This is a genomic window from Roseimicrobium gellanilyticum (assembly GCF_003315205.1).
Classification (GTDB): Bacteria; Verrucomicrobiota; Verrucomicrobiia; order Verrucomicrobiales; family Verrucomicrobiaceae; genus Roseimicrobium; species Roseimicrobium gellanilyticum.
Window position 1 is genome coordinate 57,672 of sequence record NZ_QNRR01000012.1, and the last position, 115,343, is coordinate 173,014.

A 115,343-nucleotide genomic window follows, 5' to 3' on the forward strand; every position below is an offset into this window, starting at 1 on the left:
TGCATGGAGAGCACACCGCGCTTCGGAGCCAAATAATTCGCCACGGTGAACACGCCCTTTTTCATTTCACCTGCATACTCGGTGCCCAGGATGACCAGCTTCTTTTCTTCAAGGCTGAGGTCAATGCTCGTTGGAGAGCCCATGCCCACGGTGAGCCGGTTTGCGGGAAAGGCCCCCGCATTGTAGATGACAAAGTCCGGCGCGCCAAACTTGGCCAGCTCCTCCTTCGCGGGACGGATGAGCATGGTGTGCATGAAGAGCGCATGATAGGGACGTGAGCAGATGACGCGCACTTTGATGCGATACTTCGGATCCCATCCCGCATAGCCATCGAAGCAATACAAACGCTCCCGGGTGTTCAGGTAGTCGATGGCACGCTGGTGGTTGATGGCGAAGGTCTGGTGATCCATCGGCACATTCACCGGTCCCCACCAGACATCGTCCTTGGACTCGGGATTGTGCACCACCCGCTTGTCCTTGGGAGAGCGACCGGTCTTCGCACCCGAATAGGCCACAAGAGCGCCATTATCGGCGATGCTGGCATCCTTCTCATAGCGAATGGCGTGCTCATAGAGCGCGCTGGGAGGCAGATTGTGATGGATTTCAGCAACGGTGAGCCCGTGTGAAGCGAGATCAAAAACGCCGGCAGCAGACTTCTTGCTCATGGAAAAAGAAGAAACAATGGATGATGTACGAAAGGCCTCCCACGCCATGCTCACGAAGAATGAACTTCGTAGTGCATGACTCAGGATGAGATGATGCTACTTGGACGGAGCAGGTGCAGGCGAAGCAGCCGGCGCCACCGGAGGAACTGGCGCTGAGGTCGAAGCAGGGGCCGTGGTCGAAGCGACCGCTGATACCTGTGGCGGCGGGGTGCGCGTGCCTTCGGGAATCTTCTTCTCCTGACCTTCCGCAACAGGCTCGGGCATGCGGACCAACAGCCAGGACTCCGTACGCGTTCCCTTGAAGTGAAGCGCCAGAGTACAAACATCCTGGGTGAGATTCGCGATGCTGGTGGTGCAGATGGTATCGCGATTGTCACCGATGCGCCACGCGGCGATCTGGGTCGCCTTGTCCACCTGCCCACTGAGCGCGCGCTCGTCTCCAGTGATGGTGTTTTGATAGCCGCCCGTGATGACTCCGTCCCTGTTGATGGAGAGCTGCATGAACATGTTAGGCGTGCCCTTCTCCTCCTGCACGAGCGCGAAGACACCGAGCGGCATCCACTCTTCCGGCTTGCCTTCCGCTGGAGGTACAGGTGGAGGCGACTGCTCCTTGGTCGAGGCGACCTCGACGATGGGGCCCGTGTATTGCTCCTCGGGGATGGGCTTGTTATCCACGTAGACCGTGTTGTCTTCGTAGATCACCGTCATGCCATAGTCTGGATACACCGGCGCCGGTGGTGAGGTATAGAGCCATCCACCCAGCGTGCCCCAGGTGCAAGGCCGCCACCACCACCAGGGATTCAACGGATAGTGGCCGAATCCATGATAGATGCCGTGGCCAAGCCAGCCACAGTGGCCCCACCAGTGATCATCAAAGACGTCATCATACCAGTCGCGGCAGTTGTCCCAGACTTCATCCCGCCGGTCATAGCGGTAGTCCCACATTTCCTTGCGATGGTCCTGCCAGTCTTCGCGATTCTGGTTTCGCCAATCCTGACGATCATTGCGAGCATTCTCAATGTTATCCCAGCGCTGGTCACGGTTGTTCTGGAAGTCACTGCGTCGTTGCTGGCTGTTCTGCTGCCAGTTGTTCCACGATTCGTGACGGTTGTTCACGCGGTCATGCCATGCTTCACCGCGATTATTCGACCAATCTCCCCAGTTCGGTCGATTCTCCGGTCGCACAGGTTGCTGACCGGGGCGTTCGCCCCCCCCAATGCCGGGATGATCCCCAGCACCTATGCCGGGATGCGCCGGAAGCTGACCCGCCCCAGGCCGATCCCCAAGACCGGGTCTCTCTCCCGCAGGTAGTTGGGAGATGGCCGCGCCACCGATTGCACCGGCACCTGCCATGCCGAGGAACTTGCCCACGTCACCCTTGCTGGGACGCTGCGCTGGCTTTCCACCCGAGGCGATGCCTGAACCCGCACCAGGTTTGGACGGCAATTGGGAAGGTCGATCCACACCACCAGGCTGTCCCGGCCGGGTTGCGCCGCCGGGTTGCGAAGGCAGCTGGGATGGACGTGAACCATCCGCGATGCCCGCGCCTCCACCGGGACGTGTTGCTCCACCACCAGGCTGCGAAGGCAATTGAGAGGGCTTTCCTCCCGATGCGATTCCCGAGCCTGAACCTGTACCGGGCTTCGACGGCAACTGCGAAGGGCGTGAGCCACTTCCCCCACTGGGTCGTGATGTGGAAGGAAGCTGCGAGGCGCTACCGCCTGCTATTGAGCCAGTGCCCCCGGAAGGCTTGGAAGGTTTGGTCGCGGGCTTCGTCGGCACTCTCCCGCCCCCGGTGGAAGGTTTGCTGCCCGAAGGCAATTGCGAAGGCCGGGAGGCCGTGCTGCCACCACCGGAGGGACGTGTATAGCTGCCACCAGATGACGGTCTCGAAGAACTGCCCCCCGACGGTCGCGAGTAGCTTCCACCACTAGATGGTCGGGAATAGCTTCCTCCGCTTGAAGGTCTCGAATAACTCCCCCCTCCCGAAGGTCGTGAATAACTGCTGCCACCTGACGGCCTGGAGTAACTGCCTCCGCCGCCAGACGGACGTGAGAAGCTGCCACCGCTGGGTCGTCCACCGCCGCCACCTCCTCTCGCTCCGCCTCCACCCCCTCGGCCACCACCACGGGCCAGCAGCATCACACTGTCGAATACGACAGCCAATGCCGCCACCACGGCCACCAGTTTGGTCAGTCTTGAGTGCATGGCTTCAGTCTCCTTTCGCCTTCATCACTTCAATGCGTTCCACGCTGGGCTGGGGCTCACCATCAAGTGTACGGTTGGCAGACTCCCAGGCAAAGCGGCTGTCACTGAGCTTTGTGATCGTGTTCTCAGCGGTTGTCCTGCCACCATCCGGATTCACCCCCGTCTCCTGAATGAGCCAGCGGTCACCTTCACGCGTCCAATAACCTCCGGCGAACCCACCTTCACTGTCGAACGTCCACGAGCGAATACGCTCCTCCACCGGATCCCAGCCGATGACCTGCCAGCCTTCCAGCACCGGTTCACCGGCATTCTTCACATCCACATTACGCACAATGAAATTCCCACCGCGTGCCCAGGTGAACTCGCTCTTCACAGTCAGCGCCGTGGATTTGTCCACATCCTCCCACGATCCCACCAGCCAGGCCACTTCCTTCAGCCGCTCCTGTGGCGTGGCCGTGGGAAGAGGAGTTTCGATGAGCTGGCTGATCTTCCACTTGCCATCTTTTTTCACATGGATGGCGGTGTACAGAGCTCCACTTTTTTCTCCATCTTTCGCAGTCACTTCGGTGGAGCCCTTTTCCACCACCACGTCCGGTGTCAGCACCTGGACTGAGTCCACGCTGATGGCCAGCTTTGAACCTTTACCCTCCTTGAAGGCCTGACGCATGCTCTCCTCGATCGCGGCACTACCCACGAGTGTCTGCCCGTCCTCCGTGGTGTACTGCGCATTTTCAGCGAAGAAGCCCGCGAGTGCTTTCACGTCGCCCTTTTCATAGGCGGCTTCAAAGGCGCGATCGTTGGCAAGAACGGCGATTTGCTCAGGCGGCGTGTCGGGCGCTGTCTGGGAAAAGGATGCGCTCGCAAGCGCAACGATGACGGCAGGAATAAGGTACGCTTTCATGGCCGCAATGCAGATCGAGTGCTCATGTCAGAGTGCGCAGGCATGTCCTGATCGTCTATAGGACCATGGTCCCATCGTGATTCACGAGCCTGCAAGCCACACGATTGTGTGAACCTACCTTCATCGCCAAAAAGCAGGACTCTTGCGAACGTCCGGCTATCCCCTGCTCTTGCCAGCGTCCCCGGATGCCCCCTGCACCGCATCTTTTGTCGCAGCCATGGAGTTCATGCGCAGGGTAAAATGAAACACCGCTCCCCCGTCCGGCCCACTCTCCGCCCACAGCCGGCCTCCATGCGCCCGGATGATGGCCTGGCAAATGGAGAGGCCCATGCCCAGTCCATGCTGCTTGGTGGAGTAGAAGGGCTTGAAGATCTGCTCCAGCATCTCCGGCGTGATGCCCGTACCCCGGTCTGCGACTGAAACACGGATCATATCCATTCCTTCCCGCTTCGTCTCAATGAAGAGCTGCCGCATCTCCGGCGGAGCATCACTCATCGCATCGCAGCCATTGATGATGAGATTGATGAGCACCTGCTGGAGCTGGATGTGATCTGCGCTCACCATCGACAATTCGGGTGACAGCGAGGTGGACACAGTGACATTCCTGCCGACGAGGTCACTGTGAATCAACAGAAGCGAGTGATGGATATCAGCATTGATATCGCGCAACTCCATCTCTGACTGACCCTTCTTGATCATGGCACGCATGCGCTCGATGATCTCGTTCGCACGGCGATCCGCGTCCGCAATGTCATTCAGGCTGCTGCGCACCTCCTCCACATCCGGCACAGGATGATTCAGGAACCTCAGCGCAGCCTGCGCATTGCTCAGGATGGTGGTGAGTGGCTGCTTCAGCTCATGGGCGAGCGATGCAGACAGCTCACCCAGCAAGGATACACGGCTGGCGTGAGCCAGCTCCGCATGCTGCTGCCTTGCCCGCTCCAGATCCGCAAGCTGATGGCGATGCTTCGCACGAGCGTGCCACCACGCTGCGAATCCCCCCGCTCCGACGAGCAGCAACATGGCTCCTGCGCGAAACCAAATGGTCTGCCAGAAAAATGGCCGCACCACGAAGGCGAAGCTCGCACCCTGCTCACTCCAATTCCCGCGATCATCGGATGCCACCACGCGGAAGGTGTAGCGACCCGGTGGCAGGCCATCGTAGGACACGCGTCTGCGACTGCTGCCTGCCGCCCAGCTGGTATCAAGCCCTTCCACACGATGGCGGAAGCGCACCCGCTCGCCACCTGCCAATGCGGGCGCCGTGAACTTCACCTCCAAATGGTGCGGTCCCGGCGGGATCGACACGCGTTTGCCAGACGCCACCTCGTGTCCATTCACCAGAATGCTTTCGATGTCCGCCTTCGGTGCGGTCATGGCGCCGCGCTGTAGTTGCTGTGGATCGATTTCCACCACGCCAGCCGCCATGGGAAACAGCAGCCTGCCATTCCGGGTGCGGATCACCGTGGGTGAGTGGCCACCCGTGCACTGCTCCTTCACCATGCCTTCATTCCTGCCGAAGACCATGGGATGAAGTTGCGCGATTTCGCCACGGGACAGCTCGTCAAACTCCCCACGGTCGATGCGCATGATGCCGTGGTTGCACCCCAGCCAGAGATTGCCGGAATCATCCGCAATGATTTGCGAGATGATGTCATCGATGAGTCCTTCGCGTGTGGTGTAGTTGGTGATACGGCCGTCCTTCATGCGAGCCAGGCCGCCTCCCAGTGTGCCGATCCAGAGAGTGCCATTCGCCTCGCGGTACAACGCACGCACACTTTGTGTCAGCAGCCCGTCCTTGGTTCCCCACACTCGGGTATTACCATTCTCCCAGCGATGCAATCCACCCGAACTGCCAATCCACAATACCCCGGGTCGCTCCAGCACCAGACTGGTGATGCCACCAGAAAAGGAACCCGCTGGCGCCACTGTCTCCACCTTCCCTTCGGAATATTTCAAAAGGGTGGAGTAATAGGTGCCCAGCCAGATGGCATCGCCATCCACACACATGGCGCGGATGGCCTCACCGCGGATGGGTGGCTCCAGAAAGGACTGCATCGCTTGGCCCGCAGCAAAGCGGTGCAGGAACTGCTCGCCGGCCATCCAGATGCTGCCGTCCGAACCCGTCACTCCGCAGTAAAAATTAGGTGACACACGCTTCACGGAAGGGTCGGTGACCTCTCTGAATTCTCCCGCTTCGAATCGATGGACCCACGAGTTGCCTGTACCTGCCCACCATACACCGTCCTTATCCTCAGCAATCGTCGTCACAGACAGGGGCTTCCCCTCATCCCCAGAGCCCCAATAGTGAAGCAGACGGGGGGACAATCGTATCAGCCCATTCGCCGCAGTACCGAGCCAGATGGAGCCGCTGCTATCCGTCACGATTGCACGCAACACACGCGTCTGCTTCTCACCCCACTCGACCTTTGCGAAGCGCTCGCCATCACTGCGATACAGACCCGAGCCAATCACGGTGGTCCACAAGGCGCCATCCATGCCTTCAGCCAGACCGACGAAGCTGGACTTGGGCAATCCTGCGGCAGGCCCCAATTCCCGCCACTTGCCATCCTGTCGCTTCCACAGACGACCATTGCCTGCTCCCGCCCACACGGAGCCATCGCGGTGCGTCATGAGACTGTAGCAATCACCTGTCACGGGTCCGGGCTCAGACTCACGGATGAATTTCCCACCTTTCCCCTGATACACCCCTTCCATGATGACGGAGACCCACAACACGCCTTCAGCATCCAGGGTGAGTGCGCGGACTTGCTTCTCCGGCAGACCGTGACTGCCTCCCATTTTGGTGAACTTGCCTCCGGCCCAGTGCACCAGCCCCACGGTCGTGCCCAGCCATAGGGAGCCATCCCGATCCGGCACCATGCACATCACGTCCGAATTCTCAGGGAAACCCTCAGATTCGCCATACGTGACGAAGCGGCCGCGCTCCCATCGGCTCACGCCACCACCTGAGGTACCCACCCACAGCTCGCCCTGTGTGGTCTCGCCTAGCGAGGTGACCAGCACTGCACGAAGACCATCCTGAAGTCCAAAGTTTCGGAAGTGCAGTCCATCGAACCGCGCCAGCCCTCCGTTGGTTCCCACCCAGAGGAATCCATCGTGAGTCTGCAGGAGCGCATTGATGGTGTTCTGCGGCAGACCGTCGTCCGTCTGCCAGTTGCGCGCCACCCATTCACTGGGAGGCGGAGGCACCGGTGGTGGTGGTGCGGGCGGCGACTCTTGAGCATAAGCGTGCGCGGACACGCTCACCAGCACCGCTGCGGCACACGCCTGCAGCAGCGCCATTTCCCTCAGGAGGCTGGCGAGCCGTCGCATTTCCACACATGGATTAGCGAAGCAGCCACCAAAAGCCAACTTCAAAAGCAAAAGTTTGTGCACTGCGGAATTACCCGCCAACGCTCCCCTCACTCCTCACGTTTCGCATTCTGCATGCGAGCCCAAAGACCTGAGATGGTCGATTGCGCCGAAGCCTTCAACTGCTCCACCGAGGTGCCTGATGGCAACGTGGCTTCTATGATGGGATCACCTCTCAACTCCGCGAGGAGTTGCATAGCCTCAGCAGCGCTCTCAAAGAGGAACTGCTCCTTGTCCTTTTCTGACAAGGGAAACACGGCAAGGTTGATCACCCAGGTGCCATCCTTTCGCAGCAGAAAGCGTTCGGTTTGGAAGGTCATGCTGCCGGGAGGCGTACCTTCCTGACGCACGATGAAGGGACCTCTGCCTCCGGAGCCGTACTTGAGATTGAGGAGTTCGCAGTTCTGGTAGTTGTTGGTGAGCGCAGCCATGGGTTCTAGGGGTTGGATTGATGGTTTTGATTTGGATCGGGTGAAACCGGTGCAGAGAGGAACTGCTCCACGGCGTCCGCCACGGAGGTGAAACGGTTGATTCTTCCCACACGCTCCTCCAGTCCCTCAAGACGCAGAGTCTCGCGGACAGACGATCGTGCTTCCACAACCTGGAACTGGCAGCCCATCGCCGTCACCTCGCTGTGCACCGAAATGAGTGTCTGCGCTGCCTGGAGATCCACATACGGCGCCGCGGAGAGATCCAGGAGCACGAGTTTCGGAATGGGACTCAAGCCGCGCGCCTTGTTCACCATCATGTCGCGAACATGATCGATGTTAAAATAATACAATGCAGACTCAGGCCTGCAGATCAAGATTCCGGGAACGATCTCGTTATCGCTATGCCTGGCCAAGTCCGAGTACCGACGGGTGTCGGGAATACGTCCGAGGAATGCCACGTGCGGACGCGAGGCGCGGCGCAGCAGCTGAATCAGCGAAATCACCGCGCCTATCAACACACCGCGCAACAGGCCCGATCCCAGCACACCCAGCAGCGCGGCGATGGCCACCACGAACTCAGGACGATAGTATTTCCACAGCCTCTTCAGCGCCTCCACTTTGAAGAGACCGGCGACGGCAAAGAGCACAATCGCGGCCAGCACCGGCTGCGGCAGATCGTGGAGCAGGCCCGAAAAGAAGAGTGTGATGACCAGTATGATGAGCGCTGCAATGAGTCCGGAGATCGGAGTCTTTGCCCCGGCATTCTCATTCACCAGCGACTGTGACATGCCACCGCTGACGGGAAAGGAGCGCCCCAGTCCCGCCGCAAGATTGGAACCCGCGAGTGCAAGCAATTCCTGATTTCCATCAAAGCGGCCTCCATGCTTCGCACAGAACATCCGGCCGATGGCCGCAGTCTCCACGGAGCCAATCATGAAGCACGCCAGCGCGAGAGGCAGCAACTGGTTCACCTCCTGCCAGGATACATGAGGCAATCCCGGCATGGGCAGCCCCTGTGGCACGGTGCCCAGCATCTTCACCCCCCGAGCTTCCAGGCCGAAGAGCCCGGCGGCCATGATGCCGGCGATCACGACGAAGAGCGCCACCGGTTTGTGTTTGAGATAGATCTTCCCCAGCACCATCGCCGCCAGTGCCAGTAAACCAATCGTGAGTGCGGCCATGTTCGTCTCGCCAAGATGGGAGAAGAAGTGACCCGCACGCTCCCAGAAGTCTCCGTGGCTGCCTTTGAAACCGAAGAGCTTGGGCAACTGCGTGGATGCGAGGAAGAGGGCGAGGCCCGCCTTGAACCCAATCATGACGGGGTCCGAGATGAAGTGCACAAACGCACCGGCCTTCAGAAGCCATCCCAGAAAAGCCAGCACAGCCACGATGAGCGCGGTACACGCCGCCAGCGCTGAATAGCGTGCCACATCCCCTCCTGCAATGGTCCCCAACGATGCTCCCACGAGCAGCGAGATGGCTGAAGTCACCGTGATGGCTGTGTGCCGGGAACTGCAAAACAACCAGAACACAAGCCCCGAAAACAAGCACGCGTAGAGCCCTGCCTCCGGTGGCAGATTTGCCAGCGAGGCATCACCGATGCCTGCTGGCAGCAAGTAGGCCGCCAGCGTGACGCCCGCCAGCACATCCTGTTTGAGCCACTCACGCCTATACTCCCGAATCCAGCGGAGACCGGGCAATATCGACGCGGTCGGTGGGGCATTCATGGAGCGCACAGGTCTGGCCAGGCTCTACCGGCGTGATGGTCCATCACTTCTCCGCGAGCAGTTCCTTCTTCGTCGCGGCGAGTGCCTTCAGCTTTTCCTTGTCCACCTCAGGATAATGCAGGTCCAGGGACGCAAGCGCATCGATGAGCGCGGCAGCGACCACCACGCGAGTGTACCACTTGTTGTCCGCCGGCACCACATACCACGGCGACTCCTTGGTCGCCGTTTCGCGGATGGTCTCCTCATACGCGTGCATGTAGTCCTTCCAGTATTTTCTCTCCGCGGCATCGGAGCTGGAGAACTTCCAGTTCTTGTCAGGATTGTCGATGCGCTCCAGGAAACGCTTCTTCTGCTCGTCTCGAGAGACGTGGAGGAAGAACTTCCGCACAATGGTGCCATTGTTCGCAAGGTAGCGCTCAAACGAGCGAATGTCCTTGAACCGGTTGTCCCACACGTCCTTGCCGAGGAGTTCCTCGGGAACCTTCTGCTTGCCCAGTATCTGCGGATGCACCCGCACAACCAGGGTCTCCTCATAGTAGCTGCGGTTGAAAATGCCAATGCGCCCGCGCTCCGGCAGATGCTTCTGGCAACGCCACAGGTAGTCATGATCAAGGTCCTCGGATGAGGGGGCCTTGAAGGACGCCACCTGGCACCCCTGAGGATTGATGCCACTCATCACGTGTTTGATGGCGCCATCCTTGCCAGCGGCATCCATGGCCTGGAAAATCAAAAGCACACTCCAGCGGTCCTGCGCATAAAGCATGTCCTGCAACTGGCACAGGGCGGATATCCCTGTCTTCAGCGCCTCCTTGGCCTGGGGCTTGCTCTCCGAGGTAAGATCTCCGGTATCCCCGGGGTCGACATCCTTCAGACGAAACTTGCCACCATCCGAGATGCGATATGGCTCGGAAATCTTCCGGGCGCGCTTGATGAGTTCTTTCAGCTTCATGGTTGGTATGGTGGGTTCAGCTTACAATGACGAAAGAGCTAGTACCGGTGGCTGCGCCGACTGCGGCGATGTCCTCGCCTGGCCGCCACTCGGACATACACCGGATACAAACCGAGAAGCGCGCACCAGAGCAGGAACCACGTTTGCTGTCTTGATTTGGGATTCAGTTTCATGACGTCCTGGATTATGGAAGACCGCCCCCTTGAAGGGAGAACCGAAATGTCCTTAATGAAGCAAGGGAAGCTGAAGATCTTATTTGCTGGTGGTGCTGAATCCCCCGCCCAGCGCGAGGTGCAGATTCACACGCTCGCGCAAGCGCGCCGCACGAATCTTGGTGAGCTCAATCTTGGCGGCAAGATTTTCTCCAACGAGACGCAATATGGTAAACATATCCGAGTGCCCCTCATCGAGCTGCTTCCTGCCGAAGGTGATGGAGTCGCCGCTGCTGGAAACCATGTCTTCCAGCGCGGACTGGCGCCGGCGCAGGTGGTACTCGCTGTCCAGCGTGTCTTCCACGTCCTCAAAGGCACGCAATGCCGTGGCCGTGTAATCATGAGCTGCCGCGCGCTGCTCTGCGGTGCGCAGGTCTTGTGCGGCCTTCAATTCCCCCCCGAAGAAGATGGGCTGTACCACGCCCGCGGCGAGACTCCAGTTCACCGCATCCAGCACGCCTACTCCATCCAGATCCGCGCTGGCCGCACCACCGACGGCACTGACGGCCAGACGTGGCAATCTCGCAGCCTTCGCCTCATGCACACGATGGAAGGCCGCCGCAAAGTGGCGTTCCGCCGCAATGAGGTCGGGACGCCGCTCCAGCAGTTCCATGGGCATGCCGGTGGGCACTGGGCGTAGTGAGCTCGGGAAGCTGCTGCGAAGCCTCTTCTTGCCGGCAGGATAGTAGCTCGTCACCACCTCGATGGCGCGGATGGCCTTTGAATGCGCAGCCTCCGCCGCATAGAGAGTGTCTCTTGCGGCTGCAGTGCGTGACTTCACCTGCGCAAGTTCGTAGTCACTGGAGAAGCCTTGATTCTTGCGCACATCCGTGAGCTTCAGATAGTCCTCGTAGAGCTTGAGCGTCTCGCGCGCATTTGCGGCTTGCTGGGCAGCCTCGATGGCGGAGAAATACGCGCGGGCCACCTGCGCCGCGAGGGATTGCCGCGCATATTCGTAGGTGGCTTCCATCGCGAGGCTGTCGGACTTTGCAGCAGCTTTTCTGGCGCGAATGCGGCCCCACACGTCTGCCTCCCACGTGGCTCCGATCCCCAGACCGTAGGTCCAGCGTTGTGAGGAGGAATCCTCACTCCGTGTATCGGAACTGCCGCCTGTCAGATCGAGACCAAAGGAACCCAGGCTCGCGGGATCAATGCCGCGCCCCAGATCCCCATCCAGCTCCATACCTTGGCGCTCGCCCAGTCCCTTGAGTCCCACACGAGGATACAGGGCTGCCGCAGCAATGCGTACCGCGGCACGGGAAGCCTCCACGCGCTCCGCGGCGGCTTTCAGATCCGGATTGCGGATGATCGCATCCTCCACGATGCGCGTGAGTTCCGGATCATTGAAGGAGCGGATCCAGTCAGGCGCCACACGCCCCTTGGCATGGCTGGCACTGAAGGAGCCCGGCACCTGGGAGCGCGCGTACTCGGTCAAGATATCGCCGCCCACGGGGGGCTGCTTGAGAGCACAGCCCGTGAATACAAGACACGGCAATGCGCAGGTAAAGACGGCTTTCAGTTGCATGTGAAGAGCGTCGGAAGTCTGGGAGATCAGTGCAGTTTGAAGACGAACCAGTCGAGCTTCGTGGACACGCGGACAAAGACCTTGCGGACAATGTGAATCATCTTGCCTTTCTCTGTGTAGATAGCGCCGGCACCCACCGCACCTGCAGCAAGGAAAAGTTCCTTGTCCTTGGGCTCAACCAGAAGCCGGACCGCGATGCGGTCATCAAGATACCTAAGCCCCGATGTGGTTCCCAGAAAACCGCTGATGGGCATCTGGCCTTGGGCAGTGGCCCACATGATGGAATCCACCTTGCACTTGATGATTCTGTCTGGGTAGGACTGGAGGAAGATTTCCGCTTCGTCTCCGGGCTGGACATACCGCAGCTCGTTCTGGTGATAGAATGCGAGAACCCAAGGATCGTCTTCCTGGATAAAGCTCATCACGGCATTGGCGGTGACCGTCGACGCGCGCACGCCCGGTTGAAGCGCCAGGTTTGTGACGCGTCCGTTGGCCGGCGCGAGATGGGTGGTGCCGTCAAGATCGTATCGCGCCGCAATGAGATCGGCCTCAGCCTTGGCAATCTGGGCCTTGGCTTGGGCGACTTCGTCAATCTCCCCAGCTTCAGTGCGAGCGTCGATTTTCTGTTTGATTTTTGATTCGATGGCCTTGGAGCCAGATATCTGACTCTGGAGGTTGGCGACGTCGGTTTCCGCCTGTTCCTGTTCGGCGCGCTTCCCGGCTCCGCTAGCAGCAAGGACAGTGTATTGCTCGACACGTTTCTTGGACAGATCGAGACGCGCATTGAGAGCAGCGGTCGCGGCTTGCGCATTTTTCAATTCATCATCGAGTCCACGCTGATAAGCCTGGGCGGTGATCAGACCGACCTTGAGCTCCGCAAGTTTGGCTTCGGCCGCCTTGACAGCCTGCTCGAACGGAACGGGATCGATCTTGAAAAGGACATCGCCCTTCTTGATGGGCCGATTGGGCTCAATGGGCACCTCCGTGACCTGACCGGTCACACGGGGCACGATGGGAATCACATAATTCATGGCGCGCACGTCATGCGACGAGGGCGCCACGATGTTCATGAACAGAATCAGCACCGTCAGCGCGAAGATGGGAATCGTGACCACGATGACCTGGCTCGTGATGTTCCACGGAAGTAGCTTGAACTTGAAAAAGATCAGCCAGACAATAATCGAATAAATGATAAGCAGGATGAGTTCCATTAGGCTTGCCCTCCCTTCTTCTTGTCTTCTTCCTTCTCTTCCTTTTTGCCGTGTCCGTGTCCCACGGTCTCATCCACGTCGGTGCCGTAGGCAGCCTTGTAGAGCACGGGTTTGGAGTAGGCCCAAAGCCAGGCGAAGGGCCACAGCAGGCCGCCAAACACGAGCGAAAGCAGGCACATACACTGGATGGCCCTTGTCTGCGGATGCTTTTTCTTTTCTGCGATCTTCTCTGGCAGGATGTGTACCAACCAGAACGCCACAATGCCGATGATGGGCGCAAGGATGATAGCCACCCATGAGATGCCATTGGCAATGGCGTCCAGAGTTTCCCCGTGGAAGAGGGAGGCATGCGCCTGCGCGGGTGAAGCCACCCACGCAAGCATCACGAACGGCCACGCGAAGACGCGGGGCCGGAAGGACATGGTGGATCCGGGTGGGTTCCGGAACGTCTCTCGAAAGGTATTCATGAAGTGACGCGGAGATGATGGTCAGGGTTTGAACGCCAGCCGAACGGCTGGCCCATACTCATCCATCCGGGGTCTGGAATGCTATGGGCCTTTGGTCCTATGGAGCTCCCGGTGTTCTGCCCAAATTCGTTCATTTGCTGGAGCTTCCACACCCATCAATCCAGGTGATTGGCTCTGCGTCTGCGGACCCAAACAGCCTCCAGTGCGCAAAGCACCAGCCCCACCACCGCACTGGCCACCAGCATGATCATGACCTCGGAATTTTCAGACACCCCTGCCGCGGGGACCATCGCAGCGCCGAAGTTTCGCGCCGATACGCACAGCGACTGCAGTCCACGAAACTCTGGCCACGCCCCGAGAACCAGCCACGAGACAATAAACAACCCTGTCGTGTGCAGCATCGCGGCCGCAATGGCTCCTGTGCCAATCACTGCGAGAAGACCAGATACATTCAGCACCACCAGCAGGACAAACAGCAGCACCAGACTGATGCTGCCAATCCGGCCGAACACCGGGGCGCAAGCGGCCGCCACACGCGGGAATAGCACCCTGGCAATCATCCCCATGCCAAGCGGCAGCAGCAGCAACAGCAGCATGGGCTGTGCAATCATCCACGAATGCGCATGAAAACCGGGAATCATCCACGGCAGCACAACGGGCATGAAGAGAACCGTTCCCACTGTCAGCATCACCATCAAGGCGGCCGCTGGAATGAGCGGCTGGTGTGCCAATTCGGCCAGCTTTGGCAGGAAAGGGGCTCCTGCGGCCACTCCCAGCAATAGAAGTCCCGCGGCATGACCGGGGCGCAAAGGGATGACCGCTGCAATCCCCCATGCCAGCAGCGGAGCCAGCATGAAATTCAACATCAAGGCCGGGATGACAAGGCTGGGCACTCTCAGCGGCTCGAGCAACGCGCGCAGCTCAAGACGCATGCCGATGCCAGCCATGCTGCAGATGAGGAATGCCTGAAGCGAAATTTGCTGAATCGTGTGGAGAAGCGTCATCAAATTTCCCCTCCATGTCAGATTTCCAGTCAGGCTCCGCGCACACGGACGCCTCGTTCACGGCAGTTCTTGTCCTGCCAGCCAGGTGCGTCGGTTTTCTTCAATAATCGCCACCGCTTCCTCGATGCTGCTCACACAACGTGGAATCTCAAAGTCCACCTCGCTCGCCAGCTCCCTGCCATCCTGCAGCATATTGCGGCGTCCCCAGTCGATGAGTTCGCCCCACATCTTTCCCACCACGATGAGCGGCACATTGTACAAACGCCGTACCTGCAGCAGCTGCCAGGCCAGAGAAAGCTCCAGCAAAGACCCAATTCCTCCCGGGGCGACGATGAACGCATCTGACACCAGCATGAAGTGATGCAGCCGCGAAAAAAACGTGCCGTGGGCATACGCCTGCCCCACGAAGGAATTGATCTCCTGCTCGAAAGGCAGGTCGACACGAATGCCCACAGACCGATGTGAGGCATTCGGCGCTGCTGCTCTCGCGCCTTCGTTGGCCGCTTTCATCAGTCCAGGGCCGCCACCGCTGATGATATCGCATCCCAGCCTTGTGAGTTGGGTTGCGAGTTCCTTCACACCTTCATAGGCTGGCGTGCCCTCTGACAGACGCGCGGAGCCAAAGATGGTGACACGGTAGTTTTGCCGCGAGCTCCGGCGCAATCGCGTAAGCGAGTTCACCACCTCCCACAGTCCCATCACGGCATCGTGCAGCACCTTTGAGGCGGCATCTTCATCCCGGAGGGATACGGCGTCAGACTGACCGAAGGAAGGAATGGATTGATTCATGATTCGGCAGGATTGGAAGGTAAAAGGGCGCGGAGCACCACCAGCGAGCGTGCTCTCAGGGGAAACTCATCCATCTGGGCATAGGTCAGTGGCTGCTCCTTGGGCCGCCCTGTGTCGAGTATGGAGGTCCACTTCACATCCCGGCGGCGCGAGCCCAGCCGGAACGCGATGTCCTCGTGATGAGCGTTGAAAAGAATCGCGAAGGAGCCGCCCTGAATACGCTCTCCTTGCAGCCCGGTTTCGTGAATCTGATTCCCCGGCAATACCACCCCAAGACTGCGTGCATAGCCGCTGTTCCAGTCTGCATCATTCATCTCACCACCATCCGGCTTGAGCCAGTAGATGTCCTTGATGTCCGCACCGTGGATGGGACGGCCCTGGAAGAATTTTCGGCGACGGAATACAGGCTGCGTTTTGCGGAGTTGGATCAGCTCGCGCGTGAACTCTAGCAACGAGACCTGTGCTTCCGTATGATTCCAGTCGAGCCACGCGATCGGACCGTCCTGGCAGTAGGCATTGTTGTTGCCATGCTGTGTCTGGCCAAACTCATCCCCGGCCAGCAACATGGGAACACCCTGCGAAAGGAACAGCGTCGTGAGCAGGTTCCTCTGTTGTCGCGCACGCAGCTCAATCACTTCCGCATCCCCAGTCGGGCCTTCCGTGCCGCAGTTCCAGCTGTCGTTGTCATTGGCGCCATCGCGGTTCTCTTCGCCGTTCGCCTCATTGTGCTTGTGGTTGTACGAGACGAGGTCTCGCAGCGTGAAGCCGTCATGCGCAGTGATGAAGTTGATGCTGGCCCCGGGCCGCCGCCCATTGCTCGCATAGAGATCACTGCTTCCTGAGAGGCGCGAGGCAAACTCCCCCACGGTGCCACCATGCCCCTTCCAAAAGCGACGCACGCAATCGCGATACTTCCCGTTCCACTCCGTCCAGAGCACCGGAAAATTCCCCACCTGGTAGCCATTCGGCCCAAGATCCCACGGCTCTGCGATGAGCTTCACCTGGGACAGCACGGGATCCTGATGGATGATATCAAAGAAAGAACCCAGCCTGTCCACCTCCCACACATCCCGCCCCAGGGCGCTGGCCAGGTCAAAGCGAAAGCCATCCACATGCATCTCGCTTACCCAGTACCGCAGCGAGTCCATGATGAGCTGCAGGGTGAATGGATGCGAGACGTTCAGCGAATTCCCACACCCAGTGAAGTCCACGTAGTGCGCGCGATTGCTGGTGAGGCGGTAGTACGCCGCATTGTCGATGCCACGCAGCGAGAGTGTGGGTCCCTGCTCATTTCCTTCCGCAGTATGGTTGTACACCACATCGAGGATCACCTCGATGCCCGCCGCATGCAGCGCCTGCACCATGGCCTGGAATTCCCGCACCGCGCCCTCCGGTCCGCTCGCGGCATAGCGCGGATCCGGCGCCAGAAAGCCCAAGGTATTGTATCCCCAGTAGTTCCGCCGCCCACGCTGCGCGAGGAAGTGCTCATCGATATGGAAATGCACCGGCAGCAATTCCACCGCCGTGATTCCCAGACGCTGCAAATACTCAATGGCCGCAGGCGATCCGAGTCCTGCATAGGTGCCCCGCAAGCGCTCCTCCACACCGGGATGACGCATGGTGAAGCCCTTCACATGCACTTCGTAGATCACCGTCTCGTGCCACGGAATGCGCGGCGGACGATCGTTTCCCCAAGAGTACTTGGCGTCCACCACCCGTGCGAGCGGTGCATGAGCGGCTGAATCTTGTTCGGGGTCCAACACTGCCGCATCCCAGCGCAGGTCACGCGCGACGCACCGCGCATATGGGTCCAACAACACCTTGCGAGGGTTGAAGCGATGCCCTCCCTGCGGCGCATCAGGTCCATGCACACGGTAGCCATAGATCTGACCTTCACGCACGTCAGGAAGTTGACCGTGCCACACGTGTCCCGTCACTTCCGGCAGTTCGACGCGGGCACTCTCCACGCTTACCTCAGGTGAATCGAACAGGCACAGCTCCACCTTGGTCGCATGTTCGGAGAAGAGTGCGAAGTTCACCCCCTCCTCCGCCACGGTCGCCCCCAGTGGGAACGGTTTGCCAAGCCAGACCCGCGTTTCCTTCATGACATTTCCTCCCGGCAGCCTGCTGCCATCGCCTCGCGGAATCAGCGGGGCTTCTGCTGCTGCAAGATTTCAGAGAGAATCTTCAAACCCGTCTCCTGCAAAATTCCCACGCCGCTGCCGGGAATGAACCAGATGCCGCGATTGTGCTCCTTGCAGTAGAGAATGCCAATGCCATCATCTGTCGAGGCACGGAAATACTTGCTGTCCGGATGCTCGTCCAGAAACTGGAAGAACTGGTGCCTCCAAGGGTGATCCAGGAAGGGAAACAACTGTTCCCCCATGGCGCGCAACTCCTCCAGCGTAGCGGGCTGAATGGTGGCCGCGATTGCCTGACGGCGCGACTCGTTTACAGAACTGGGATCAAGAAGGGACATGGTGCGATTTCTGTGATGATGTTGCTGTTGCCGCCATCTTGTTCGTCTCACACATCATGTGCCATCAGACCTTGGTCCTACCAAGGGTATATGGTCAGAAACTGATTCCATAGTTGAAGATGACGCGGAAGTCCGTGAGATCATCACCCGTGCCACCACGCTCATCCACGAACGCATAGCGCAGGCGGATGGAGAGCCCCTTCAGCGTGCCCTCCGGCGGTGCCCACTGGAGATTGAAGTCATACTCATCCCGGGCATACTGGTTCGACGGGTCCGGATCGAGCCCGTGCACCCACAGGGCATAGGCGCTCAGGCCCTTCACCCATGGGAGATCGTATCCCGCGCGGAACATGACTGCACTCTCACCGTCACGATTGAAGTCCTCCACCTGCACTGCCGTGTATCCGGGATAGCCGCTCCAGGGAGTCTGTGTTGCCGTGTCTCCACTGACGTTCGTATAGGCCACGGTGAAGAGCGCATCTCCCACCGGAAGCTCCGCCTTCACGCCAAACTGCCGTGCCGTCGTTCCGTCATCGAGCAACAGGTCATCCCCCACACTCCGCTGATCCACATACTGCACCGCGAATCGCGGCTTCAGCTCCTCACTGATGGTCACCTGCAGCTTCGCCTCCGTGTAGGCAATGTTGATGATGTCCGGACTGAAATAGTCGATGGCACCGAAAGAGAAGTCCCCCTTCTTATACAATGCACCGGCCGTGTACACTCCCCTCTCCGCCTCTGAGCCGGCATCGACAGACATGGAGACGAATTCATCGGAGTTGCGGTCCTTGATGGCATCGAAATAGCCCACCCCGTAGTTGAGAGTGGCCCCGTCACCTCCCAGTTCCGTCTTTCCCTGGAGGACAATCGCCTCAAAGGTGTTGGGCGTCATCCGTGAATCATTCTTGTTGATGAAGGGCGTGTCGTATTCCTTGCGTCCCACATACAAGTTCAGGCTGTCGGTGAATCGGATGTCCGCATAGAGCTCACCGAGCACTTCATAGCTCGATTGGCCGGGACCCAGGATGAGCGTGCCGTCCTTGTCCTCGTCCCCGTGCAGTTTCTGGGAGGTATAGCCTGTTACTCCGATGGCGAGGTGCTCAAAGAAGTAACCCGTCTTCATCCCGGCCCATCCACCAAGTGCGAAAGCCTCACTCTCCGAGCCGTCGTACTTGTCCCGGTCAAAGTACATGGACCGGACATTGATCTTGAACTGGGTTTCCTCGATGGCATGACGCCGCGCCCGGGCTCTCCACTCACTTCCCTTCCACTCGAAGGAGTCTTCCAGTGTGGTCTGTCCCTGCTCGGTCGAGCTTTCCGCTGCGGCGGGAGCCATGCTGGCTGAGAGGGTCAGTTGCTCTGGAGCAGCCGTGGTAGTGGCAGAATCTGCGGCGACTGCCGCAGGCGATGCTTGGTTCTGGCCAATGACTTGCTGTATGCCGGTCCATGACATCATCAGCAGGATGCCTTGCGTCAGGAAACCCAGTGCTCGTGCGCGACGGGAGAATCTCACGGTTGAGGTCGAGTGGAATTGAACGTGCCCGCCCGAGGGAGTTCAGGCGGTTCCATGCCACGAAACATTGGAAGGTTTGGCAAGGGGCCTCCATCGGACCTTGGTCCTATGAAATTAAAACATGGTTGCCATTGGCCCAGCCAGACATTACTCCACGCGAATGCAAATTTTTCGCAACCTTTTCTTGTTTAAACAGTTTTTCATGACTTCATCAGACTGAGGCACTTTATGAATCGATATTTGAGTGCCAGTTTCAGAAAATTCCCATAGTTATAAACGTGGGTGTCAGCCTTGACATTCGACCGTCATTCGGAAAAAATACTCCATCTGATTGGACCCCTCCCATGTCCAACGAGCCATCAACTCAAAGGTCATCCCCCTCACCGTCCAGCGGACTGGTGTGCCTGGTCGATGATGACGGATTGGTACGCCGCGGTCTGGAGCGCCTCCTTCGCTCTCACGCCATGAAGGTGGAAGGCTTCAGTTCGGCGAAGTCCTATCTCTCGTGGTTGGACAGTTCCACCATTGAGGGGCCATGCTGCCTGGTACTGGATGTATGCATGCCGGGGCTGGACGGACTTCATCTCCAAAAGGCACTGGCGGATCATGGCGTGCCCATCATTTTCCTCACCGGGCACGGCGATGTGCCCACCTGTGCCGCCGCTATGAAAGCAGGCGCGGTGGACTTCCTCACCAAGCCTGTGGAGGAAGAGAAGCTCATGACCGCCATTGGCCTCGCGCTCAAGGCGTCCATCTCCAGCCGGAGGGAAGCCCACGAGCGAGTAGCTGCACGCTCCCGCTACCAATCCCTCACACCTCGCGAGATTGAGGTCATGTCCTGCGTGATCGCAGGGATGCTGAACAAGCAGATTGCAGACCACCTCGGTGCCGCGGAAAAGACCATCAAGGTGCACCGTGGCCGTGTGATGGAAAAGATGGGGGTCTACTCCGTGGCCGACCTCGTGCGCGCGGCCCAGGCAGTCGGCATCACCCCATTCGAAGTCTCCTCGCCTGCATGAACCCCGCGGTCACTCCGAAACCGACCGCATCATCCTCCATAGGTGATGCCTTCGGGAGTTCCATGAATGATCTCCTGCAGGTACGGGCCGCACTCGATGAGCACTCCATGGTGTGCACCACGGACAGCCAGGGATGCGTGACCTATGCCAACAACCGATTCTGCGAAGTTACCGGCTACAAACGGGAAGAGTGGCTGGGGCAGGACTACCGCATGATCGACCCCGGGTGCCACACCCCGGAGTTTCTCAGGTCCGTATGGCAGACGATTTCCCTCGGCTCGGTGTGGCGCGGAGAGATTCAGGGCCGCGCCAGGGATGGCTCCGGCTTCTGGGTGGCCTCCACCATCATTCCCGTCCTTGGAGCTGACGCCAGCCCGCGGGAATACCTCGCCGTCTGCCAGGACATCACAGAGCACAAGAAGCTACACGCAGAGATGGAGGTGCGGCAGCAGTTGCAGCATCTCCTAGCGGATCTCTCCACCCAGTTTGTAGCGCTGGCGGATGATGAAGTGGACAACACCATCCTGCGTACGCTGAAGCAGATTGGAGAGTTCATGGAGCTGGATCGGGCCACACTCTGGCAGATCGAGGATGACAAAGCCGGACTGCAGCTCACCCACCACTGGCAGCGCGATGGCGTCCCTTTACCGCCGGAGCGCTTCCAGACTGAAAGCAGCGTTCCCTGGGCTCACGGGAAGCTGCTCGCCGGTGATAGCTTCCACTTTGCGAAGCTGAGCGACCTGCCTTCAGAGGCGGACAGTGATATGCAGGTGCTCCGCCACCTTGGCTCGAAGTCACTGGTATGCATTCCCCTGCTGGCCACCACACGTCCATTTGGTGCTCTCGTGTTTGCCACGGTACGGGCAGAGCGCACCTGGACGCTGGATGAAATCACCGAGCTGAAATTGGTGGCACAGATCATTGCCAACGTGGTGGGCCGCCGCCGTGCTGAGGAACGGGCGGAGCAATTGCGTGTGGAAATCGCCCACAGCGCGCGCGCTTCGATGCTCGGCGAGCTTGCGGCGGCGCTGGCGCATGAGTTGAACCAACCACTCACTGCGATCCTGAGCAATGCCCAGGCCGGGCGCAGGTTCCTTTCAGCGGGCGCTGCGGAGCCTGAGGAAGTGGGCGCGATATTGGATGACATCGTGCGCGACGGCCGGCGTGCCGGAGGTGTGGTGCACAACCTCCGTGCCATGCTGAGCAATGCCTCGCCGCCACGAGAGGATTGCAGCCTGAATGAAATCATCCATGAAGTCGCCGAGTTCCTGCACAGCGAGCTGGTGGTGCAGGGCATTGAGCTGGAGCAGCACCTGGAGCCTGACCTCCCTCCCGTGCACGCCGTGCGCGTAGAGATGCAACAGATCCTGGTGAATCTACTGGTGAACGCCGTGCAGTCCATGAGGGAGGCACCCGCCGAGCGGCGTCGCATTGACATCCGTACCCGCAAAGGCGGCACCAAAGTCACCGTGGAAGTGCGTGATCACGGCTGCGGCATCCCCATCCAGCACTTATCCTCGATCTTCCACCCCTTCGTCACCACCAAGCAGGGCGGGCTGGGCATGGGTCTCTCCATTTGCCGGCGCATGATTGAAGCCCACTCCGGCTTCATCGCGGCGTGCAATCATGAAGATGGGGGCGCGGTGCTCGCCTTTTCTCTGCCCATTGCTGACTCGTCCATACCTGTCATGACGGAATCGCGCACTTAGTGTTCCGGCGTGATGACATCGTATCCAAGGATGAAATGAAGCTGTCGACGGAGGACGGTTTTCTGGCTCCTGCAAAAGGTGCAAAGCAATCACTTGCCTCGCCATACGGCCATGTACGACCTAGGTCCGATGGTCCCGAGAGCAGAGTTATCGAAGAGTATGAGGCGTCAGACCGTCAAGCCATGCTGGCCCCGCCCATCCAGATTTATATTGTCGATGATGAACCCTCCGTGCGGGCGGCCTATGCGCGCTTGGTCCGCTCGGCGAAGATGGAGCCGCGTACCTTCTGCACCGTCGAGGAGTTTTTGAGCACCAATGTCTCGGACGACCACGCCTGCATTATCTCCGACATCAAGATGCCGGGCAGCAGCGGCCTAGCCCTTCCGGGCCTCCTGGAAAAGGCGGGACGCCATGTGCCGGTCATCTTCACCACAGCTCATGATACACCAGAGACGCGCGAGACAGCCCAGCGAGCCGGTGCTGCAGGCTTCTTCCGCAAACCCGTGGATGGCCAGGCGCTCCTCGACGCCATTGAATGGGCACTGAGCAAGCCACCCAATCATTCGGTGGCCCACTGATCGTGCCAACGTCCGCATGCTCACAAATCTGCTGATCGCCTGGTGCCTCATGGCCTTTTGTGTGGGAATACATTCGGTGGGCCTCACATATCTCCTCCGCTGGCTCCGCAAGCAGCCCTCCTTCGCGAAGCAGCACGTCTGGACTGCTGTCTGGATTCTCGTGCGCGTGGCAGGCTGGACCATCCTGCTGCACCTGATTGAGATCTCCCTCTGGGCGCTCCACTATGCCTGGGCGGGCGCCATGCCGGACCTCACCACCGCGGCCTACTTCAGTGTCGTGACCTACACCACCACCGGCTATGGCGATCTGGTACTACCCCAAGACTGGCGGCTGGTGGGCGGCGTGGAATCCCTCACCGGCATCCTGATGTGTGGCCTCTCCACCGGCATGTTCTTCGCCGTGTTCTCCGAGATCTTCATCCAAAACCGGGGGAACAATTCTGCTGCCACTTGAACGGTGAACGCAACTCCCCAAAACTCATGCAGCCCCGTCGCTCCTTTTGGTCCGCTGAACTGAAAAGGCTGCTCGCGCCCCTCATCGCGGCACTCGCTCTGGTATCATGCGCAGGTCTGCCTGACACTTCGGGCCGTGAGCAGTCTTTCGCGCGAAAAGACACTGCTGACACCAGGCTGGCTCATCTCGCCCGGCAATTCACCGCGGGTCATCCGGGCGACACCGGCGTGCATGCCCTGGCTAAAGGACCTGATGCCCTGGCTGCGCGGCTGGCCCTGGCGGACCTCTCGGGAAAAAGCCTGGATGTGCAGTACTACATCTGGCACAGCGATGCCTCCGGGGTCCTCCTGGTCACGAAACTGCTGCAAGCAGCTGACCGCGGCGTGAAGGTGCGCATGTTGCTGGACGACCTGGGCACCATGGCATCTGATGAGGGACTGCAGGTGCTGGAGAGCCATCCCAACATCGAAGTGCGACTCTTCAACCCCGTAACGCTGCGCTCCTCAAGGATGCTGGGGGCATTGCTCGACTTCCAGCGCGCCAACCGCCGGATGCACAACAAGACCTTCATCGCGGACAACCAGGCGGCAATCGTCGGCGGCAGAAACATCGGCGACGAATACTTCGGCGCCCACGGGGACATGAATTTCGCCGACCTCGATGTCATCGCGGTGGGACCGGTGGTGCATGAAGTATCTCGACAATTCGATGCCTACTGGAACAGCACGTCCTCCATCGGCATCGGTGCTATTTCTACCAAACGTGTGACACCGGAGCAACTCGCCGCACGCCGCACTGCATTCGAAGACAAACATGTGCAGGCCCAATCATCACCAGCTCTGGTCGCTGTAGCAAGGAACCCCTTGGTTTCACGGCTCAAGAACGGCAATCTGCCCTTCCTACCAGCACATGCCTGGGCTGTGTACGATGACCCTGAAAAGGTCACGTCCGCTGCCGGGGATCGCTCCACCCACCTCGCTCCGAAGCTTCGCTCAGTCATCGATGGGACGCAGAGCACGCTGTTTGTCGTGTCGCCCTACTTTATCCCTGAAAAGCAGGGTGTGGAACTCTTCCGCTCGCTCCGGTCTCGGGGAGTGCGTGTCATCATCCTCACGAATTCACTCGCCTCCACCGATGTGGCTGCCGTTCATGCGGGCTACAAGCGTTATCGCAAATCACTGCTGCGCTCCGGAGTCGAAATCTACGAGCTCAAGCCTGGCGCCGCTCCCCGTGCGGGCGGCACCGGGGGCTCCTCCCCATTTCGCGGCTCGAGCAGGGCCAGCCTGCACGCCAAGACCTTCACCTTTGATGAACGCACCACCTTCATCGGCTCCATGAATCTCGATCCGCGTTCGCTTCGATTGAATACCGAGGTCGGGGTTCTCATCGATTGTCCACCACTCGCCTCCGAACTCACACGAAAGAGCCTGCAAGGCCTCAGTCGGCAGGCGTACAAGGTGCAACTCGAGGGAGATAAACTCGTCTGGCTCTCCATCGAGGATGGGGATGAAATCCGCTACACCACCGAGCCAGAAACCAGCGCCTGGCAACGTATGAAAGTCACCCTGCTCGGTTGCCTGCCGATTGAGGGTCAGCTTTGACCTGTTCGTATCTGCAAAAGCGGATCACCGGATACGACTAATGGCCGATGGAGAATGCCGCTGCGCCTGGCGAAGATGGCGCGACTCAGAACATGTTTGTTGTGAGGCACCATTCCACTTTCCTCGACGTTCCTATTCTCTACCATCATCACACTATGCGATTCTTGATTATCACCACCATGCTCGCGGCGCTTCTGGGCTCCTCCCCGGCGATGGACATGCCTTCCTTCCACACCAGAGGCTCGCCCACCGGCAAGCCCACGGGTGACCTCAAGCCCGGAGAATACTGGTGGAATCCCCAGGTATCACCCAGCGGACCCGTGATGGTGCTGGTGAGCATCCCGCATCAGATGATGCACGTGTATCGCAATGGTATTCTCATCGGTCGCTCCACCGTCAGCACCGGCACCAAGGGCCACTCCACGCCCGGCGGCGTCTTCACCATTCTGGAAAAGAACAAGACGCACTACTCGAAGACCTATGACAACGCGCCCATGCCCAACATGCAGCGGCTGACATGGAGCGGCATCGCCATGCATTCCGGAAACCTCCCCGGCTATCCCGCCAGTCATGGATGCATACGCCTGCCCTATGACTTCTCCCAGCAGCTGTTCCGTATCACTGCCAAAGGAGGCACCGTGGTGGTCGGCGACGGCAAAACGCCAACTCCCTATCTTGCCTCCAATCCCGGCCTGATGCTCGCTCCCAAGGACTTCAGTCCGGAAATGCTCCGCACACAGGGAGCAAATGACTACGACTGGAAGCCGGAGCGCAGCACGAGCGGCCCCATCACCATCGTAGTAAGTGGTGCTGACAAGGCGGTGTATGTCTATCGCAATGGCAATCCCATCGGACGTGCTCCGGTCGAAATCAAAAGCGGTGGTTTTCTGGGCTCCCGCAAAGAGCTTGGCAATCACGTCTTCACCATGCTGGAGGGCGCCACCAACAAGCCCAGCTGGTGGGCCCCGGGCCGGACCGCCCGCAAGTGGATGCGTGTGACCAGCAGCGGCGCCAAGCTTGATGTTGATGACCTGGGCAAACGCCTGCGCGTGAATCCTGAATTCGCCACCAGACTTTATGACACCATTGTCCCGGGCACCACGGTCGTCGTGACGGACCAGCCCGTCGTGCGTGGCCTGGTGCGGAGCACCAAGATTCTGGAGCGTTGAGCCTCTCAGTGAGGACTATCATTCAGCAGGCCGAGAGGCAGGGATTCAGCACAGTGTCGTAAATGCGCACTGAACTGCTGCATCATGTTTCCCTACCAAAAGAACTAACCGGCTCGTACTGGAGGCATGACATGCTACATGTCCCCAGTCGAGCCGGCTATGACTGCGAATGAATCCGCTCGATTCATCCACGCATCCCCCCGAAATTACAATCCCCAGCGGCCACGCGCCTTGTCACCCACGCCTTCCCGACGATCGAGGCGGTTTTCATAGTGGTCGCCGGGACCACTCCAGTGACGGCGGTCATAACGGTTCTCCTGGCGATCGAGACGGTCTTCCGTGCGATCCACGTGCCCCGCCACACACGAGGCGAGTGTGGAGGTTGCCACGAGGACGCAGGCGAGCTGCACACATTGAATGCATTTCGTTTTCATGGTTTGTCTGGGTTGAATTGAAAAGGTCGAGACGATTGCTTGTCGAAGTCACCTCAACAGGGGCCATGCCACCTATTGCGCCTCGATGAATTTCCGGAGTTCTTGTTCATTGTCCTTGGTAAGCGAGGTCTGAATGATCCGTCCCTTCCCCGCAAAAGCCTTCAGTCCTTCCAGGACCTTGTCTGGCGTGGACTTGCGCACGAGCACAAACAGCGCAGAGGTGCCTTCTTTCAAGGTCGCTCCCAGTTCCTTCATGAACTCGTCATTGATCCCTAGATCCGTGAGCTTCCCGGAAAGTGCGCCCGAGCCGGCGCCCACAGCTGCGCCCAGCAGCGGATTGAAGAACAACATCCCAATCAGGGTTCCCCAGAAGGCCCCCCCAATCGCCCCCGTCGCAGTCAGGCTCACTGCCTGATGCAATTGCACCTTGCCCCTGGCATCACGCGTCACGACGACCGCGTCCTCCATTTCTATCAGATACTGTGCCTGCATCTTTGCGAGTGCCGCACGCATTTCAAAAGCGTCCGTTTCGTTGTTGAAGCCGATGACGATAAGGTTGCTCATGAATAAGAGAACTGGTGACAGAGGTCCAAGGTGAAAAGCGAGGGCCGCTGGGGGCGTCGCTTCGCAAAACGGCACTTTCCCAGCAGCACGTATGAGCAAGGAATTTGCCCATGCATCATCCATGTTGGCATGCGTCCACCCCGGCTTCTATGAGCCCTTGGTCGTATGAGGGTCATGCACACACCTCAGCCCCCACCATCCCACTGGTCATCTCGCGTTCACGGGCAGGTCTGGTTAGTGCCCAGTACTTTCGGCAGATGAGGCGCTCCCAGCTCTGGGAGCGCCACCGGCTCTGCGAATGAATTTCTGCACCCGTTGTCCCTTGCCTTCCGCGACATAAACAGAGCCGTCGTGGGCGACCGCGATGTCGTGCCCGAGCTGGAACTGCCCGGGCCCGGTTCCGTAAGATCCGAACGCTCTCACCACCTCGCCCGCCGCATCGAGTTCCACAGCCTTCGCACGATCGAGCTTTCCCTTGAGCTGGTCGCCTCCATCCACAGCGAAGATGTGTCCGTTCGCGGCGACGCTCACTCCATAAGGCCGCCCAATCTCGGGACCTTTCCACTCCGTGATGAAACTGCCACGTGAGTCGAAGACTTGCAGACGTGCATTGCTGCGATCACAGACAAAGACCCGCCCCTGACTGTCTGCCGCGATGCCGTGGGGAAGATTGAACTGTCCCGGTCCACTGCCCTTGGAACCCCACTCAAACTCGTAGCGCCCGGCGGCATTGAATTTCATCACTCGTGTATTGCGAAGCCGTCGCTCACGTAGAATGAGCCGTCTGGCAACACTGCGACATCTGTCGGATAGTTGAAATGTTCCTTGTCCGCCCCTGGTTTCCCCCGCTCGCCGAGCGTCAGCAAAAGGCGCCCGTCGTGACTGTACTTGAATACTTGCTGTCGCCCGACATCCGTGAGCCAGACGTTGTCTTCATAGTCCACCGTGAGCCCATGAGGCATGATAAACTCGCCCGCGCCCCATGATGCGAGCAGTTTCCCGGTACGTCCGTCGATGAAGCTGATGGTCGGCTCTTTGATGGGTTCTTCAGGAAAGGGATTGGTCCAAGCGCGGCCATTGCGGTGGAAGACAAACACATTGTCATGGGAATCAATCCCCACACCGGCACACAGGCCCAGCGACTTCCCCTCTGGCAGCGCAGGCCAGTCGCGAACGACTTCATAGCCGGAGTCTGCAGAGGCAAGGACGGCAGGCAAAAGTGCCATCATGAGGAGGAGGCGTATCATGGGAAGCGAGGGAGATGGTGGAAACGCTTCTCAAGCGACTCCCTTTTCACCTCGGACGAAGTCCCGCCTATCCCATACAGCGACATTCACACCTTGATGATCCCGCGCCGAATGGCTTCGGCAGTCGCTTGGGCGCGGTCATTCACGTTGAGCTTTTCCAGAATGTGGCTCACGTGCCGCTTCACCGTGTCCTCGGAAATCTCGAACAACGCCGCGATTTGTTTGTTGGCGTGACCGTTGGCGATGAGCGCGAGGATTTCTCGCTCACGTGAAGTGATCGTGGCACTCTGTCGCAGATTTGCGAGGCGTTGAGCGAGCTCCGCCGGCAGATATTCTCCGCCTGCGGCAACGCGCCGTAGAGCGGAGAGCAATTCATCGCGCAGGGCGGATTTTTGCACGTAGCCCGCAGCACCGGCGTCCAGCGCTGCCTGCACTTCATCGTCGCGTGCGAAGGTGGAGTACACGAGGATGCGCGCCTGCGGATCGTGGGCACGGAGCGCAGCCGTAGCCTGCACGCCGCTCAGCCCGGGAAGCTGCAAGTCCATCAAGACTACATCCGGTCGCCTGCGCTGATATGCCTGCAGCACTTCGTCACCGCGCTTTGCCTCACCGATGACCACGATGTCACTCTCGACTTCGAGTGAGGCTGACAGGCCGCTGCGCACCACAAAGTGGTCATCCACGATGAGAATGGTCAGTGGAGTACTCATGCAGAGAGAGATGCGAGGGAGATTTCCAAAGGTAATGCAATCTCCACGGTGGTCCCCTGGCCTGGGGTGGAGTGCCAACGCACAGTCGCATTGAGTTTTTCGCAGCGCTCTTCGATGCCGATGCATCCAAAGTGTCCGGCCTGGGCTCTGCGTGCCGTCGCAGGATCAAATCCGCAGCCATCATCAGCAACAGCCATCCGCAGATGCCCCTCTTCCATCTCCAGGGTGAGGTAGATATGGCGTGCGTGAGCGTGTTTCAGCGCATTGGTCACGGCCTCGCGAGCAATCATCCTCAGATGATGCACGGTAAGCGATGGCAAAGGCGGCAGGGTAGCGGATGCCTTCAAGGTGAGAGCGGGGTCGCAGCCGCAGGGATGCTCCTCCACGATGGTGCGCAAGGCCGCGGCGATATCCGCCAGCTCCGGCGCAGGCTCTCTCAACTCCGAGACGAGACTGCGCGTCTCGGCCTGCATTTGCGAGATCAAACGACGCGAGGCCCGCAAGAGCTGGCCATTCTTCTCATCAATGCCGCGCGCCTGCACGCCTTCGATCCGGAGCGCGAGACCGGTGAGCCCCTGCTCCAGCGTGTCATGAAATTCACGGGCGATCCGCTGCCGCTCTTCGAGCGTGGCTTCATGCTCGATCTGACGTCGCAGCACTCGTGTCTGCCGTCGCACTTGCTGGCGCAACGCGACAATCCAAAGGCTGGCAAGCATCACTACCAACAGCAGCACCCCCACCGCGAGCACAAGCCGTTGCGTCGTCCACCAGCCAGGCGTGTCGAGCATCGTCACATCATCGGCCACGCGGCACCGCAAGCTCACCGAGCGCGGCCGTAGTTCCACCCCTGAAGCGGTATTCGACTCGACCATGCAAATGCCCGTGACTCGCATACGCGCTCCCGCTGGCAGCTCCTTGTCCAGCGGCGGCACTCTGGCGCGGATGGTCCTGCCATGATCCTGCAACACCAGCACATCCCCCTCTTCCGCCCGGAAGTGGCCGGACAGAACCGCTGTCACCGCGACGAGATCATTGTCATGGGCGCCACGCAAAAGCTCGTCAGCACTTACTTCGACCGCAGATGGCGACTGCCCGGGCTCTTGCCGTGCAACGTTGGCGCTGACCAACGAGGCGCTGAAACGCTCCATCCTCGGGAAACCAATGACCTCGATACGGGCGCCGATGCTCAGCGACGTTGAAGGGAGGAGTTGCACACGCAATGCCGTCGCTTCATCGCGAATGAAGACCTGACCATCCGGGTAGGAGGCGAGGACCGTACCGGCCACGCGTACCCGATGCCCATCCGTACCTGACGCGCTGAAGGCAAGAAGACGGCTGCCAGAGATCACAGGCACTGCACTCTCCAAAGGCGCAGGCTCCAGCATCTGAAGACCACTCCAGTCATGCAACCACGCAATGGGCTGCACCAATTGGCGGCGCTGATTGATGCCACCCGAAGCGAGGCATTCGATACGCACCCGGCTGTCCACCAACAGACGCTCATCTGGAGGCGCACAGATGCGAACTTCCAGCACATCGCTCCCCATCGCCAGCAACAGGATGGATCGGGACTCATCCGGTGTGGCCGTCACAGTCTGCACAATGCCTTCCACGGCGACGCGCTGGAAGAAATACCGCCCCGCTGCGAAGTCCGCATAAGTGGCAGAAACGGCAGGCGGCAACTCTTTGCTCCCCTTCTTTTCATATTGGATGAGTTCAATACCGGGAAGATACGAACCCGGAATGGTCGTGCCCTTTACCGCCACCTCATCACCGACGCGCAGGCTCCGCTCATTGCGACCGAGGAAATACGTCCCGGCCGTTTCGTCCTGGATGACCACGGCTCCATTGGGACCTTCGATGAAGACCACCGTCCCCTGCAACTCCACCGGCAGTCTTCTGACTGCCGCTTCTGGAGTCAGTGAGCGCACCTCCCGTGCAGTCGTCAGCGTGGTCTCCGCACCAGAGGCTGTCGATATTCCCAGAATGGCAACAATGCAAAAACAGAGCCGGTGAACCACATTCCTGCCGGGTGCGTTCATGGAAGGATTGGGAATCATGATCGAAGGGCACTATCCCGCCGTTTGGAGGTTCGTCCAGAAGGCAACTTGAACGCGCATGTATGACCCTTGCCCCTTATTCTCTCGACTCGTCGGGGCTCTCGGCGTTGTGTGGCACGCTTCCTTCTGGGGCAGCAATTTCCGATACGAGCACTGCCGTGTCGGGAGCCTCGCCGGAATAGAACGCGAGGTAATGCGTGTCCCCGATCACGGTGGCGTTCACGTTGCCTGCATCAAACGAGATCTGACTGCCGGTAGCGATGGCATGGGAGACCGGCCACTTGAGCGGCTGGTCAAATACGCTGTCCGGGTCCACCACCCGGCGTCGCAGGATGCCGCCCTTGCCACGCTGATAGTAGTAGTTGCTTAGCAACCCGGTTTTGGTGTCAAGGATGAGACTTGGTGTGGACGCCATGACATCGCCGATGTTCGTTTTTGAGCGTGTCCACGTGGCACCGTAGTCTCTGGAGACCAGTTGAAATTGCGCTCGCTCCGAGGTGGTGCCTCCCAGCTCTGTCCGCGCGATGGCGAGGATTTTGCCATCGCCGAGGTACACCGCCGCAGGCTCCGTGGGCCACTGGGCCTTGGTCAATTTGGACTCCACGGTCGTTTGAGTCCAGGTCGCTCCATTGTCACTGCTGGTCACCGTGCCCCACGAGCTATTGGGGCCGTCACCATAGTTTCCTTCGAACCACAGTGCCATGAGCCCGACTGTGGGCACTGCGAAGACATCGGTGATCTGCATGGGAGACACAGCGAGTTTCGGCGTGGCCACGAGCGTGAAAGTCACCCCGTCCGTGGTGCGGTAGAGATCATGAATCCGCTCCGGCCCTACCCGACGCACCCAGAGGAGCATCGACCCTGCAGCATCCAGACCCTTCCCCACAGGCACCTCGCCATAGCCCGGCGTGTTGGCGACCACGGTCTCCGGTGTCCAGGTTTTTCCTCCATCCGTGGAAGTCCGCGCATAAACGGCGCGTGCGTCTTCACCAATCGTGTGTGCCTTGCCCCGGCTGTACACGCAGACCAGTTTTTCTCCGATGGCCTGCATCATCGGCCATGAGTTGTAGCCACTTACATTCTGCACCACATGTGGCTTCGCAGGAGCTTCCACTGGCGTCACCTTCACCACGGCCAAGCCCGTTGGGCTGGTGAAAGAGTCGGCGGGATCCGCAGGCTCGCGCTGCACCCGCACCCACAGAGGCGCATCTGGTTCCACCTCATAGTAGGATTCCAGCAAGATCGTCCGGGTATGAAAAGGAGCGGTGGGCAGCGGGGCACGCACCGGGTAGCCTTGGTAGTGCCGTTTCGTGAATGGCGCATCCTCCTCCATCTGCGACAGATGGACCCGATAAACGTCCTCATACTTGGGACTCGTCGCCGTGTCCGTCGTGGTCACCACAATCTCCACCTTCACGGCAGCGCAGCCACTCGGGAGACCGGTAACGAGACCAGCAACAGACTGCCCCGGAGTGCCCCCCGACAAGGACCACACCGGAATCTGTATGGACCCACTCGACATGAGCGTGAGCGAAGGCTGGCCCGTCGCGATCGACATGTTGTTGGCGGTCAGATAGACAGGTCGATCTTCGCGCCGATCTGGAATTCGGCTTTCGCTTCCTCCGGTCTTTGCCGGATGTTTGCTGTGGGGTGTGACGACAGGTTCGCTGCCCCCCAAGCAGGTTACGGTGGACACAAGCAGCGCGACATATGGAAGTTCAAGTCTCATGGCTCACGCACTCTTCCACTGGCAACTGCCCGCCGCAATTTCCATGGAATCACACGATCGTGCGCAAAAGACGGTCCACAGATCAGATGCGACCTGCGGCGCCCAATTGACTGGTCGCACAGGGTTTGACTTACGATTCCAGTACCTCTTCTCTGATCACTCGAACGGCAATCACCGCCTGCCACATGGAGATCACGATGTTGGCGATGAGCAAAGGCAGAATTTTTGAGGACAAAAACGACCCCTCCAATGGTTATCATGGATACGCCTCGACGACACCAGCATGCACGAACTCGTCATCCGCACCACGCACGGCGGCGTGGGCAGCAATCGGCTCATTCCCTCCATGCTTCATGAGTGGCGCAAACCACGCTGCGAGGCATTTGAGCCCCGGAATATCTGGTCGCTCTACAACGCATTCACTGAATCGCTCAAAGTAGGCAATCTCGCAGAGCTCCCCAACCGAACGGAAACGCTCAATGGATTGCTGGACGCCCACGTTGAGCTTGGACTCAACAGAGAGTTGTCTCAAGAACGCTTATCTTCAAAAAGGGGCCCTCCTTTAGCTATCGAAACACCAATAAGCGCTGTGAAATCAGAAAATGCGTGCTGACGCGTGTTTCACAGGTTCCCTCTGAGTAGAGTGCCGAAAAAGAGCATAAAACGCACACTTTGGCTCCTAACCGGATGGAGATGTTGGCATGGATGGAGCTATGAAGGAAGTCCAAAAAAGCTATGAAATATAATATTTCATCATACCACGGACAACATTCTTCCCAGAAACAATTTATTCCAAACTTTTCCCAGCACATCCACAAGTCCGACAGTGGTTCCACCTTGGTGGAAGTGATGATCGTGGTGGGCTTGCTCGTTTCCGTCATGCTTCCGCTGCTTGGGCTTCTCTCGATCGGATTGGAGACCGGGCAGAAGGCCGGAGTCAATGTCATCGGCTCGCGCATCACCAATCAACTCATGAGTGAGGTGCAGCAGAGTGAATGGAGTGAGCTTGACCAATGGAATGGGCGGACCGTCTATTTCGATGACCAAGGCAGTACACTGAAGGAGGCAGACTCCGCAAATCCTTCCGCCACATTTGTAGGTCGCGTGTATGTCTCCTCGCCGGGAGTGATACTGGCCACCCAATCCAGCATCGCCAATGCCATGCACCGCAAAGTCACCACCGTGGTGTGTCCAGCGATGAGTGATAGCGGCGACCGGGCTTTCAGTGAAGCACTATCCGCCCTCGAAAATGGCAAGCCCGTACCGTCCACCGTCAGGGTAGGACATGGGTTGGTCACGAACACCGGCAAGGATGCCTGAGATGAAGCACTCCCCCATAGAGAATCACCCACTCTCGGCGGCCCGCACTCAACTTGGTACAGCAAGGCCCCGCCAGGGATTCACGTTGGTGGAAATGCTGCTCAGCATTGCCATCGTTTCCATCGTGATGGTCGCGATGGCAGAAATGCTTGACGCTGTATTGAAGAACCTTTCCGTCGCCGAGTCGCGCTCCAGTCAGTTCCAAGAGTCCCAGGCCGCATTTGACAGCATCATCCGCCGCCTCTCCGCTTGTGAGATCAATCCGTACTATGATTTCGTGTACCCTGGGACTCCTCAGGATACCAGCCAGGTACCCATCCGATATGGCCTGGAATCAGATCTGCATTTCATCTGCGGTCCTGCGGCGGGACCTCCGGGAGCCCTGATTGGAGGGGACAACCACCCTGGTCACGCGATCTTTTTCCATGGTGCCTACGGCTTCACGGACACCTCAGGACTGACCGAGATGGGCACTCTGCTCAACAGCTGGGGATACCATCTTGAGTTCGGAGATGATGCAGGAACCCGAGCCGATTTCCTGAATGCCGGGAATGCCAGTCCGAGCAAGTACCGATATCGCCTGAAGGAACTGCAGGTCCCAGCCGAACTGCTCCAGACTTATACGGCAAAGCTGAACGAAAAGACCACTGAGCAGGATATTTACGGATGGTTCCGCTCCGGGGTTAATGGCGGACATTCACATACGCTCGCAGAGAACATTGTAGCACTGGTCATCACTCCCCTGGTCACCTCGCAGGAGGGAGCGCCGGAGAAGGCGACAGAACTTGCTCCGGACTACTTCTACGACACTCGCGCCTATCAGCACAACCGCGGCAGCCAGGAGCTGATGGAGCGCACACGTCACAAGCTTCCCCCGCTTGTCCGCATCACCCTGGTGGCGCTTTCAGAGACTTCCGCCCAGACATTGGCAGAAACGCACGGCGACAACATGCCCCCCCTGTATCCGGCAAGCCTCTTCACGGATGTCACGAAGTACGAATCGGATCTTGCCGCTCTTGAAGCCAATCTGGTCGAGCAAAAGCTGAGGTACCGCGTCTTCACTTCAACCGTACGCCTGCGCAACTCAAAGTGGACATCCAACCCCTGACCCCCCAACAAGCATGCAGATGACAAACTACACGCGCACGATCCCCATCCCCAGACCACACGCATTCACCCTCATCGAAATCCTCCTCGTGGTCACCATCATGGGCATCATGCTGACCGCGGCCGGCGGCCTCTCCAGCAATGTCGCTGACTCCATGAATTTCCGGGAGGCCATCCAGCAGGTCAAAGGACAGATGGAAAGCGCGAGACAAACTGCGATCACGACCAATCGCAGCGTCACGGTGCGCATCGTTCAAGGAGAAAACGAGTTCGGTGAAGTGGTGTGGAACGGGGTGCAACTGGGTTTCACCGAAAGCATCAGTGATCCGGATGCCGCTGGTTACAAGACCCCAGTCGCCGGCAGCTATGATCCGGGCTTCAAAGCGATAGACGCGATTGATCGACTGCCATCTGGATTCGTCTTCCATGACAGCAGCACCTTCTCCACGCTGCTCTCGTGGCGTAGCGGACCCAATTCGGGAGTGATGCTCGATGCCAGCGGAGTGCAAAGGCAGTACGTCTCCTTTGCGTTCCTTCCGGAAGGACGATGCACCCTTCCCACCGCAGAGAAATGGATGCTCACCATGGCCCGGCAAGAGAAACTCAACGCCGAGACACTCCCCCCCGACTACGCCGCCATCCAGATTGACCCCTCTACGGCGCGCTGCCGCATCTATCGCCGGTAGCCTAGACCAGCCCCCATCTATGAATCCCCGTCCCAGTGGAATAGTACTGGTTCCAGTACTGCTGATCATCGCGCTGACCACGATCATCGTCGTGATGTTCTTCAGCCTCTCCAACCAACAATACCTCGCTTCAACCTCACAAGCCGCAGCCCAGGACGTCGGCAGTCTGCGAGATGTCGCCGTGAACATCGCCATCGGACAGCTCCGACATGGAACTACCGAGCAGAATGCGGTTTGGATCTCTCAGCCTGGCGCTGTCCGGACCTACACCGCAAACGAGGGAACTCCGTCGAGAATCTACAAACTCTACAGCGCCTCGAATATGATTTCAGGAGCTCAGGGGCTCACGGCGGCAGGGCAGAATCTTGAGGATGACATGCCCACCAACTGGAAGTCCATGCCCGAGGTATATGCGGATCTCAACGATCCCGCTATTCGAGATAACGGGGAAGTCTCCTTCCCTATCCTCGACCCCCGCGCCATGGATTCCGCGGTGCCAGTCTATCCGGGCAGCAAGACTCCGGAAGGATTTCGCTATTCAAACAGTCTCGCCGTGTCGCAAGCGAACGTCAGCGGTGTGCACCTGGCAGGCACCGGGTCTCCCCAGGACCAGCGGCTCCCCATGCCCGTCCGGTGGATTTATGTCCTCGCCAATGGCACGTACGGAGTTCTCGATCCAGAAACCAAAAGGTTCGTACCCTTTCAAAATCAGGGCGTGGCCTCCATGCCAGGCCCTGGGAATCCCATCTCAGGTCGCGTGGCTTTCTGGACGGATGATGAATCCAGCAAGGTAAATATCAATACCGCCAGTGAAGGAATCTACTGGGACACCCCGCGTGCAGCCACTCCGGAAGATGTGGAGTATGCCCAGAAGTCGCCAGTGCGGAATGAAGTGCAACGGTTCGGGGGGCACCCTGCATCCACGAGTCTTAGCAGCATATTCCTCCCCGGTCAGCGCCTGGACCCCACCACGCCTGATGGAAGGACCAAACTCCAGCAGATCTACGAAATGACGCCTCGTGTGAACATGAGGTCTCAGAATACGCCGGCTGCGCCACTGACCGGTATCCTCGGAGGACAGCCAAATCCCGTCGCATATGACAAAGATAGGCTCTATGCCAGCGTCGACGAGTTCCTGATGCAGGCTCCAGGCAACATTCCTGCCGCGGAGCGTACCGTGCAACCCCTCTTCGCGGATGATCCCGCGCGTCTGGCACGGCTTCGGTTCTTCCTCACGGCGGAGAGCCGAGCTCCGGAGACCACCGCCCGGGGTACTCCCCGCATGTCGATCTGGCCCACAAGCTGGGATCCTGACACCACATCGAAGCGCTACACTTCCTTCGACAGGCTGAACATCTTCGCCGCCACGCTTGGCGGGAAGGCCTATTTTTACCGGCGCTACGCCTCGCCTTATAGCGCCCTGACCGAGTATGGGAGCGATAGCAGTACCGGAACCAATCTCAATATCCTCAAGGGCAACGCCACTCTGTCCCGCTATCTCTACGCCCTGAGCAAGGAAACTGGGCAGGGCTACGCTGCCTCCATGGATGACAAGTACGGCCGGAGAAACATGGCCGTGGGCATCTTCTCGATGCTCGAGTACATCCGCCAGACAAACATCCACGACACCACCCGTTCCACGACGGGGGAACAGGTTCTTTCCTATGACGGTTCCCTCTGGGGCACGACGAACCTCGGCGGCTCCGAAACGCACGGTCAGATCATCAACGTGGCAACCTCAGCCCTGCCCCAGCCGCTGTCCGGTTACCTGGAAGAAGATCCTCTCATCCGGGCCAATGCGCTGAATCGCATTTACACGCTTTCTGAGTTTGGCCTGGTATTCAGCCTTGCTGCGGAACACAAGCAAGATGGCACCAAATACAACGCCGCTCTCAGCAACCAGCTCAATCTTCCCAAAGGATACAAGGCAATCCAAGTGGGCACGGTCTTCGAGGGCTTCTGCCCCAGCCAGGGCTATGCCATGATTGGGCCAAACGGGGGTATGCTGGTGGAGAACTTGACCACCCTGCGCATCACCACCAGCGCCACCACGGGCACCGGAAGACTCCCCGGTGGACAGGTCACAGGGACGGCCCCTGGCTATGCGCAGGCTGCCTTCAACAAGTGGGGTCGCTGGAATCACACCTACCCGCACATGAGTTACATGACCGCGCTCCCCGCGACCGGCCAGGCAGCAAAACTCTCCCAAGCAGGATGGTGGGTCGGCTGGGGTGGCTCTGGCGGGCGGCATATGTTTGTTGATGCCACGAGCCCCGCATCCATCAACGCGAACGCGGGCTATGCCGACAACGTGGCGAAGATCGGGCTCGACAACTTCTACCAAGCGGACTTCGAGAGCCCGACCAGGGCTTATGGCAACCAATACAGCCGCGGCTTCTTCCTCGTACCCAGTGAAGACACACGCATGACACTCGGGCCCAGTGGCACGGTGCTCAGAGTCTACAGTGGGTACACGCGCTACGGTCCGGCGCACTCACGCATCCGTCATCACGTCGCCATTCCCGCAGGCATGACGGTACCCGTGCCCACCGAGCCGATCAACCGGGCAGCCACCTGGGGGGCGCGTGTCCAAGCTGCTACTGCAAACCGTGGGCTCAACCCGGAAATCATCGACCCTGCAGATACCGTGCGCACCTGGGTGGTGCGCCACGGAGACAATCGCCTGGTCTCCCTGCGCGAGTATGAAAAGAGCTACGACGCCACGCAGAGCCTTTTCACCCCCCATCCCGACTGGAATCCCGGTGAACCGAATGCTGCCTCCGCCATGAACAAGCGTCAGATCCACTCCTTCACAAAGTCTGGTGGAGAATGGGAGAGGCAGCAACATGGAGATCCCCGCGACACAAGCGGTGGAGCAGCTCCGGTGGATGCGCGTCCCGCACGTGGACTCGTGGCTGGTGTCGCCTACACGCAGAGCTCCCAGCCGGACTTCAGCCGCTCGCCCGATTCTCCACAGTTCTTCCCCGGCAAGCCCGGCGGCTACACCTACAGTGTCGACCCCTCCGAAACTCGCGACTGGGACAACGGCACCGGCATAGCACCCGACGGCGCCTATTGGAACAGGCCCGACGATGTCGCGCAGCAAGCAGATGGAAACATCCCGCCCTACTTCACTTCCCGCCCCTGGGACGGAGTCACTTCCAAGGAAGTGAACCAGACTTCCGCGCCGAATCAGATGATTCCATCTGCCGTCATGTTCGGCAGCATCTCCTCCGGAGCGGTCACGGGATTGCCATGGACCACCTACCTCTTCCGACCGAATATGAGCAACACGAGTCATCTGGGCGAGAAGGGCAAATCCATCAGCGGCGCCATGCCAGGCGCGCCCCCGGATCACGCCATTCTGGATTGGTTCTGGATGCCGGTATTGCAGCCCTATGCCATCAGCGAACCCTTCTCGACGGCGGGAAAGATCAATATGAACTACCGCATCGTGCCCTTTACCCATATCAAGCGTGCCACCGGACTGCACGCGCTCATGAAAAGTGAACGTCTCCTGGCCATCCCCACGACCGCGGGCGCAACGTACAAGGAGTATAACTCGGCCTCTGGAAATGCTGGATGGCGCAGACGGATCAATGTGGATCAAACCCTCTTCCAATGGGAAGAGCGCTTCAATGCGGGCCAGTTCTTCAAGAGCGCAGGCGAGATCTGCGAGCAATTCCTCGTGCCAGAAGGCACCAACATCAGCGCCACGAGCATCTCCAGCCTGAACACCCAGATGAGGGCCTTCTGGAATGAGCACCGCCTGAGCGGGGACAACACGCTGGAACGGCCCTACGCGAATCTCTATCCCAGGCTCACCACCCGCTCGAACACCTTCCGCGTCCACTACCTCGTCCAGAGCATCCGGAAGGCACGAAGCGGTGAACCCACCACCTTTGACCCGGAGAAGGATGTGGTTACCGGCGAGTCTCAGGGTGACGCCCTCATCGAGCGCGCCATCGATCCGAATGACCCTGAGCTGTCCACTCCGGACTATGACTTCCTTGGAAAAGCAGACTCCGGCACGCTCCCGACGGCGAAATCACTCGATACGCTCTATACCTGGCGCATCCGGAATATCCGCAACTTCAGGAGATAACTGTTCCAGCACCAATGGTGCCTCCCCATGCGAGGCACCGGCCATCACTACAAAGCATTCGCACGCCGTACCACGCTCTCTCATGCCCCGCACTACCACTTCAGAATACACCCGTCGTCGTCTCATCAAGCGCACCCTTCTCGCCAGTGCCGGCCTCTCCGCACGCATGTGGGCTGAGACCCAAAACGCAAACAGTGACGTGCGCATCGCCGTCATTGGATTCAACTCGAAAGGCGCGGGGCACATTCAATCGCTACTAAAAATCAAGGGCGTGCGAATCGTGGCTCTCTGCGATGTAGACAGTGCGGTCATGGACAAGCAGGTCGCACTGCTCAAAGGACGGAATATCGAGGTCAAAAAATACTCCGACTACCGCAAGTTGGTGGAGGATCCTGAGATTGACGCCGTCACCATTGCGACACCGAACCACACGCACACAGTCATCGCTCTCGCGGCCCTCGCCGCAGGGAAGCATGTGTACGTGGAGAAGCCCGTGTGCCACAACCTTCATGAGGGCGCAATGCTGGTCGAGGCAGGCAAAAAAGTGTCCGGCAAGCTCATCTTGCAGCATGGCATGCAACGGCGCTCTGACCCCGGCTGGAATGCGGCCGAGGCGTATCTCAAAACCGGCGCGATCGGCAAGACCGTGCTCTCACGCGCCATGAACTTCCGTGCGCGTCAATCCATCGGCACCGTAGCGGGTCCAGTATCCCCGCCCGCGACGGTGGATTACAATCTCTGGTGCGGTCCGCGAGAAATGGCGCCCGTGATGCGTGAGCAGTTCCACTATGACTGGCACTGGCAGTGGGCCTATGGCAACGGCGACATCGGAAACAACGGACCTCATCAGTTGGACGTGGCCCGTCGCGCCCTTGGGAATCCCGTGGAGTTGCCCCTGCGGGTCATCAGCTTTGGCCGTCGCTGGGGTTATACCGACAATGGCCAGACACCGAACAACCAGTTCGCGCTATTCGACTACGGCAAGGATGTGGCTCCCCTTCTGTTTGACAACCGCGGCCTTCCCCGCGCGGATATGAACTGGCAGAAAGGCTGGGAACCGGACTACAAGGGTGTGCGCATCGGCAACGTCTACCACTGCGAAGGCGGCTACATTGCGGAATCCAAGGCATACGACCTCGATGGCAAGTGGAATGGCGTGAAATTCCCGCTCAACGATGGCAGCGAACACATGAGCAACTTCATCGCCTCCATTCGAAGCGGGAAGCAGATTCATGACAACCTGGACATCAGTCATGGATTCCAGGCTGCCGCACTGGCCCACATGGCCAACATCAGCTACCGAATCGGTCGCGAGGCCTCTGTAGACGTCGTAAGGGAGCGTGTTTCTGGAAATGCTCTGGCTCTTGAGACAGTGGGGAATTTTGTGACGAACCTCGCCGCAAACAAGATTGATCTCACGGCTGCGCCTCCCGTGCTTGGGCCTTTCCTGGAGTTCAACCCACGCACACTCAAGTTTGAGGGTGAGTTCGCTGTGGAAGCCAATGCCATCGCCGAAAGCGACACGTACAGGAAAGGATTTGAGTTGAGCATGGTCAGCTAGCTGACTTCGAGATTCGACGTGGAGCCCCGCATCGCCAGGGCTCCAGACTCATTTTCATTGGACTGTCGCGCGCCCACCGGACGGCGGTTACGAGCCTCGAGCCGCTCCGAGCTTGCGGAAGGTGAGAGGAGTCATGCCTGTCTCCCGGGCAAACACCTCGATGAAGTACTTGGACTCTGCATAGCCGGTGCGCGAAGCGACCTGGGCGATGCTGAGCTTGGTACGCTTGAGCAAATCTTTCGCCCTCTCCAACCTGACCCGGGTGATCTCTTCCTTGGGCGAACGCCCAAGCTGCTCTTTGAAGCGGCGGTACAAGGCCGTGCGGGAAGTGGATGCGTGCCGTAGGATCTGCTCCACCTGCAGTCCACTGCAGGCACGATCGCGGATGAAGCGCACCGCGCGGGCCACCACCGGATCACTCACCGATACGATGTCAGTTGATTGCCTGACGGTCACACCGCGAGGCGGGAAGAGCGTCCAAAGGCGCGAAACCTTTTCACCGTGCATCATGCGATCCAGAAGAACTGCGGATTCATATCCGACGTGCTCCGAGCCCATGTCCACGCTGGAAAGCGGAGGGCTGGACAGGCTGCAGAGGAATTCATCGTTATTGACGCCGAGAACCGCAATCTCGTCTGGAACGCTCACTCCCGCGTCGTGGCAGGCTTCGAGCAGTTGCAGGCCCACATCATCATGGCAGGCCATGATGGCTGTGGGTCGAGGCAGGCTGGAAACCCAACTGGCGAGATGAGCGCGCGCCAACTCCCAATCCATGGACACGCTGCCTTCGGGGTACGTGTACAAGGCGCAGTCATCAAATCCGTGTCTCCTCAAGACCCTGAGATAATCGTCGCAGCGCAAATCATAATAATAGTGCTCACCCCGCGGAGGACCGTAGTAGGCAAAATGGCGATAGCCGCGCTCCATCAAATGGGTGAACGCCATCTCTGAAAGCGCCTCGTTGTCGATTCCAACCGTGGGAAGGGGCAAACCTTCAATGCCAGCCCACAAGTCAATCGCCGCCGATTTTGATTCCTGGATCGCCCGGGCCAACTCCATGGTCGTCACGCGAGCGATGATCCCGTCCCCACCCCAAGAGGCCAGCCACTCGGGAGCCGGCTCGCTCAGTCCCCCTGGACGGAAGTAGATTCGCCACGGCCCATGCTCGCGTTCATACCGGATAATGCCTCGCAGCAACCCCCGGCCGTACTCTCTGGAGGTCTCTATGAAAAGAGCTACACGACGCATGAATAAAAGTGGTAATTAAGCGCTACCAACAAGGACTCTTCAAACTCGATTCCTAGTACATAAAGAACTGTTTCTACACGAAAAGTATCGCGAGGGAACGTTTCGCGAGGGCATTGGGACACTGGATAAAAAGTGGCACTTTAATATACGAACTCGGACCGTAGGCGGCCCAAAAATCGCTACTTGGAGGGGCGGACACCCCAAAAACCCATCACCCTGCTGCCATTCCGCATCTGGGTGGTACTACCCAAAAACGGAGGCTGCCAGCTGCACAGCTCGCGGAATCCAGTTCCCCCCATGAAAGTAACAGGCCCAAGACTTGTCGATTCCCACCCCTCGCCTGAAGCAGTCATATGCACCCGGATTAGCGGAGGGGGAGATTGCCCCTGGCACCGGCACCAAGAAATCGAAATCCTGCTCTTCATCTCGGGAGCGACCTATCGCTGTATTGGTGAGAACATTTCGCCAATCACACCAGGCACCGTCGTCTTGCTCGGGCCCAATGTCCGCCACGGGTACAGCAACCGGACGCGCCAAGGCACGCCGCGGAGGCCCGTGGAAGCCATCTCGATAAAGTTCAATGCCAATACCCTGGGAGACTGGCTGAAGACATCGGACGCGCGGATGGAGGACCTCTTCGCCATGGCGTCCCATGGGATTCACGTGACCGGCGAAACACGCAACCAGGTGGCCAGCCTGATCCTTTCGCTTCCGGAGAAGCAAGGGCTGCAGCGTGCGATTCAGGTGTTCCAAATCCTCATTCTGCTAAGCACAAGCAATGAGCTGTCACGGATCTCCGCGGTGGGATGCCGGGCATCCACGACGGCGGTGCACAGCCGCATGGAGCGCGTCGATGAGTACCTCAGGAAGCGCATCGGGAGGCAGATCTATTTGAGGGACGTCGCCACTCACGTGGAGATGAGCCCGGCACGGCTCAGCCGCTATTTCAGACTCCACATTGGCAAGACGTTTCCCGCCTATTTGAACAGCTTCCGCATCTCTCGCGTTTGCCGCCTGCTCAGGGAAACGGATGCCACGGTGAGTGAAATCGCGGCGGAGTGCGGCTTCGAGTCCATGGCCAACTTTGAGAGGCAGTTCCGAAAGCTGACAGGCACTTCACCAAGGATGTACCGCCGACGAGCCCTGAACGCGGCTGGCGCGTGAATGTGTGATGACGCACCGATATGGGCGATACAGACATCGTCATTTCACATGGAATGAGACGTCGTGCGCCGGGCCATCGTTCGTCGTCAGCATCAGTGCGAAGGCTTCGATGGCAGCCTTATCACTCCGGCAACAGTCTGTGTTTTGCATAAGACCCCGCCCAACCACCGAAAAAGAGTCACAATAGATCGGATAATCGCAGGCCTGTTTCAAAGGCGGGCATGGTTCGCGCTAAGTGACAAGTACCCCGACTTCAATCACCGTGCTGACATCTCCCACTACCCTCCCCCTCCCTCGCGCGCATCACGTGCTCCGTTTCTGCACAAGCCTTGTCGCGAGTGCCCTGTGCACCCTTTCCGCCCAAGCGCAAACCACATGGACAGGCGCCGTGGACAAGTCCTGGTCCAAATCCGGGAACTGGACGTCCGGCATTCCCACCACGGACTCCAGCGCCGCTCCCAGCAGTGTCGTCTTCGGAACTGGCGGCATGAATACCACGCCCACCACGCTGGACGGTATCTACTATCTCAACAGCCTGACTGTGAATCAGGCTGACAACTCGATCACCAATCACTCCCTGGTGGCACCCGGTACTGCAGGCTCGAAGCTGGTATTCAGCGGAGCAGGGGCAGTGATGACGTTCAACATGCTCAACGCTGGCTCCCTCGGCCAGAGGAACATCACTCTCACTACCGACATCGAGCTGGCGTCGAACCTGACCATCAATCGCACTGGCACAGGCTCCAGCACGGAGACTCGCCGTGTATTTCTCAATGGTGTCATCAGTGGCGGAGGCACGCTGACCCTCCATCCGGGCACAACGGGTTCCCTTGGCACCAGCATCATCCTCGGCGGTCACAATACCTTTACTGGAGACGTGTACTGGCAGACTGGCTATATCGCTCTGACCTATGCGGACAGCTTCGGCACGTTTGGCAAGAACATCCATCTGAGTGACAGCAACTTCACTTGGGACCTGACCTCTGCCACGGCCCACCAACTGACCGGCGGGGTGGCGAGCGCACTGGATTACAACCTGAACTTCAACTCGACAGGGACTGTCGCAAGATCATTCCTGCTCCACGCCGGCACCACGCAGAGACAGCTGGTTATCGCTGGTGATCTTCTTGGAGGTATCGCTGGCAACAGATTGGACATCATTGCACAGGCCAACCAGCAACTCATCTTCACAGGGGCACAGATGGATTTCAAAGGCACTGCCCGTGCCCGCTTCGGTTCCGAAATCGTGCTCGCGAACGCCAATAGCTCGACTGGCGTGGCGTGGGAGAATATCACCTCTTTCACATTGGGAGACACAACTGCCGGCACAGGCACCCAGCAGTCGGTATTTGTACTGCGAGGCGACTATATCTACAATGGAGGGATCGTGGTGAGTGACACCACCACCGCGTCTGACACCCTCTCGGTCGGACAGATCAACTACCAAGGCACGTCCTATGATGCCACCTTCAATGGCGCCGTGGACATCAAAGAAAAGGACTTCCGCAGCCTCAACCTCGTCTCTGAAAGCGGTGGCAGTGCCACCTTCAATGGCAGCATCGCTGTGGTAAATGGGCAGGGTATCGACATCAACAAGGTGATCAATACCGCGACCAGCGGAGGCACGCTCAACTACTATGAAACCAAGCCCACCGGCACCGTGGTAGTCTCCGCCTCCTCCCGCGTGGCCAGCACGAGCACCGGCACTGGTGCTGTTGGCATGACTGAAATCCACAACGGCACACTGGTGGTCAATACCCGGGATTTTTACAGTGACGTCTCTGTGCGCAGCGGTGCCCGCCTTGCGGGTTCAGGGATCATCACGGGGAATGTCTCTGTGCTCAGTGGCGGTGTCCTCGAGCCCGGCGCCGGAACTACCAGCCCCACCTTTGCCAGCAACAATGGCGCCCTGTACATCAGCGGTGGAGTCACACTCTCTCCAAATGCCTCCATCCTTTTGCAGGTCTCTGGAGCCTCCTTCCACGTGATCGACCTCGCTGGCATTCCCCTGCTTGATGAAGTGACCCTGGCTCAACTGGGCGACCATGATTACCTGTCCATTGGATCCGATCTGAGTGTGGCACAGGCAGATTCCCTCCGGCTCCAGTTTACAGGAGGCTATGTCCCGGTGCTGGGAGATGTCTTTCACTTGATGGACATCGGCGGGAGCATCACCTACTCGGGATCGCCTCTGAGCCTCGGTGAGCTCTGGGATCTGCCCGACCTTTCCAGCATGTCCCTGTACTGGGACCTCAGCTACTTCGACAGTCACGGTCTCCTCGTCGTCATGGCACCCAACACGTGGACTGGCGCAGCTTCGGAGAATGACAACTCGTGGGCAACGGCTGCCAACTGGTCCCAAGGTGTGCCGAGTACCGTCTCTGGCAACGCTTCCCGCGTGGTGTTCTCGACGAATGATCTCAACGGCGACTCACTCACCCTGGCGGGCAACACCTACTATCTCAATAGTCTGACCGTCGACACTGCCGACTATGGTATCAACGTGAAGGAACTGGGTGGCAACGGCACCCTGGTGTTTCAAGCGAAGGATGGCGTCAATCCCACGCTTACGTTCAACATGTTGCCCGTTGAGGCGAACACCACGCGCAACCTGTCCGTTTCCGCAAATATCGTACTGGATGATGACACCACCATCACCCGCAACAACGGCGCCACCATGACGACCTCCCAACGAAGAATTCTCTTCAACGGAATCGTCAGTGGAGATGGCGATCTCTACATCGATACCACGAGCAATTCCAGTGCAGGGATGATCTCCTTCACCAACCACAACACCTTCATTGGAGACATCTACTGGAAATCTGGATACATCACACAAACATACGCCGACGGACTTGGCGCGTTTGACAAGACCATCCATTTCCAGAACACCGCAGCCGCCCTCTACACCTGGGATATCACGGCCGCGACTGCCAATCAACTGGCCGGTGGGGTGGTATCCGACATTGGCTACAACCTTCACATCAACGTCCCCGCCGCCACCACCATCCTCATCCAGGCCGGCGGTGCGCAAAGGCAGCTCGTTCTTTCCGGCGACATCACCGGGGGCACCGCAAGCACCAATCTGCAATTGATTGCTCAGAACAACCAGCAGATGATCTTTACAGGAGAGACGATGAACTTCACTGGCCGGGTGCGCCCGCGCTACGGCTCGGAGATCGTAGTGGCAGCAGCCAATGCGAGCGGGGTCGCGTGGCAGAATGTTTCCGAGATCCTCGTGGCTGAAGTCCCTATCGGGAGCAACCACACCACGGCCTTTCTGCTTCGCGGTGACTTCACCTTCAACGGTGCTATCACCATGAACGACACGGCCAACACCACGCTCACGGAGAAGCTCAGCGTGGGTCAAATCAATCATCAAGGCGAGGCCTACGACGCCGTCTTCACCGGGCGAATCCAGGCGCTGGAAAAGGACTCTGGAACGTTGAACCTTGTTTCGGAGGGCAACGGGAGCGCCACCTTTGCCAACAGCATTGTCGTTACCGGGTCACGAGGATTGAGCGTCAACGATTTCATCAATCCCAACACCAGTGGCGGAACCTTGAACTACTACGAATCGTCTCCGACAGGCACGGTGGTCCTCAGCGCGAACTCCCGGGTAGCCAGCACCGCGACCGGGACCGACAGCATTGGCACGACCACCATTCACAATGGTACGCTCCGCGTCGACACCCAGCATTTCTACAGCGACATCCATGTCAAAGCCGATGCGCGCCTTCAGGGATCCGGGGTGGTCACGGGGAATGTGTTGGTGAGCAACCAGGGCACGCTCTCCCCCACCGGAGCAAGCGGTTCCCAGATCGGCAGCCTGACCATCGCAGGTAATCTCGACCTGGCGGGTCCCGCGGCTGTCGTGCTGGATGTCGCCGGAGCCACCTTCAACCTCGGCAGCTATTCAGTAGCAGACATCCCCACCGTATTCGCAGATGAGTTGGAAACCGCCGGAAATCACGACCAACTCATCATCACCGGGGAACTCAACATCGCCAGCACCGACGCCATTGAAGTAAACTTTGTGAACGGCTACCTGCCGGCCGTGGGAGATGTCTTTTTCCTGCTGGACTTTGCCTCCCTGAACCTGACCGGAGCAACGTCCCACACCATGTGGAGCCTACCCGATCTCACCTCCATCAATCCCACCATGTACTGGAACTACGATCTTATTGATTCTTCTGGCTTGGGAGTGGTCGTGGTCATGGGTGTCGTGCCTGAGCCCCAGCGCGCCGTACTCGTCCTCTTTGGTGCATTGATCGCCCTCACTCGCAGACGCCAATCGAGGCAGTACTGAAGATAGCCACATGATCCTGACACCCATGTGCGGGGCAAGACGGCAGCCTGGGCATCCACAAGCACGCTCGAGGCGAGGGAAAACCATGCCTACATGGCTCACTTCAACCGTTCGAGCAATTCCAGAATCTTCGTCGCGATTTTGACCGAGGCCTCGCGCTCAACCCGGTTCGTACCGAGCCAGGTCTCGTAACCACCGAGCTCGTGCTGCGCGGGCGTGGGCAGGTAGCCGTTGCTGCCATTCGCCAGTTCGATGGTAAAGGTCTGCTTGAAGGGACTGCGGGATTTAATCTCCAAGCCGATCTCCGTGAAGACCTCGAACGGAATGGCGGCGATGGCGAGATTGCCGATGCTAAAGGCCTGCATCACACAACTGACGCTTTCGGGCTTTGCATTGTAGGCGGCCATCGTGCGCTCGGCATAAGGCTGCTCCAGGCGATGGACCGGTGTGGCGTCCTTGGGCTTCGCCAGCACTTCCTTCGCCCACTTGACCATCTCCGGCGTGGGACGACGGGATGCCAGTTCGAGATTTTCCACGGTCGCCTTCAACGGCACCCAATCCTGATGTTCCAGCGTCCCGCGGACGCGCAATACTTCCGTGGCGAGATCACCGGCGACGAGCTTGATCTTCTCATACGGCTCACGTTTCACCGCTTTTGTCTTGCCGCTGTAGTCGTTGTTGTTCACGTCGCCACAGGGGCCGTTGGCGAGCATGCCAACCACAGGCGCATGCTCACCCGAAACGGCGAGCTTCGACTCCACCTGCCGGGAGAACTCGCCAAAGTAGTCCGCGGACAAATGTTCGCGAGGCACGCCGCCGACGTAGTGCAGCCAGTAGTTCGCCATCAGTGCGATCTGGCGTCCGTCCGTGGCCTGCACGGAAAGGCAGTACACCTCGGGATTGGCCGGACCGGCAGGCCCGGCGAGACGTGGAATCAACAGGCTGCTGGGATTCATCACCGCCCGATCCTGCCCGCCGAAGGGGTTCGGATTCGTGACACCCTCCTTGAGCTTCCAACGGCGGTTGAAGACATGCTGGGGCAGTTGACCCGAACCCCACGCGATGCGCGCGGGTTCCAGGTTATTCACTGCGCGACGTACGCCGTCCACGACGCGCGAGATGATGAACTGACGGTAGTTCAGCGACGGATCGCTATTGGTGAGCGCGGAGACACTGGAATGCGTGTGGGTGCCGGAGAACATCATGTTCGCGGCCGGGATGCCCGTGGTGGCCTCGATCTTCTGCTTGGCTTCGTCCCATACATCACGTGACAACGAAATGGTGTCGGCCACCACAAAAGCGAGCTTCGTGGTGCTATCATCAAGCACGAGGCAGCGAGCATGCAACTCGTCGTGCACATGCGCCGCGATGGGCCTCGGCGCAAAGTTCCCCACGATCTCCATGCCCAGTGGGGGCGTGATGTTACTCGTGGCCGCGCCGGCTTTGAAGACACGCTTCGGATTCTCCTGCGCATGGATGGGCAAGAACGACAGACTGAGGACGCCGAGGACAATGTAGAAGGAAGCGGCCAGTTTCATGGGTACCAGATCATATGAGCTCAAACACAATCCTTTGCGTTGGATACGCAATGGGATGTTCAAAGACTCCTACGCGAGCGACGTGCCTCGTATTATGCGCGAACATCATCAAAAAGTTATGAGCTCGGATAAGCACGCATTGATGCCGTGTTGGAAGTTCTCCGACTTTTCCCTTCCCCATGGCTCGCGATTCCCTTCCCACTTCCCGCAATCGGCGTTCCTTCATCAAAAGTTCAGGAGCAGCTCTGGTTACTGGCCTGAAGCGGCCGCTCCAAAGATCTCGTTCCTGGCTTCGAGCTTGACCACGAACTACTCGCGTGCGGAATCCAAAGCGCCGTCCGCATACAACTGGTAGGGCAGCGAACAGGAGGGCCGCACTCCCGGTTCCTGTCTTGGCAGCCACGGAGATTCGTCCGGCCGGTTTTTGCATTGCTCATTCTCCTCAGGAGTCAAAACCTTGAAGTTGGCAGGAGCTTCTTTGAACCTGGCGCGATGGGCAACCAGGAATGCCAAACCTCCCCGCATGTTCCCGAGGCGGCTTACAACCATGTTGGCTGTGCGCACCGAAAAGTGTCGACACTATTAGTAACATTGGACAATAGTGTTGACACTTTGCGCGTCTTACTCCACCGCTGTCACAACCCTTTTGCTCCACGATGCCTCAGAGGTCCTCCCCAACCCGCCGCAATCCAGCCAACGTTCTGCGTTGGCTCGGCCTGGCTGTGTTAGCGTTCGCTTCGGTGCGAACTGCTTGTTCCGCAGAAGCGGAGTTGGTGGGGACTCGGTGGAATTTCGATGGGCAGGAGGTTTCCGGGACGTGGCAGGGAAAAGGAGTTTGCGTAGTTCCGGGACCGCACGGGCCAAGTTATCCAAAATTTCCGACGACCAATCAGGCTATGGAATTGGCGGGGAAGGATGCGGCGCTGCTGGTGCCGGATGCGCCAGGGCTGAGGTTCAAGAAGGGAGACGCGATCACCCTTGAGGCATGGGTGAAGGTGCGGTCGATTCGTGAAGGTCAGATGATCTATCTCGTAGGCAAGGGGCGCAATGGATCGAAGGAATTTGGCGACAACAACCAAAACTACGCACTGCGGCTGAAGGGGGTGAACGGTCGGGGGGCAATCGGTTTTCTATTCACGGCGGGAGCGACGGATGGACAGCCACTGAGCTGGCACCGCTGGTGGAGTACGGATGGCTTCCAGATCGACACAGGCTGGCACCATGTCGCACTGACCTATGTCTTTGGCCAAAGGGATAGCCTGCGCGGTTACATCGATGGCGCATTGGTGAAGGGCACGTGGGATCTCGGCGGCGCGACGGATCGCGGGCCAGTGAGCGATGGTGATCTGACTGTTATCGGCACCGGCTACTCACGGGGTCCGGCGGAAACTTTGGATGGCTGGCTCGACGAAGTCGCCATTCATCGCACGGCGCTATCAGCCGCAACGCTGAAAACGCATTTCGCAGTGGCGCCGGCTCCAGCGCCGGAGATCGACCGCAGCAAGCTGCCTGCAGAGCGCGTGCGTGTGGAACTGTGTGAAAAGGGAGTGCCGGAAAATGCCATGTGGCCTGTGGAAACTCCGACAGCGACGGAGTCGTATCTCGAGGAGGTCTTCGGCTTTTCCGAATTACCGCAGCGTTATGTCGCGACTGGTGTGCGCGGTGATCGCTCCGTGGCCTTCCTGCTGAGGGCTTCAGCACTGGTGCGGCTGCCAAAGGGAACCAATCGCCTGCTACTACGCGGGCGCGGCGCTTCGAGGTTGTTCATCGATGGGCAGCCAGTGTTGCAGACACCTTTCCCGACACGGGGAAAAGGTGGTTTCGCGCTGCTCACGGAGCAGAGTCAGTATTTGGATCTCGGCCCCGATTTTCGCTTCGCGCCTCCGGGCAATCGGGAAGCGACGGGGACTTTCGTCGGAGATGGTGAGGAGCATCTGGTGGTCCTGGAGACAGTCGTTGGAGGAGGCACCCAGGCGCGCCGCTATCGGCCCGAGTTAGGTGAGACCGTGGTTGCGATTTCTCCTGAAGGTTCTACCGCCTGGTCGCTGCTCTCGCCCGGCAATCGCCAGGTGCCATACACGGACGCTGGCTGGACGACTTACGCTGCGGAACGGAGCGCGCACTTTGCGCAGGTGAATGCGGAAGCCCGTGCCGCGTGCCGTCAAGAGGGCTCAGCCTACTGGAGCACCCGGCGCAAGGCAGCTGCGCAGTGGCTGGCCTCAACACCCGAAGTGCCCATACCGGAGCTGCCCTCTGGTTTTCCTGCCAATAACGCCATCGACCACTTCCTCGCGGCACGCATCGCCGACATCGCGCAGGATCACTCGGCGACGCCGAAGGATGGTGTGGATTTTTACCGCGACGTGCAGCCCATCCTCGAAGCGAAATGCTACGGCTGTCATCAAGGCGGCAAGGTGAAGAGCGGGCTGCGGCTCGATACTCGCGAGGCAGCGCTCCAGGGCGGAGAATCCGACGGGGCCGCAATTGTCCCTGGCAAGCCGGCAGAGAGTTCGCTCTTCCTCCGCACGACCGCAGACCCGGATGAAATCATGCCGCCCAAGGGCAAAGGCGAACCGCTCAATCGCGCAGAGCTGTCCACCCTCGAACGCTGGATCGCTGAGGGCGCGCATTGGCCGGACCTGCGCGTCTCGACGTTGAAGATGACACCTCTCACAGACGACCTCACCTTTCTCAGGCGCGTGACGCTCGACACGGTGGGCGTGGTGCCGGGTGAGGAGGAGATTCGCGCATTCCTTGCAGACTCGTCGACAGACCGGCGCGCCAAAGTGATCGAACGCCTGCTCGCGGACCCGCGCTGGGCGGATCGCTGGATGGGTTACTGGCAGGATGTGCTCGCGGAGAATCCGAACATTCTCAATCCCACGCTGAACAACACGGGCCCGTTCCGCTGGTGGATCTATGAGTCGCTACGCGACGACAAGCCGATGGATCTTTTCGTGACCGAGCTGATCCGCATGCAAGGCAGCGTGCTCTTTGGCGGACCCGCAGGCTTCGGTATCGCCGCGCAAAATGATGTGCCGATGGCGCAAAAGGCGATGATCGTCAGCAGTGCCTTTCTCGGTGTGGAGATGAAGTGCGCGCGTTGCCACGATTCACCAGCGAACCTCAGCCGGCAGCAGGACCTTTTCGAGATGGCAGCGATGCTGGCGAAGAAGCCGATCAAGCTGCCCGCGACGAGCAGTGTGCCGCTGGATCGCATTCACCAGGGCGGGCGAAAGCCGCTCATCGAGATCACGCTCGCTCCCGGCAGCATCGTGGAGCCGAAGTGGCCGCTTGGACAGTTCAGCTCCGAAGCCACGGTGGCCACACTGACGCCTCCATCCGGAGATTCGCGTGAGCGGCTCGCCACACTGATCACGGCACCTCAGAATACGCGCTTCGCGCAGGTGATCGTGAATCGTTTCTGGCAGCAGCTCATGGGACGCGGGCTGGTAGAACCCGTGGAGGATTGGGAGAAAGGGCAGCCTTCGCATCCCGAGCTGCTCGCGTGGCTGGGCCGGGAGTTTGTGCGTTCCGGCTATAGCGCCCGGGCCATTCAGCGGCTCATCCTCAATTCGCATGCCTACCAGCGCCAGGTGGATGCCGCGCTTCCTGCGCAGGAGCCGCTCTTCGTCTCGCCTGCGCCACGTCGACTGGCTGCGGAACAGATTGTCGATGCGCTCTTCGCCGCCTCAGGCAAACCCTTTGCGCTGGAGGAAATGAGCCTCGACCTCGATGGCGACCGCAGCTCTGCGGAATCAATTGTGCTCGGCCAGCCACGCCGGGCCTGGATGCTCGCATCCACTTCCAACGAACGCGACCGCCCAAGTCTCATGCTGCCGCGCATCCAGGCTGTGGCAGATGTCATGGAAGCCTTTGGCTGGCGCGGTACACGGGTGGACCCTGTGAGCCGCCGAGAGACATCGCCGAATGTGCTTCAGCCCGCTATCCTCTCGAATGGGATCGTCGGTGGTTGGCTTACCCGGCTCAGTGATGATCATGCACTGGTGCAGGTGGTCCTGGAAGATCAGCCTGTCGAAGCACTCGTGGACCGGCTATTTCTTCGGTTGCTCACCCGCGCTCCCTCGGCGGCAGAGCGCGAGCTCTACGTCTCGCTGCTCAGCCAGGGGTACAATGAGCGCGCAATCCCCGTGGAGAAGCTTCCTGCGCTCAAGGCTGCTCCCCGCGAGCGACCGAGATATATCAGTTGGTCCAATCACGTGGATCCTGCGGCCAATGTCCTGCGCGAGGAGCAAGCTGAACGGGCGCGGCATGGCGACACACCTACGGCCCGGCTGGATGCCGACTGGCGTGAACGTTTCGAGGATGTGCTGTGGGCGCTGATCAATGCGCCCACCTGGGTCACCGCTCCCTAGCGCCACTTACACCTCCGCCACTGCCGAATTCGCCCATGCGCACTTCCTCCGCTCTTCAGCACACTCGCCGCTCTTTCCTTCGGCGTACCGCCGCTCTCGCTGCCGCGCCGCTCTTCCCGCACGTGACGAGCGCTGCTGAGCCTGCACCGCTGCCCTTGGGCAAGGCTGAGCATTGCATCTTCATCTGGCTCGGGGGCGGCATGTCGCAGATCGACACCTTCGACCCCAAGCGTCGCGGCAATCCCAAGGCCTCTCCACGAATCGCAGGCTCGGACTATGCGGCCATCGACACCGCGGTGCCAGGTGCGCAATTTACCGAGCATCTGCCCAAGCTCGCACGACTCGCCGAGCGGATGACCGTATTGCGCTCGGTGCATCATCATGTTGTGGACGAGCACGCGTTTGCCACCAATCTCGTCCACACTGGACGCATGATCAGCGGCAGCACCCTCTATCCAGCCATCGGCTCCGTGGTCGCGCAGCAGCGTGGCGCCATTGATCCCAGCGTACCTGCCTACATGCTCATGGGCCTGCCGAATCCCAGCCGCGGGCCGGGATTCCTCGGTGCGCGCCACGGCTATGTCTATCTCCTCGATACGGAATCCGGGCCATCGGGATTTGCGCGCCCTGAGTGGGTGAACCTGGATCGCGCAGCTCGGCGTCAGGCCTTGCTGAAACCGCTGCTGGAGCAGGCGCCCGCAGGCACCATGGCGGGAGAGTACGAGCAGGCCCAACGCGAAGCCTTGCGGCTCGCCGGGCCGGGCTTCATGCGGCACTTCAAGCTCGCCGAGGAGCCTTCGGCACTGCGAGAGCAATACGGTGGAGAGTTCGGTCAGCGCTGCCTGCTCGCCCGGCGGCTCGTTCAGGCCGGGGTGCGCTTCATCGAGGTCTCGCATAATTTGAACTTCATCAACGGCACCGGCTGGGACACCCACAATGAGGGCCAGATCAACCAGCACACGCTCATCCGTGATCTGGACACAGCGGTCTCGGCACTGCTTGTCGATCTGGAGGAGAAAAAGCTGCTCGATCGTACGCTCGTCGTCATCGCCACCGAGTTCGGACGTCCGGCCGAGTTCGATGGGCGCGGGGGGCGTGGCCACCAGGGCACGGCCTTCAGCATGGTGCTTGCTGGCGGAGGCCTGCGGCACCGCGGCGTGTATGGCGTGACCGATGAACTTGCGAAGCAGATTGTGGAAAACCCGGTGTCGATTCCGGATTTTCACGCCACCATTCACGTCGCGCTGGGCATCGATCCGCGGCGCTCGCTGATGGATGGCTCACGCCCGATCCCAATCACCGAGGAAGGTCGGCCAATTGCGGCACTCTTTGCCTGATGGGCTGAATTTCAGCGTGCCTCCAGCGCACAAAATTGTGTCGACACTATGGGCTCACTTACACTAAAGTGTTGACACTTTTCACCCACTACTCCACCACTGCAGCAACCCTTTTGATCGACCATGCCTCAAAGGTCTTCCCCACCCCGCCGTAATCTAGCCGCTGAGATCCTCTCCCGCCTCCGAGCCGACATCATCTCCGGTGCTTGCAAGCCTGGAGAGGCACTCGCCGAGCCGGTGCTGGCGCGACGTTTCGGCGTGAGCCGCGGGCCGGTGCGTGAGGCAATGATCGAATTGGAGCGCGCGGGTTTGGTGCAGTTTGAACCCACGGGCCGGACGCGCGTCCGCACAATGGAGGAAAAGGACATCGCAGAGATCATCGAAGCGCGTGTGGCGCTGGAGTCGATGGGTGCGCGGCTGGCAGCGATCCGCTGGAGCGGCGAACACTCACGCTGGATTGAGAAAAACCTCATTGCGCAGGAGAAGGCAGCGGGCATCACGGAATTCCGAAAACTGGATGTGGCGATGCATGAGTACATCATGCAGTGCAGCGGCAATGAACGGCTGGCGGCGCTCTGGCAGAACATCCGCTGGCAATTCGAGATGGCGCTGGCCTCAGTCGACCGCTTGCAAGGGAAGCAGGCGTCAGAACTGCACCGCTTCGCCATCGAAGGGCATCGCAAGGTACTGGCCGCACTGGCCGCGCGTGAGCCCGGGATCGCGGCGAGCGCCATGGCCTGGCACATCACGAGCACACTGGAGTGGACCGTACCCGGCACGGTGGACAACCTCTACCAGTTCCCGGCCTTCACCGGCGCGACGGAGCCGCGAGACTGGCGCAAGTCCAGTGAGGGAGCGTCCGGGGTACGCACTCGCGCGGGCTCGAAGGGGAAAAATCTGCGCTGAAACGGGAGCAGCATCCTCGCAAAAAATGAACAGGTTGCGTCTCCCCGCTCTCCTTCTCCCGCTGGCTTGCGCGGCCCTGCCGGCGTTGGCGGCCGATGATGCATCGCGAGCTGCAGTGGCCTTCTTTGAAAAGGAAGTGCGGCCTATTCTGGTGAACCGGTGCTTCGACTGCCATAGCGAGAAGAAGCAAAAAGGTGGCCTGCGTGTGGATCACCTCGACTACCTCAAGGTGGGTGGTGACACCGGTCCGGCGCTGGTGCCAGGTGCCCCGGAAAAATCTGCGCTGATCGAGGCAATACGCTATACGAGCGAAGACTTCCAGATGCCGCCAAAGAACAAAGGCGGAAAGATGCCCGAGGCGGAAGTCGCCATCCTCGAAAAGTGGATCCTGATGGGCGCGCCGTGGCCCAATGACGGCGCGAAGCAGATCGCGGCGCCTGTGGGCGGATTCACTGAGGAGCAACGCGGCTACTGGGCCTTCCAGCCGCTGGCCGTGGTTTCACCACCATCGGTGGACGGGAGCTGGGCGCGCAATGACATTGACCGGTTCATTGCGGAAAAGCTGGCCGCGCAGGGACTCACGCCAGCTCCGGAAGCGGACCGGCGCGAATTGGTGCGCCGTGTGTATTTCGATCTCCACGGCCTGCCGCCAACGCAAAGGCAGATCACCGATTTTGTGAATGACCAACAGCCGCGGGCGTACGAAAAGCTCATCGACGAAATGCTCGCCAGCCCGCGCTATGGCGAACGCTGGGGTCAGCACTGGCTCGACCTCGTGCGCTACGCGGAGAGCGATGGCTACAATCAGGATGCTTATCGTCCCGCCGCCTGGCCATATCGCGATTACGTCATCCGTTCGCTGAACGAGGACAAGCCTTATGATCAGTTTGTCCGTGAGCAGCTCGCAGGCGATGAGATGGCGCCGGACGATCCAGACGTGCTCATCGCCACCGCCTTCCTCCGGCACCCGGTGTATGAATACAACCTGCGCGATATACGCGGCCAGTGGGATCTCATTCTCACTGACCTCACGGATACTACAGGTGAGCTCTTCCTTGGACTGAGCATGGGCTGCGCGCGCTGCCACAACCACAAGTTCGATCCCATCCTGCAAAAGGACTACTACCGCCTGCGCGCCTTCTTCGAGCCGGTGCATTGGCGCGATGACCTGAAGCTGGCAACGCCGACGGAGAAGCATGAGTTTGCGAAAAGGCAAGCCGCCTGGGAAGAGGCCACAACGGCGATCCGCACGCGGATCGAAGCGCTGACGAAAACCGCCATCGATATACGAGTGGAGCGCTGGCGCGCCAGTTTCTCCGAGGATCTGCAGGCGATGACCCGCAAACCTGCCGGACAGCGTGACGCGCTGGAGAAGCAACTCGCCGGGCTTTGCGAGCGCCAGTTGACCTACGCACGCGGCGAATTCAATCCGGCAAAGGACCTCACGTCCGACGAGGCCAAATCGGAATACAAGGTGCTGCAGGAGGAACTGAAGAAACTCGATCACCTCCGACCAAAAGCATTGCCGGAGGCATTCGTGGCCACGGATGCCGATGCTGTCGCACCAGTCACACGACTGCAGACACGCCAGGGAGAACAGATAATCGAACCGGGATTCGTCAACATCGTGGATCCAAAAGCGCCCCAGATCATCCCGACGGCGACCTCCACCGGACGTCGCAAAGCGCTCGCAGATTGGATCACGCGCCCGGACAATCCGCTCTCAACGCGCGTGATTGTGAATCGTGTGTGGCAGTATCATTTCGGACGCGGCATCGTCGCCACAGCGAGCGATTTTGGCAAGCTGGGCGAGCTGCCGACGCATCCGGAACTGCTCGATGCACTCACGCGACAGTTCATCGCGGGCGGCTGGCGCTTCAAGGCACTGCACCGTGAAATTCTGCTTTCGGCCACCTATCGCCAGACAGCGCGGCGCGAGCCTGACGAGGCGGCTGTGAAGGTCGATCCTTTGAATCGTTTTCTCTGGCGCTTCCCACCACGTCGCCTCGATGCGGAAGAGGTGCGTGACGCACTGCTGGCGGTGAGCGGCGAAATCGATCTGACTGCCGGTGGTCCTGCCGCAGATGGGAATGGCACGCGACGCTCGATTTACACCCGCAAAAAACGCAACAGCCCGAATGAGCTGCTCCGTGCACTCGACATGCCGGCGGGGTTTGCCAGTGCCTCCGAACGTCAAAGCACCACCACACCGACACAGGCCCTGCAATTGCTCAATGGCGAGTGGGTGCTCGGCCGCGCGCGCAAGCTCGCCTCCCAAGTGCGAACTCCAGACGAAGCGTGGCTCGCGGTGCTGGGTCGCCCACCGACGGAGCGGGAACGCACACAGGCGGAGGATTTTCTCAAAAAGCGGGCGGGCGCAACTCCCCTGGCGGACCTTGACCCCACCGCGAATGGACCAGCTGGAGGAGAATTCAGAATCAACAGCGCGCGCGAACGATTGGTGGTGACAACCAGCGAAAAGGAAGGCGATGAATTCACCGTCGAGGCCATCACGCGTCTCGACACGATCGACTCAAACGCCGAGCCACGCACGCTGGTCGCCCATTGGAATGGTGGCAAGGACAGCCAGGAATCCTTTGGCTGGAGCATCAACGTCACCGGCACCAAATCGCGCTACCAGCCACGCAACATCCTGGTGCAAGTAGTCGGCGAGGATGACAATGCAAACCTCGGCTATCAGGTGCTGGTTTCGAACCTGCGGCTTGAACTCGGCCGCCGCTATTACCTCGCCGTCCGGTTTGCCCCCGCGCGTCGCACGCTTGAGTTTACGCTGCGTGATCTCGACACGCCCGGCGCCACTCTGCAATCTGCCACTGTGTCGATGGAGAGCCTCGCGAAGCTCAGCGAGGGAGCTGCACCGGTGGTGCTCGGCGGCATGAGCAAGCGCCTGCCACCTCGGCAATGGGATGGCCAGATCGAGGCCCTCCGTATTGTCCCTGGCCGCCTCTCCGACGACCACCTCCAAGCCGACCCCGCCCAGTGGAAAACGGGCATCGTCCTCTGGCGCTCCACCGATCCACCGGGCGCGGCCTTCGCCTGGAGCGGTTCAGATGCGCCTTCTTCCGACGCCAACGACCCCGCCCGGCAAGCGATGAATGATCTCTGCCAAATGCTGCTGACCTCGAACGAGTTTTTCTACCTCCACTGAGCCACCACGCCATGCCCTGCCATCGCTATGATCACCCCCATTCGCGCCGCGACTTTCTACAAAGTGCCGGAGGCGGCTTCGGGGCAGTCGCCCTGGCCGCACTCCTCGGCAACACAGCGCAGGCCGCACCCCTGAAGCTGCCGCGTCGCGCTGTCAAAGCGAAGAGCGTCATCTTCCTCTTTATGGAAGGCGGGCCGAGCCATCTCGACACTTTCGACTACAAGCCGCTCCTCAACCAACTCGCTGGGCAATCGCTACCCTCCAGCTTCAAGCCCCCGCTCACGGCCGCAGGCGAAGGGAAATCGCCGCTGCTGGCGTGCCAGCGCACCTGGAAGCAGTACGGCCAAGGCGGTCTGTGGATCTCCGACTGGTTCAGCGAAGTCGCACGGCACGCCGACGATCTCGCCGTCATCCGCTCCTGCGCCTCCAGTGGCATCAACCACGCGGGTGGTGTCTGCTCGATGAACACCGGCGCGCTTTTCGGCGGACGCCCTTCGCTCGGAGCCTGGGCTTCGTACGGACTCGGCACGGAAAATCAAAATCTGCCGGCCTTTGTCGTCATCAAAGACAGCGAATCCTCCGTGGTGAACGGCGTGCGCAACTGGGGAAGCGGTTTCATGCCCGCGGTGTATCAGGGCGTCGAATTCAGTTCCGAAGGTACGCCGATCAAGTTCCTCGACAATCCCGAAGGGGTCGATCGCCAGCGCCAGCGCGACAAGCTCGACTTTCTCGGTGCCTTGAACCGTGACTTCAATGCCAGCCGCGCCAGTAACACTGAGCTGGATGCCCGTATCAAGGGCTTCGAACTCGCCTACCAGATGCAGGCTGAGGCACCCGGTGCCGTCGACCTCCGCCAGGAGAGCAAGGCCACCCGCCAGCTCTATGGCATGGATGACAAGGCCACCGCCACCTTCGGCCGGAATTGCCTGCTCGCCCGCCGGCTCGTCGAAAGCGGTGTGCGCTTTGTACAGCTCTACAGCGGTGCTGGCAGCAAGTGGGACAGCCACTCCGGCATCGAAACCAATCATTCCAAGCTATGCCACTCCGTGGACAAACCTATCGCCGGTCTCCTCACCGATCTCAAATCGCGCGGCATGCTCGAAGAAACCCTCGTCATTTGGGGCGGTGAATTTGGCCGCACTCCGATGAGCGAGAAGGGCGACGGACGCGATCACAATCCCACAGGCTTCACCATGTGGATGGCCGGCGGTGGTGTGCAAGGCGGCCGGACCTACGGCTCGACTGACGAACTCGGCCTCTATGCCGAGGAAGACCGCCTCCACGTCCACGATCTCCACGCGACGATCCTCTATCTGCTTGGCCTCGACCATACCCAACTCATCTACTCCTACAAAGGCCGCCCCGAGCGCATCGACCAGAACGAAGGGCACCCCTACACCCGCCTGCTCAGTGCCTGAGTAAGGACCCGCCGGATTCTTCGGCGGGAAATGATACACCGCTTCCTCAGTGCACAAGTTGCACCGTTTTTTATCATGTCCGACACCACTCCTCCCAGCCAACGTCCCCTTCAGTTTGGCACCTGGCTGCAAACCGGCTCCTCCATCGTTGCTGAGCTCGCCGACGCCTGCGGCTTCGACTGGTTGCTCATCGACCTCGAACATGGCTGCGGCACTGACATGACCGTGCTGCCGCAACTCCAAGTCATCCGCCGCGCCGCCGCCATCGTCCGCGTGCCTACAGCGCAGCCCGACCTCATCGCACGTGCCCTCGACTGGGGTGCGGCAGGCATCATGGTGCCGATGGTCTCCACCGCAGAAAAAGCCGAGGCCTGCGTGCGTGCCATGCACTATCCCCCGCGTGGCGATCGCGGCCTGGCAGGAATGGTGCGCGCCTACCGCTACGGACTCGAGAAGGAACCCGCCACGCCGCATTTCTTCGCTCAGATTGAAACCATCGAAGCGGTGAAAAACGCCCGCGCCATCGCTGCCGTGGAGGGCGTGGACGTTCTCTTTGTCGGCCCCATGGATTTGCAATTGAACCTCAAGGCATATCCGGAGCACGCCACCCTCGACTACGTCGCCTGCCTCCGTGAAGTCGCCACCGCCTCAAAGCTCGCGGGCAAGGCCTGCGGTATCTTGCTGAAGCAAACCGAGGATATCAGCTCCTACCACGAACTGGGCTTCACCCATCCCGCCGTGGAGACCGACATTACCTTTTTGCGAGACAGTTACCTCCGGGTCCTGTCGCCTTGGAAGTGAAGCAGCGTCAGATGAACTCATGAGTCTTTCGATGTCCCCGCGACGTGCTGCAAAGCTTTTGCTGTTCGCCCTGCTTGCGCATCCAGGAAACGTCCCCGCCGCTGACGGCAAGATCATCATCAACGCCCACCCGCAGCCCGAATATGGCCTGCCTATTCCATTCCGCAAAATCCCTGGAACTGCAGGCACCTTGGCCTTGGAAATTGTCGGTGGCAGGCTCTACACCCTGGAAGACAACGGCCTCTCCATCTACAACATCGACAACGCCAAACACCCGAAGAAGCTCGGTCACATTGGCGGCATGGGGAACGTCCGCCAGCTGCGCGTCCGTGGCAAAACCGCCTTTCTAACTTCACGCCAGTGCGGGCTTTGGGCCGTCGATGTCTCTGACGAATCCCATCCCAGGATCCTCTCCAACTTCGACGCTGCGGAAATGTCCACCGGACTCGACGTGGCTGGCAACGTCGCCTTCATCGGCAACCGTGTCTATGGCATCCAATGCGTGGACGTTTCCGACCCCGCGAGGATGAAGAACCTCTCCACCCTTCCGACGGACGAGTCCCAGTCGGTCTGCTACGCCAACGGGTGGCTCCTCAGCGGCGACTGGGCAGGCGGCGAAGTCACCGTGATCGATGTCGCCGATCCCAGTGCCCCGATGGCTCGCGCTCGCATCCATCTCGACGGCTACGGCGACGGCCTCGCTGTCCGTGGGAATACCCTCTTCGCCTCCACCGGTCAGCACAAAAAAAGTGGCCCTGAAGAGGACCGCCACGGAGCCGGACATGGCCTCGACATCTTCGACATTTCCGATCCGCTCAAGCCCGTAAAGCTGTCCCGGGTTTCCTTCCCCCGCTACTACTTCGGCCCCTGCGACTACTGGACGCCTCGTCTCTCCGCAAATTACTGCTTCGCCTCGGACACCATCAACGGCCTCTTCCTGCTGGACATCGCCGATCTGAAAAATCCAAGAATCCTCGGCAACCTCGTGCTCCCGAAGGCCGACCCGGAGAATCCGAAAATCGGTGTTCCCTATGCACAAATCATGGATCCGGCCATCGCCCAAGGCGACCCGGTTTCCTCCATCGCCGTGGGCGATGGCGTGCTCTACATCTCCGGCAACTATACGGGCATCTATCTCGCCGAATTCCCCGGCAAAGCGAAGCTCGATCCCATCGATAAAGGACCTCCGCCGCAACTGCCCGCCAAACCGTACCTCGGCCAGGAGGAGGGCTTCATCTCCTCCGGGCCCGCGGCAAGCAACCCCGTCCGAGCCGTCGCCGTGCACGGTGACATCGCCTACACCGCGAATGTCTGGGACGGTGTCAAGATTCATCGACTCAGCGACGACGGCATCACTGAAGTCGGCCAAATCGACATCGACTACGCCGCCGATGTGAAACGTTCCGGCAACCGCCTCTACGTCGCCGAAGGCCAGAATGGTATCGGTGTCTACCAGATCAAGTCACCCACCGAAGTCGTGGAGATAGGCCGGCTCAACGTGCTGGAGAAGGGGCTGAATTTCGCCCAATTTCTCTGGGCCTTTGACAGCACGGAAATCGTGGCCGCCACCTGTGCCGGCTCCCGGATCAACTTCGTCGATTTCAGCAATCCCAAGGAACCCAAAATCATCCTCAGCGAAGCCGGGAGTCAACTGCTCTACGGCAGCTACGGTGGACAGGCACTGGTGAAACAACGCTACTTCGCCCTGACCCGCCACGTGGGTGGACTCATGCTCTTCGACCTCGCCGACAACTCCGCGAAAAAGGTCTGGCACGACGGCTTTCCCCTCTGCTCCCAGACGGGATCCATCGCCGCCATGGGTGATGTGTTTCTCACAATGCGCGGCGGCGGCTACGCCTTCTTTGATCCCGAGAAGCCCGTCGCCACCACCAAACTGGAACGCCTCAAATTCCCCGGCCAGGACACGCTGCCGCAGGACGCACCGGACGACTCCCCCATCAGCAAGGCCATGTTCCCCAAAACCGATTGGGACGGCCTGCCTAACTACGACCCCGGCACCGGCAAGCTGGCCGTACTCAATCGTACTCACAAGAATATCCGCATCTACGACTTCTCGGACAAATCCCATCCCAAGCTGCTCAAGCACCACAGGCTTCACAGCAACCCATACGCGCCCGCGTTCTGGAAGGGCCGTGTGCTGCTGCCCGGTGGTTACTCGGGCTTGTTGCTGGAAAAGTAACGGCGGTCGAGCCGAATGCGAAGCAACCGTTTTTGGAGCACCGATAAATGCCACAGGCTTGGCCAACGGTATTCAGACTCGACCTAGTCCTTCACTTGGAGTCCTCACGCGCCCAATACGAATAGGTCACCTCTCCCCACGGACAGGGATTGAGCGATCCGGGCCGGCGCCACAAGCTGACAATCATATGCTTCGGCGCTTTCGTTCCGGTTGCGGGTTTATCCATGACGATCATTTCCAGCGTCCTTTCGTCAAGTTCAAAAGATTGACTCCTATATGTCACCTCCTCAACCTTCGTAAATAGAGCAGGAACCTCGGGACCTTCAAAATCTGCAAACACGAGGCAATACGTTCCTTTGAATTCAGCATTTCTCTCGAATTTGCCGTCCTGCTTGACAATGTTGTGGCCAATGAAAGTGCCATCAGGATTGTAAGTCACACGGATCTGCGAAGCACTAGATGGGCTCTTTCTTTTGTCTGAACGTTCGCAGGTATTGGTCATCGCATCGCTCAACCATGTCCCGACAATCTGCTGCTTAATGGTGTCGATGTCAGCTGTCTCGTATGCCCAGGCGCAATAGCAATTGAGCACAGCCAGAATCAAAAAGAGTAGAACCGTTTTCATGCCGCACAGCTGAATTGGGAAATTCTTAGACAAGCGCTGATTCGAATGGTCCAACTAACCGCGAGAGTTGGAAATGGACCTATTGAGAAGGCACTCTTGCCGTCCGAGTCGATGACGAGACATACTCCAGTCTCCTTCCCATCGCCACACTTGCGGGCGCGAGGTTGGAAAATGGCACCATGTACTGCTTGCCGTCCTCTTTCTCGATCACAACGGCTTCGCCCTCCAGCTTGATGAACTTAGCCTGAATCTTACGGTCATCACTGGCTCTCCAGGTGAGGAGAGGTCGGGCGAGAACTCGAAAAACTTCCTCGGCAGCAGTTTTGGCCTCGATCATCCTGCTCTTTTGACCCGACTCCTTGAACTTAGAAGCAGCGGCATTGTAGTGTTGAAGGTGTGCCTGGTAAGATTTAAACTGGTCTTGGTAGAATGCTTTGGCGTCCTTTGGGTCGAAGGGGGACGAGGCGGGGGGAAGTCTGTAGTAGGGCTTGCTGAGGCTGTAGGAGGTGTAGGAACTTTGGTCTTCAGCAGCCATTCTTAGCGCTCTCTCCCAGATGTTGAGGCTCTTGGAAATTTTGACAAATGCCACATCGGCCCTTTCCAGTTCCAGATTTTTGAACCCACTTTCAAGTGCCGCAAGAGCCTTAAGGGCCGTAAGCATCATGATTTCCGGGGGGCGCAGCTCCTGGCCGAAAACTTCAGATGCCTGCGGAGTTAGGTCCACTTCTTCGCCTGAGCGGAGGGATTGGTCGATCAGAATGATGAAGGCGCCGGCCAAATCGCGTTGCCTCATTTCTCGCAACATACCGTTTGCTCTAGCTTGGCTTGAGCACTGCTGCCAAGCCTTTTGCGCCTCTATTCCTTTTCCCAACTCATTTTCCCAAGTTCTGAAGAACTCTGTAACTTCAGACACAGAAACCTCGCTATTCAGCAATTCTTGCCGTTCCCGTTCTTCCAGAGTTGGTCCCAACGCCTTGCGGAAGTCCTCAGCGGCTTTGCTGCCTCCTGGCTTCTTCTCCGAAGGCGTCATGCTTGTTCCGAGGCCTAAACTCTCTCGCATCTGGTTTGAGATCCTGGCTTTGTCCATTAGCTTCTGAATCTCGTCTTTTCGGGCATTGCTCTCAGCCTCTTCCCGCGCCGTCTCCCGACGGCATCCGGGCACCACCAAGACCGCAAGAATCACCAACACGCTCAAAGGCAGGCTAAGAAGGATAGCAAATTGCAGACAGCCATTCGGCTCTTTCATTTGATGTTTTGCGTTGTACTCAGACGAATTCATGGCTTGTGTCCTCTGCTGATGGTTATCTCAATATCATGGAGATTGCCCTTCACGACGCTCTTCATGGCTCATCCATCCATTCTTCAACGTTTTGGTAAAAGTAGAACTTCCAGCCTCCGATGCTGGCGGTAATGACGTCTGCGACGTGGAGTTCACGACCGATAGCCGGAGCACCAGGTTCTATTCTTGGTTGAAGCTCTCCGTTCACAAATGTTCCATTGCGCCCGTAGCTGATGATACGACAGCAGTCTTTGTCACAAGTAACGGAAAAATGGATGGCGCTCATCCCCATGAAGTGCGGGAAAGCAAGGTCCGATTCATTCGTGGGTTGCTCCGAGAGGCCTCGGGCCACCCGGCCTACCCGAAGAGAGCTTCCAATCGCAGCTACTCTAGCCTGCCCCGAAACATGGTCGGCGTAGATGAGAGCCGGGCCAGCCGGCCGCGGTTCAAGCTGATCCAGCAGAGCACCGAACTGGATCACCCTCTCAGAGATCTTGTCCTCAGGCGGTCGTGGCAGGTCCTCGCTTACGCGAGTGTGGGCAATCAATGAGGCCAGGCTTGCATCGTCCAGGCTGTCCAGCGAAGCAAGAATGAGATCGTTTTCGTCGTGCATCTTGAAAAGGGTTAGGGTGTTGCGGGGGCCGAAAAGCAGCCAAAATCCGGAGAGAGAGCAGCCTCGAAAGGGTGATCCATCCAAGCGGCTTGGATGATGCCCATGGTTTCCTCGATCAGCTGTCGGGCTTTCAGTCGACGATCAAGGAACCTCGCGTCGAGGCGATTTCGCAATGCGGTGATGTCAGCTTCAATCAATTGACCCTGGCCAAGCAAATACTGGATGGCACGTCTACACAGCCAATTTTTCCAGAGAGGACGAGCCTCCTCTTCAGAGATCTCCCGGAGGTCAGCCTCAAGCCAGCGCCGGGCCTTGGCTCGCTGCACGTCGATGCTGTTGGGAGTGGATCGCATCTCACTTGCCAGTTCCTCCGAGCTTGTGTTGATGCTTCGGGCATGGAGGAGTCGCATGTCAACGCGCAGGCCATTATGGTTTTGTTGCGCCTGTTTTTCCTTCCCTCCTTTGAGTGTCCCCGGGGCGCCAGTGGCGCGTCTGATGATGACGGCGCATAACCTCAGGCGCAGCACCTCCTTCCGCTCGGTGTCTTCCCGAGGATCGTCCCAAGGCGTCACATCAAGCAAAGTAAGTGACTTGTCCGGAGCAAATGGAGCGTCCAGGGGGAGATTCCTGTGGGCATCCTCAAGCCGACGCTTCACAAAATCGCGAGCCTTGTTGGAAATGTAGCCGCTCAGGTAAGGAGCAAAGCGACGTCGGTTGCCCTGTTCGTCGCACGGACAGAAGTCCGTTACCACCTTGCGCATCAGCTCGTCCTGCTTTTTGTCGTGGTAGAGAAGCTGTACCAGCATCCACTGGGCGAAATCTTCCACCCAATCTGGCTGCATTCCCGTCGTGCCGCTCCCCACCACGACGATCAGGGGCCGGTAGAGGGCGCAGAAAGTCGCCCGAGCGTTCTTGATGCGCTCTTCCTTGGGCAGGTCAGTACCGTCGTCCGGCACTGCGGTGCCGAGGGCGCGCAACATGGTATAGCTGGTGACAGGCTTCACGGGATGACTGGGGTAAGAGACGGGAGGGTTCAGATGTAATTGGCACGCCTTCCGGAGACCTTAACGGATTTCTCTGTCATTCTTGAAGATCCTCCGACGTGGTAGCATGAGCGGGGAAACTTTTGAGGGTTCCACACCTAGGGTGCGCCAAGAAATGGATTCGATTTTCGCTCAGCAGGAGCCGAGAGCAGCCACTGCGCCACGCGCAGGTAAACATTGGAATCGTCATGTGTCGCCGTGAGTGCCGCCCGGGCCTGGGCAAGTGTTTCCCCTTGATCATGGAATTCCACGGCAATGTTCCCTTTCATTTTAAGCCCAAGAACTGCGTGCACTGTAGTGATGAAGGCATCGGGGACTGCCTCGGAGCCTGGCGGAGCCAGGGGCCAGGTATGGATGCTGCCATCCACACCGCCGACTGTTATCCCCTCACGGGTCACCTGCGGGGGCAGCGCCGCGATGCCGTGTTCCCTCAGCCAGACAAGGGCAAGCGGCAGGCCGGAGGCAAGGTGCGCCAGTTCCAGGTGCGCGCCTGAGTGCTCCACTGAAGAGACGGCGAGCACGAGCGTGCCATCGGCGGACACCTGAGCCTGATGCAATCCCGCATCCTGACTGGCATAGCTGGAAACCTTGTCGGGATCCTCCCAAGGCTCCGAGTTCCGCCGATAATACGCAGATTCCACGAGACTTGGAATAGCCCAGGAGCGAATCCTGGTGTCATTGGAACTCACCAGCGTCCGCTGGTCGTCGCTCACTTGAATCTTGCCCAGGTCTTCGACGGATTCGACCATGCCTCGCACCTGACCTGTCTTCACGTCCAGAAGGAGAAGACGCTGCGCTCCCTCGTCCGAGTGAATGATAACGAGAGACTCCTGGGGCACGAAAGCCACGTGGGACAGTGCAGCCCCTTTGAAGATCTGGCTCCACAGGATCTTTCCCGTGGCGCAATCGAACAATTCAGCAAGCCCATCCTCTCTCAAACGAAGCAGCGTCGAACCGTCGGGAGACAGCGCCATGTCCTGTAAATAACTTACAGATTCTTTGAGTGGATGCCGCGTATTCTCCCATTGCTTGGCAAGAACTGGCTCGTTTTTTCCGAAACGCCAGAGTCCCACGCGAATAGGGTCCGAGTCTGGATCCGTATTCTGCAGGTGTGCCAGAATCCAGCCGTCGGAGTTCATGCGGATAAAGTCATTCTCGCCCCATCGTAGGTCGTAGCTCTTGGGGATCGCGGGTGGAGCCACTGCATATTGTGTGCGTTCTTCGTTCAGGATATAAGTTGTTTTTCCGGCCAGCAGTCTGCTTCCGGTCAAATCCGATTGAAGCCCTCCCCTTGCTTGTGGAGGCAGGATGATTGAGGCGCGAGACAATGGATTGGCATTCCACACCGCCCACATGGCTGCTTTCTCGCTCCGGCTATCCTGCTGCAGATTTTCTGAGGCAAAGATTCTCCCGCCGTCACCACTGAATACGATGCTGGCGCCTGGGTTCAAAGACGGGGTCTTGACCAAAGGTGTCCGGCCAGGGAGGGCAGAGGCGCTCTCCTTCGTCCACACGGCTGCGTAGCCTTCCTGGCACAGGACCACGAAGTGCCTGTTGTCGGGGCAGGCCTTCACTGAAGCAATCCGCCCTCCCGGATCGAGCTTCCGTGGGGTGGGATGCCACTCCACTCCTGTGGCGCCTGTGCCAGGCCCATTTCCCGACGTTGAGCCGCTGCTGTCTTCATCCGACGGCGGTCTTTTTTTCCATCCGGCATTGATAAGTTCCTGGGGCCGGTCCCCAAAGTCCCAGAGAAAGAGCCGTCCCTGCCGGTTCCAGGTCAGTATGGATTCTTCAGGGCCGAAGGCCCATTCTGTCGAACCGGTGAGATCGAGATCGACAGTTTCCGTCTCGATCAAAGGCCTGCCCTTCAGACGCTTCCAGATCCAGAGACCGCCCGCAGTGTCCAGTGCGGCGAAACGCTGGGTAGGAGCATGATAGCGAATGTCTGCAAGCCCGTCCCTAAACACCGCTGCACTTGGAACGGCGGTAGTAGCAACAGCCTTGCCACTCTCCAGATGCAGGAGGTCGACCTGCTCACCCTGGACCGCCAGCAGATGCTGGTTGTCCGAGGCAAAGCAAAGATGGGTGGAAGGTTCGAAACTGACCCTGGGCTTCTTCTCTCCCAGTCGAAACAAGGCCCAATGCACCGGCTCCCCGGAGGTAGCGGGAGTTTCATGGCCCTTGCCAAAAATCCTCCCTAGCTTCGAGCCGAAGGTGGCAGGCTCTTCACTGTGCCAGCCCCCCTGCCTTTGCAACTGCCACGTCTGATCTGGGGAGTGGGTGTGCAGCGGGTAGACACTCACGTCCGCCATGTTCCTGTCAGCGATACCGGAGTCTTCCTGAGAGACTGTCTTCGCTAGATTCTCACTCAGGTCCAACAGCGGATATCGCCGGCTTTCGACATAGTTACCCTCATCGTAAACCAACACCAGCATGCTTCCCTGCTTTTCCTGTGGCTTCAACACGACTTGAGGTCCTACGCGAAAATCCCGGCGTCGGGCAGGTGACTTTGAAGTATCCCAATAACTGACCAAGGTGAATCCATCCGCTCCATCCCCACCACTACCGACAGAAATCAAAGTGTTATTGTCGCCTAAAAAAAACGGATGGCCGAAACCGTACTCCGTTCTCAACTCTTCCCGAGTGCTGCCATCGGGAAGCGATATCAATAGCCCGCGACTACCGTGGAAAACCAAAGCTTTCCGGCCGTTATCGGTGAAAATGATGTCGCTCTCACCAGCCGGTACAGCGACACGTGTACTCAATGGTGCGGGAGGCGTCTGATACACCAAATGGTTGAGCAACGCCGCCCGCGCCTCCGACTGGGCAGGATCAAGACGCAATGCCTCCACGAGGGACAATACGGCGTGACGCTCCTGACCATCCAAAAACTGCCGTGCCGCATTGGCGATATGCAGGCGGACCTGTTGATGCAGCAGCTTTGTGCTTTGTTCTTTGGCTCGCCCGGCATTGGCATCGGCCTCTAATCTGGCTTTCTCAGCTGCTCTTTCTTGGGTAGACGCCTCCACAGCGTAAATTCTAGCCGTCTCTGCCGCTTTTTTGGCCCGTCGCTCAGCGGCTCGGGCTTCCATGAGGGCGTTTTCTTTCTCTTTGGCTTCAATCTCGAGATTATCGACTGCGGTTCGCATGGCCGCTGTGGCCTTATCTGCGTTATCCTTGGATGAAAGCGCCTTCCTTTCTGATTCCCGGGAGCTTGACAGGAAATAGAGACTGGCACCCAGACCTACAACGAGGGCCATGAGGGCTATCCCCGCGGCAATGGCCACCACACGATGGCGCTGGGCCAGCTTCCGCAGGGGATAGAAAAGGCCCGGATGATCGGGAACCGGGCGCCCTTCCAGGAAGTCCGTGAGACTGCGTGCGAGTTGGTCTGGCCTGGCATATCGCTCGCTTTTAGAACCCGCAGTGTCTGCTTTCCCCTCTTCAGGCACGTCGCCTAGCAAGCAGCGGCGGACAATCCAATCCAGGTCACTTCTGAGCAAGCGGGCCAGTTCCTGGGGAGTCGTGCCCCGCCGTTCGGCCACCACCTTCTGCTGACTTTCTGTGAGGCGTTCAAAAAGGGCGCCCGGCCGTGGGGGGTCATTTTCCTCCAGCACCTTGCCCACGGACTTGTTATGCTTTCTTATCGCCAGCAATTCATTTTCTTCATGCGGCAGCCGCCCGATGAGCAGCGAGCAGAGTATGCACCCCAGGGCATAGACATCCGTCGCAGGCGTGGTCAGCTTCGAGAGATGTTGCTCGGGGGCCATGTGGGTGTAAGTGCCAGGACTCACAAACTGGTCCCGGGTCAGCCCCGGTCCTTCCGTCATGCGAGCAATGCCAAAGTCGATCAGCTTTGGCTCCGGATCCTGATGCACATCGGAAACCAGAATATTCTCGGGCTTCAAATCCCGATGGGTGATTCTGGCCACGGCATGCAGGTAGCTAACGGAGGCACAGACCTTGATGAAGAGACGAATCCTTTCCTGAACCGTGAGGCCGAACAGGTCCGCATACTCGGTGATCGTCACGCTGCGTCTGTGTGTGGGCGCATGCGCCGTTCCACTTGCGGAGGTATCCACGACTCGGCGGCATTCAACCAATTCCATCGAGATAAAGGGGTGCCCATCTCCGCCTTTGTAGCGCTCAAAGACGCCGTGATCGTGCAGGGTGGCGATATTGGGGTGATTCAGCCGGGCGTGTTGAAGACACTCGTGCTGGAAACGCGAAATCAAATCCGGCGTCACCACCTTCATGAACTTCACGGCACGCAGCATGGTAGATTCTGCCCGGGCTTCGCCAGCTACTCCCTGTGGTAGGGCCGTACCCTCAGGCAGCTTTTCAGCACGCCACACTTCGCCCATTCCTCCGGCACCGATGAGATTGATGAGGCGGTGCCGTGCGACCACATCACCAGGGCGCCACTCCGTGGTATGCCTAGCATGGTCATGCTTGCAGTTAGGGCAAACCTGATCCGTCCATTTCTCATCGACGGGGTACTGGCAGCAGAAGCATGTGGCGAGAGCAGTACCCATAGCAGCAGGTAGGAGGATGGGGAGGTGCAGGTGAAGCCGTCTGGCAGGAGGGGCGGCGCTGGCGTTGCCTCTTATTGCATGCCACCGTCGCCCACCACGAGTCAATCGTAAAAGTCCCTCTCTTTTTCACCGGCTGGTGGAGGAGCTCCACTGGGTTGATTCGCGTTCAAAATAGCCGCTGCCATCGGGCACCTCATAGGAGCCCCTGGTGCGCGAGCCCCTGCCTCGCCCGGCGTCGAAGGACCAGTTCTCCGTCTTGAAGCCCTTTCCGGAGGAGACAGTCGGTGGAGTTTCCTGCCACTCCGGGGAGGCATCCTCCAAGCGATAGGTGGGTGGAAAAACACCCAAATCCGCCAGGGCGCCCATCTTGTAGACACGGCCTTCCACGGTCAACCGGCTGGGGAAGGACTTGGCTGGCCCCACCGGGATGAGGAATGGTCCGCGAAGTTCATAACGCCAGCCTTCAAGCACCACGGTGTTGTTTTTTGCCTGGATCTGGGGTGCGGCAGATTTGGATACCCGGGCTTTCGACTGACTAGGAGGAGTAGCAGGCGACGCTGCCGCAGGAGGAATGGATGGGACCACGTTCACCTGTGGCACAGTTGCTGGAACGTCCGTCGCCGGGACCTCGGGGGGTGCCGGGGGAACCGTGTGCTGGTCGGGTGTGGGCGTGGCTTGGGGAGCGGTGACGCTGGCGGGCGCCACGGAGGATGCCGGTGCCGGTGCCGGTGCCGGTGCCGGTGCCGGTGCTGGAGGGGGCACGGGCGCCGCGGTGCCGGCGGCGCCATATACCACAAGGGAGGCGACACAAAGTGTGGCAAAGATGGAGGCTTTGAAGGCAAAGGTGGTTTGCATGGCGGGAGAAAATTCGTGTTTTGTTCAGGGCGTCGTGGTGGCGCCGATTCGCCGTGGGATGCGGCAGGGGCGGTGCCACCATGGCAGAGGACACGGGGAGATGTGGATCAGCGATCGAGCTCCAGGGTGAGATTCACATCCGTCATGAGATTGAAGAGGGATCTGTGCTCGTCGTTGATCCAGCCAGAGCCTTCTTCGCGCAGGGTGCGCTCCGCACGCTCCAGACGATTGCGGAAGCTGTGATCCAGCTTCACCCCCGGCATGCGGAGATGAAGATCCAATGCCTCATCATGGAGCGAATGAACCTCCGTGAGGGCGGAGTGCACAGCGGGGCTGAAGCGCCCGCCACGGCTCTCCAACTTTGTGACCTGCTTGTCCAGATCGCGCATCTTATGGAGGAACCCGCAACTCTGCGCCTCACCAGTCAGGTGATTGATGGACTGCATCTGGAACTCACTTCCCTGCTCTCGCATGCGGCTGAGGGACTCGCTGAAAGAGCGACCGTACGGTGTGTCCGAGCTTTCCTGCTGCAGGCTGGATGCGTCCCGCTCGAACTGGCGCCACTCCTGGAAGAAGGAACGGCTGTCCTCGGGCGAAGCGAACCCACCACACTGTTCCACGCGGGTGGCGCGGTCCCGAAGATGTTCATAGTTTTCCGTAAGACGGGAGTGGCTGCCGCCACGTCCGGAACGGTGCTCTTCCTGGCGGAAGTGGTTGTCGAACTCATGCAGGCTCTGAAAAAACTCCTGTCCGGGGGTGCGGATGGAATTTTGCTCGGTGTACTCAGAGCGCTGCTCCGAGGTGTGCATCCGGTAGGATTCCGCATGAAGCGGCGCGACCAGGGCGCTGAGGCCGACGAGAAGAATGGCAAGATGAGATGACGTATTCATGGAGATGGCGGAGATAATGAGTTTGGAATTCAAGAGGGATAATTAAAGGTAAGAGACAACGTTGAAGAAGGCGTTGGTGAGGCACAAGAGCCCGTGGCCGCGCATCTAAAGGCTGCGACGCGCCACAGGTGAAGTTGCTTTAGTAGCCAAAGTGGTTCACGCGGAGAATGTCCTCGCTTTCCTCCACCACCCTGCGTTTACGGGAAATGCGCTCCTCCGAATATTCGTGGGGCATCGTGTCGGGCCGAACGTAAATCTCTTCGTAGTACGGGAGAGGGGCGGGCCCACACGGGGGCGGAACGGGCAACCAGGGACGAGGAGGGATCATGAACCCCGAGTGGCAGCCCCCCGGAGGGAGTACCTGAGCGTACGGAGGCGGAACGCACGGGGAAGGATGGCAGACCCACTGCGCGCTGGCGGTGGAGGCGAGGCCGAGGACGGCAACAAGGGAATAAACCAGTTTCATGTTATCGAGGATGTTGTAAGACATGAGGCGCGCTTCCGAAGTGCCGCATGCTCCAGTGCTGGTCGCCTTACGAGGGGCCTTGCGGCTCATCGCTTGGTTCAGAACCTGGGTGCGGGAGAAGGGAAATGTGTTGCTCACAACCTTTCTTGGCTCCCGTTTCTCCGACCTGAACAAGATCTCGAAAAATTCTGCAAAATACACCACCTCAGAGCGATGTCCGCTTGCACTTGAGAAGACGAATGGCTTCAACTACAGCATCCATGCGCGCCCTTATCGTGAAAACCAGCAAGTTCTTGAGCCGTGTGCTGAGACATAGACCCGAAGATATTGGCTTGGAGCTTGATGGGACCGGCTGGGCCGACGTGGATGAATTGATCACTTGCGCATCACTTCGCGGCAACGATCTGAGCCGGGATCTTCTCGCGAGAGTGGTTGCCGAAGACGACAAGCGTCGTTTTGCCCTGAGTGACGACGGATCGAAAATCCGGGCTGTGCAGGGGCACTCGGTTGCCATTGATTTGGGTTTGAGCCACACTCAGCCACCGAACTTGCTGTATCATGGAACAGCCACGCATAGAATCGCCTCGATTCGTGCGGAAGGATTGCGCCCTGGTTCACGCCGGCATGTGCACCTTTCCAACGATGAGGCGGCAGCTGTGGAAGTAGGAAAGCGGCATGGAGAGCCGGTCGCGCTGACTGTCCGCTCAGCAGAAATGGCAGCCAAGGGTCATTTGTTCTTCCGGTCTGACAATGGCGTGTGGTTGACTGACGCGGTCCCGCCTGGATTCATCGAGATTCCCACAGCAGCTACTGAGTCGATAGACGTGATTCCAGAATTGCAATCCTGTGGCTTTCTCGTTTTCCGCCGGACGCCCCAGCTTGCCTTCTTGCTCATGCGACATGCAGATCGTTACGATTTACCCAAAGGCCACCGCGTTGATGGGGAGTCTGAACTGCAATGCGCCCTGCGCGAACTCAGAGAAGAAACAGGACTGACACCGAATTGTGTGGAACTTTTGGAAGGGTTCCGGCACGACTCGACATATTACCCTCGGTATCGTAGGCTGGGCGGCAAACGAGTTAAGAAGACCGTTTCCATCTTTCTGGGGTGGCTCGCGGATGATCCCGCAATTTCGATCACCGAACATGCTGGTTACGAATGGATTCCTTGGCATCCGCCCCACAAGACAAGTAGTGAAACCATTGATTCCCTCCTAGTGGAAGTGGAACATTTGTTTCGATCGATGAATGTGTAATGAATCCGATGTCGCATGTTCGGAAAAAATACGATTGTTTTACCTCGCCCACTGCGCCGGAGCTTCATTCCCATCTGGCTGTTGCTATGCACCCTCAACTGTCTCAGTGACACACCTGCCGCCAGGGATAGTATAGGGAGCAATCAGAAGGAAACCTTCACCCGAGAAGTGCTCAACCTCCAAGGAGTCTGGGCTCTAGCCGATCCCAATGGAGGCCCCGCGATGGCTCGGCTGGTAGTTCACGGCAGATACTTCCTTCTCATCTACCAGTGGCCCGGCAAAGACGCCAAGGTCTACGAAATCCACAGCTTTCAAGCCGATGGCGGCCAGATCCGCGATAAGAGTGGTCAACTGGTCCTGAACTACATCGTCAACTCCGAGCGGAGCGTGAACTTTGAGGTGCTTGATGAGAGCCCGCACCCCACCTCAAAGTATTGTGAATTCGGGCTCATTCGCACAGGCAGGCTTCCCGACCTCCAGTTGCCTCGACAGCTTCAACGAACACCCAAATGATTGCCTATCACCAACTTTGTGCAGCAAGCGGTCGCGGGCTGGTTGCCCGGCTTAGGATTGCAAGCGCCGAGGATAGGCGACAGGCATGAGGTCACGGATGAAAGTTTGGGCCGCCTTGTGGCAATCGCGCCCGCCATGCCGCTGCTGCCGCTGCAGTACGGGTTTCCACACTGAGTTTATGCAGAATGGCCCGCACATGTTGCTTCACAGTGCGCTCCTTCGCTTGGACGATTGCGGCAATCTCAGCATCCCGCTTGCCTTCCGCCAGCCAATGCAACACTTCCCTTTCGCGAGGGGTCAGCGGCGGGTCAGCCGGAAGCTTCAAGTACTGACGCGCCCGGTTCAATATATTCTGAAAGTGAGGTTGGAGCAGTTCAAGCAACAAGATATCCTCCGCCGAAAACGGGCACTCATGCGACATGCAAAATCCCAGCCGCCCCCCGGGTACCTTCACGACGAGCGCTGCTTGATCGCGAAGAGAGGGCGAGGACCCGAAAAAATCGCTGAAGTAAGCGGTTTGCCGAAATTCCCTCAGGGTGCAAAGGTCTGACAATTTGACTGCTGGCAGGAAACCCACAGCAATGAGTGGGTTGGTGTGAGCCACCGCCGTGAGAACCTCGGCGTGATCCTTGGGCCACCAGATTGCGCGATTGTGCTCGGCGCGATGGCTCGCAATTCCATTCCTGGATATCTCATCCACACTCATCCAAGCATGCGGGACAATCTGAAGCAAGACGTTCATCAGTGCCTTGACCGGATCCTGGTCGTGAGGCTCGTGATAAAGCGAGAGCAAGGCCTCGTTAAAGTTTTGCAGGCGGATAGCAGGCAGGCGAGTTAGGCTCATACCGGGGTCAGAACCAACTTGCTGAGGGTGCATAAAACCCAGTGCAACTGCAAGCAAAATCTTTTTGTCTATGCGTCTTTCGACGTATGGCAGCTCGCTGCGTATTTGCGTAGATCCCCCCCATTCGCGATCTTGATCGTCCACTTGAAAAAACGGCGCCCAACGAGCTCTGCAGATGAAGTCCAACTCGAAACCTACTTTGTTTTTTCCTTCTCTTGTTGCCTGGCTATTGTTGCCTTCTTGCGAAGCGTGCGATCACGCTGACTCCTTTCAGCCCATCGAAACTCAGGCGTTGGATCAGTATGGCGGCCGACTTGATACTCCCTGCCGCTCCCTTCGGAGCACAGGTAGGATCTCCGATTTTTTCGCGCTCGCCGTATCCTGGCAGCTCGCCACCCGTGACAGGTTACACGCCCAGCAAACGCTTCGCAATACGAGCACCGAAATCCAGGCACTGGGACATCACTCGTTTTCCTGCAAAAAGGACAAAGTGCGAAGGCCAAGGACCTCAAACCGAACCCGCAACCAATGAGCACGACATCAACATCAACCCACATGAAACTCAATCCTACACAGAACATCGCGATCACCCTGATGCTTTGCATAGCTATGCTGGTGACATCTCAAAAATCTCAAGCCGCGCCACGCCATCTCAACGCCGCCGAGAAGCATGACTACGCGGAACGAACAGAGACTTTGCCTGCAGGATTCGCGAACGAAGAAGGTGAGTTTACTGCTGAAGCACTGATGATCGTCTTGGTCGTGCTACTGGTCATTGGATGTTTATACGCAGGAAGCAACACAAGCACCTTCGAAAATCGCGCATCGGAAAACTTCAACCAGAATTTCGGAACGGGAGTCGGAACGGAGATGACCACCGAGGATATGCGTGGTTATAGCACACCCAGTTCGAATTGATTGTCTTCACCTATCAATTTCTCCGTCAGCCTCGAACCTTCGGAACTGACGGAGAATTTCTCACAATACAGATGAGACGTGGAGTGCGTGTCAATTCTCTAGCTCTTGCGGTGTCGTTGTTTGCTTTCACCCAGTGCGCTCAAAAGAGCCTCGGACATGCCAATGTGAAGATTCCCGAGGTTTCACGTGCTACGCAAACCTCACCACTGGCCTTTGACAAGCCCACGCCAATAGAGCAGCAAACCCGTCACGATTGCGGAATCGCCGCTTTGGAGCATGCCGCCAAGCTCTGGGGCGTCGACCTTTCCGCGAAATTACCACTGGAACTCCGCGTACAGCCATCGAGCCTGGCTTCGCTCGCAACCCTGGCAAAACGGCACGGATTTGAAGCCTACGTCATGCAAGCCGGCTCTGAGGGATTGGATCCTTACAAAGAGGTCAACCTGCAACTCGCTGATGAACGCCCTCTCATCCTTCTGCTACGTTTCCCACCCAGCATCGGTGGGATGTGGAGTTACATACGTGCCGTGCAGAAATCGCCGGACTTCCACGCCAACCCAAGCCAGTGGCAGCGGCACTTCGTCGTACTCACCGCGTCTTCAGGTTCTCACACGAATGGCATTGCACAGAAATATACCCTCATGGACCCCGCCAGTGGTAGATACCGAAACGTCGGAATGTGGTGGCTTGACTTGTTCTGGCGGCGGCAGGACGCGAAGTACCTCCTCATAGGCAAGTGAGTCAGCCCCCAAGACCCATTCGGCGCATCGTGGCCACCATTTGGCCTCACTTAGGTTCTTTACCGCTCGACATGCGCCTTCGCTGTTTCCAAAAAAGCGACAAATCTGACTAAGGTCGTAGGGATATGACGCCAAGAATACGTGCAACACCTCGCTGAAATAAGTTCAGGTTTCACCACACCCATCTTGATGAGCCAACATGTGTCTTCCTTACTGTATTCGAGTTCGTTTTCCTGCGGTCCATTGGTGCATGGCGGTGGCATGGAGTGTTCTCACGTGCGGTGCCTCAGTCGCCGATGACAGACCCCAAAAATCGTGGCGGGTTATTCCCCTTCCCATCCAAAGGGCTGCGATCCTCACACCTGATGGCTGGGTGGGCGGTCGATTCTGGGACGCAGTTGGTCCCTTACAGGACGGCGTAGCGGTTGTCAGGGAAACTGTACATGAGAAGGCGGGAGCCACACGCCGCGGAGGTCTAATCGATGCGAGCGGGAAATCCCTGACTGCATCAGCGTCGAAGTTTGAAGACATTCTTCCATTCACGGAGGGACTGGCCCTGGTGAAAGTCGCCGGAAAGTATGGCTTTATCGACGGCAAAGCACGGATGGTCATCCTTGCTCAATGGGACAATGCGCTAGGATTTCAGGCCGGACTATGCCCTGTCGAATCCGACGAGAAATGGGGGTATATCGACCGAACCGGGAAAGTGGTGATCCAACCCTCCTGGGATGAAGCCAGGGCGTTCCCAGACTCTGATAGCCTGGCTCGCGTTCGAAATCGCGATAAGTGGGGCTACATCAATCGCCAAGGCGAAATGATTGTTCCCATGCAATATGGTGTGGCGTGGCCCTTTGAAGGACCGGTTGCTTTCGTTCAAAAGGACTCTACATCAAACTCGTGGATGTTGCTCGGTAAGAATGGCACCGTGATACTCCGGGAACAGTGGAAGCTCGTGCGGGGATTTTCGGTTCCTGAGAACCTTGCTGGAGTTCAGACACCGTCTGGGCTGTGGGGATACATTCGCCCCGACGGCACCTACGCGCTCTCCCCACAGTGGGAGAACACTTGGAACTTTAACAATGGTTTCGCCATCATCAATAAGAATGGGAAACTTGGCGTCATCGACACGGAGGGGCATGAGACCGTTCCCCCAATTTGGGATCACCTCCGCGAAATGGCCGAAGGCTATGCCATTGCAGTCAGGAGCGAGAAGGAAGGCTACGTCGAAATGGCCACCGGTCGCACTATTGAGCCTCAATGGGATCATGCCTACCCAGTTCAGGATGGATTTGGCTTGGTAAGTCACGAGGGGCGGATCGCCTTTGTCGACCTGAAAAGCGGACAGGCAATTCGATGGTTTGAAATTCCTTCGCCGCTAGATGAAGCCCCGCCGCAGACAGACCGAGCAACCCCATGATCGTAGGGCAGCCTCATCCAGGTTCCGGCTCGATGTGAACTGCCATACAGCCAACTGACACCGCTCCTCATGTAGCACTCAGCCTTACAATCTTGCTTGCCTAAAGCCCACTCATCCAATATTTCAAAATCATTCAACCCGGTGATGAAAAAAGCGTTTGGCCTTACTCTCGTCATAGCCAGCCTTTCGGCTGCGACACTCTACTATCTGTTCCAAACGAAAGAGCTTCCTGCTCGGCCAGAATTGCCCTCGAAACCCGACATTGCGAATTCCTCCTCGTTTGATGAATTGCGGAATCACTTGGGCCAAAAAGATAGAATCATGGACGACTATCTGGTCACGAGTGACAAAATTGTAGAGCACAACTACGGCGTCTTCAAAACTGCACTCGTCATTGGCCTGGGAGGTACAATATTGGGTTTGGCTTTCATGCTTTTCGGAAGGAAACGTTGAATGCCACGTTTAACTCTGGTCAACCTGACACAGGAACTCGAACCCGCCACCGCCAGTGAATGAAGCTGTTGCAGTTCAGAGGCGCTCTGGATTTTTCGTGCGCAACTGATTTACACGCTGCGCGGCTTGACTGGTGCGCAGTCGAATCGACAACTGACTACTCCAATATTCGACCATGATCTTCTTGGATGGCATTTTCTTCCTCCTCCCAGTGGGATTGATTATTGTAGCCGTAGACTACAGCCTTTGGTTCCTGCCCATTGGGCTAGTAATCTCGTGGCTGGGAGCGCGAGGTTGGCTTTTGATGATTGGCGGCTGGCCCTACCGTCCCGGTGAACCGGGCTGGGGTGTTTCCAAGGCGGTACTCTCTCAACGGCGGGATGGCGAGACTCTTGCCACGATCTGGTTGTCTTTTTTGGGTATCCCCTGGCTGCCCGTGCGCACCTGGTCTCGATCACGGCTCCAATGGACGTCCCTGCATTGGCCCGCTGTGGTATGGGGTGCGTTGTTAACCGCAGTCGCCCTTGGGACGGGACTGCTGGTGTTCTGGGTGGCTATTTCGTTGATTCCTTCTCCTGTAGCGTCGGTAAACGCAGCCGGATTGGTCGCGTGGATTCTCGGGCAATGCCTTCCTTGGGAAGTGAAGGCGCAACCTTTCTGCGATTCGCGTCACACCACACGGAAGGAAGCGTCAACCTTTGCAGCATCCGGCCCCTCACAGATAGCAGGAACGACCTGCAGCCGTTGCGGTCAAAAATTAATAACGCAATTTGACGGTGAGTTCACTGCGCGCGGAAAAGTCGTCTGCCAGGCGTGCCTGACCAGACAAAGAGGGATCAAGAAGAGAAAATAGAGCGCAAAGATGTCAGAGCCCTCGGGCCATTCACGGCTCAGTCAACATGAGAGACGCGGCTCGTCTGAAGCGGGATCTGCATGGGCAGGAATCCACGCTGGATATGTGGCAATGCCATTGCGGATCGACTGCCTTGAAATGGATGTACCTGCTGGAAGGATCGCGTTGACCGGGAAGCGATCCCACTTCTACTGCTCCCACTACGTCGAGCTGCAGGATTTCCGTGGAGGCAGCCTGTGCTCGCTCGCAAAAGCCGTCACCAATGGGGCGCTTCGCCGCGGTGCAGAGTACGTCCCGGAAAAGGGCTCACCGTAGGTGGCAATCTTGAAGAGAAGCGTCTGGGCCGGGCGTGGAGAGTCCCGCCTTGTCAACACACCCCACACCACCAAGGCCACTGGCTTCAACGGAGCCACGCTCCTTCGAGCGTGGAGAGGGTGAGCTTTTTCGGACCCCTCCAGCTCGTGGACCACCAGCTTCAACGGAGCCACGCTCCTTCGAGCGTGGAGAGGGCGACATGGCGTGGGTGCTGGCCCGCGATGAAGAAACGCTTCAACGGAGCCACGCTCCTTCGAGCGTGGAGAGCCTATTGTTTTCGATGCCCACTCACCTAAGCTACCCAGCTTCAACGGAGCCACGCTCCTTCGAGCGTGGAGAGCCAATCTCATCTGGCTGCTTCTCACAAAGCGCCCTCAGCTTCAACGGAGCCACGCTCCTTCGAGCGTGGAGAGTACACGGCGGTCGCCTGACTCACCGACCCTCCATCGGGCTTCAACGGAGCCACGCTCCTTCGAGCGTGGAGAGGAAAAAATGGGTGGAGGTGGTTGCAGGCAGATGAAGGTGCTTCAACGGAGCCACGCTCCTTCGAGCGTGGAGAGAGTCACATTGACATGAAAAACCCCGCTTCTGCAAGTACAGCTTCAACGGAGCCACGCTCCTTCGAGCGTGGAGAGCTCCAAGTGTCATGTCCAATTTCCGCGAATGCACGTCGCTTCAACGGAGCCACGCTCCTTCGAGCGTGGAGAGAGACTGGAAGGCACAGAACTGGAGTCATACCGACCCCGCTTCAACGGAGCCACGCTCCTTCGAGCGTGGAGAGCAAGCACCAGAGCGGCAAGGAACTGACCCACTCCGGCGCTTCAACGGAGCCACGCTCCTTCGAGCGTGGAGAGCGATCTGTTTCCAAGCCGACCAAAGGCGGAAGCGGTGGCTTCAACGGAGCCACGCTCCTTCGAGCGTGGAGAGTCATGATGTTTGTTTTGTTGAATGTGTCGTGAAAATGCTTCAACGGAGCCACGCTCCTTCGAGCGTGGAGAGAGAGCATGAGGGGGAAATGGTTCATCTGCCCGGCTAGCTTCAACGGAGCCACGCTCCTTCGAGCGTGGAGAGGCATCCGTTCGACATCAAGCCGGGCAGCACCCAGGCGCTTCAACGGAGCCACGCTCCTTCGAGCGTGGAGAGAAGGCGATTGACGCTATTTGCGAGGCCCTTGGGCTTGCTTCAACGGAGCCACGCTCCTTCGAGCGTGGAGAGCAGTACCAGGAGAAGAAGTCCGACAAGGCACCCACGGCTTCAACGGAGCCACGCTCCTTCGAGCGTGGAGAGCCGGTCTTGGCGGTCCGGGTGGGAATGGTGGGAGTATGGCTTCAACGGAGCCACGCTCCTTCGAGCGTGGAGAGAGTGCTGATGGTATTCCATGGTCGCGAAGAGCAGATGCTTCAACGGAGCCACGCTCCTTCGAGCGTGGAGAGGGAGTTGTTTTGAATATGAGCACTACACCGACAGAAGCTTCAACGGAGCCACGCTCCTTCGAGCGTGGAGAGATGGCGAACCCCTTAAGGCTGGGATTCGGGAGAGGAAGCTTCAACGGAGCCACGCTCCTTCGAGCGTGGAGAGTCACCTCACCCCACCCGCTGTCCCTGAACGACGCTGCGAAGCCTTCGCGAGACGTCTGCGGAGGCAGCGGACAAAGAAAGGTGTAGAAATGCATATGCGGAACCTAACAGGTTGGGTATCAGCACGCGAGCGGGTGCCAGGGGTAAGCACGGCACCACACCGCTCGCGTGACTGATTTTGGATTGTCATCGAAATGTCAAAGATCACCCGGTCACCCCTGGCCGATGATTTACACCACATAGCAGGGGGCGTCAAAGCGCGCGTACGGCAGGCCCAGCGAAGCGATGACGCGGTCGCCCCGGCCACCCACGGGCCCAAGCGAGACAAATAGCACCTGATCCTCATCTTCCTTGATAAGAGCCTTCAGTTCCCGCTCCAGCTTCGTACGTTCACGAGGATTCAGATCGCACTCGAACACAGAATACTGCAGGTGGGTGCCATAGTTCCGGCACACCTTGAACACCTTCCTCAGGCGCTTGTCATTGGCAATGTCGTAGCACACCAGATACGTGATCCGTGTTGAGAAGGCTTGCCCTCGGGACGACATGGCTAGAGAAGTGCGAACATACTCAACGGGTCACCATCGGCACATACTCCGGAATCTCACCCGTAAGATGCCGCGCCAGCAGACGAGATTGCAGTTCCAAAACCCGCCGGTAGCTCACACGATAGTCAAAAATTGGATGGGTGATGAGCGTGTTCATCCGCTGCTCATACGCTTGGAAGAAAATTTTCCTCCCCGCCGGCGTCAGATTCACCGCGTCCCCAGCGCGCACGAAATGGCGCGGCGTGATCATCCGGTTATTGAGCGCCGTCAGCACGGTGCTCTCCGCCACCAACGGGCGGAATTCCTCCATAAGATCCAACGCCAGCGCAGGGCGGCCGAATCTCGGCTGATGATAGAAGCCCACATACGGATCAAACCCCACGGCATGCGCCGCAATCGTGCAGTCCTTCGCCAGCAGGCTGTATGCGAGTGAGAGCAGCGCATTCACCGGGTCCGTAGAGGGACGTCGGGAGCGCTTGGTGAAATCGAAGGCAAACTCCGGCTCCTTCTCCGGTTCCGGCTCGGCACTTCCCAGTCCTGGCAGCTCATCGTCATCACGCTCCACTTTGATCATCCCACCGAAGTGCTGGAAATACAGCGCCGCAGCAGCGCCCTCAATCCCAAGCAAAGCCTCAATACTACGCGCCGCGAGCGCATCCAGCGCCGCCTGTTTCAGCCTCAACAGCACCGCTGGCGCAGCCTCCACGTGCAGCCGCATCAACAGCGTGCGTTGATTGCGAATCTTCCCGTTCACGAACCGGCTCGCAAGCGCCAGGCACCGTCTTCCATCTTCCGCCGCTCGGAATTGCTCGATGCGCGTGAGCACATTCTTCATCCCATGTCCCCGCGTCAGCCCGTAGAACCACCCCCCCATGGAGAAATAGGCAATCGGCACCTCCAGCTCGCACAGCATCTGCAACGCCTGCGTGGAGAGCTGAATATTGCCAAAGAGCGCCACATGCGTGACATCCCGCGCCCGCACCTCATCCAGCACGGCCTCGCCATCCTTCATTACCAGCACCTCATTTTTGCGGCCCACACGTATACCTGGTGTATTCAGGTAAAGGGCACGCTCATCATCGCGCGCCGCGATAAGCCGGCGGATGAAAACCGTTTCGCCATTGTCCCGCCCGTTACTTTCAGCAAGATTCAAGGGCGCAGGCTCTGGACCACTCTGCACATCACGCGTTGCCAGCATGCGCGTCTCATCTGGAAGGCAAACAGGCGCCAGCGAGCAGCGCACGCATTTTGGTGACCCCACCAGGGGCGGCGGCAGGCTACCCAAAGCCGTGGCACGCGCCTGCTGGATGCGCTCTTGGATCCATTCCTCGATTTCTGGCGTCATTGGCAGACGCACCCTCTGCCGCGTGGCCCGGTAATAGATCACGCCTTCATCACAAGTGTAACCATTGTCCCTGAGGATGAGAATCTGCAGACCCAGCTGCATCTTGTCTGTATCCCACAGCTCATTGGCATCCGCACCCGGGCGCGGCGCCCCAGCCTTGTAGTCCACCGGCGTGACGGAGAGCGGTGCGACAGCCTCATCCCCATGGCTCGTGCTCACACCCATCGTCACCTCAATGAGGTCCATCTTCGCCACCACCCCCAATCGCTCTGAGCTCAGCATCGCCGAGCGTGAATGGATCGTCTCCGTCGTTGTTTCCGCCCCCACTCCCCCCATCTGCTGTCTGTCCATCATCCGCAAGGGGTGTATCACCCACCTCCAGCGCACCGGGACGCTCACCGTCACTACCCACCTCCTCCTGCAACGCAAGTTCCGCAACCTCTTCCCCCTCCCCCTTCTTCTTGCGCTTCCCCTTCTTCACTTTGGGCAGTTCCCCCCTGCCCCGGTCTACCTTCTCATGAATCGCGCTTCCCCGTTCCGTGTCCGCATTCTCTACGAATACACCTTCAACAAACTCGTAGTAAAACAGCCGCGGACAATACACGAACTCATTGAGCATGCGCGCCGGCATCGGCTCATCCAGGCGCGTCGCAGGGAAAGGCAACCGTTCACGACGCTCCGCCTCAGGAATCGTGTCACCACTCGCCTGGCGTCCTCCAGGGCCAGACTCCCCATCCGGGAAAAGCGGCAGCTCAGGATGATCCGCCGGCACCGGGAGCGGCTCATAGAGATAGTCCAACTCCCACCCCGGCGGTCGCCACGGGTAGAGAGCTCGCGCCGTGCGGATGTCGGGTAGCACATTCATCTCTTCATCAACGTGAAGAATAACTTTGCCAGATACTCCGTTAGTCGTAAAGAGAAACCATCTTCACAAAGACGACCGCCCGCGCTAACCCCGGCGTCTCTTCAAGGTAGGAATAGGTGTCAGGAAGGCAGAAGGCTTCGCCAGAAGCCTTGCTCAGTATCCGGAGTATCCACGCATCATTCGTCATAGTCCGGATACTGCACCGGCGGCCTCCCACTCTTGGCCACCACCTTTCTGAAACGCCTCTTCCCCTTCGACTCCTTCACCGCTGTGCAGGTGATCAGAAAGAACCAATCGTCCCCGAAGTCGAAGTGGAAGACCATCTTCTTCCTGGAACGGAACACCGCCGACACCAGCGTCTCATGCACCCCCGCTTCCCCCTCCCCCTCTCCTATATCGGCGAAGAGAGTATAGCGCTCCTTGCTCGCATAGGGATTTTTCAGGTTGTTACAAAACTCAAACGCATGGTCGAGGTCAAACTTCACCGTCTTGATGATGAACTCCGCGAATTCATACAACGACCAATCCCCTCCCAGGACCAGTTCCGCTTTGAAGGTGTCGTATTGAAGGGTGAAGTGATGTTCGGTCATGCAGAAGAGCCTCTGTACCGCCAACGACCTTTCCTAAATTGGCTTTGCTGGTGTAAAATTCCGATACTTGCCCAAAGTGATTCGTTGGCTGCGGAAGGCTGCGCAAATTCCGCGAGCGGAGAGTTCGGATGTAGAAGGCTCGGATTTTTGCAATTCGCTCAGGACCAGAGTTGACCTGACTGCATCCATTGACAGCCATCCAGTCCAGATGGGCCAAGTAACGAACGTATTGTTGCTCTTGTTCCCCTTGAATCCTACAGTCGCCAGACCTCCTCCAGCGGTAGGCACTGTTGGAAAGAGAGGAAGTGCAGCAATTGCGAGTCTGTTTGCACCCCGGACTGTGCGAACAGGATCTTTAGAGGGTTCGTCCCATCGAAGGGCATAACGGCGGTCATCGGCATCGTCCCATCGCATAATCGGGCTCGGATCACGATAGCGCCACGGGCCGTACAACGCCTCACGAAGGTGGTCAATGTTGGTTTCCTTTGCAAGTTCATTCATGAAGCTAAGGAAATGCTGATGTCCAGCCCCACTCATGGTGCGGAAAGCGGTGTCTTCGATCATGCCCTCTTCATTGACAGCGCCATCGCTTCCGAACGCAGCTGCCATCTCACTTCCAAATGAATCCTTCTGCTCCAAGAAGGATTCTGCCATCTCCCTTGAGAGGTTTCGAAAGATTGCTTGTGACACCTTCAAATCCTTCTCGAACGTGATGACGCGATGTCCTTCAGCTGCGGAGAGATGCTCGTGAAGGCATGTGAGCAGCGCATCCGCATCCTGGATTCCAGGGGTTTGAAACACGGGACAATAGGAGCTACCTTGCGGAACCCATCGCATCCGGCTTGCCGCATACTCCGGTCTTCTGCCAAGAGTGAAAAAGGCTCCAAGTGACGCCATGAATCCCAGCAGACTCGATGCTTGCAAGGCGAGGAGGGTATGTTCAGTGATGCGAGTGCTCATGGCTCAGAGGCTAATTCTGGTGAGGCACTGGCGGTTTGGTCGGCAAGGCGAAGGACCGCTTCGAGGAAAGCAAGGCCCCACCATCCGTAGTGACGGGTAAGTGCCCAGAAGCGTTCAGCGACGCCTGAGTCCAGCGCATGAGCAGGATCGGCGAGGCGTTCTTCAGTACCAAGGGTTAGACCGAAATCCTCAAGTTGAATCGCCGGTGGGTCTTCATCGGATACCACCGGGGCTAGGGGGCGGGCAAATCCATGATGACTTGCAATGAGATGAAGTACCAGCGCAGCATGCAGGCTGCTCGGCGGCAGCACGTCTTTTGCCGCTGGTCGAGACACGAGCTGAACGGAGAGCATTTCGTGACGGAATCCCTTGGGAAGGCCAGCACGCTGGCGGGCCTGTTCCCTGCCCCAGGCCGAGTTGGGTATGGAGTCGGACTTCGCCAACAACGCAGGCAAAGCATACGCAGCGCTCACGGAACTTTGGATCAGCATTGCTTGAAAGCGTGGGTCTGCCTTGCCTAAATCGTGCAGTCTAGCCGCGTAGGTAATGGGCTCTTTTTGATCAACCAAGCCCAAGGCATCTGCATATTCCAGAGTCAACCCGGTCACCTGATTGGTGTGAGAAACAAGAGACTGCCTCTTTGACCCTTGAAGCAAGGGATCCCCATGGGCGTCGTCCGCAGGAAGAGCTTCAGCATCTGACTCGGATGGATTATAACCGAAAGCCCAAAGAACAATCCCAGAACCATCCGGGTAGGGTTCGGCCTTTAGTTTTCGGACGCTAGTGAGGAAATCGAGTCTCTTGGAAAGGGAGACGTTTTCACGAGTCGCCGCCGCGATCGCTTGGAGGCTCTCTCTGGCCTCCTGTGATTGCCATTCGAAGTCAGACTCTCTGACCCATTGCTTCAATTTTGCGGCGGGACTCTCACCTTCTCCCTGAGGCCACCAGGCGCTCGGATGCAGTCGAATCACTGCACGTCTGCGAATGCTCGCCTGGCCCTCTTCGGCCTGATCTATTGTGGCGGCGGTGGCCCAGGGGACGTGACCGATCTCATGCCAGCCTTCATCAGTGGCTCGCAGCACAATGGTTTGTCCTGGTCGCAGATCAGAGGGTGATTCAAGGGGCTTGCTATCTTCACCCCGCCAAAGAAGGGCTTGCACCGCCTCTTCTGGGGCAACCTTACGGCCACCTCTAGCGTCTGCCTCATCCTTAGTCATTGACGGCGCGTCGCCGCTGGCATCGTTGAAGCTGCTCTTCCTTTCCAGCCACTGGCGCATCAGGTGCAGTGGCACAGGCAGGCATTCGATGATGGTAGGAACGCAGAGAGCAAGGGTTTCTGCCCACAGGTCCACGCGCTCAGGCAGGTCAGCACGCCAACAAACCTGCACCTCCGCCATGTCACGCTTGGGACCGTGCAGGAAAAGTGACACATCTGGCTCGACTGCGGGTGCGGGGTTCGTCTGTGCCCAACAGTCGAGATGGGCGGGCAACAGCACAGGAGCATTCTCACGAGGCGTGAGGAGAAGGGAGAAGGCGTTCTCATCCTCCTCGCGAGCCATCGTGACAGCCTCCGTCATGACATCGAGGCCAAAGTTAATGACGCCGTCATTGGCGCGATGCTCCAGCCACCGCCAGGTACGAGGAATGGCATTGCCGTAGATCGGATCTATAAGTGCGTTTTTGTCGAGTTTGCTTTCCTCGATACACTGGTCCTCGGGTACAACTACAACTCCTTCGGCGAGGATGTCTCTACCAGCACGGTTCAGCCGACCGAAGCGCTGTCTCAAGGCGTCGAGACTCGCGCACTCAGTCACGAGTGCATCGAAATCGAGATCCGCACCGACTTCGAGGCACTGAGTGGAGACCACTATTTGCAATGGAGAAGTGGCACTGGATTGGACTCCGGTTTTGAGCAGCGACTGCAATGCCTGAGTGACTTGATCCCGGTCAAGAGGTCGCATCCTGCCGATCACGAGAGTAACTTGGGCGGAACTGTGCTTTTTGGTAAGCACTCTCTCGAGTTCTCGTGCCGTGGCGACTCGATTGACCATGATCGCGATGGACCTTAGCGTTGGGTGCCTGGTAATGATGGCCGACGTTTCAGCCTCAAGAACTTTTACCAGTTCGTCGCCGGCATTCTTGCCCTTTGCTTTCGCCGCCCGAACGAGCCGCACAGGCTTGGCGGCATGAAGTCGCTTTTTGAGGAGAGGGTGCTCACGGTCTTTCCGGCCAAGCTCCAGCAAGGTAATCTTGTCACCTTTCGGCGGGGTGGCAGTCATCCCTACAGCAGAGAATGCCAGCCGCACTGTCTGGGCATCCCCGGACTGGTGGATACGGTAGCGCCTCACCCATCCAAGAGTTTGAAGAAAAGGCTGGCTGACATGTGCTTCATCGACCAGCAAAAGACTGTCCTGCGAAACCAGAGCGGCGTGGATTGGCCTCGCCTCATCACTCACGCCGTAACCCCGGAACAAGAGTCGCGAACCTGCCTGGTCAACGGTACTGCACAAGATCATGGGCTGGAGAATGGACTGTGCCCAGGCTCGATCCCGATAGATACCGCCTCGCAGTTCGCCACAGGTGAGAGCCTTTTCTCCACCGAGGCTCATCAAGGCATCTGCTATCCGCCGCAAGGTGGCGGATGCCTTCGCCAGTTCCTCTGGTGACTTGCGTTTGTCCGGCTCCTCTCCTGCCTCGCGCCGAGCCAGATATGTTTCAGGATCTGCGAGAGCGGGCTCCAAATGTCTTTTTGCCCGGTCAAAGGCTTCATCCACGATGATACGACGATTTACGATGAAGAATATGCGGCGCCCTACGGTACGTTCCGAAACAGGCCGGGAGGCCTGGACAGCAAGCGCGAATACTGCCGCATCCAAGCAGGCTGTCTTTCCGCTGCCTGTGGGGACGGTAACATAGTATTCGGGAGGCAGGCCCGCGCAAAGCTGGCCCGCAAACTCTTCCTGCCATGGAAATGGCTCGTAACCCCATAGGGCTCGGAAGAACTCACCAAACGATTCAGGCGAAATGGATGGCAGGGAACTCATGACGGTGGCAGACCAAGAGGCTTGCAAACGCCGTAACCGCGGTATCGACCTGCACCGATGAGGACGGGCCCCTCCACCTCACTATCAAAGTGCAGGAGCACGTGCACCTGTTGCCGCGAATTCCCTGTCTTGCTGCTCAGCCACGGCATTCCGTTGGGACCGGGCCGTGCTCGAGGAGCACCGCGATGCCATGATGTCCTGTCGAGGTCAATAGATGCCGGACAAGGCAGACCGATATTGGCGCAACTGGTTCTGATTATTTCGGTAACCTCCCGCCGCCAAGCTTCACGCTCTTTAGGATCCGCAGGGTCGAACTTCGGATGGCGATCAAGAACCACCGGTGTGACGCTGGCCCAGATCGTTGACGCTTCAGTCCAAGTTTCGGAACAAAGGCTCAAGGGCCGGGAGCGTGGAGCGCGATCTTCACGTTGAAGTTTCCAAGTACCATGGCGGCCAAGTTTCAAAATGACATCCTTGTCCGCGCCATCTGCATCAAATAGTACACGTTTAAGTTGCCCAGCACGCTCCTTCGAACTCACGGCTTTTGGGAAAGCGAGTGCCATGCCGAGAACGTGCCCGTCTGCATATTCTCCGCCCACAAAAGCCAGCGGTAGAACAGCGAGATGTGGCGCGGCAGCAGGCTCGCCGTGCTCACGATGACCGGTGAACCAGGGTGGCGCGGTTTCACTTCCGGTGAGCAACGTGCCGCGCAAGGCTTCAACAAGCATGTTGGTGGACTCCAGGCCCAGCACCCGTCCGTCGAGCTTTGTTAGCACGAGGAGTTCAGGATCGAAGACAGATGAGGCACAAGGGAGGGCATCGTCTACTGGCGGTGTATAGGTCTGACTGGTGCCAACAGAGGGCAGACGGCGCACGGGCGCAGACAGTGTGGCTGCCCAGTCCTCGTTAAAGCGTTCTTTGAATGCTGCCTTGGCCGTTTTTTTGGCCGCTGCACCTGTCGCTGTCTGAATTTTTTGGGAGAGTTCAAAGAACGCGTCAATGTCACTAGCATTGAATCGCTGGTCCAGATCTGCCAGAAAGCCTGGGGCGATGCTGCGCAGCTTCATTCCTCCTCGAGAACCTTTGGACGGCTCAGAGGGGAACAGTGCCATCTGTGGCAGGGGAGATTGCTCCGCCACCCAAACTGAAGTCAGTGAAGAGGAATGGCCGATCCTGACGACCTTGGCGGCCAGTCTCTTGAAGGCTGGCTGCAACACTGGAGGCAGTTCGGCATTATTCCACACGAGATGAACACAGTTACGTTGGTTCTCGAGGCCGAGCCCCACCGCCGGGAAAGTGCGCTCCTGCCTGCTACGAAAGGCTGGCATCACACCCAAAGCATAGCGCATCTCAGAAGCCTTTACACTGGCGGGTCTTGAGGACAGTCCGGTGTCGTTCACCGGTACATATACTTTTACCACAGTGCGTCGATGCTCCTTGGGAACTTCGGAGTACGCCAATGCTGGGGCACTCTGCTCTTCCAGCCATTCAAGGCAGAGACGTTCCTCTGACCACTCGGCAAAAGCCTCTCTGCCATCGTCGATGACAGGGTGCGTTTCATAGTGGGCCGCTACGAGTGCCATGAAGACACGCGCAGGGTGCGGCGGCCATTCTGCCGTATCACGGGTATCTGCGGAGGTCATCACAGCCGTGCCAGTGAGGAACTCGATGCCTAGAGCGAACATGGGAAAAAGTACTAGGTTCCGCTCGGCTCGGTAGTGCTGGCCGCGATCTCCTGAGAACGTTTAAGCAGAGCGATCAGATTTGGCGCTGGCTTCAGAGTGATCGGGTCGCCATGCCATTTCAGACCGAGCTTCTCTGCCTGACCCACGGCCTCGTTCAGAAGCGCGATGGCCACCTCAGAAGTGATGACATGTTTCTCAGGCTCCTGGCCAGGGGTTTTCAGCAACTCCCATGTCAGTGGTCCAGTGGGCCAGAGCAGGCAGCGTGAGCGCAGGTCAAAACCACTCTCCGCGGCCAGGGCGGCCGAAGTCAGTGCGAGGGCCACAAGCACCGTCCGGGCGGCGGTATCGCGTTCCGCCGTCACTTTACCATCCACAGGGAAGCGAAGGCGTCGCAGAGCAGGAAGCGAGAGCACGATGATTTGATCGGCGTAATCGATGGTGGCTCCACCATTACTTATGTCAGGCGGGATATTGCCGTGGTTGACTTCTGATGGTGAAACCGCGCCCGGCGCCTTATCACTGGCGAGTTCATACGTACCGTCCTTCTTGATGACCTTGGCGGCCGCTCGCATACCCAAGGGATCGATCCTGCTGCTGGTCTTCTTCCCTACTTGGGCATTGACCCCAATGATTTCAGAGGTCAGCGCCCGCTGGAACTTGGCGCCCAAACCGCCTTTCGGCCCTGTGGAATCCCAAATCCCGAACACGAGAGCGGTGGGACAAAGTTGATAGAGCGGCGTAGCATTCTGAAGGCTTGCGGCATCAAGTTGCTTGCCTAGATCGCTTTTCCGAAAGGCAATACCCTCGTGAAGACTGTCACGAAGAATCGCATCCGCGACCCGGTGAGGTGCCTCAAGACTCGTCACACGCCCGACCTCATCCAACAATCCCAGCCCTGTGAAGTCCACGCTAAGTACTGGCACTTTGATCTTGCCCGCATCCAAGGCCGCTTGAAGTGCCTCTTCCATCCGGTTTGCCTGGGCTTGAACAGAATCGAGGACAACGCAGGTTTTCGTCTGGGGATTCTTGCCATCAACATCAAAAATTTGACGCTGCTCAATGGCATAAACTGCTCCAGCGCAGGTAGGAGGGAAGACCTTATCTCCGACTCCACCAGCAGGCTGGAGTGTGACGCGACAACGGAAGGCAGCTGCGCTTGAATTGACAGCATCAGCCAAGTAGGTGAGAGGAAATTTTGAGGACATCGGGTTGCTCGGTTAGAATTGTTCTCTGGCCGTAGAAAGTTGAACTCGAGAGGATGACGGTCGCCCCTCATCGGACATGCCTTTGACTGCAATAATGTGGCAAAACATTAGCAACTTAGTCAACACAAACTCGTCAGATTAGTGTGTACCAAAAGCGTGAGTTATCATATTTTGCCCTCCTCCTTCACAATTCATCCATGGGCTTGGCCTCATCATGCATGGCATGGGTATCCATCTTGCCTCTGATTTTCATCCGCAGGACTCAAGCTCCTCAACAAGATGGAGATTCATGGCAGCAAACGGGAGTCAAAGAGTTTTGCAATTGGATCCGCTCGGGCTTAAATGAGAGCACCTTGTGCCTCACCAGCCACGTCCTTTGCATATCCCGAGCTTGGCCAGATCTGCACGCTCAAGGCGGTATTTCTCCCTGGACTCAAGATGGTTCGCGATGAAGGCCATCTCGCCGGCTTCGTCCAGGTGGTGGTCCAGTTGGGATTGGAGATTCCGCACAGGATCTCCGTTGGTAAGCTGCGACGCTTCGATCTGGTTCTCTTTCATTCCTCGAATCTGTTCCTCATAGACCTTCGCGCGCTTGCGGTGATGGGCAGCACGCGCCTTGCACAGTTTCTGCAATTCCGCGCCCTGGATGCTTACGACAAGTCCCGTGATCATGCGTCAGTTCCTCGATGATGTTTGATGGAGAAACAATTTGTCAGTTCTCTTCGCACATCCTAGAAGAGAGGGTAGGACATAGGCAGGGTGAGGCCCGAACTTTTTTTCGTTAACATCCATGAACCAGTTCCGTTCCCGTTCCTCTGCCGCCACCTCGCGCCGCGTGGGGCGCACGCGACGCCCCATCCAACGCATCCTCCAGATCCACGGCCTGCTGATTGCGAAGCGCTTCCCGAACTGCAGCACACTGGCCCGTGAGATTGAGGTGACGCCCAAGACGATTCAGAGAGACCTGAATTTCATGCGGGATGAGATGAGCCTCCCTCTGGAATATCACGAGCGTGAGCACGGCTACTTCTACACAACGCCGGTGACCGAGTTTCCCCTGCTACAGCTCTCACGACGCGACATGCTGGCACTCTTCCTGGCGCGCCGGGCACTGGAGCCACTCCACGGTACGCGGCTGGAGAAGCTCCTCGCGGAGAGTTTTGAGAAGATCGCGGAGGCGGCGACTGGGACGGTCTCCTTTCGCTGGACGGAACTCGATGCCGCCTTTTCCGTGAAGACCACCGGAGTAGTCGCCGCTGACCTGGAGTTCTTCAGCACGCTCCTGGACGCTGTGCTGGAGCGGCGAGAAGTGACCTTCGACTACCTGAAGCTAGGTGCTACACGCCCTGAACAGCGGAAGGTACGGCCTTATCACATTGGCCGGGTGGAGCAGGGCTGGTACCTCACTGCTTATGATCTGGCTCGCCGTGCGGAGCGCACCTTCGCCCTCCCGCGCATGCGGCACCTCACCCTGCTCAAGACGCGGTTCGCCCCACCTGCAGACTTCGATGCAGCGAAGCATCTCGCGGGAGGCTTCGGTGTCTGGTCGTATGAACTCGAAGGTCGCAAACAAGAAATGGTCAGGCTGCTTTTCACGGGATACGCGGCGCGTGTGGTGGCTGAAAGGCAATGGCACCCCAGCCAAGAGATCGTTGCCAAAAAGGATGGCAGCATTGAGTTCCGCCTGCAGGATCTGGCTGGGAAGAATTGACGCGCTGGATCCTGAGCTGGGGCCAACATGTCCAAGTAATGGAGCCTGTAGAGCTGCGAGAACGAATTCAAAACGAGGTCCAGCTCATGGCTCAGAGACACTCGGTGCAGCCTCACGCTCTCGCAATGGACCTCTCCCCAAGTAGCTGAGGCATGGAGCTGATGATGCCAGAGGGTGCTTGGGGCTGGACTCTGATTGCAGGTAGTTGGAGGCAACATGAACGAGAAGAAGCCAGAAGGTCACTCGTTGTGCCGCTTGTAAGGTCCCTTGTCGCACTCTCATGGGTTGAGCCGATCAGATTTCGGCGGCACAACAGGCTCCAGTTTGAGTTCAAGAACCAACTGGCGTGTCTCGTTGCCTGCATAGGCCTTGTCCATTGCGACAGACTTGATTTTCCGTCGGCCGTCCGTTCATTTGCGATAACCATATGAATCTTGGTTTTTCGTTCTTTCCGAGACGAGGACATTACCGTGGCGAAGCTGACTGTTCGCGTGGGGCAACTCCTATGCATCATGGGGGAACGGCGTTGTGAGGAGATTCTTTGTAAGCGCCTTTCGTTGGTCGGCCTCTGTATTGCAATCGGAGCACCCGGAGACAACCTTCCTCCGCTCGGCGCGGCGAGAGGGTACTTTGCTGACGACGAGTGGCAGGCCGAATTTTGAAAGGAGACCAAAATCGCACAATCTCGGAGTACTACGGAAAATGCTCGATTCGAACGTGCTTGTCCGCATATTTTTCGCCTTCGCTCTCGAGCCAAGGTGCAAGCTTGACGGAGCTCAATGCAAACTTGCATCCGCTGACCGCGCAAGCTCGGTCGATTTCATCAGTGGTCCATTCCGTATTGTAGCGGCAATACAAGAAATCACTTCCTACTGCCTCTTTGCCCGATAGATGTCCAAGTTCCGAGTCCAGCACACCTCCTTGGATACAACGTCCCCAGCTTCGCATTGTGAGGTCTTGCGCCAACGAGGTGGACTCTATGAGAGCCGCGGGAACATGATCCAAGAATCGCAGTCTCCCCAGCCGCCCGCGTTCGAACGCACCAAGTTTGGCCCGGATCCTGCCAGTACCAACTGAAACAACCTGGATGTTATTCACCCCCTTCTTCCACTGAAGCGGGAAACAGGGCAAGGTCGCCATGAGGTAGGATATGACACTCGGGTTGTTATGGGGGGTGATTCCACCGTCTACAAACTCCATCGTCTGGCCGGCCGCAACCGTCACACGTTCAGGTGGAAAAAACCAAGGGGCAGCCGTGCTAGCTCTCACAACTTGCCACAGGGGAATCTTGAGGTTTGAACTACCATCTTCCTGGAGCTTTGCAAACTTGCCTTCGGGATGATTCAGCAGCGGCCAGGCTGCCCCAGTCGACATGTTTCGCAACACTACCAGTAGCCACGTTTTTAACCGCCTTGTGCCGAATAGCGCTTGGCCCCCATTCGGCTCGACAAAATGCTTTTGAAGCATTTCTCTGAGGGGACCTCTCCTGTAAGCTGCTCCATGCAATTTCCACCATTGCGCCCGCGCAAATATGATGGGGAGAGACTCTTTGAACAATTTCAACATCTCCCCGACTGGCCAGCCATACGACAAGTAGGTGCCAATGATTGCGCCGACGCTCGTACCCGAGATGAGATGGAAGTGATCTGCCAGGACCATTGAATCCTTCCCGTGTTTCCTCCGTAAGAGTTCCTCCATCCTCAACAAGATTCGCAGTGAGAAAACTCCTCGAACACCTCCCCCTTCAATGCTAAGGATGCGTTTCGGTCCAATGGAGGGCGCAGACAACATGCTTTCTTCAAGCCCTAACTCTTGCCCTGTCGGAGGAAGTTGAGAAGACATCGGAGGACCGTGTAAATGGGAGGGGGTGCGCGATTTGCCCTCCTAAACACTTTCAATCGCCGCCGTCAACTTCGCCGCCAACAAACACTGGAGTTAAACTCAAGGAGCTTCATAGTCCATGGATGCGCTCATCTCCAGTTGTGATTGGATTCTCCGGTCACCGTAACCTCGACCACCACGAGCTTGTCGGCACCCGCATCGAACAGCTTCTTTGCGAACTTCGTGACTGTGCGTCGTGCGCCGAACACTCGGTGGTGGTGCTCACAGGTGTTGCCGAGGGTGCCGACATGCTGTGTGTGGAGGCGGCAATGACACTGTCTATTCCAACTCGAGTACTGTTACCGCTCCCTGAAGAGCAGTTCTCACAGGACTTTTCCTCACCCGACCTATGGAACAGGGCACAGCTACTGATCGCGAAAGCACAATCTCAATCCATCGCAAATCCGGTTTGTCTGATTGAGGGGCCACCTGTGAGGCCCCATTGTTACGCAAGATTGGCCGACAACATGGTTGAATCCGCCCGCATACTTATAGCGGTGTGGAATGGCGAGCCAGCCAGCGGACCCGGAGGCACCGCCGAGGTGGTGGAATTAGCACGCAAAAGACTCTTGCCGCTCGTCCTTATCAATCCCGTTGATTGTACGATTTCGTTTGAAGGCGACGTGAAACTGGCTCTGCAATCCAAACTGCAATGCTGAGCGGAGCGGGCTTACACCCCTGCTCGCCACGCTCACTTTTTACCTCCAATCACGAGGCGGTCCCGGCAGGAGAGAGTCCACCTCTCAATTTAATTGGCTACGCGACCTGGAATGCTTCCGGTGAAATATTGGACATGGCGTAGGTGCCAGTTCAATGGTACGGAAAGCTAACTTTACTTCGACGTGGCTACCTATGCCCCCATCCAAAATCGGTTCATGGCGATCTTTTGCTATGTGGTCGCAGCGACTCTAGCGGTTCTCTACGGATGGTCTTTTCTCCTGACGCCAAACTCGGGCCAAAACAAAGAGATCTGGATTGAGTCCAGAGAGTCCATGGAGCGGTCTCGTCACATTGCATCAGTGAGAGGTGATCAGAAGCTCGCCGCGTTCTACGCGGACCAAGTTGCCCAAATCGACGTTCAATTGGCAAAGATGCAGAGAAACAAGTCATGGTCAAAGCTGGGAAACTATGCATGGCGCTGGGCGGTTCTTCCCGTTGTTTGGGGATTTGTGTTCCTTGGAATGCGGATTAGTGCGCGAAGCGCGACGAGCGCACTGAAGAAAGACCCGCGGTCACCAGTTCTCTATCTCCGTTCGTTTTCGCACGATAGTAAACGTCTCATTCACAACGAGCTGCCAGCATTTGTGACCGAGGAGACTGAAGCCGTGGGAATGTTCAGCAAGCTTGGTGTAGTTCTGGCTATCGGCCAGCCAGGCGAACATCTTCCCCCGCTAGGTGCCGTTCGACTGTATGTCAGCAACGCTCAATGGGAGGCCGTTGTACGCAGGATTGCAAGTGAAGCCAAGCTGCTCGTCGTGCGGGCCGGGACGAGTCCCGGCGTATTGTGGGAGATGCGCCACATTAAAGCCACCGTGCCCCCGGAAAAGTTCCTACTGTATATCCCTACCGGGATGACCGGACGCGTACCAGAGGACATTCGTCTTGAAAACAACAACGCATTGTCAGTTGAGTTACCTAATAAGCTTAAGGGACGCAAGTTTGTCGCTTTCGATCCAGACTGGAGGCCAAAGCCAGTTAACCCATCTCCCCAGGAGCCATGTTCCTTCGAGACAAAGGGAACATCCGATGAGCGCGAGGTCATTGAACGACTCTTTTCGAAAGAGTCCACGAAGGTCTCGCAAGAGCTTCAGCACTTAATTGCTGGCCTGGATGCATCTTTGGAGGCACGCCCATTTGAGCTGAAGGCGTACGCTGTGGTTCTGGCCGCTGTCGCAGTCGCCGCCGCGTACTTCTTTCCCTCCCCAATAGGGGCATTCGTGGCAAAATGGACCGGACTCGAGATCCTGGCCGATCATCTGACGGACAGGTTGCATAGGGTTGTAGAGGCTATCTCGTGGGGGACGATTTTTGTTCTATCGACGTTCGGGATGTATTACCTTGACCCCAGCCGTCGGGAGGTCCCAAGCCAGCTTTTGGCTTTCCTAGCAGGTGGTTTCATTTTTGTCACCGGAATTCGAGCTCTCGCTGAGCTATGACCAACTATCGGATGCAACTTCGCGCCCATGTTCAAAGACGATCCTGCTTCGGCGGATCGATGTGCTACAAATAGTCCCAGGCGACCCTAACAAATTGAGCAGTCGATGGAGACAAACTTCAGCTCGACACACTCGTTGTTGGCTTGGCAGCGATACCATTGCACGTTTTCACTAGCAAGCCTCCAACAAACTATAGCAGATGGTGAACGGATTCCATCAAAGAAACGGAGTCCGTCAATGCTCCTGACTTAAAAACTCTTTTCCAGAGCTTCGCTGCTGAGCAAGGGGTAATGGCCCAGCAGCCTGCTGCCTTCAACCCTGAAGAGAAGAGGGACACTACCGTCGCGGGCACGCTGCACCATGGGGGGGATCAACCTGAAAGGGGTGCTCACCGCTGGAGACGACCGGGCCATCCGCGAAGGGTGCGAGCGCGGCGAAGACCATACACAGAAGGTATTCCGCGAGGAACTCGATGACACCGTCCCCGTAGCTGACATGCCCATCATTGAGTCCATCGTGTCGAGGATTCAAGCGGTCCACGATACAGTGTAACAATTCCGAGATGATGCCTAGTGTAGTGCGTGTTAAATAATATAACAATATAGTTGCGGGCGATGTGTTAGGGTGCTGGCTGCGGCACAGCGGCAGGACCAATGAGCAAATTGCAGACCAATTGGGCATCACACGACAGAAGGCCGGGCGGTGGCGTGATCGTTTCGCTGCCCATGGTCTGGCAGGCATCCTTGAGGACCAGCCCGGTCTGGGACGCAAAGCCACTATCACCCCATCCCAAAGGGCGGTAGTCGTGCGCAAGACCAACCCAGAAGACTCATGTGGCACAAACACACTGGAGCACGCGCACCATGGCCAAAGCCACCGGTCTTGGCGCTACGACCATCCGTGAGATATGGCGTGAGCATGGGCTCAAGCCTCATCTGGCCCGCACTTTCAAGGTGTCCAACAACCCTCACTTTGCCCAGAAACTTGAAGACATCGTGGGGCTCTACCTCAATGCTTCCGAACATGCTCTGGTGTTGAGCTGTGATGAGAAGAGCCAGGTTCAGGCTCTGGATCGCACACAGCCCGGGTTGCCTCTCAAGAAGGGACGAGCGGCCACTTACACCCATGACTACGCCACGCACAAGCACGCGAGAGTGCAGGCGTGGCTCAAACGACACCCCCGCTTGCAGGTGTACTTCACTCCAACCAGCGCATCATGGCTCAACTAGCAGGTGGCCACATCTGGATTCGCACCACTGCGTATTCCCGTCCCAAAGCGCGCAATTCGGAAAGCCGCATCGACATTGCTCCCGAAGTCGTGCACCTCCTCAAAGCCCACCGACATTCGTGGGAAGCCGGACCATTCGTCATCCCTGGTTCCCTCCATCTCAAGGTCCAGGTACGATGCATGCCCACATTTGCCAAAGCCCTTCAATGGCTCAGAAATCATGGCGTTAGAAGTGTCACTGCGCTCCATACCCTTCGGAAGGAGGCTCGTTCGCTGATTTTCAGTCAAGCTGGCCCCGTCGACGTAGCTGCAGACTTTCTGCGCAATGACGTGAAAGTCGCCCGTGAGCACTACATTGGCCGGAAGAAGCGGTTAGAACTCCATTTCTCCGAACTCGCCGTTGCGACGTCCTCGTCCCCCACCCCCGCGTGATGCTGGTGGTCAGCTTCCGCCTCTGGACCTTCCCTCTGCCATGAGCCCACAAATACCGGATGCCATGCCAGCGTTTCCACCCACAGGACGTGGAGGGCGTAACCGCGAAGGCGTCATCTCAGTTGCGATGATCCGGATTGGCATTCCAATTGTCGTTCGCAGGGCATCAAAAGTTCGAAGAACGCGATGTTTCGCATGATGCCCCAGCGTTCGTGAACGGACGCATAAGATGCAGGTACTGAGATGGAAATGGAAGCGTGAAACTCCTGGCACGGAAGGCGAGTGGAAGGAGATCTCAACCGCCGACACCACGAGAACGATGTCCATTCACGACTACAAGCTGTGCTATCCGTCCACCACGGCATTCCCCACGATCACGTAGAGTAAAAATCTCGGACCCGTATTGGCTCACGTGCACAAAAGGGCTCTCCAGCGGATGGGTCGCAGGTGAGGTGGAGGCGCGCGCTTGCAGGCTCGGGTTGTCGCTCTGGTGGCAAGCCTGCGGAGGCTCCACACAGCGACTTCCCGTGTTGCCGTGTTGCCGTGTTGCCGTGTTGCCGTGTTGCCGTGTTGCCGTGTTGCCGTGTTGCCGTGTTGCCGTGTTGCCGTGTTGCCGTGTTGCCGGACACGGCACACGCGCCACTTCAAAGGGAGTCATTGCCATGATGCGATTCCACCTTCACTTCGCGGTGGCAGGACGGATTCTGGTCCTGCGGGTCCGCCTTCTCCGGATATCATTGTGGTCACTGTCTTAAAAAAAGATCTGCCCATCTACGTAGAGCATGTGGCGCAAACGGAGGCTTTTTCTGCAGTGGAGATTCGCGCGCGTGCAGGGGTCCCTCACCCAGGCTCCCTTCAAGGAGGGGGCCACGTGAAGCAGGGTGATCTTCTTTTCCAAACCGACCCGAAGCCCTACCAGCCCCTCGTGGAGCAGGCGAGCGCAAGTGTGAAGAAAGCTGAAGCCTCGCTCGCCCGCGCGGATGCGGATGTGAAGCGACTCCGTCCGCTGGTGAATGCCATGCCAAAAGATCCAGCAGAGAAGCATCCTGCCGCCACCCACTCGGATGTCCCCAAGGTGGACTAACCTCCAGACTGCCGCGCCCCTGGCACGTCGATGCCGTATGGAGATAGCGAGCCTTCGCGCATCAGCGGCAATATTTCGTAGCCCGCGAAATTCCGCATCGATCCCAGCAGCGAGTTCATTGCCACGACACCGCTCACACTCAGCACATAAGGCGGGTGGTAGGTAGCTGGCATGAAATCTGAGTACTTCTCACAAACGAAACAAGCAGCGCTCGCGTAACGCGCTCATCCCCCACCACACCAGACCACGACACAACGCATGAAGGCTTCCACCGAGAAAAACTCAAGCACACTGACTGCGGGTCCCAGACGCTGGACGGTGAGCACGCTCGCAATTCTTTTGGTCATGACGAACTTCGCATCCACGCAGGCGCAACCATCGGAGCAGCAGAAGGGCAAAGTGTTGTTTGCCGTCACCAGCCATGACAAAAAGGGGGACACGGGAGAACCCACAGGCTTCTACCTGTCGGAAGTCGCACACCCTTGGGACGTGCTGGTGAATGCCGGCTATGAAATCGACTTTGTGAGCCCGAAGGGCGGGAAAGCACCGGTGGACGGCTTCGACCTTGCAGACCCCATCAACAAGAAATTCTGGGAGGACAAAGTGTACCGGGAAAAGATCGAACACACGAAGAAGCCCTCGGAGGTCGCCCCCACGGAGTATGTCGCCATCCATTTCGCCGGCGGCCACGGCACCATGTGGGACTTCCCAGACAATGTCGCCCTCGCGAAGATTGCGGCCACCATCTACGAGAACAACGGCATCGTGAGTGCGGTTTGTCATGGTCCGGCCGGACTGGTGAACATCAAGCTCTCCAACGGCAAGTACCTGGTACATGGCAAAAGGATCAACGCATTCACCAATGAAGAAGAGGTGGCAGTGAAACTCGACAAGGTGGTTCCGTTCCTGCTGGAGTCGAAGTTGATTGAGCGTGGCGCCACCTTCGAAAAGTCTGCTCCCTTTCACCCTCATGTCGTCGCCGACCAGCGCGTGGTCACGGGACAAAATCCCCAGTCGGCGACGGCGGTGGGGAATGCGGTGCTTGAGGAGTTGAAGCACATCACCGCGGTGGGAAAGCTCACCCGCTATTCCGTAAAGCCGGAGTCTCGCGAAACCTTCCGCAAAGCGATGACGGACTACGTGACACAAGCAAGAGATGAGAAGGGCAATATTCAGGCAGAAGCATTTTCGGAGCAGGACAAGGACTCCGTGTTCTGGCTGATCGAACGATGGAAAGACAGGAGTGAGCTCCAGCGATTCGGCGACAGTGTACCGGCAAAAGCCGTTGATGCGCTGAAGCCCGACGCGCTGGATGCCAAGGAGGAGACCTACATCGTCAAAGACTGGAGCCGCTCTCGAAGGAGCAGTGGCGCCGGGCACCACGAGCAGAAGACCAACCGCTCACCGTGATGCTCTTCGTCGATGCCAAACCGGGAACGCAGCAGACCTTCATGGACACCTATCAAGTGGCCATGCCACCGTTCCGCAGCCAGCCCGGCGTGGTCACCTATCAATTGTCACGCGTGGAAGGTGAGGACACAAAGTTTGTCACCTTTGAGAAGTTCCGGAGCAAGGACGCTTTCCAGCGCCATCTGGACTTTCCTCCGATCAAGCCGGTGCTCGAATACTTGCAGACGAGCATTCAAAAACAACCCTTCCAGGCAGGGCTTCACCTCCTTGTCGAGTTTGCATCGGCACCGCGCGAGTGAGCCTGGCAGACTCTCGTTTCAGGGGATGCAGCACGTCGCATCGACCGCTGCCCACGAAGTTTCGCCACACTGGTCGTTGGATGGTTGCTTTGAATCGTGTAGAGGACTGTCCACGCGCCCATGCTCCCTGTAGCCCGACCCTGTATCGACCGTTGGTATCACTCGCTCTTATGGCAACTCTGCTGTGTGATTACTCTCGCGGGCTTGGTGCTGACGCAGCAGGTCCGGGCGCAGTCGATTCCCCTGTCGTTGCCGTCCCAGCCCGGTTCAGAGATCATTGAGGTCGCGATTGATGGGGAAATCTTTCCCACCCTCGGGATGCCATCCCTGTCATTGCCACCTGCCATTCGCCGGTTCGCCGTCTACATGAATCCGGGGCAGCCGCGGCGGCGAAAGTACATACTGGAGGGGATCGATACGCAGTGGAGGGAAAACACCTGCCAGATGGGTATCCGTGTTCGCTTCTTCAATGACAAGGGCGAGCCGGTGGAGCAAGAAATCGAGAGTGTCATTGGTGAAACGCAGGACTGGAATGGCAGCCTGGAAAAGCCCGTGTTTGTACCCCGCAAGGCGACGGTCACCGCTCCTCCGGGTGCCCGGAGTCTCTGGCTCATCATTACCTCGGGAGGAGGGCCACCGGATACTCTGGGCACGCTGCTGGTAAAGGGCCTGAAAATCACACGCACCCGTGACGGAGGGACACCGGAGGTGGTCATGCGCGCCCCGGTGGGAAATGATGCGCGTTTCTCACCTGTGCTGCCTGCGCCAAATGGGTTCGTCGCCGACGGGATCCGCCCGAAAATGGCCCGGCTCCTTACCCTCGCGCCAGCTTCGGGTGATGCACAAGGCGAGCAGTGCTTTGCCCTCATCGATGATGACGTGGGTGCACATGCCGAATGGCGCACGGTGAAGGAGGATGCTCTCGCAGTCATCGAAGGTGACCAACTGGAAATCGAGTGGAGCCAGGCTCACAGCGTTGGTGGAGGAACGCTTTCCGTTCAGGACTACAACAATCCCGCACCCGGGAACTATAAGCTGCGTGTTCAGCCGGTGGATCTTCAAGGGCTGCCCAATGGCGAGGAGACCACGCTCATGATCTCCGTACTCCCACCGTGGTGGAAGCAGAGGTGGGTGTGGACTCTGACGGCCCTGATCGTGGGCGTGCTGGCCTTTGCGTTGAGCCGTTACATCGCGCATCAACGACTGCGTGAAGAGCTCAACCGGATGAAGGAGGCCGCGCTGCGCAAGGCGGAGGTGGAAATGAACCGCATGGCGCGCGCGACGACTCTCGGTGAGTTTACAGCGTCCATCGCCCACGAGATCAGCCAGCCTCTCACGGCAATGACGACCAACGCGAGCACCTGTCTGCGCTGGCTCAGTCCGGAGCGTTGTGACATTGACGAGGCGCGCGCCGCGGCCCAGCGCATCATTGGCGACGGAGATCGCGCGGTGCAGATCATCATGCGCATCCGGGCCCTGCTCGCGAAAGACAAGCCGATCCGTGAGTCATCCAGCATCAATGCGGTTATCGAAGAGATTCTACCTCTGCTCACCACGGATATCCGGAAACGGGGTGTGAAATTGGAATGCGACCTCAGCGCTGATCTTCCTGAGGTCGCGATTGATCGTGTGCAGATCCAACAGGTGGTTATGAACTTGGTGCGAAATGGCCTCGACGCCATGAACGGCATCGCGGATCGCCCCCGGGTGCTGCGGATCCATACCGGGCGCGAGGCGGAAGCCGTCTCCGTACAGGTGGAAGACACTGGAGTAGGGCTGAGCTCCGCCACGATCGAGCGCCTCTTTGACCGGTTCTTCACCACGAAGCCGGAGGGGCTGGGCATGGGTCTCGCCATCTGCCAGTCGATTGTCGCGTCCCATGGAGGACGCCTCGTTGCCAGACCTGCCGAAGGCAACGGAGCGATATTCCTATTCACGTTGCCGATCGAGTAGTGGTTATGAGCGGAGATCGCGGTTTCCACGTGCTGCATTCCTCCCACATGCTCCCTCCGCCAAAGCACGAATCGTTGCACTGAGGCAGCGAACTTTCGTTCACCGCCAAAATATCGACACTGATTGCGAAGTCAGCAGGGGGACCTTAACGCACTACCTCACAGGTGGTTATGCAGAATAGCATAAATGGCATCCGCTTTGCTTAAAAGGATGGCGGGACATTCGTCCTCACAAACCATGCGTGGGGCTGCCGCCATTCCAGCCGTGGTTCTTCGCTTCGTCATAACCCCAAAAACACAGACCGACTGAATTCATGAAAACCGTGAACACCATCCTTGTCGCCGGCGCTCTCAGTGCGCTTGCCGTATTCGACGCCGCAGCTCAGGGGAACAGCTCCTACGAACTGGATGTCATCAATCAACTCGCCACCAAGACCGCCGTCTCCACGATGCCCGTCTCCCAACTGCTCAATGCTCCGGGCAATGAAGCCCTGAAAGCCTTCTTCTTTACTCCAATCAAGGACAAGGAGGTGCTGAAGGGAAAACGCGTCGCCGTGCTGGCCGCCGATGGCTTCGAGGAGATCGAGTTGACAGGGCCCGTGTGGTATCTCAAGGCCTTGGGCGCGAAAGTCGATATCGTGGCGCCGAAGTTCAATCCAGCACCGGCAAGATACGGCCTTACCACGCCGGACATGGCAAAGGATCACATCATGGCTATTCAGTATCTCAACCCTGTTGGCTGGATCAAGGTCGACCGCAGTGCTGACCAGATCAAGGTGGACGAATACGATGCCATCTTCATTCCCGGCGGCGCATGGAATCCCGATAACCTGCGCTACGACAAGGACGTGATCCGCTTCGTACAGGAGTTCAACAAATCCGGAAAGCTCATCGCCGCCATCTGCCATGCGCCGGTCGTGCTGGCATCCGCGGATATCCTCAAGGGCAGGAAACTCACAGGCTATTGGAACATACAGAGCGATCTCACCAACGCAGGTGGGCAGGTACTGGAGCAACCCGTGGTGGTCGATGGCAATCTGATCACCAGCCGGCACCCCATCGACGTGGCTGATTTCTCCATCGCCCTGAAGGACTGGCTGATCAAAAAATAGAGAAACTCCAAAACCAGGCTCCGGGATACACGTCCCGGGGCCTTGGCCACGCGGCGCAACTGAGAGCCACGACCGCGACCACATCGCCATCACTGCAAGGCCCGGAGACCATTCACTCCGTCGGTAGGTGAACCGGTCCTACTGCGTTGCCTCGTTGCGGCTCAACCCCATCTTCTTGATCCGTGAAATCAAAGTTGTGGGTTTCACTCCCAAAAGCTCCGCCGCCCCGCTGGGGCCTCCGACTTTCCATCCGGTCTTATTCAGCACGATGCGCAGATTCTCGCGCTCACGACGTTGAATTTCCGGCTCCGTCATGAATTCTGGTTCCGCCTTCTCCTGGTTCATGGAACGCGGCGCAGGCAAAGCCGGAGCCTCGGCCGTCGTGGTTGGAAGGTCGAACTCAAGCACCTTGCCTCGCGCCAGAATGGTGGCGCGTTCGATGACATTGCGCAGTTCACGAATGTTGCCCGGCCAGTGGTATTCCTGCAATCGGATCACACCCGCTTCGGTGAGCCGGGGCTTCGTGCACTTCATTTCCTTGGCGAGCAGTTCCACGAAATATTTGGCCAGCATGGGGATGTCCTCCCGCCGATCGCGAAGCGGACTGACCCGCACTGGAAAGACATCCAGTCGATAGTAGAGGTCTTCGCGAAACCGGCCTCCCGCCACCTCGGCTTTCAGGTCGCGGTTCGTCGCCACGACCACCCGCACATCCACCCGTCGCGTTCGTTCCTCCCCTACCCGCTCGAACTGCTTCTCCTGCAAGGCACGCAGAAGTTTGCTTTGGAGTTCGAGGGGAATTTCGCCGATTTCGTCCAGAAAGAGAGTCCCACCATGGGCCGCTTCAAAACGTCCCATGCGATCCTTGATGGCCCCGGTGAATGCACCACGTGCGTGCCCGAAGAATTCGCTCTCATACAACTCCTTTGGAATGGACGCGCAATTCACGCGCACGAGGGCGTGCTCTTTGCGACGGCTTAGCTTGTGAATCTCGCGCGCCACCAGTTCCTTCCCCGTGCCCGTTTCCCCCTGAATCAGGACGGTAGAATCGGTCGGTGCGACCATGGAGATTTGTTTGATCAAGGTCCGGTGCGCACCCCCGATTCCGACAATCTCATTGGATTGTGCCGATGCCTGGTCTTTCGAGCGATGGCCGCCGTATTCGCGGGTGAGCAGACTCTCTTGGACAGCATCGAGCAGCTCCTCAGGATCGAAGGGCTTCGTCAGAAATTCAAATGCGCCCGCCTTGATGGCACGTACCGACATGGAGATATCGCCATGGCCTGTCAGGAATACGATGGGGATATGGGGCTCACTCCGGAACAGCTCGCGCTGCAACTGCAGACCGCTCAGCCCAGGCAACTCCACATCGAGAACAAGGCAGCCAGGAGGCTCGCCACGGGAGCGCGCCAGGAAGTCATCCGCGGAGCCATAGGTCTCCACGCGCAATCCTTCCGCTCGCAGCAATCCCCGGACGGATTCCCGGATGGAGACATCATCATCAACTACACAGACGAGAGCGTCGACATTTTTCATGACACGTATCGGGTCGGGTTGATTTCCATGGCGTATCGACTAGCCAGACAGGGCGCGATCGATCGCCTTCAACAAGGATTCCTCACTGAAAGGCTTGAGCAGGCAGTCCACGGCTCCGGCGGCCATCATGCGCGCGGCGTTTTCATCTCCGTGCGCCGTGATGAAGATGATGGGAATCTTCTCCCCACGCGCGATGAGTTCCCTCTGCAGCTCAGGTCCACTCATCCCCGGCATGCAGACATCAAGGATCAGGCAGTCCGCCGTCGCCAGCGCATCCGACCCCAGGAAACTCTCAGCGGAGGAGAACACCGCATGCCCGTAACCGAGTGATCTCAGCAGGCCCTTGAGCGACTCGCGGAGAGATTCATCGTCATCTACCACGGAAATGAGGGGCACCTTGGTCATCGGATCGTCTTCCCCCCACGGTGCCTCTTTTCGCGGTTAGACGCTATTATACCTAGGTCTCACAAATGGAGATGCCGACAGCTTCCATTGCCCCGGGCCGTCACATTCCTCGTTCCAGCTTTTCTGCCATCCGCACCAGGTCCGCGAGTGATTCCGCCATCATCTTGCGCATGACTCGACCGCGATGGGTTTTTACAGTGATCTCCTGCGTGCCCAGTTCCGCCGCCACCTGCTTGTTCATCAACCCCTGGACCACGAGTGCCATCACCTCGCGCTCGCGAGCAGTCAGCGTTTCGTAGCGAGCGCGGAGGTTGCTTGATTCAGCGCGAGTCGCGAGAGCTTCCCGGTCACGGGCGAGCGCCTGGTGGATTGAATCCAGCAGGACATCCTCACGAAAGGGCTTCGTCAGAAACTCCACAGCGCCCGCCTTCATCGCCTGGACCGTCATCGGAATATCACCATGGCCGGTGATGAAGATGATGGGAATGACGCGCTGAGCATCGAGAAGCACGCGCTGAAGTTCGATACCACTGAGATCCGGCAAGCCTACGTCGAGCACCAGACACGACGGCTCCTCTGGCAGTGGTCGCCGGAGAAACTCAGCAGCGGCAGAAAACGTCTCGACTCGCAACCCGACAGATCGAACCAAGCCGCTCAGCGACTCGCGTATGGACGGATCATCGTCCACCACGAAGACCGTAGGCGATTTCTCAAGCTTGCTGTTCGCCATCGAAGATTTGAGGGATGTGCATCAGGATTCTCTACACCAGAGACTGGCTTGTCACCACCGCATCCATGAATGCTTTGGTTTGTGTGCGAGTCAACGTGCGACAGACGGCGACATTTCGTAGGCGGCGAACTTTCGAAGCAGTTCAGCGTGCAGGCATCAAGTTCTCAACAACCTCGCCATGAGTGAGTAGCTGCTGACAATCACTGATGGCACGAAACGTGAACCCCATGATGCAGACCACCCATCTGTACCATGAATGCCAGGCGTCTCTCCTTTGCCGAACTCCATCAGGAGGTTCTTGAGGCTCTCCGCAGCCAAAATCCGAATTGGGTGCAACCCGACGGCGCCTCGCCCATCTACGACAACTACGAGGCGCGACTCACCGAACTCCTCGGTCTGGGTTCCCCATCGGAAAACGGAGAGTCGCAAGTGAGCGAAAGGAACTCTGGCTGACCAAGCCTCCCATCACCGCCTCCCACTTCCCGCAGGCAGCCGCTTACCCCACCGCCATGCCAGCGCGCCATCCAGGTCACACAACATTTCAGTGCCAACCCCACAACCGTAGAAAGCAAAACACCATGAAAGCAGCCCGCATACACGAATATGGCAAGCCTCTCGTCCTTGAAGACATCCCTGTGCCGGATATCCAGCCCGACGAGATTCTCGTCAACGTCAAGGCCTGCGGCATGTGCCGCAGTGATGTGCTCCTTGTGGACAAGTTTTTCCAGGGATATGGAGACATCAAGCCTCCCGTTACCCCGGGCCATGAAATCACGGGCATTGTCAGCAAGATCGGCGGAGCCGTGTCGAAGTCGGTGGGATTCGAGGAAGGCGACCATGTGGTCGTCGCACCCGGATGGGGTGATGGCACCTGCCGCCACTGCCTGGTTGGGAACACGCAGATCTGCACTCACGTGCGCTGGCCCGGGTTTGGACTCCATGGCGGGTTCGCAGAATATCTTCCCGTCCCGGCTCGCTATGCCATCAAGGTGGAGCGTCGTCTGAAATTCGAGGAGCTGGCGCCGCTCACCGATGCGGGATTGACCCCATATCGTGGTGTGAAGAAGCTCCGCGATGCCGGTGCACTGGGCCCCGGCAGGGTGATCGGAGTTTTTGGGGTCGGTGGACTTGGCGTATACGCGGTTCAGTATGCCAAGCTCCTCGGAGGAGGAGCACTGGTCGTTGCCTTCGCACGCAACCCCGACAAACTCGCTGTCGCGAAGGACTACGGAGCGGACCACGTCATCAGCATCAAGAACAAGACCCCGAAGGAGGTCGCTGCGGAACTCAACAAGGCCACAGGCCAGGGTGACCTTGATGCCATCATCGATTCAGTGGGTGCTCCGGAGATGATGCAACTGGGATTCAGCCTGCTAGGCATCGCCGGTCACTATGTTGATGTAGGCTTTGTCGGAGACCGCATCGACATTCCGCTCTTCCCCCGCGTCTCCCGCGAGCAGACCTTCCATGGTTCCTTCTGGGGAAACAACGCCGACTTGACCGAGGTCATGGCCCTGGCCGCACAGGACAAGATTCGCCACACCATCAAGACCATCGCGTTCGAGCAGGTCAATGAGTACCTCGACCTGCTGAGAACGAACGAAGTCGTTGGAAGGGCGGTGATCAAGTTCTGATCACAGCACTCGCTCGTCATCAATAGTTCCTCCGAAAGCGACGCTCGCCATGACGCACTCCTCCCCTGCTGAACTGTCTCTCGACCTGGCCACTCTCATCCTCAAGGCGGCAACTGAGAAGGCCGGCAGCCTGGGAGTCCAGGTGAATATTGCCGTAGTCGATGCCGGTCCCAACTTGAAGGGCTTCATCCGCATGGATGAAGCCCTTCTGGGTGCCATTGATGTCGCGCTGAAAAAGGCCCGCACCGCCTGTCTCTTCGAGATGGAGACAGGCGGTATCGGTGACCTTTCCCAACCTGGAGGCCCGCTGTACAATATCGAGCATTCCAATGGAGGTCTGATTTCCTTTCCCGGAGGAGTGCCTCTCAGGTCAGCGGATGGAGCGATAGTTGGTGCGATTGGAGTCTCAGGCTCCACCGTGGAAATGGATCGTGCTGTGGCTCTGGCAGGAGCGGCGGCGAGTGCTCCTGGTCCTTGACGCAACACACGGTCTCATCGACTACGCACGTCTGTGTCGTTTGCAAAACGTCTCATGAGTTGCCTCCCGCCTCCTGGTAGGCTCCAACGGTGCAGTCATCGCTGGCAGTGCACGATTGCCGGGATGCTTCTCTGTGGAATCGTCTCCACCAGTCCGGCGGCGGCCCAACCCCTCAAAGCATCATCCACGGCGCATCGGCTGCCGTCCTCTAACGGCAAGGAGAGCATTGAGATCGTGATGAACGGAGAGGCATTGCCCACGCTGGGTCTCCCATCCGTCTCCTTGCCGCCGGTCTCGCAACGGTTCACCGTTTACATGACTCCGGAGCGCCCCAGGCGGCGACGGTATCAATTGGAGGGCGTCGATTCCAAATGGAAAGAGAGTCTCTGCGGAATGTCCATCACCCTGCGTTTTCTCAACGCGGCGGGACAGCCGTTGCAACAGGACTCGGAAGCCATCATCGGCGAAACGCAGGGTTGGAATGGCAGTCTGCAAACACCCGTCTTTGTGAAGCGGAAGATGACGGCGACAGCACCTCCTGGCACAAGCAGTTGCTGGCTCGTCATCTCCTCGGCGGGCCCACCGGAAACGCTCGGCACGCTGCTGATCAAAGGTTTGAAAATCAGCAGGACGAGCACCGGTGGACTGCCAGAAGTGGTCCTACGCGCTCCGGTGGGTCATGACCCGCGAGTAAAGGGGCCCGTATTCCCGGCGCCCACGGGTTTCACAGCGGATGGCAAACGTCCGAAAATGGCCAGTCTCCTCACCCTGGCAGCAACTCTGCCCGATGGGCAACCGGAGGAGTGCTTCGCGATTATCGATGATGATGCCAACGGACACGCGGAGTGGCGGACCTTGGCAGACAACGCTCTCGCAGTGGGTGAAGGCGATCGACTGGACTTGGAGTGGGAGGAGGCAAGCAGTGTCAGCGGAGGGTTCATGTGGTTTCAGGATTACCGGCGTCCACCACCAGGGACTTATCAGTTCCGCGTCCATCCGATCGACCTGCAGGGACAGCCTGATGGGGAGGAGACGACGCTGGCAATCGTCATCTTGGCCCCCTGGTGGCAACAGGGATGGGTCTGGGCACTGGCGGTGGCGGGAGCGGGCGCGCTTTTGTTCGCCTTGAGCCGCTACATCGCGCATCAACGCCTGCGCAATGAACTGACCCGCATGAAGGAAGCCGCCCTGCGCAAAGCAGAAAACGAGCTCACCCGCATGGCGCGCGCAACCGCGCTCGGGGAGTTCACCGCATCGATCGCGCATGAGATCAGTCAACCCCTCGCAGGTATCACGACCAATGCCAGCGCCAGCCTGCGATGGTTGAGTCCCGATCGATGCGATATCGAGGAGGCGCGCGCCGCGACGCAGCGAATCATTGGCGACGCGGACCGCATGATTCAGATCGTGGCGCGCATCCGTGCGCTGCTTGCGAAGGAAAAGCTCATCCGCGAATCCTCCAACATCAACGCGGTCATTGAAGAGCTGCTACCCCTGCTCTCGACAGATATTCGTCGGCGAGGCGTGGAGCTGCAGTGCTGCTTGAGTCCCGACCTTCCAACAGTGGCCATTGATCGCGTGCAGATTCAGCAGGTCATCATGAATCTGGTCATCAATGGTCTTGATGCAATGAATGGCATCTCAGATCGGCCCCGCGAACTGCGCATCCTTACCGGAAGGGATGCGGAAACACTCTTGGTCAAGGTGGAGGACTCTGGGACGGGGCTGGACCCTGAAACCGTCGGACGCCTCTTCGAGCGCTTCTTCACCACCAAACCGGAAGGATTGGGCATGGGCCTCGCCATCTGCCAATCCATCGTCGTCTCCCATGGTGGGCGCCTCGTGGCGATTTCCAATCCCACACAGGGTGCGACGTTTCAGTTCACGTTGCCCATCGAAACACGGGTCATTCCCTGATGGAAGACAAGTGAAGTTTCGTTGGCCCGTCGGCAAAAATTCGTAGAACGCAAAGTTTTGCGAAGGACCGCATTCACCAGGCAAGCGGCGTGACATGCTCGCACTGAGTGTCTAGCGGAGCCCGTGAGTGAGTGGCACGGAACGTGAGTGATGAGAGTGAAACCACCTGCGTACCCGCAGGCATCCCTTATGACTCATCCTGCGCTCTTCAAGCTCCTCCAGATCGGCAATCTCGAACTGGCCAACCGCATCGTCATTGCACCGATGTGCCAGTACTCGGCAGTAGATGGGTGCATGACAGACTGGCACTTGGTGCACCTCGGGCAGCTCATGCTCTCAGGTGCAGCCTTGCTCACCATCGAGGCCACGGCAGTACTACCGGAAGGACGCATCAGCTACGCAGATGTCGGTCTGTGGAATGATGAGACGGAGGCCGCCATGCGCCGGGTACTGGAGGGTATTCGGAACTGTTTTGATATGCCCATCGGTATTCAATTGAGTCATGCGGGCCGGAAAGCTTCCACGGACCTGCCTTGGAATGGAGGCGCGCAGATCCCCCCCGGGGATATCCATGGCTGGCAGACAGAGGCGCCATCGGCCATTCCCTTTGAAGACAGCGAACTTCCCCCGTCCGCTCTCACCAAGGCCGACATGGTGCGGATTCGTAGTGCATTCGTGGCCGCTGCCCAGCGCGCTGATCGATTGGGCATCCAGCTGGTGCAGCTGCACGCGGCGCATGGCTATCTGCTGCACCAGTTCCTCTCGCCTCTCTCCAATCAGCGTGTTGATGAATACGGAGGCACACTCGAAAACCGCATGCGATTCCCGCTGGAGGTTTTCGATGACGTGCGCTCCGCGCTTCCCGCAGAGAAGCCAGTGAGCGTGCGGCTCTCCGCGACGGACTGGGTGGCAGGTGGCTGGGATCTGCCGCAGTCGATTGTCTTTGCAAAGGCACTGGAAGAGCATGGCTGCAGTGCCATTCACATCTCAAGCGGTGGCCTGCACCCTGCTCAGGAAATACCCGTGGGCCCCAGCTATCAGGTGCCGCTGGCCCGTGCAATCAAAGCAGCGGTCAAAATGCCAGTCGTCGCTGTGGGATTGATCACCTCGTACGAGCAGGCAGAGGCGATCGTCGGAACGGGCGACGCCGACATGATCGCACTGGCCCGCACGGTGTTGTACGACCCACGCTGGCCATGGCATGCAGCCGCCGCGCTGGGAGCACACGTCAAGGCGCCGAAGCAATACCTGCGCTCCCAGCCCAGGCAGTACAGCAGCTTGTTCACCACCACCGCATGAGGAAGGGGGTCACCATGATGGAAATCGTCCAGGCATACGATCGAGTCCTCATCACGACGCTCAAGACCGACAACGCAGCTGTCCTTGAGAACAAGCTGTCAGCGGCACACCGTCTCTTTGCAGATCGCACCTCCTGGCTGAAGCCATTCGAAAGGCTGGCGATTCTTCGCAGGCTGGCCGTGCTCCTGGAGGGCAAGCGGAAACACTTCGGTCTCCAGATTGCCCGCGAAGGTGGGAAGCCTCTTACCGATGCGCTCATCGAAGTGGATCGCGCCATTGATGGAGTCCGCACCGCGTCCGAGATGCTTCGCGTCACTGGAGGTCAAGAGATCCCCATGGGGCTCTCGCCAGCCAGCTCGAACCATCGGGCCTTCACGATTCACGAGCCCATTGGCGTGGTGGCCGCGGTGTCTGCCTTCAACCATCCGCTGAACCTGATTGCGCATCAGGTCGCACCGGCGATCGCCGTCGGCTGTCCCATCATCGTGAAGCCGGCTTCCGCCACTCCCCTCTCCTGCTTTGATTTTGTGGCACTCACCCATGAAGCAGGACTGCCTCCGGATTGGTGCCAGACTCTCCTGCCTGAGAGCAGAGAGCTTGGTGAGAAGTTTGCCACAGACCCGCGTGTTGCGTTCTTGAGTTTCATCGGCTCAGCAACGGTCGGTTGGCA

92 protein-coding genes, 3 pseudogenes and 1 CRISPR repeat array (2 of these 96 cut by a window edge) are annotated in these 115,343 nt (G+C 58.6%); of the genes and pseudogenes, 46 read left to right on the plus strand and 49 right to left on the minus strand.

The window, feature by feature from the left end:
• The 15 genes from pckA to DES53_RS25660 form a co-directional block, all read right to left on the minus strand.
• A protein-coding gene (pckA, locus tag DES53_RS25585; RefSeq protein ID WP_113961184.1) for a phosphoenolpyruvate carboxykinase (ATP) crosses the window boundary here: on the minus strand, nucleotides 1-665 show its start. The gene continues 937 nt to the left of window position 1, outside the view; 665 of the gene's 1,602 nt are visible here — the first part of the coding sequence; the start codon lies at nucleotides 663-665; its stop codon lies off the left edge, out of view.
• A 96-nt stretch (nucleotides 666-761) separates the two neighbouring features.
• Nucleotides 762-2,255 (minus strand): hypothetical protein, encoded by a 1,494-nt coding sequence (locus DES53_RS25590; protein ID WP_211325686.1) that lies wholly within the window; start codon nucleotides 2,253-2,255, stop codon nucleotides 762-764.
• 622 nt (nucleotides 2,256-2,877) lie between these two features.
• Nucleotides 2,878-3,774 carry a YybH family protein gene (locus DES53_RS25600; protein ID WP_113961186.1) on the minus strand — a complete coding sequence of 299 codons (897 nt, stop codon included), beginning with the start codon at nucleotides 3,772-3,774 and terminating at the stop codon, nucleotides 2,878-2,880.
• A gap of 156 nt (nucleotides 3,775-3,930) precedes the next feature.
• Nucleotides 3,931-7,110 carry a sensor histidine kinase gene (locus tag DES53_RS25605; protein WP_113961187.1) on the minus strand — a complete coding sequence of 1,060 codons (3,180 nt, stop codon included), beginning with the start codon at nucleotides 7,108-7,110 and terminating at the stop codon, nucleotides 3,931-3,933.
• Nucleotides 7,111-7,199: 89 nt separating this feature from the next.
• On the minus strand, nucleotides 7,200-7,580 hold the full coding sequence (locus DES53_RS25610) for a hypothetical protein (protein ID WP_113961188.1): 381 nt from the start codon (nucleotides 7,578-7,580) through the stop codon (nucleotides 7,200-7,202).
• 5 nt (nucleotides 7,581-7,585) lie between these two features.
• Nucleotides 7,586-9,307: a SulP family inorganic anion transporter gene (locus DES53_RS25615; protein ID WP_113961189.1), complete on the minus strand. Its 1,722-nt coding sequence runs from the start codon at nucleotides 9,305-9,307 to the stop codon at nucleotides 7,586-7,588.
• A gap of 43 nt (nucleotides 9,308-9,350) precedes the next feature.
• A complete protein-coding gene (locus DES53_RS25620; protein ID WP_211325687.1) occupies nucleotides 9,351-10,256 on the minus strand; it encodes a polyphosphate kinase 2 family protein in 906 nt (301 codons plus the stop codon).
• Between the two features lie 252 nt (nucleotides 10,257-10,508).
• Nucleotides 10,509-11,993: an efflux transporter outer membrane subunit gene (locus DES53_RS25625; RefSeq protein ID WP_113961190.1), complete on the minus strand. Its 1,485-nt coding sequence runs from the start codon at nucleotides 11,991-11,993 to the stop codon at nucleotides 10,509-10,511.
• A 26-nt stretch (nucleotides 11,994-12,019) separates the two neighbouring features.
• Nucleotides 12,020-13,204 (minus strand): HlyD family secretion protein, encoded by a 1,185-nt coding sequence (locus DES53_RS25630; RefSeq protein WP_113961191.1) that lies wholly within the window; start codon nucleotides 13,202-13,204, stop codon nucleotides 12,020-12,022.
• Nucleotides 13,204-13,626, minus strand: coding sequence for a DUF3302 domain-containing protein (locus DES53_RS25635; RefSeq protein ID WP_211325688.1), 423 nt, complete (start codon nucleotides 13,624-13,626; stop codon nucleotides 13,204-13,206). The genes DES53_RS25630 and DES53_RS25635 overlap by 1 nt, the downstream gene beginning before the upstream one ends.
• A 200-nt stretch (nucleotides 13,627-13,826) precedes the next feature.
• Nucleotides 13,827-14,675, minus strand: coding sequence for a hypothetical protein (locus DES53_RS25640; protein ID WP_113961192.1), 849 nt, complete (start codon nucleotides 14,673-14,675; stop codon nucleotides 13,827-13,829).
• A 57-nt stretch (nucleotides 14,676-14,732) separates the two neighbouring features.
• Entirely contained in the window at nucleotides 14,733-15,464 is a 732-nt protein-coding gene (locus DES53_RS25645) for an LOG family protein (RefSeq protein WP_113961193.1), read from the minus strand.
• Nucleotides 15,461-17,569 carry a glycogen debranching protein GlgX gene (glgX, locus tag DES53_RS25650; RefSeq protein WP_113961194.1) on the minus strand — a complete coding sequence of 703 codons (2,109 nt, stop codon included), beginning with the start codon at nucleotides 17,567-17,569 and terminating at the stop codon, nucleotides 15,461-15,463. Before glgX ends, DES53_RS25645 begins: the two co-directional genes overlap by 4 nt.
• A gap of 41 nt (nucleotides 17,570-17,610) precedes the next feature.
• Nucleotides 17,611-17,943: a hypothetical protein gene (locus tag DES53_RS25655; RefSeq protein WP_113961195.1), complete on the minus strand. Its 333-nt coding sequence runs from the start codon at nucleotides 17,941-17,943 to the stop codon at nucleotides 17,611-17,613.
• A gap of 94 nt (nucleotides 17,944-18,037) precedes the next feature.
• Entirely contained in the window at nucleotides 18,038-19,456 is a 1,419-nt protein-coding gene (locus tag DES53_RS25660; protein WP_147263614.1) for an OprD family outer membrane porin, read from the minus strand.
• 344 nt (nucleotides 19,457-19,800) lie between these two features.
• Between DES53_RS25660 and DES53_RS25665 the strand changes: the two genes are divergently transcribed.
• The 6 genes from DES53_RS25665 to DES53_RS25690 all read left to right on the plus strand — a co-directional run bounded on the left by DES53_RS25665 (nucleotide 19,801) and on the right by DES53_RS25690 (nucleotide 25,986).
• A complete protein-coding gene (locus tag DES53_RS25665; protein WP_113961197.1) occupies nucleotides 19,801-20,475 on the plus strand; it encodes a response regulator transcription factor in 675 nt (224 codons plus the stop codon).
• Nucleotides 20,472-22,184: an ATP-binding protein gene (locus DES53_RS25670; protein ID WP_113961198.1), complete on the plus strand. Its 1,713-nt coding sequence runs from the start codon at nucleotides 20,472-20,474 to the stop codon at nucleotides 22,182-22,184. The genes DES53_RS25665 and DES53_RS25670 overlap by 4 nt, the downstream gene beginning before the upstream one ends.
• Before the next feature lie 182 nt (nucleotides 22,185-22,366).
• Nucleotides 22,367-22,762, plus strand: coding sequence for a response regulator transcription factor (locus tag DES53_RS25675; protein WP_170157403.1), 396 nt, complete (start codon nucleotides 22,367-22,369; stop codon nucleotides 22,760-22,762).
• 16 nt (nucleotides 22,763-22,778) lie between these two features.
• Entirely contained in the window at nucleotides 22,779-23,216 is a 438-nt protein-coding gene (locus tag DES53_RS25680) for a potassium channel family protein (protein WP_113961200.1), read from the plus strand.
• Nucleotides 23,217-23,242: 26 nt separating this feature from the next.
• Nucleotides 23,243-24,817: a phospholipase D family protein gene (locus DES53_RS25685; protein WP_147263616.1), complete on the plus strand. Its 1,575-nt coding sequence runs from the start codon at nucleotides 23,243-23,245 to the stop codon at nucleotides 24,815-24,817.
• A gap of 155 nt (nucleotides 24,818-24,972) precedes the next feature.
• Nucleotides 24,973-25,986, plus strand: coding sequence for a L,D-transpeptidase (locus DES53_RS25690; RefSeq protein ID WP_113961314.1), 1,014 nt, complete (start codon nucleotides 24,973-24,975; stop codon nucleotides 25,984-25,986).
• A gap of 206 nt (nucleotides 25,987-26,192) precedes the next feature.
• On the opposite strand, the gene DES53_RS25695 is transcribed toward DES53_RS25690, so the two are convergent.
• The 7 genes from DES53_RS25695 to DES53_RS25725 all read right to left on the minus strand — a co-directional run bounded on the left by DES53_RS25695 (nucleotide 26,193) and on the right by DES53_RS25725 (nucleotide 32,730).
• Nucleotides 26,193-26,420: a hypothetical protein gene (locus DES53_RS25695; RefSeq protein WP_113961202.1), complete on the minus strand. Its 228-nt coding sequence runs from the start codon at nucleotides 26,418-26,420 to the stop codon at nucleotides 26,193-26,195.
• 72 nt (nucleotides 26,421-26,492) lie between these two features.
• The gene (locus DES53_RS25700; protein WP_113961203.1) at nucleotides 26,493-26,984 is read right to left on the minus strand and encodes a DUF1269 domain-containing protein; all 492 of its coding nucleotides are present in this window, start codon (nucleotides 26,982-26,984) and stop codon (nucleotides 26,493-26,495) included.
• A 234-nt stretch (nucleotides 26,985-27,218) separates the two neighbouring features.
• Complete coding sequence (locus DES53_RS25705; RefSeq protein ID WP_113961204.1) at nucleotides 27,219-27,725, minus strand: NHL repeat-containing protein; 507 nt, start codon at nucleotides 27,723-27,725, stop codon at nucleotides 27,219-27,221.
• Complete coding sequence (locus tag DES53_RS25710; protein WP_113961205.1) at nucleotides 27,725-28,231, minus strand: NHL repeat-containing protein; 507 nt, start codon at nucleotides 28,229-28,231, stop codon at nucleotides 27,725-27,727. Before DES53_RS25710 ends, DES53_RS25705 begins: the two co-directional genes overlap by 1 nt.
• Before the next feature lie 86 nt (nucleotides 28,232-28,317).
• On the minus strand, nucleotides 28,318-28,941 hold the full coding sequence (locus DES53_RS25715; RefSeq protein ID WP_113961206.1) for a response regulator: 624 nt from the start codon (nucleotides 28,939-28,941) through the stop codon (nucleotides 28,318-28,320).
• Nucleotides 28,938-30,983, minus strand: a complete 2,046-nt coding sequence (locus DES53_RS25720) for a sensor histidine kinase (RefSeq protein WP_113961315.1) — start codon at nucleotides 30,981-30,983, stop codon at nucleotides 28,938-28,940. The genes DES53_RS25715 and DES53_RS25720 overlap by 4 nt, the downstream gene beginning before the upstream one ends.
• A 94-nt stretch (nucleotides 30,984-31,077) precedes the next feature.
• On the minus strand, nucleotides 31,078-32,730 hold the full coding sequence (locus tag DES53_RS25725) for a sialidase family protein (protein WP_211325689.1): 1,653 nt from the start codon (nucleotides 32,728-32,730) through the stop codon (nucleotides 31,078-31,080).
• A gap of 283 nt (nucleotides 32,731-33,013) precedes the next feature.
• On the opposite strand from DES53_RS25725, the gene DES53_RS32590 reads away from it, so the two are divergent.
• From DES53_RS32590 to DES53_RS25755, 6 genes are all read left to right on the plus strand, one after another.
• Complete coding sequence (locus DES53_RS32590; protein WP_147263617.1) at nucleotides 33,014-33,343, plus strand: hypothetical protein; 330 nt, start codon at nucleotides 33,014-33,016, stop codon at nucleotides 33,341-33,343.
• 122 nt (nucleotides 33,344-33,465) lie between these two features.
• Nucleotides 33,466-34,050: a Verru_Chthon cassette protein B gene (vccB, locus tag DES53_RS25735; RefSeq protein ID WP_113961208.1), complete on the plus strand. Its 585-nt coding sequence runs from the start codon at nucleotides 33,466-33,468 to the stop codon at nucleotides 34,048-34,050.
• 1 nt (nucleotide 34,051) lies between these two features.
• The gene (vccC, locus tag DES53_RS25740) at nucleotides 34,052-35,158 is read left to right on the plus strand and encodes a Verru_Chthon cassette protein C (protein WP_170157404.1); all 1,107 of its coding nucleotides are present in this window, start codon (nucleotides 34,052-34,054) and stop codon (nucleotides 35,156-35,158) included.
• A 13-nt stretch (nucleotides 35,159-35,171) separates the two neighbouring features.
• On the plus strand, nucleotides 35,172-35,843 hold the full coding sequence (vccD, locus tag DES53_RS25745) for a Verru_Chthon cassette protein D (protein ID WP_113961210.1): 672 nt from the start codon (nucleotides 35,172-35,174) through the stop codon (nucleotides 35,841-35,843).
• A 19-nt stretch (nucleotides 35,844-35,862) separates the two neighbouring features.
• Nucleotides 35,863-39,948, plus strand: a complete 4,086-nt coding sequence (gene vccA / locus DES53_RS25750; protein ID WP_113961211.1) for a Verru_Chthon cassette protein A — start codon at nucleotides 35,863-35,865, stop codon at nucleotides 39,946-39,948.
• A gap of 82 nt (nucleotides 39,949-40,030) precedes the next feature.
• Entirely contained in the window at nucleotides 40,031-41,509 is a 1,479-nt protein-coding gene (locus DES53_RS25755; RefSeq protein WP_170157405.1) for a Gfo/Idh/MocA family protein, read from the plus strand.
• An 87-nt stretch (nucleotides 41,510-41,596) separates the two neighbouring features.
• Here the strand turns inward: DES53_RS25755 and DES53_RS25760 are convergent, their stop codons facing one another.
• The gene (locus tag DES53_RS25760; protein ID WP_113961213.1) at nucleotides 41,597-42,757 is read right to left on the minus strand and encodes a XylR family transcriptional regulator; all 1,161 of its coding nucleotides are present in this window, start codon (nucleotides 42,755-42,757) and stop codon (nucleotides 41,597-41,599) included.
• A 297-nt stretch (nucleotides 42,758-43,054) separates the two neighbouring features.
• On the opposite strand from DES53_RS25760, the gene DES53_RS25765 reads away from it, so the two are divergent.
• Together DES53_RS25765 and DES53_RS25770 are read left to right on the plus strand one after the other, a co-directional pair.
• Nucleotides 43,055-43,921: an AraC family transcriptional regulator gene (locus tag DES53_RS25765; protein WP_113961214.1), complete on the plus strand. Its 867-nt coding sequence runs from the start codon at nucleotides 43,055-43,057 to the stop codon at nucleotides 43,919-43,921.
• Nucleotides 43,922-44,183: 262 nt separating this feature from the next.
• On the plus strand, nucleotides 44,184-48,230 hold the full coding sequence (locus DES53_RS25770) for a beta strand repeat-containing protein (RefSeq protein ID WP_211325690.1): 4,047 nt from the start codon (nucleotides 44,184-44,186) through the stop codon (nucleotides 48,228-48,230).
• A gap of 98 nt (nucleotides 48,231-48,328) precedes the next feature.
• On the opposite strand, the gene DES53_RS25775 is transcribed toward DES53_RS25770, so the two are convergent.
• The gene (locus DES53_RS25775) at nucleotides 48,329-49,768 is read right to left on the minus strand and encodes a neutral/alkaline non-lysosomal ceramidase N-terminal domain-containing protein (protein WP_211325691.1); all 1,440 of its coding nucleotides are present in this window, start codon (nucleotides 49,766-49,768) and stop codon (nucleotides 48,329-48,331) included.
• Between the two features lie 896 nt (nucleotides 49,769-50,664).
• Between DES53_RS25775 and DES53_RS25780 the strand changes: the two genes are divergently transcribed.
• The 7 genes from DES53_RS25780 to DES53_RS25810 all read left to right on the plus strand — a co-directional run bounded on the left by DES53_RS25780 (nucleotide 50,665) and on the right by DES53_RS25810 (nucleotide 63,975).
• The gene (locus DES53_RS25780; protein ID WP_245958269.1) at nucleotides 50,665-54,144 is read left to right on the plus strand and encodes a DUF1553 domain-containing protein; all 3,480 of its coding nucleotides are present in this window, start codon (nucleotides 50,665-50,667) and stop codon (nucleotides 54,142-54,144) included.
• 35 nt (nucleotides 54,145-54,179) lie between these two features.
• Entirely contained in the window at nucleotides 54,180-55,481 is a 1,302-nt protein-coding gene (locus tag DES53_RS25785) for a DUF1501 domain-containing protein (protein ID WP_113961217.1), read from the plus strand.
• Between the two features lie 123 nt (nucleotides 55,482-55,604).
• Nucleotides 55,605-56,387 (plus strand): GntR family transcriptional regulator, encoded by a 783-nt coding sequence (locus DES53_RS25790; protein WP_113961218.1) that lies wholly within the window; start codon nucleotides 55,605-55,607, stop codon nucleotides 56,385-56,387.
• 25 nt (nucleotides 56,388-56,412) lie between these two features.
• Nucleotides 56,413-59,556: a PSD1 and planctomycete cytochrome C domain-containing protein gene (locus tag DES53_RS25795; protein ID WP_113961219.1), complete on the plus strand. Its 3,144-nt coding sequence runs from the start codon at nucleotides 56,413-56,415 to the stop codon at nucleotides 59,554-59,556.
• Between the two features lie 11 nt (nucleotides 59,557-59,567).
• Nucleotides 59,568-60,974 (plus strand): DUF1501 domain-containing protein, encoded by a 1,407-nt coding sequence (locus DES53_RS25800; RefSeq protein ID WP_113961220.1) that lies wholly within the window; start codon nucleotides 59,568-59,570, stop codon nucleotides 60,972-60,974.
• Nucleotides 60,975-61,049: 75 nt separating this feature from the next.
• Nucleotides 61,050-61,775, plus strand: a complete 726-nt coding sequence (locus DES53_RS25805; RefSeq protein ID WP_170157407.1) for an HpcH/HpaI aldolase family protein — start codon at nucleotides 61,050-61,052, stop codon at nucleotides 61,773-61,775.
• A 31-nt stretch (nucleotides 61,776-61,806) separates the two neighbouring features.
• Nucleotides 61,807-63,975 (plus strand): LVIVD repeat-containing protein, encoded by a 2,169-nt coding sequence (locus DES53_RS25810; protein WP_170157408.1) that lies wholly within the window; start codon nucleotides 61,807-61,809, stop codon nucleotides 63,973-63,975.
• Nucleotides 63,976-64,066: 91 nt separating this feature from the next.
• On the opposite strand, the gene DES53_RS25815 is transcribed toward DES53_RS25810, so the two are convergent.
• The 7 genes from DES53_RS25815 to DES53_RS25845 all read right to left on the minus strand — a co-directional run bounded on the left by DES53_RS25815 (nucleotide 64,067) and on the right by DES53_RS25845 (nucleotide 73,815).
• The gene (locus DES53_RS25815) at nucleotides 64,067-64,600 is read right to left on the minus strand and encodes a hypothetical protein (protein WP_113961223.1); all 534 of its coding nucleotides are present in this window, start codon (nucleotides 64,598-64,600) and stop codon (nucleotides 64,067-64,069) included.
• 79 nt (nucleotides 64,601-64,679) lie between these two features.
• Nucleotides 64,680-65,879, minus strand: coding sequence for a hypothetical protein (locus DES53_RS25820; protein ID WP_113961224.1), 1,200 nt, complete (start codon nucleotides 65,877-65,879; stop codon nucleotides 64,680-64,682).
• 61 nt (nucleotides 65,880-65,940) lie between these two features.
• Nucleotides 65,941-66,492: an FHA domain-containing protein gene (locus DES53_RS25825; protein WP_113961225.1), complete on the minus strand. Its 552-nt coding sequence runs from the start codon at nucleotides 66,490-66,492 to the stop codon at nucleotides 65,941-65,943.
• A gap of 11 nt (nucleotides 66,493-66,503) precedes the next feature.
• Nucleotides 66,504-67,472, minus strand: coding sequence for a hypothetical protein (locus tag DES53_RS25830; protein ID WP_113961226.1), 969 nt, complete (start codon nucleotides 67,470-67,472; stop codon nucleotides 66,504-66,506).
• A 161-nt stretch (nucleotides 67,473-67,633) separates the two neighbouring features.
• A complete protein-coding gene (locus DES53_RS25835) occupies nucleotides 67,634-71,944 on the minus strand; it encodes a WD40 repeat domain-containing serine/threonine protein kinase (protein ID WP_170157409.1) in 4,311 nt (1,436 codons plus the stop codon).
• 252 nt (nucleotides 71,945-72,196) lie between these two features.
• Entirely contained in the window at nucleotides 72,197-72,925 is a 729-nt protein-coding gene (locus DES53_RS33200) for a hypothetical protein (protein ID WP_170157393.1), read from the minus strand.
• Between the two features lie 107 nt (nucleotides 72,926-73,032).
• Nucleotides 73,033-73,815, minus strand: a complete 783-nt coding sequence (locus DES53_RS25845; RefSeq protein ID WP_170157410.1) for a hypothetical protein — start codon at nucleotides 73,813-73,815, stop codon at nucleotides 73,033-73,035.
• A 726-nt stretch (nucleotides 73,816-74,541) separates the two neighbouring features.
• On the opposite strand from DES53_RS25845, the gene DES53_RS33595 reads away from it, so the two are divergent.
• Nucleotides 74,542-75,537 carry an RNA 2'-phosphotransferase gene (locus DES53_RS33595; protein ID WP_211325692.1) on the plus strand — a complete coding sequence of 332 codons (996 nt, stop codon included), beginning with the start codon at nucleotides 74,542-74,544 and terminating at the stop codon, nucleotides 75,535-75,537.
• A gap of 195 nt (nucleotides 75,538-75,732) precedes the next feature.
• On the opposite strand, the gene DES53_RS33210 is transcribed toward DES53_RS33595, so the two are convergent.
• Both DES53_RS33210 and DES53_RS33600 read right to left on the minus strand, forming a co-directional pair.
• Nucleotides 75,733-75,888, minus strand: a complete 156-nt coding sequence (locus tag DES53_RS33210; RefSeq protein WP_170157411.1) for a hypothetical protein — start codon at nucleotides 75,886-75,888, stop codon at nucleotides 75,733-75,735.
• Between the two features lie 253 nt (nucleotides 75,889-76,141).
• The gene (locus tag DES53_RS33600) at nucleotides 76,142-76,894 is read right to left on the minus strand and encodes a helix-turn-helix transcriptional regulator (protein ID WP_211325693.1); all 753 of its coding nucleotides are present in this window, start codon (nucleotides 76,892-76,894) and stop codon (nucleotides 76,142-76,144) included.
• A gap of 555 nt (nucleotides 76,895-77,449) precedes the next feature.
• On the opposite strand from DES53_RS33600, the gene DES53_RS25870 reads away from it, so the two are divergent.
• From DES53_RS25870 to DES53_RS32595, 5 genes are all read left to right on the plus strand, one after another.
• Nucleotides 77,450-77,812 (plus strand): hypothetical protein, encoded by a 363-nt coding sequence (locus tag DES53_RS25870; protein ID WP_147263619.1) that lies wholly within the window; start codon nucleotides 77,450-77,452, stop codon nucleotides 77,810-77,812.
• A complete protein-coding gene (locus DES53_RS25875; RefSeq protein WP_147263620.1) occupies nucleotides 77,809-78,552 on the plus strand; it encodes a cysteine peptidase family C39 domain-containing protein in 744 nt (247 codons plus the stop codon). The genes DES53_RS25870 and DES53_RS25875 overlap by 4 nt, the downstream gene beginning before the upstream one ends.
• A gap of 250 nt (nucleotides 78,553-78,802) precedes the next feature.
• Nucleotides 78,803-79,969 (plus strand): WG repeat-containing protein, encoded by a 1,167-nt coding sequence (locus DES53_RS25880; protein ID WP_281270209.1) that lies wholly within the window; start codon nucleotides 78,803-78,805, stop codon nucleotides 79,967-79,969.
• Nucleotides 79,970-80,065: 96 nt separating this feature from the next.
• Nucleotides 80,066-80,422 carry a hypothetical protein gene (locus DES53_RS25885; protein ID WP_170157413.1) on the plus strand — a complete coding sequence of 119 codons (357 nt, stop codon included), beginning with the start codon at nucleotides 80,066-80,068 and terminating at the stop codon, nucleotides 80,420-80,422.
• Nucleotides 80,423-80,597: 175 nt separating this feature from the next.
• A complete protein-coding gene (locus tag DES53_RS32595) occupies nucleotides 80,598-81,275 on the plus strand; it encodes a hypothetical protein (RefSeq protein ID WP_147263621.1) in 678 nt (225 codons plus the stop codon).
• 397 nt (nucleotides 81,276-81,672) lie between these two features.
• A CRISPR array of direct repeats spans nucleotides 81,673-83,168; the repeat unit is 36 nt; unit sequence GCTTCAACGGAGCCACGCTCCTTCGAGCGTGGAGAG.
• A gap of 229 nt (nucleotides 83,169-83,397) precedes the next feature.
• On the opposite strand, the gene cas2 is transcribed toward DES53_RS32595, so the two are convergent.
• The 9 genes from cas2 to DES53_RS25925 form a co-directional block, all read right to left on the minus strand.
• Complete coding sequence (gene cas2 / locus DES53_RS25890; RefSeq protein WP_113961235.1) at nucleotides 83,398-83,715, minus strand: CRISPR-associated endonuclease Cas2; 318 nt, start codon at nucleotides 83,713-83,715, stop codon at nucleotides 83,398-83,400.
• A 22-nt stretch (nucleotides 83,716-83,737) separates the two neighbouring features.
• Nucleotides 83,738-85,342 (minus strand): CRISPR-associated endonuclease Cas4g/Cas1g, encoded by a 1,605-nt coding sequence (gene cas4g/cas1g / locus DES53_RS25895; RefSeq protein ID WP_170157414.1) that lies wholly within the window; start codon nucleotides 85,340-85,342, stop codon nucleotides 83,738-83,740.
• A complete protein-coding gene (locus tag DES53_RS33215) occupies nucleotides 85,293-85,925 on the minus strand; it encodes a CRISPR-associated protein Cas4 (protein WP_170157415.1) in 633 nt (210 codons plus the stop codon). Before DES53_RS33215 ends, cas4g/cas1g begins: the two co-directional genes overlap by 50 nt.
• Before the next feature lie 176 nt (nucleotides 85,926-86,101).
• Nucleotides 86,102-86,515, minus strand: coding sequence for an IS1096 element passenger TnpR family protein (locus DES53_RS25900; protein ID WP_113961237.1), 414 nt, complete (start codon nucleotides 86,513-86,515; stop codon nucleotides 86,102-86,104).
• Nucleotides 86,516-86,548: 33 nt separating this feature from the next.
• Nucleotides 86,549-87,475 (minus strand): type I-G CRISPR-associated protein, Cas3-extension family, encoded by a 927-nt coding sequence (locus tag DES53_RS32600; protein WP_147263622.1) that lies wholly within the window; start codon nucleotides 87,473-87,475, stop codon nucleotides 86,549-86,551.
• Nucleotides 87,472-90,519: a type I-G CRISPR-associated helicase/endonuclease Cas3g gene (gene cas3g, locus DES53_RS25910; protein ID WP_113961239.1), complete on the minus strand. Its 3,048-nt coding sequence runs from the start codon at nucleotides 90,517-90,519 to the stop codon at nucleotides 87,472-87,474. The genes DES53_RS32600 and cas3g overlap by 4 nt, the downstream gene beginning before the upstream one ends.
• Entirely contained in the window at nucleotides 90,516-92,204 is a 1,689-nt protein-coding gene (gene csb2 / locus DES53_RS25915; protein WP_113961240.1) for a type I-G CRISPR-associated protein Csb2, read from the minus strand. Before csb2 ends, cas3g begins: the two co-directional genes overlap by 4 nt.
• An 11-nt stretch (nucleotides 92,205-92,215) precedes the next feature.
• Nucleotides 92,216-93,382 carry a type I-G CRISPR-associated RAMP protein Csb1/Cas7g gene (gene cas7g / locus DES53_RS25920; protein WP_211325694.1) on the minus strand — a complete coding sequence of 389 codons (1,167 nt, stop codon included), beginning with the start codon at nucleotides 93,380-93,382 and terminating at the stop codon, nucleotides 92,216-92,218.
• A 387-nt stretch (nucleotides 93,383-93,769) separates the two neighbouring features.
• Nucleotides 93,770-94,081, minus strand: coding sequence for a hypothetical protein (locus DES53_RS25925; protein ID WP_113961242.1), 312 nt, complete (start codon nucleotides 94,079-94,081; stop codon nucleotides 93,770-93,772).
• 118 nt (nucleotides 94,082-94,199) lie between these two features.
• Between DES53_RS25925 and DES53_RS25930 the strand changes: the two genes are divergently transcribed.
• Together DES53_RS25930 and DES53_RS34095 are read left to right on the plus strand one after the other, a co-directional pair.
• Entirely contained in the window at nucleotides 94,200-95,120 is a 921-nt protein-coding gene (locus DES53_RS25930; RefSeq protein WP_113961243.1) for a helix-turn-helix transcriptional regulator, read from the plus strand.
• Nucleotides 95,117-95,269: a WCX domain-containing protein gene (locus DES53_RS34095; RefSeq protein WP_113961244.1), complete on the plus strand. Its 153-nt coding sequence runs from the start codon at nucleotides 95,117-95,119 to the stop codon at nucleotides 95,267-95,269. The genes DES53_RS25930 and DES53_RS34095 overlap by 4 nt, the downstream gene beginning before the upstream one ends.
• A 132-nt stretch (nucleotides 95,270-95,401) precedes the next feature.
• Here DES53_RS34095 and DES53_RS25940 read toward each other — a convergent pair.
• Together DES53_RS25940 and DES53_RS25950 are read right to left on the minus strand one after the other, a co-directional pair.
• Nucleotides 95,402-95,497 (minus strand): annotated as a pseudogene (locus DES53_RS25940) (IS5-like element ISCARN85 family transposase); the annotation flags it as partial.
• 316 nt (nucleotides 95,498-95,813) lie between these two features.
• Nucleotides 95,814-96,962, minus strand: coding sequence for a patatin-like phospholipase family protein (locus tag DES53_RS25950; protein ID WP_113961246.1), 1,149 nt, complete (start codon nucleotides 96,960-96,962; stop codon nucleotides 95,814-95,816).
• A 122-nt stretch (nucleotides 96,963-97,084) separates the two neighbouring features.
• Between DES53_RS25950 and DES53_RS25955 the strand changes: the two genes are divergently transcribed.
• The 4 genes and pseudogenes from DES53_RS25955 to DES53_RS33790 form a co-directional block, all read left to right on the plus strand.
• The gene (locus DES53_RS25955) at nucleotides 97,085-97,660 is read left to right on the plus strand and encodes a hypothetical protein (protein WP_147263623.1); all 576 of its coding nucleotides are present in this window, start codon (nucleotides 97,085-97,087) and stop codon (nucleotides 97,658-97,660) included.
• A 216-nt stretch (nucleotides 97,661-97,876) separates the two neighbouring features.
• Complete coding sequence (locus DES53_RS25960; RefSeq protein ID WP_113961248.1) at nucleotides 97,877-99,157, plus strand: hypothetical protein; 1,281 nt, start codon at nucleotides 97,877-97,879, stop codon at nucleotides 99,155-99,157.
• Nucleotides 99,158-99,517: 360 nt separating this feature from the next.
• Nucleotides 99,518-99,709, plus strand: a complete 192-nt coding sequence (locus DES53_RS33220; protein WP_113961249.1) for a ferritin family protein — start codon at nucleotides 99,518-99,520, stop codon at nucleotides 99,707-99,709.
• A gap of 79 nt (nucleotides 99,710-99,788) precedes the next feature.
• Nucleotides 99,789-100,383, plus strand: a pseudogene (locus DES53_RS33790) (IS630 family transposase); the annotation flags it as partial.
• Here DES53_RS33790 and DES53_RS33605 read toward each other — a convergent pair.
• On the minus strand, nucleotides 100,383-100,607 hold the full coding sequence (locus DES53_RS33605) for a hypothetical protein (RefSeq protein WP_211325695.1): 225 nt from the start codon (nucleotides 100,605-100,607) through the stop codon (nucleotides 100,383-100,385). The pseudogene DES53_RS33790 and the gene DES53_RS33605 overlap by 1 nt on opposite strands.
• Before the next feature lie 439 nt (nucleotides 100,608-101,046).
• Between DES53_RS33605 and DES53_RS33225 the strand changes: the two genes are divergently transcribed.
• Nucleotides 101,047-101,199 (plus strand): hypothetical protein, encoded by a 153-nt coding sequence (locus DES53_RS33225; protein ID WP_170157418.1) that lies wholly within the window; start codon nucleotides 101,047-101,049, stop codon nucleotides 101,197-101,199.
• A 489-nt stretch (nucleotides 101,200-101,688) separates the two neighbouring features.
• On the plus strand, nucleotides 101,689-101,901 hold the full coding sequence (locus DES53_RS25985) for a hypothetical protein (RefSeq protein ID WP_113961253.1): 213 nt from the start codon (nucleotides 101,689-101,691) through the stop codon (nucleotides 101,899-101,901).
• On the opposite strand, the gene DES53_RS33230 is transcribed toward DES53_RS25985, so the two are convergent.
• Nucleotides 101,898-102,074, minus strand: a complete 177-nt coding sequence (locus tag DES53_RS33230) for a hypothetical protein (RefSeq protein WP_170157419.1) — start codon at nucleotides 102,072-102,074, stop codon at nucleotides 101,898-101,900. The two genes, DES53_RS25985 and DES53_RS33230, sit on opposite strands and share 4 nt — an antisense overlap.
• Nucleotides 102,075-102,246: 172 nt before the next feature.
• Between DES53_RS33230 and DES53_RS33975 the strand changes: the two are divergent.
• The 5 genes and pseudogenes from DES53_RS33975 to DES53_RS26005 all read left to right on the plus strand — a co-directional run.
• A pseudogene (locus DES53_RS33975) lies at nucleotides 102,247-102,957 on the plus strand (type 1 glutamine amidotransferase domain-containing protein); the annotation flags it as partial.
• Between the two features lie 12 nt (nucleotides 102,958-102,969).
• A complete protein-coding gene (locus DES53_RS33980) occupies nucleotides 102,970-103,311 on the plus strand; it encodes a putative quinol monooxygenase (protein WP_342782377.1) in 342 nt (113 codons plus the stop codon).
• On the plus strand, nucleotides 103,311-103,610 hold the full coding sequence (locus DES53_RS25995; protein WP_113961254.1) for a putative quinol monooxygenase: 300 nt from the start codon (nucleotides 103,311-103,313) through the stop codon (nucleotides 103,608-103,610). The genes DES53_RS33980 and DES53_RS25995 overlap by 1 nt, the downstream gene beginning before the upstream one ends.
• A gap of 120 nt (nucleotides 103,611-103,730) precedes the next feature.
• Nucleotides 103,731-105,563, plus strand: a complete 1,833-nt coding sequence (locus DES53_RS26000) for a sensor histidine kinase (RefSeq protein ID WP_113961255.1) — start codon at nucleotides 103,731-103,733, stop codon at nucleotides 105,561-105,563.
• A 313-nt stretch (nucleotides 105,564-105,876) separates the two neighbouring features.
• On the plus strand, nucleotides 105,877-106,674 hold the full coding sequence (locus DES53_RS26005) for a DJ-1/PfpI/YhbO family deglycase/protease (protein WP_113961256.1): 798 nt from the start codon (nucleotides 105,877-105,879) through the stop codon (nucleotides 106,672-106,674).
• Between the two features lie 138 nt (nucleotides 106,675-106,812).
• On the opposite strand, the gene DES53_RS26010 is transcribed toward DES53_RS26005, so the two are convergent.
• From DES53_RS26010 to DES53_RS26020, 3 genes are all read right to left on the minus strand, one after another.
• Complete coding sequence (locus DES53_RS26010; protein ID WP_245958271.1) at nucleotides 106,813-108,210, minus strand: sigma-54-dependent transcriptional regulator; 1,398 nt, start codon at nucleotides 108,208-108,210, stop codon at nucleotides 106,813-106,815.
• Nucleotides 108,211-108,249: 39 nt separating this feature from the next.
• Nucleotides 108,250-108,615 carry a response regulator transcription factor gene (locus DES53_RS26015; RefSeq protein WP_113961257.1) on the minus strand — a complete coding sequence of 122 codons (366 nt, stop codon included), beginning with the start codon at nucleotides 108,613-108,615 and terminating at the stop codon, nucleotides 108,250-108,252.
• Nucleotides 108,616-108,715: 100 nt separating this feature from the next.
• Nucleotides 108,716-109,345, minus strand: coding sequence for a response regulator transcription factor (locus DES53_RS26020; RefSeq protein ID WP_113961258.1), 630 nt, complete (start codon nucleotides 109,343-109,345; stop codon nucleotides 108,716-108,718).
• Between the two features lie 252 nt (nucleotides 109,346-109,597).
• Between DES53_RS26020 and DES53_RS26025 the strand changes: the two genes are divergently transcribed.
• From DES53_RS26025 to DES53_RS26050, 6 genes are all read left to right on the plus strand, one after another.
• A complete protein-coding gene (locus tag DES53_RS26025) occupies nucleotides 109,598-109,798 on the plus strand; it encodes a hypothetical protein (RefSeq protein ID WP_113961259.1) in 201 nt (66 codons plus the stop codon).
• Nucleotides 109,799-109,923: 125 nt separating this feature from the next.
• Complete coding sequence (locus DES53_RS26030) at nucleotides 109,924-110,979, plus strand: NAD(P)-dependent alcohol dehydrogenase (RefSeq protein WP_113961260.1); 1,056 nt, start codon at nucleotides 109,924-109,926, stop codon at nucleotides 110,977-110,979.
• A 49-nt stretch (nucleotides 110,980-111,028) separates the two neighbouring features.
• The gene (locus DES53_RS26035; RefSeq protein ID WP_113961261.1) at nucleotides 111,029-111,457 is read left to right on the plus strand and encodes a GlcG/HbpS family heme-binding protein; all 429 of its coding nucleotides are present in this window, start codon (nucleotides 111,029-111,031) and stop codon (nucleotides 111,455-111,457) included.
• Between the two features lie 123 nt (nucleotides 111,458-111,580).
• The gene (locus DES53_RS26040; RefSeq protein ID WP_170157421.1) at nucleotides 111,581-113,374 is read left to right on the plus strand and encodes a sensor histidine kinase; all 1,794 of its coding nucleotides are present in this window, start codon (nucleotides 111,581-111,583) and stop codon (nucleotides 113,372-113,374) included.
• Between the two features lie 189 nt (nucleotides 113,375-113,563).
• Complete coding sequence (locus DES53_RS26045) at nucleotides 113,564-114,673, plus strand: NADH:flavin oxidoreductase/NADH oxidase (protein WP_113961263.1); 1,110 nt, start codon at nucleotides 113,564-113,566, stop codon at nucleotides 114,671-114,673.
• Between the two features lie 14 nt (nucleotides 114,674-114,687).
• Nucleotides 114,688-115,343 carry the start of an aldehyde dehydrogenase family protein gene (locus DES53_RS26050; protein WP_113961319.1) on the plus strand. It continues 745 nt past the right edge of the window, so the window shows 656 of its 1,401 coding nt (coding positions 1-656); its start codon is at nucleotides 114,688-114,690; the stop codon falls past the right edge of the window.

Bases quoted from the DNA above. Each gene is read 5' to 3' on its own strand.
- DES53_RS25600 (WP_113961186.1), bottom strand. From the start codon at position 3,774: ATGAAAGCGTACCTTATTCCTGCCGTCATCGTTGCGCTTGCGAGCGCA.
- DES53_RS25605 (WP_113961187.1), bottom strand. From the start codon at position 7,110: ATGCGACGGCTCGCCAGCCTCCTGAGGGAAATGGCGCTGCTGCAGGCG.
- DES53_RS25610 (WP_113961188.1), bottom strand. From the start codon at position 7,580: ATGGCTGCGCTCACCAACAACTACCAGAACTGCGAACTCCTCAATCTC.
- DES53_RS25615 (WP_113961189.1), bottom strand. From the start codon at position 9,307: ATGAATGCCCCACCGACCGCGTCGATATTGCCCGGTCTCCGCTGGATT.
- DES53_RS25620 (WP_211325687.1), bottom strand. From the start codon at position 10,256: ATGAAGCTGAAAGAACTCATCAAGCGCGCCCGGAAGATTTCCGAGCCA.
- DES53_RS25625 (WP_113961190.1), bottom strand. From the start codon at position 11,993: ATGCAACTGAAAGCCGTCTTTACCTGCGCATTGCCGTGTCTTGTATTC.
- DES53_RS25630 (WP_113961191.1), bottom strand. From the start codon at position 13,204: ATGGAACTCATCCTGCTTATCATTTATTCGATTATTGTCTGGCTGATC.
- DES53_RS25635 (WP_211325688.1), bottom strand. From the start codon at position 13,626: ATGTCCTTCCGGCCCCGCGTCTTCGCGTGGCCGTTCGTGATGCTTGCG.
- DES53_RS25640 (WP_113961192.1), bottom strand. From the start codon at position 14,675: ATGACGCTTCTCCACACGATTCAGCAAATTTCGCTTCAGGCATTCCTC.
- DES53_RS25645 (WP_113961193.1), bottom strand. From the start codon at position 15,464: ATGAATCAATCCATTCCTTCCTTCGGTCAGTCTGACGCCGTATCCCTC.
- glgX (WP_113961194.1), bottom strand. From the start codon at position 17,569: ATGAAGGAAACGCGGGTCTGGCTTGGCAAACCGTTCCCACTGGGGGCG.
- DES53_RS25655 (WP_113961195.1), bottom strand. From the start codon at position 17,943: ATGTCCCTTCTTGATCCCAGTTCTGTAAACGAGTCGCGCCGTCAGGCA.
- DES53_RS25665 (WP_113961197.1), top strand. From the start codon at position 19,801: ATGTCCAACGAGCCATCAACTCAAAGGTCATCCCCCTCACCGTCCAGC.
- DES53_RS25670 (WP_113961198.1), top strand. From the start codon at position 20,472: ATGAACCCCGCGGTCACTCCGAAACCGACCGCATCATCCTCCATAGGT.
- DES53_RS25675 (WP_170157403.1), top strand. From the start codon at position 22,367: ATGCTGGCCCCGCCCATCCAGATTTATATTGTCGATGATGAACCCTCC.
- DES53_RS25680 (WP_113961200.1), top strand. From the start codon at position 22,779: ATGCTCACAAATCTGCTGATCGCCTGGTGCCTCATGGCCTTTTGTGTG.
- DES53_RS25685 (WP_147263616.1), top strand. From the start codon at position 23,243: ATGCAGCCCCGTCGCTCCTTTTGGTCCGCTGAACTGAAAAGGCTGCTC.
- DES53_RS25690 (WP_113961314.1), top strand. From the start codon at position 24,973: ATGCGATTCTTGATTATCACCACCATGCTCGCGGCGCTTCTGGGCTCC.
- DES53_RS25695 (WP_113961202.1), bottom strand. From the start codon at position 26,420: ATGAAAACGAAATGCATTCAATGTGTGCAGCTCGCCTGCGTCCTCGTG.
- DES53_RS25700 (WP_113961203.1), bottom strand. From the start codon at position 26,984: ATGAGCAACCTTATCGTCATCGGCTTCAACAACGAAACGGACGCTTTT.
- DES53_RS25705 (WP_113961204.1), bottom strand. From the start codon at position 27,725: ATGAAATTCAATGCCGCCGGGCGCTACGAGTTTGAGTGGGGTTCCAAG.
- DES53_RS25710 (WP_113961205.1), bottom strand. From the start codon at position 28,231: ATGATACGCCTCCTCCTCATGATGGCACTTTTGCCTGCCGTCCTTGCC.
- DES53_RS25715 (WP_113961206.1), bottom strand. From the start codon at position 28,941: ATGAGTACTCCACTGACCATTCTCATCGTGGATGACCACTTTGTGGTG.
- DES53_RS25720 (WP_113961315.1), bottom strand. From the start codon at position 30,983: ATGAACGCACCCGGCAGGAATGTGGTTCACCGGCTCTGTTTTTGCATT.
- DES53_RS25725 (WP_211325689.1), bottom strand. From the start codon at position 32,730: ATGAGACTTGAACTTCCATATGTCGCGCTGCTTGTGTCCACCGTAACC.
- DES53_RS32590 (WP_147263617.1), top strand. From the start codon at position 33,014: ATGCACGAACTCGTCATCCGCACCACGCACGGCGGCGTGGGCAGCAAT.
- vccB (WP_113961208.1), top strand. From the start codon at position 33,466: ATGAAATATAATATTTCATCATACCACGGACAACATTCTTCCCAGAAA.
- vccC (WP_170157404.1), top strand. From the start codon at position 34,052: ATGAAGCACTCCCCCATAGAGAATCACCCACTCTCGGCGGCCCGCACT.
- vccD (WP_113961210.1), top strand. From the start codon at position 35,172: ATGCAGATGACAAACTACACGCGCACGATCCCCATCCCCAGACCACAC.
- vccA (WP_113961211.1), top strand. From the start codon at position 35,863: ATGAATCCCCGTCCCAGTGGAATAGTACTGGTTCCAGTACTGCTGATC.
- DES53_RS25755 (WP_170157405.1), top strand. From the start codon at position 40,031: ATGCCCCGCACTACCACTTCAGAATACACCCGTCGTCGTCTCATCAAG.
- DES53_RS25760 (WP_113961213.1), bottom strand. From the start codon at position 42,757: ATGCGTCGTGTAGCTCTTTTCATAGAGACCTCCAGAGAGTACGGCCGG.
- DES53_RS25765 (WP_113961214.1), top strand. From the start codon at position 43,055: ATGAAAGTAACAGGCCCAAGACTTGTCGATTCCCACCCCTCGCCTGAA.
- DES53_RS25775 (WP_211325691.1), bottom strand. From the start codon at position 49,768: ATGAAACTGGCCGCTTCCTTCTACATTGTCCTCGGCGTCCTCAGTCTG.
- DES53_RS25780 (WP_245958269.1), top strand. From the start codon at position 50,665: ATGGAATTGGCGGGGAAGGATGCGGCGCTGCTGGTGCCGGATGCGCCA.
- DES53_RS25785 (WP_113961217.1), top strand. From the start codon at position 54,180: ATGCGCACTTCCTCCGCTCTTCAGCACACTCGCCGCTCTTTCCTTCGG.
- DES53_RS25790 (WP_113961218.1), top strand. From the start codon at position 55,605: ATGCCTCAAAGGTCTTCCCCACCCCGCCGTAATCTAGCCGCTGAGATC.
- DES53_RS25795 (WP_113961219.1), top strand. From the start codon at position 56,413: ATGAACAGGTTGCGTCTCCCCGCTCTCCTTCTCCCGCTGGCTTGCGCG.
- DES53_RS25800 (WP_113961220.1), top strand. From the start codon at position 59,568: ATGCCCTGCCATCGCTATGATCACCCCCATTCGCGCCGCGACTTTCTA.
- DES53_RS25805 (WP_170157407.1), top strand. From the start codon at position 61,050: ATGTCCGACACCACTCCTCCCAGCCAACGTCCCCTTCAGTTTGGCACC.
- DES53_RS25810 (WP_170157408.1), top strand. From the start codon at position 61,807: ATGTCCCCGCGACGTGCTGCAAAGCTTTTGCTGTTCGCCCTGCTTGCG.
- DES53_RS25815 (WP_113961223.1), bottom strand. From the start codon at position 64,600: ATGAAAACGGTTCTACTCTTTTTGATTCTGGCTGTGCTCAATTGCTAT.
- DES53_RS25820 (WP_113961224.1), bottom strand. From the start codon at position 65,879: ATGAATTCGTCTGAGTACAACGCAAAACATCAAATGAAAGAGCCGAAT.
- DES53_RS25825 (WP_113961225.1), bottom strand. From the start codon at position 66,492: ATGCACGACGAAAACGATCTCATTCTTGCTTCGCTGGACAGCCTGGAC.
- DES53_RS25830 (WP_113961226.1), bottom strand. From the start codon at position 67,472: ATGTTGCGCGCCCTCGGCACCGCAGTGCCGGACGACGGTACTGACCTG.
- DES53_RS33200 (WP_170157393.1), bottom strand. From the start codon at position 72,925: ATGCAAACCACCTTTGCCTTCAAAGCCTCCATCTTTGCCACACTTTGT.
- DES53_RS25845 (WP_170157410.1), bottom strand. From the start codon at position 73,815: ATGAATACGTCATCTCATCTTGCCATTCTTCTCGTCGGCCTCAGCGCC.
- DES53_RS33595 (WP_211325692.1), top strand. From the start codon at position 74,542: ATGCGCGCCCTTATCGTGAAAACCAGCAAGTTCTTGAGCCGTGTGCTG.
- DES53_RS33600 (WP_211325693.1), bottom strand. From the start codon at position 76,894: ATGAGCCTAACTCGCCTGCCTGCTATCCGCCTGCAAAACTTTAACGAG.
- DES53_RS25870 (WP_147263619.1), top strand. From the start codon at position 77,450: ATGAAACTCAATCCTACACAGAACATCGCGATCACCCTGATGCTTTGC.
- DES53_RS25880 (WP_281270209.1), top strand. From the start codon at position 78,803: ATGGCGGTGGCATGGAGTGTTCTCACGTGCGGTGCCTCAGTCGCCGAT.
- DES53_RS32595 (WP_147263621.1), top strand. From the start codon at position 80,598: ATGATCTTCTTGGATGGCATTTTCTTCCTCCTCCCAGTGGGATTGATT.
- cas2 (WP_113961235.1), bottom strand. From the start codon at position 83,715: ATGTCGTCCCGAGGGCAAGCCTTCTCAACACGGATCACGTATCTGGTG.
- cas4g/cas1g (WP_170157414.1), bottom strand. From the start codon at position 85,342: ATGCTGAGCTCAGAGCGATTGGGGGTGGTGGCGAAGATGGACCTCATT.
- DES53_RS33215 (WP_170157415.1), bottom strand. From the start codon at position 85,925: ATGAATGTGCTACCCGACATCCGCACGGCGCGAGCTCTCTACCCGTGG.
- DES53_RS25900 (WP_113961237.1), bottom strand. From the start codon at position 86,515: ATGACCGAACATCACTTCACCCTTCAATACGACACCTTCAAAGCGGAA.
- DES53_RS32600 (WP_147263622.1), bottom strand. From the start codon at position 87,475: ATGAGCACTCGCATCACTGAACATACCCTCCTCGCCTTGCAAGCATCG.
- cas3g (WP_113961239.1), bottom strand. From the start codon at position 90,519: ATGAGTTCCCTGCCATCCATTTCGCCTGAATCGTTTGGTGAGTTCTTC.
- csb2 (WP_113961240.1), bottom strand. From the start codon at position 92,204: ATGTTCGCTCTAGGCATCGAGTTCCTCACTGGCACGGCTGTGATGACC.
- DES53_RS25925 (WP_113961242.1), bottom strand. From the start codon at position 94,081: ATGATCACGGGACTTGTCGTAAGCATCCAGGGCGCGGAATTGCAGAAA.
- DES53_RS25930 (WP_113961243.1), top strand. From the start codon at position 94,200: ATGAACCAGTTCCGTTCCCGTTCCTCTGCCGCCACCTCGCGCCGCGTG.
- DES53_RS25950 (WP_113961246.1), bottom strand. From the start codon at position 96,962: ATGTCTTCTCAACTTCCTCCGACAGGGCAAGAGTTAGGGCTTGAAGAA.
- DES53_RS25955 (WP_147263623.1), top strand. From the start codon at position 97,085: ATGCGCTCATCTCCAGTTGTGATTGGATTCTCCGGTCACCGTAACCTC.
- DES53_RS25960 (WP_113961248.1), top strand. From the start codon at position 97,877: ATGGCGATCTTTTGCTATGTGGTCGCAGCGACTCTAGCGGTTCTCTAC.
- DES53_RS33220 (WP_113961249.1), top strand. From the start codon at position 99,518: ATGGGGGGGATCAACCTGAAAGGGGTGCTCACCGCTGGAGACGACCGG.
- DES53_RS33605 (WP_211325695.1), bottom strand. From the start codon at position 100,607: ATGATTTCTGAGCCATTGAAGGGCTTTGGCAAATGTGGGCATGCATCG.
- DES53_RS33225 (WP_170157418.1), top strand. From the start codon at position 101,047: ATGCAGGTACTGAGATGGAAATGGAAGCGTGAAACTCCTGGCACGGAA.
- DES53_RS33230 (WP_170157419.1), bottom strand. From the start codon at position 102,074: ATGCCAGCTACCTACCACCCGCCTTATGTGCTGAGTGTGAGCGGTGTC.
- DES53_RS25995 (WP_113961254.1), top strand. From the start codon at position 103,311: ATGCTCTTCGTCGATGCCAAACCGGGAACGCAGCAGACCTTCATGGAC.
- DES53_RS26000 (WP_113961255.1), top strand. From the start codon at position 103,731: ATGCTCCCTGTAGCCCGACCCTGTATCGACCGTTGGTATCACTCGCTC.
- DES53_RS26005 (WP_113961256.1), top strand. From the start codon at position 105,877: ATGAAAACCGTGAACACCATCCTTGTCGCCGGCGCTCTCAGTGCGCTT.
- DES53_RS26010 (WP_245958271.1), bottom strand. From the start codon at position 108,210: ATGAAAAATGTCGACGCTCTCGTCTGTGTAGTTGATGATGATGTCTCC.
- DES53_RS26015 (WP_113961257.1), bottom strand. From the start codon at position 108,615: ATGACCAAGGTGCCCCTCATTTCCGTGGTAGATGACGATGAATCTCTC.
- DES53_RS26020 (WP_113961258.1), bottom strand. From the start codon at position 109,345: ATGGCGAACAGCAAGCTTGAGAAATCGCCTACGGTCTTCGTGGTGGAC.
- DES53_RS26025 (WP_113961259.1), top strand. From the start codon at position 109,598: ATGAATGCCAGGCGTCTCTCCTTTGCCGAACTCCATCAGGAGGTTCTT.
- DES53_RS26030 (WP_113961260.1), top strand. From the start codon at position 109,924: ATGAAAGCAGCCCGCATACACGAATATGGCAAGCCTCTCGTCCTTGAA.
- DES53_RS26035 (WP_113961261.1), top strand. From the start codon at position 111,029: ATGACGCACTCCTCCCCTGCTGAACTGTCTCTCGACCTGGCCACTCTC.
- DES53_RS26040 (WP_170157421.1), top strand. From the start codon at position 111,581: ATGCTTCTCTGTGGAATCGTCTCCACCAGTCCGGCGGCGGCCCAACCC.
- DES53_RS26045 (WP_113961263.1), top strand. From the start codon at position 113,564: ATGACTCATCCTGCGCTCTTCAAGCTCCTCCAGATCGGCAATCTCGAA.